Raw genomic sequence first — 115343 nt, 5'->3', positions numbered from 1 at the left:
GGTGCATTAAAAGGCGGTCTTGATGCCGCAAAAATCGAAGGACTGGGAATGGATAACCTGAACCATCTTATCAATCATTTCGACCCAATCATCAAAGAAGTGATGGAAGATGGAGAAGAGCGTTCTTCAGCAAACAGTTCACTTTTAGAAAGACTGAATCATCAGAATGTAAAAAGTGCGATTGAAGATATCCGTAAACAAAGCTCAACACTCAGAAAGCTTGAGCAGGACGGTAAAATTAAAATCGTAGGCGCCAATTATGATGTGGAAACCGGAGTTGTAAGCTGGTTGTAACATTACCCCTTCTGTCTAGGAACAGAACGCAGAACAATTAAAATAGGTTATAGTTAGATAAATTGGAAATTACTTTCTTAAAAGTACATCAGAGAGGCCATCGCTTGCGGTGGTCTTTTTGTATGAAATCACCAACACTCTTATGTGATATTCATTATTAACATCACACTGCCATTCTGAACACAGCGAAGCGAAGTGAAGAATCTCTCTGTATTTACTAGCGCAACGTTCGCAAGAGGCATTTACCGTAAGCATATTCGGCTCCGCTCAGCCACCAAGATTCCCCACTCTCCCACTCTCAAACCTTCCCACTCTAAAAATCTCAATCCTTACACTCAGTATCAATGGTGACTGAGGCGACTCGAAGCCACCAGTCCTTCCAGTGTACGCGGGCCTTCGAGACCCTCAGGCCCCGCCAGTCGACTACTTTTCGTCGTTCCATAGAAAATTCCATATTCATATACTCTATAACACTCCAATTCTCCCACTTTAAAACCCTGAAACTCTCCGACTCCAAACTCTCCCACAAAAAAACTCCGGCCGGGAAACCTTTCCCAAACCGGAGTGCATTCATACTATTAAAACTATCCTGTAAAAAGAGTCGCTTTCCGAGAGATGTTCTCATCGGCCGATGAGAACACCTTATCACGCTCGAGATAACCTCCTTATCACGCCCGATGAGAGACCCTTGCGTCGGGCGACGAAAGCGTCTCTCGGAAAATAGAGACCGGCTGTTTACGCTACCGTCAATATTTATCGAGGGTAGCGATTCTCGTATCCTTCAGTAAAGTACCGCCTCCATACTGTGTCACCACTTCCAGATGATACGTTCCTGTGGGTAATAGTATTCATTTCATTACTACAGAACTCACGTACTAAGGAAACGCCATACCGCGAGCGAAGGAAACACCTTCCTCGGACCTAAGGACAAGGTTGTTGACTGGCAATATCCTTAAAACGTTATCGTAGAGATACGCTTTGATTTTGTGTAATATTGACATTGTAGTTGTTTTAATTATTGTTTGTTTAAACCTTCAAGGTTTCCGATACCTTGAAGGTTTAGTTGTTAGTTAAAATACTATCTTACCCATGTAGATGCCCATGGATCTCCATTAGATGTTCTGTTGCTTACTTGGTCTCCCATAAACCAGTGTACTCCATTAGTATTACCACAATCATGATACATGGTTGGCCATCCAGTAGTAGTTGTACCTGTACAATTAGCACCATACCATATCCATGTACCTATAGGAGCAATTGTTGTATTATTACTGAAATCTTCCGGCGCCCCCCGATCTGTGCCAGGTTCCAAGTCCTAGTAACGTAGTATCTGAGCTTCTTAAAGCAAGGATAGCCGGACCTCCGCTCTGAGAGGTTATTTTATTGGCATAGCTTGAAGAAGAATTTCCAGCTCTTAACTGAACCTGTGTACTAACATTGGCAATCTGCTGTACAACTGTACGAGATAGGTAGCCACTGCTGTTAGGACTTGTCATTTCAGTCTTCTGAGTTGGCGCCGAAAGACTTGATCCATTAACGGAAATAAGCATCCATCCTCCACCATTGGTATTCATATCGCAGTATGCCCTCATTGGCGAATAGGTCGTTCCCGCCTGATCAATATCCACATAGTAAATACCATCCACTGCTGTTAGCCCTTTATCCTTAATTTCTTTACAAGTAGCACAAGGTCCCAAATAGATGGTACATCCTCCCGCTGTTGTAAAGCTTATTGAACCATTACTTGTGCCGGTGTAGGTTCCCGATAAAGTATAAGTTAAATTTCCGCTGGTACTGTAGTTACCTGCGGTAAGCGTAAGGGTGAGCCCACTTTGGGTAATGGTTTCACCTGTGTAAGCACATGCACTTCCTCCAGCAGTATATGGTAATGTATAATTACCTGAATAAGCTGTTCCGTTCATCAGTCCATTAAGTCTGTATTCCGGTAATACGCTTGCCCATGATCCTCCACTGCAATTAAAGTTAGGTATTACCGTAGACGTTTTGACAGAGTTTAAGGAAAGTTTGGTCCATGTCGCCGTAAGTGTTCCGCAGGCAGCCGGAGTTCCTGATAAAGTATAGGCTACCGTCACCGTTCCTCCAGCAATCAAAGTACTGGAAGCTGTGCTTACAGAAGCCACCGAAAGTCCTGTAGCCCCTGAGAGAGCCAAATCTGATGTACTGAAAGCAATCGTAGCCGTACTGAAAGAATTATTGGTTAGGGTAACGGTGAATGTATTGGAAGCTGTCATGGCTGTCCCTGCTTTATAGATGCCGTTAAGAGCAGATGATGTAACGACCACTGCAGGTACGGAAGAATTGGAAAGCTTCTGCCAAACGCTGCCATCAAAATAGTAATAGCCTTCGGCAGTAATATTGGCAGTTTTGACACTGGGAGAAGCAACCGCCGAAAGGGCATAAACAATAGCTCCTTTTTGAGGTATATCATATTTTCCATCTTTTCCTTTGATATCAACCCCCTCCAATCTTGGGGCAATCAATCCTTCAGCGGTAGTGTTGCCGGTTGTTTTGGCGGTAATATCAAGGGTCGCTTTGGGAGAAGTATTATTAATCCCCACCTGAGCTTTAATAATAAGGCTGATGAATAGAACAGCCATTGTAATTAAATGTTTCATTGTTTTGTATTTATGTTTGTTTATGTTTTGATGACATTGTTTATTTGAACACGAAGCCCACTAAGATTTTTTTTATCTATGATGTGTTTTTTAGTTTCACAAAGCCGTTTCACTTATAAGAGAACACCAAGCCAACTATTGTAAAGACTCACACTCACTATAAATTTTTAAAAACCCCACTTTACCACTCCGATTGTCATCCTGAAAGGATCTAAGCCCGAATCTTTCAATGCTACTATTGCAAGCTATGCCGAGATTCCTAACGGAAATCGAAGATTCGACGGAGTCAATGACAAAGAGTTGTAAAATGCCGGTGACTGAGGGTCTCGAAGTCACATCCTCTGCATCAGCCGTTACACTTATAAGAGTTTGTAGAGTTTATCGTCACTTCGAGTAGATTTTGAAGAAATCGTATCAAGAAGTTTGTTTGAGGATAAATTCATTCTCGATATATTTTTTCTTCACCTTGTTACGAAAAAACACTCGAATTGACGAAACACGAATGTCACTAATGGTTGAACACTCAATTCACAAATGTTATGTGGAATTCTTTGCTGAGATCCCTACGGGATGACAAACAGAGTGGATAGTGAATGACCATTTGCTGCACAGGAAAATCAAAGATTTTCAAAAACTAATGTGTTCTTTTTGTTTTCAAAGTTGTAATCTTGCTTCTTATGTGACTTGTGTTAAAAACTCTTGTGCCCTATGATTGAAGCATAGGTGGAGGACGACCGAAATGATTGATGGTAATGCGTATAATTTGAAAAGGACGAGAAATAACTTGAATACACTTTTCTTGATCCCTTCTTGTGCTTACGAATAGAAAAAAGGAAGATGGTATTGTTTTATGCTGAAGTTTTACCGGAGAAGAGCTTCCGATAACAGCTATTGAAGATGAATTAGAAAACAGTCCAAAGGTATGTTTGCCTGTTGGACTAATTTTATAACACGTGTTTTCCGTTGGACTACTTGTGGACTTCTTATGGGAAACTTTGGGACAAGATGTTTTGATCAAAACCCTAGAGCACTTCTTAAAAGATGCTTTTCTCAGGTTTTGACTGGAAATATATACTGGAGATTCTGCATACAAATACGAGTCTTCGGATACAAAGACTACAGAATCAGAGGATACAAAGATTTGAGCGCTCAACAATGATGATACCAAGACCACCAAAAAGCACAACAATACCACGCTTTTGCGTGTGAGGGAGAGGGCTTTAGAGGGAAATATCATTTGTAGTCTCATGTTTTGTAAGAAAGTAGTCTATCGTAGACTACTTTTTTACATACAAGGCTCACCATTGCAAAACTTCTTAAAAACAGGTGTAAAACGGGGTGTAAATTCCGGCTGTTTTGCTCCAAGTTTTTCTTTAAAGACTTTATGATGAACAAAACTAAGAAATTAGAAAACAATTTGTTGTGTTTGGAAGTAAAAAGAATTTGTTTACATTTGTAGCTGAGAAAAGTAGTCTACGATAGACTACTTTTTTTCTGTTATTGCTGGTCAAAGAGAATGGGTTTAGGTGTCTTCCAAAAGCTTTGAAACATGATTTCTGAGAATGAGGGATCATCTTGCGTATAACCTTTCGATCCGTTTTTTCTCCATTTCATTACAAAAAAACCTACTCGAAATGACATAAAAATCCGATTAATTAAATATAATTTTGTCATAGACACTAAGTCATTTTAAAAATACCTACTTTTGATTAAATATCACATATTCATTATGAATATCAATTTCAATATACTATCTGTCGTATTCTTATTATGCTTCGGAGCTGCAGAAGCTCAGGAGATTTCCGGTAAAAAAAGTTATCTCTGATACACTTGCTTATGCCAAGAAATTTGAAACTAATAAAGAAAAATACATTGGTAAACCTTTTTCCCTTTTATTAAAGGATATGGCTCAGATGCAGCCCAGGAAAGCAAAGTCGGATATCCGGGAAGACAGAGACAATCCGCTTCCAAGTACGGTATTTACCTTTTCAGATAAAGATATTAATGCCGGAAAGGAGGTTACCATGGCTATCAAATGGAGAGCCGATGCTGTTCCGACGACTCCTTTAGAGTTTTTTGAGCAGGAACACAATTACCGTTTTACGGTGAGCGAAAAGAACTTTCTTGAGAAGAAGATCATAAAAGATATTACAGTTTACAAACCGTAAAGCAATTAATCTTTCCCGGCTGATATGATTATTTTCCGTTAAATGCAGACATGGTATTGTTAATCCCCGCAAATACAAAGGACAGGGAAGCTTTTGTAAACTTTTCAATTCTCTCCGGCAGTGCGGCATTTTCTTCTTCGTTCCATGTTCCCAGAACATAATCTACCTGTCTACCTTCCGAAAAATCTGCAGAGATTCCGAAGCGCAGGCGTGCATAGTTTTGAGTCTGGAGTACTTCATTGATATTTTTCAATCCGTTGTGACCGGCATCAGATCCTTTCGCTTTCATCCTGAGAGTTCCGAAAGGCAGTACCAGGTCATCCGTTATAATCAATACATTTTCCAAAGGGATATTCTCTTTCTGCATCCAGTATTTTACGGCGTTTCCTGAGAGATTCATATAGGTATCCGGTTTTAATACCAATACTCTTCTTCCTTTGTACTTTCCGTCTGCCATCCACCCGAAATTGGTGGTATTGAAAGGAACCTCCAGAATTTCTGCAATTTTATCTGCTACTTTAAAGCCTATATTATGGCGTGTATTTTCGTATTCGGAGCCTTTGTTTCCCAGCCCAACTATTAAATATTTCATCGAGAAATTTTTTGCAAAATTAAGGTATTAAAACAAAAAACTCAATCTAAGGAAAGATTGAGTTTAATAATATTTTTAAGATTGTTCTTACAATGGCTTGTAAATATAATTTACACCAAACCCTTTTCTCATATAGGTCTGAGGATCATAATTATAATTTGTTGAGAAAAGATCCGGATCAGGAATAGGAACCGAAAGGTCTGTGACCGAATATCTTTCAGGGTTATTCGGAGACAGCATCAGACTTTTGTCATCACCGTATTTTGTAGATAAAATAAAGGATATTTTATAAGCAAAAGGCAATAATGTATAAGGGTTGATCTGAGCATCATAATTGGTGTACTCATAACCAAGCTTCTCGGTAGCTGTTCCGAATGCACCGCCCGGCATGATAGGCCCGTAGCTTCTAACAACCTTAGATACATTGTCTCCTGAATATTCATACGTTGTTTCGGAATAGTCGGTAAAGCTAAATATAGCCCCAGGAACTTCGTCTCCTGTCATCATTGTAATCTTGCTCAGCTTTCCGGTCGTTGAACTGTAAACCAGTTTATAAAGTTTTTGCGTTTTTGTAAGAAGCACCCACGGTCCTGCAGGAGTTGTAGGAGGTACAGCGGGAGTTCTATTGTACACAGATCGTTTTTCAGAAATAGATTCTAATCTGGAAGTCCCATCATAGGTAAACTGCTGTTCGTAAGAAGTACTGTCTAAATCCAGTGTTCCGTTATTATCGGAATCCAGAAAACCTTTGAATGTAATTCTGCTTATTTTATCGCCACTATATTGTACATCTCTCACGGAAGCTCCTCTTGTCGTTACTTTTGACATTTGAAGCCCATTGTAATAGTACGTAGCTAATGTATCCGAATCTGTAATTTCTCTGTAAAGAGCGCGTTTACCGTTCAGCCCGCTATTGGTGTTGGTATCGAGCAGCGGATTTCCGTCTTCATCTGCTAAGTCTTTGCAAGAATGAACTGCAGAAACACTTACTAAAAGTAAAACAAAATAAAAAAGTCGTTTCATTCCGATATGGGATTATTTATTTTTCCACAAATATAATTTTTTTTTGAATAAAAATCATCTTTTTATTGCTTTTAAGGCAAAACTATTAAACATAATTTATACCTATAACGGTTTATATACATATTTAATTGCCTGACCCTGGTCTGAAACGGGATAATTTTGAGTATCATACAAATAACCTTTCGGCACACTCACTGGCTGTCCTGTAGGGTTGATTAAAGTGATTTTCCCTGGATTATTGGATGATAACCAACTAAAATTAACAGTAAATAATGTCCCTGTCACGATGAAGTATTCTTTGGGTAATGTTTTGTAAGGATTTATTTTTGAATCATAATTATCGTACGCATAAGACGTTGTCGTTGCCGTGGAAGTATCAGGATTTCCTCCGCTCATCAGCATGGTGGTGTGGTCCAGCTTTGCAACATTATTTGCAGCAAATGTAAATTTGTATTCCATATAATGGGTGTAGTTCGTAGTACTTCCCAGTTTCTTTTTTTCCACAATTCTGTACAGCTGCCCGTTTGCATCGTAATATACTGTGAAATCACTGTGGTTCGTGATCGACATGGCGGTCTGATCCATCGTTATTCCGGACAGCTTCCCGGAATCGTAAGTTAGGGTATAAAGATTATCTATAACATGCGGATTAACATTATCCTGATATTTTATTTTTGAAATTTTATCACCCGCATAGGTTACAGTGGCGGTAATGGTGTTGCTACTTGCTACATCTCTGATAAAAGCCTGAGAGAGAAAACCGGAGTTGGTAATATATTCTTCAATATTCACATTTCCGCTGGTGATTTTACTTAAAATCCTTGGCCCTGTGATGGTTGCCCCTGTTGAACTGTTATTATTGTTATTCTGGTTAGGCGGATCTTCTGTTGTATTGTCGCAGGAAACAGCAAAGCTCAGCGCTATAGCAGCAAGAGATGAAAGGATGTACTTTTTAAACATAAGTTATTAATTTTTAACGTCCAAATATAATTGATTTTCTGCGATCAGGGAATTAAATTTTAATGTAACCGATAATCATTGATAAGACTGCAGTACGGAGGTAGTAAGGATAGACTGTGACATTGTCGCATTGAGATAAGGATTGTTATCAGTAGCTGGTGTACCTATGCCTAATGTTCCGCCGTTCAACGTTCTTTTTATGCACGCTGCTTTTACCGAATAATTATTTTTCGGAGGAATATTAGTAAGTGTTGCATTCAGGTTAAAGATTTTATAAGATCCCTCCGGTCCCAATAAAACATCTGTTCTTACAGCTTTTAGCTTATTATCTAAGTAAATACCGCAGGCAAATCCTGATGAAGAATTTCCATTCCCCATTTTCTGTGCAGTAGTCTGAAAGGTAAATACAATTTTGTTGACGGCATTACTTACTGAGAATGTATATTCTGTGTCATTCAATACCTTCCAATCCGGGGTAATTTCAGAATTTTCAGTATATGGGACTGAATTCCCATCTTCAGTGAATCTAACCCCATTCTGATCTGTGGCTGTATTAATGAAAAACACAGACATACTGCCTTGTCCGTCGGCAATTTTTATTTCTTTCCAGTCGTTTACCGGAAGGTCGGCATTGTTATGAAAAATTCTTCCGGCTACACCTGCATTCCCCTGTACTGTATTTGTACCTCCTGTTCTCAGTGAACTTCTAACGTTAAGATCACCGTTAATATCCAAAGCGCCTACGGGATTTGCTTTTTTAATACCAATTTGTGCATTGGTATATACAAAAAGTAGAAATAAAAGTATTATAAATATTCTTTGCATAATTTAATTTATGATTGTATTAAATACCTGAGGGATTTCATAGACATCAACTCTAAGGAATGATTGTGCAATAAAGCTATTTATATTACTGTACACATTGGTTCCTATACCAAGTGTTGCGCTGGTATTATAAGATTTTAGCCTTTTACAGCCTACACTTATAGTATGTGTCCCTTTAGAAAGGTTTTGAGCCATTCCGATCTGATTATGGGTGATAAATGTATTTGTTGCCGAGCTTGCCTTAATATTTCTGAGTCTTATATTCGCCAGTTTATCGTCAATAAAAATCCCACAGGCATAATCTATGGAGCTGTCGGGATTTCCATTAGCACCAAAAGTACCCTGAACTACCGTCTCAAACTGGAAATATACTTTACTCTGCGCACTATATGCCTCAAACTGCTGTGACAATAATGGGATTTTTTTAAATGTATTCAATGAACTGAAATTGGTGTTCTTTACGAATAAAGAGGACAATGTGGATAATGCGGCAGCTGTAGCAGGTTCTTCATTAGAGTTGAAAGTAATCCCTACCATGTCTGAAAAGGAATTATTATAAATGAGAAAGAATTTATTTTGTTCATAATCCGGAATACGAAGGCTTTTCCACGCAGGTGGATATCCCTCACCCTGGGAAACCAGTATCTGGTCGTTGGTTCCCCCGAAAATTGTATTATCGTTCGTATTTAATACCGATAATTTTCCTCTGAGGTTCATATCACCATTCACATCAAGAATAGCTTTTGGAGACGCTGTCTTTATACCTATCTGCGCAGATATTGTAAATCCTGAAACAATTGATAAAAGTAAAATTAATCTTCTCATGCAGTATTGATTGTGTTTAGTTAATAAGTAATGAATTCAATAATGTCCATTTTAAATTCAGATTCTAAAATAAATGGATTGGAAATATAAGGATCAGAAGTCTGGTTTGCTAAATTCCTCCCAATAGAGAATGCACTGCCAGTGTTTGAAGAGATTATCTTCCGGCAAGCAACCTCTATCTGATGAGTTCCTATAACAACATCCTTTTCGGTATAATTAAGCGTAAAAATATAGTCTTGAAGACCGTTTTTTCCTACATTGTTGGTCGATGCAACTTTATCAGCCCGAACCGCTACCAGTTTTCCGTTTCTGAAGATTCCGCAGGCAAAAGTAACATTCTCAGAAACTGTAGGTGTTGGTGACCGCATTTCAACTCCTGTCTGGAACTGATAGGCAATCCTGTTATTACCATTTTTGATTTCGATGGCATTACTAAGGGCGCCTAATTTGACCCATAGACCTGTATTGGTATCATCAATATCATCTCCTACATTATTTTTATATACTGTCCCATTACTATCATTTGGAAAAGTAGTAATACCTACCTGATCTGAAAACAGATAAGAATTGGTAAGTTTGTATTGTCCTGCTTCCACCAAGGGTACATTCAAAGACTTCCATATGGGAGGCAAACCTTCTCCCTGCGAAACTAAAACCTGCCCGTTTAGCCCGGGATTCCCTACTTGTGTCGAAGTGCCACCTACTCTAAGCTCTTTTCTTAGTGTTGTTGTCCCATTCACATCTAGTGTGGCATTTGGTGAAGCTGTTTTAATCCCCACTTGCGCATTGCCGTGAGTGGCAAAAATGAATCCTGCTACAATGTTATATATATATCTTTTCATAATAATGACTGCAAATGTAATCAAAATCACAATAAGTAAAAATAACTTTTGCCTGAAATTAAAAGATTAATCGTGATAATGAATTCAATAAAAATAGAGTTAAAATTGAAAATGCATTTACATTAGCTCATTGTAAGCATCGATTTTAAAAGAGAGTTTACCTCATCTACATTATTCACTTTGTCTTTTCTCATCATCAGCTGATTACCCTCCTTACCTGTTTTTTCTTTCAGCTGAGCTTCAGCAGGATTTTTGGTGAGGTAATTGATAATATGACGGAATTTATCAGTTTGATAAAACTTATCCTGCGGATTTCCCGGGAAATACCCTAAAAACACACCGTTTTTCATGACGATCTTTTCAAAGCCGATCTCGGCTGCAAGCCATTTTAAGCTTACACTTTTTAATAGATTTATGGCTTCATCCGGCAGATTTCCGAATCGGTCTTTCAGTTCAGATTCAAACTTTTCAAGGCTCTTTTCATTGTCGATATCAGCCAGTTTCTGATACAGCAATAATCTTTCTTCTGTATTGGAAATATACCAGTCAGGCAACATCAGTTCAAGATCTGTATCAATATTGATGTCTTTTGTAGTTTTGAAGAGTTTATTTCTTTCTTCCTCATTTTCAAATAAATTCTCGAATTCCTGATCGTCTTTCAGCTCTTCCAGAGCTTCCTGCATTAATTTCTGATAGGTTTCAAATCCCATTTCATTAATAAATCCACTCTGCTCGGCACCCAGCAGATCTCCGGCTCCACGTATTTCGAGGTCTTTCATAGCAATCTGAAAACCGCTTCCCAAATCGGAAAACTGTTCAATCGCTTCCAGTCTTTTTCTGGCATCCGAGGTCATCATATCGTACGGCGGTGTGATCAGGTAACAGAATGCTTTTCTGTTGCTCCGTCCCACTCTTCCTCTCATCTGGTGGAGATCTGCCATTCCGAAACGCTGGGCATCATTAATAAAAATGGTATTGGCATTCGGAACATCCACCCCACTTTCTACGATTGTGGTAGAAACCAATACGTCATATTTTCCTTCCATGAAATCCAGGACATTTTTTTCCAGTTGCTTTCCTTCCATCTGTCCGTGACCGGTAATGACTCTTGCATCCGGAACCAGTCGCTGTATAAGCCCGGCGATCTCCTTGAGGTTTTCGATTCTGTTGTTAATAAAATATACCTGACCGTCACGCTGCAGCTCATAAGAAACAGCATCACGAATAATTTCTTCATTAAAGCCTACAAGCTGCGTATCAACAGGTTGCCTGTTTGGCGGTGGAGTTTTAATTACCGATAAATCTCTCGCAGCCATTAAAGAAAACTGAAGCGTTCTCGGAATAGGCGTCGCCGTCAATGTTAAGGTATCGACATTACTTTTTAGTGTTTTTAATTTATCTTTCACCGAAACTCCGAATTTGTGTTCCTCATCAATAATCAATAATCCCAAATCTTTGAATTTCACCGAACTTCCTGCCAGCTGGTGGGTTCCGATGACGATGTCAACTTTTCCGTTTTTAAGCGCTTCCAATGTTTCAGACTTCTGCTTTGCGGTTCTGAAACGGTTGATATAACTGACATTCACCGGAAAATCTTTGAGTCTTTCTTTAAAACTTCTGTAATGCTGAAAAGCAAGAATTGTCGTAGGCACAAGAACAGCCACCTGTTTACCGTCAGTTGCAGCCTTAAAAGCCGCACGGATAGCAACTTCAGTTTTACCAAAACCTACGTCTCCGCACACGAGCCTGTCCATCACCGTGTCGGCTTCCATATCTTTTTTTACATCAATAGTTGCTTTTTCCTGATCCGGAGTATCTTCATAAATAAAGCTCGCTTCCAGTTCATTCTGCAAATAAGAATCCGGTGTATAGGCAAATCCTTTGGCGGTTTTTCTCTGTGCATAAAGTCTTATAAGATCGAAAGCAATCTGCTTTACTTTTGCTTTTGTTTTTTGCTTTAAAGACTTCCAGGTTGGAGATCCGAGTTTGCTTAAAACCACTTCACGGCCTTCCGGGCCATTATATTTCGAGATTTTATGAAGAGAATGAATACTTACATACAGCAAATCTCCATTTTTATAGGTAAGTTTAAAACATTCCTGAATTTTACCGTCATTATTTACTTTTACCAATCCCATGAATTTTCCGATACCGTGGTCTATATGGGCAATATAATCACCAATTTTAAGAGACATTAAATCTTTTAACGTAAGCTGTTCCGACTTGGCAAAAGTGTTTTTAGCTTTATATCGCTGATAACGGTCAAAAATCTGATGATCCGTGTACACCAGCAATTTATGATTATGATCGACGAATCCTTCATGAAGTTCAGATTTAAAACTTTTAAAAGGAAGCTGATGCTCCAGCTCTTCAAAAATAGACTCCAGTCGTTCTTTCTGCTTTTCTCCCGAAAAAGAAATCCAGGTATCGAAACCTGCGTTCTGTTTTTCTTCAAGATCTTCAATCAACAATTCAAAATTCTTATGAAAAGACGGCTGCGGCACCTGGTCTATTTTAATCTCTTCAAGCTCAATAAGTCCTTCAATCGAAACGCTTCCGAAATCTACTGTTTTAAACTTTTTATAATCAAATAAAAATTCCTGATCGGAGATAAATAATTCCTGAGGACTTCTGTGGGCGATATCTTTACTTAGTGTTTCATATTTTTCCAACGCCTTTTCGTAGAAGGTTTTCAGCTTCTGCATACCGATGATTCCGTTTTTGGAAACTACTATACTTTCTTTAGGTAACAGCTGAAGTAAGGAAACCCGGCTTCCGGTTACCGTAAAATTCATATTGGAAACCAGCTGAAAATCGCTGACCTTGTCTACTGAAAGTTGTGTTTCGATATCAAAGGTTTTAATACTTTCAATCTCGTTCCCGAAAAAAAGTAATACGATAAGGCTTTTCATTAGAGAAAGAAAAAAACATCCACAATTCCTCCTCGCACAGAAAATTCTCCCGGCTCCGAAACAAAATCAGTCTGCTGAAAGCTGTAATGATTCAATAATTCATCAACAAAATCAAAATCAAGCTGATCTCCAACCTTAATATGATGCGAAATGGCTTTAAAATCTTCTTTCCTCAAAACCTTTTCAGAAAGCGCACCGGCATAGGCAACAATGACTTTCGGAGATTTTCCTGAGGTAATCTTATTAATGGCTTCAGTTCTTAAAACCAGATTGGCATTCTGCGTTTTTTCTACCTGATACGGTTCGAGATGAGTGGCAGGAAAATACAGCACTTTATCCTTTCCGAGGAGGTCTTCTACTTCCGTACTGGCATACAATGCGTCTTCTTTATCGTCAATGATATAGAGAATATGTTTTTTACGGCTAAGGAAAAGCTCTGCTACAAAGACAGAGGCAGCAGATCCTGCGCTGCCTTTTACGGATATATGTTGATGGTTTTCCAGCTGAATGAAAATTTCTTTCCCGAACTCTTTCTGAAGCAGATCCGGAAGAAACTTTTCGCTGATGGTTTTTAACTGCATAAATAATTCTATATAAACGGCAAAAGCGATTTCGGGAGTTTTCCGAAACCGTTTGATCTTCACAAAGGTACTACTTTATTTTTTTTCGGGAAAATGCGCAGCTTTATCTAGATCATTGCTAAAAATAAATTGCATTTTAATATTATACCTAAAATAAGTTAAAATAGATAACCTTTCCCCGAATGGCACATTGTTTGGAAACCTTACACTACCAAAATTAAAAGAAATTATTATTATGAAAAAAGCAATCAGAATTTTAGGAATGTTCGTCTTAGTATTTTTTGCAGTCACGGCAATTACATCATGCAGCGACGACGACGACCCTGCCAACAACGACTTTTTCGCAGGAACTTACAAAGGAAGTGTAGGATATACTGACGGAGACAACAACATCAGTTCAAATGACGGAAGTGTGTTTGTAACCAAAATTGCCAGCGGAACAAAGTACAATTTCGCCTTCTCCAACGGAATTCCAGACCTTAACGGAGTTGAATTTAACCAACAAGGTGATAATACACTGGTATCAGTAGGATCTACGGCAACATCGTATATCAGAATTGATAATAACGACTTAAAAATATTGTATATAAAAGACGGTAAAACGTGGACCGCTAATTGTACACGATAACCAACTTTTCACACATTATATCAGAGCCTGCTTTTCTTTATAAAGGAAAGCAGGTTTTGTTTGTAATGCCCTTTTGAGACTGGGTTGTTTAATCTTTTTTTAAGCTGTGATAAACTTTAGTTAAGTTTCTGAAATTGAGATTTCAGGTCGCAATTTTGCCTAACTTTGACTCAACAAACAAGAAAATATAATTCTTATGAAAAAGTTATTATCTGCAATGTCCATCGTATTAGGACTTGGCCTTGCAACAGCACAAAACACAACTCCAACTCCTCATCAAACTGCAAAACCGGCGAAAGCTGCAACAGCAAAAGTGAAAAAGGAGGAAAATGACAACAAAAGCAAAGAAAGTAAAAAACTTAAAAAAAGAAGAAAAGCACGATAAAAAAACATAAGGAAAACAAGTAAGACTCAACAATAGTTGTTATTTTCATAATCAAATTTCGAAGAACCGATGACCACTCATTCATCGGTTTTTTTGTTGGATATTGTCGTACAAATTGTTACAGATTCTTCAGTTATTTATAAATTTGAAGCATGGTAAACTTCCTAAAGAAAAATATAGCATTGCTGTGGGCAAAAAATCATGTAGGCAAAGCCGAAGAATTAAAAAAAAACGCTGAAAGCAATCAGGAAAAGCTGTTGCTTTCCCTGGTAGATACCGCAAAAAAAACACTTTTCGGGAGAGAGCATGATTTTGAAAATATTAAATCCGTACGCGATTTCCAGGAGAAAGTTAACATCTCAGATTACGAAGATCTGAAACCTTATATTGAAAGAGTAAAAAAAGGGGCAAGCCAATATTCTTTGGACAGATATTCCAGAATATTTTGCTAAAACTTCCGGAACAACATCCGGCTCAAAATATATTCCTATTTCAAAAGAAGGAATGCCATATCAGGTAAAAAGGAGCGCAGAGCGCACTTTTTCATTATATATCCAAAAAAAACAATGCAGATTTCGTCAATGGTAAAATGATATTTTTACAGGGCAGCCCCGAACTTGAAGAAGTTTTCGGAATAAAAACCGGCCGCCTTTCCGGGATTGTCGCACACCATATTCCAACATATCTGCAGAAAAACAGGCTGCCAAGCTGGGAAACCAATATTATGGAAGACTGGGAAGCCAAAGTTGACAAAATCGTAGAAGAAACGGAAAAAGAAAACATGACGCTGATTTCCGGCATTCCGCCATGGCTCATCATGTATTTTGAAAAACTGGTCGAAAAACATGGTAAAAAAATCAAGCAGATATTTCCTAATCTTCAGCTGATCGTCACCGGAGGGGTAAACTATGAGCCTTACCGCGATAAAATGGAAGAACTTTTGGGTGGTAAGGTGGATATCGTGCAGACTTTTCCTGCATCGGAAGGTTTTTTTGCATTTCAGGATGATTATACGAAAGAAGGATTGTTGCTTTTAACCAATCATGGTATATTTTATGAATTTGTTCCTTTGGAAGAATATGGCAAACCTGATGCTAGAAGATTAACTTTAAAAGAAATTGAAATCAATAAAGATTATGCTTTGATTTTAACAACAAATTCCGGTCTTTGGGCATACTCTATCGGTGACGTTGTGAGGTTTATCGATAAAAATCCACATAGAATTCTAGTGAGCGGAAGGACGAAACACTTTACATCTGCTTTCGGTGAACATGTGATTGCTTATGAAGTAGAAGAAGCCTTAAAAGCAACCCTGGAAAAATATCCCGCACAGATTACCGAATTTCATCTTGCCCCGAATGTAAATCCCAAGGAAGGCCTTCCTTATCATGAATGGTTTATTGAATTTGAAAAAGAGCCTGAAAATTTAGAATTATTCAAAAATGAGTTAGACGACCAGCTGAGAAAACGCAATAGCTATTATGATGATCTTATCTCCGGAAATATTCTTCAGAAATTGCATATTGCGAATTTAAAGAAAAACGCGTTTCATGAATATGCCAAATCACAGGGAAAACTGGGCGGGCAAAATAAAACACCAAGACTTGCCAATGACAGGAAAATTGCAGAATTATTGGAAATTTACAAACTTTAAGCATATTTTTTCAATTCCGGAAACGTATATTCGAAAAAAATTATAAATTTGGAAAACTAAAAAATAATAATGAAAGCATCTGTACTTTTAAAATCATCTTTACTGACATCTTTATTTGTAATTTCATCTTGTGCAACCACAAAATACAGTATGGATACTGCAAAAAATGATTATTCTAATCTTGAAGCAGGCAAAATGTACACTGTGATGATGAGAGATGGCTCAAAGAATCAAAAAAATGTTATTCCGGAATGTTGACGGCGACAATTTGATCGGAACTGCAGGCAAAAAAGACAGTACAGTTGTTACCATTCCAAAGTCTAACGTTGCGGCAGTAAGAGACAGCAGAAAAGCAAAAACGGTAATAGGAGCTACCGTGATCGGAGCAGCCGGTGTTGCAGCAATAGTGATAAGCGCTTCTCGCGCAGACAACTAAAATAGATTTTATCTTTTAGGAGTCATACAATTTTTCATTTAAAAATATACCATAACAATAGCCTTAAATCAATATTTGAGGCTATTTTTGCGAGATGATTTCGTTTACCCCGTTACAGACATTACAAAATGTCGAATTCAGAAACCTTCTTACGGGAAGATTTTTTATTGTTCTTGCTTTCAGAATGCTTGCCACTTTATTGGGATGGTGGGTATATCAACTAACGAAAGATCCCTTTTCAATAGGTCTTATCGGGCTTTCGGAAGTGATTCCGGCGGTAAGCTGTGCTTTGTACGCCGGTCATGTGATCGACATGAATGAAAAGAAAAGACTACTCTTAATCTGTAACTATACTTACATTTTTTTAATCGGCTTATTGCTGATTCCAGCATTTTTCAATGTAGAAATTCATTTTTCGGGGCATCAGATTACCTATTTCATTTACGGTGTCATTTTCTTTACAGGGATTGCCAGAGCTTTCATTGGCCCTATCGTTCCTTCTATGATTCCTAAAATTGTAAAAAAAGAAAATTTGCCGAATGCGGTTACTTTAAACCAGGCGACATTCCTTATTTCGTCTGTCTGCGGGCATGCTGCAGGCGGGTTTCTGATTGGTTATTTCGGCGTAAAATGGACACTGATTGTTATTATTTCATTAATATTTTTAGCTTCACTATTTTTCTTTCAGTTAAATAAACAATATTCCGAATACAAAAAAAGAGAATATTAACGTTATAGATAGTATGCGGGAGGGGATTTCTTATATTTTTAAAACCAAAGAAATTCTGGGAGCTCTTTGTCTTGATATGTTTGCCGTGCTTTTCGGAGGTGCTGTTGCGATGATTCCGGTATATGCTACCGATATTCTGAAAGTAGGTGCTGAAGGCTTCGGATTGCTGAATGCGGCATCAGATATAGGATCAATGTGTATCATTACCATCCTGTCGGTTATTCCGTTAAGGAAAAATCAGGGGAAAATCTTACTGGCTGTGGTTACGGGATTTGGGTTATGCATCATTGGTTTCGGATTATCCAGACTATATTGGCTTTCTTTCATGTTTTTAATGATGAGCGGAATGCTGGATGGAATTTCCGTGGTCATCAGAGGAACAATCGTTCAGTTGAAAACCCCGGATCATATCAGAGGAAGGGTGTTGAGTGTGAATTCAATATTCATAATGTCGAGCAATGAAATGGGACAGTTTGAGAGCGGACTTACGGCAAAATTAATGGGAGTGGTACGTTCCGTGATTTTCGGAGGAACGATGACTGTGCTGATTGCATTAATCGTAGGAGTAACCAATCCGAAGTTAAGAAAAATGCAATATTAGGACAATTTATATATTTTTTTTAAATTAATCTTAAAAACTTTAAATTAAAATTAATAATTTTTTATCTTTGTTTATAAAATATTTTCTATTATGGTAAAAAAACTATTCTTTTTATTTTCGTTAGCCGTGGGAGCATATAGCTATGCTCAGTCGTCTTATGAAAAAAGTCTGCCGACTCAAATTGCTAAGTTAGAGTCTGCAAAAAAATCTGAAGACTTTCAGCAGCCCAAAGATTTTTTTGTTAAATATGTCAATGCTCTCTCTAAAGGTACTGAAACAAAAAAAGAAGACTGGAGAGCTTATTATTACACAGCTTTATCATTAGTAAGAGCTGAGATAAGTTCTCAGCGGGAGGGTAAAATGTCAAACATTGATGAAACTTCAGCTCTAGCAGAAAAATACATTGCTGGAATATTTGTGAAAAATCCGAATAATGCAGAAGCAAATATTCTTTTATCACAAATTTATCTATTAAAATCATCAAATAATCCGACAGATCATGCTTCTTATCTGGCTAAAGCAAATGAATATTTGGCTAAAGCAGAGTCAGAAGACAAAAATAACCCAAGAATTGATGTGGTTAAAGGTGAAATTACCTTAAATTCTCCGGTAAAAAATGGAGGAGATAAAGAATTGGCAAAAACGTATTTCAATTCAGCCTTGGCTAAATTGAAATCTTATAGTAAGAAATCCAATCTTGACCCAAGCTGGGGAAAAGAAGATGCAAACTATTACCTATCTATTCTTAAATAATCATAATCAAGATAAACTCGACTATTATGAAAAAAATCTACCTTATATTATTACTCACTTTTTCACAAATCTTTTTTGCACAGTCTGATTGTGTTTCTGCAATACCTGTATGTGGAAATTCGGATGTCTCTTATTTCCCCACAGGTCCAGGAAACGTGGATGATCAGGTAGATGCTAACGGAAGTTGTTTGAACTTGAACGAACACTTCTCGGTATGGTATCAGTTCACAGTTGCAACATCCGGAACTTTAACTTTTGTAATTTCTCCTTCGGCTCCTTATAATGCGGATTATGATTTTGCGGTATATGGACCCAATAAAACCTGTGGTACTAAAGGTACCCCAATACGATGTAATTACGCAGGTGTACAACCTTTTCCAAACCAAACAGGATTACAGGTTGGTCTGCCGCCAGGTACACCCGGTGCGTTTGAACCGGCATTGAACGTTATAGCCGGTGAAAGCTATTATCTCGTTGTAGATAACTGGTCTGGTGCAAATGCGGCAATACCTTTTTCAATGACTTGGGGTGGTACTGCTACATTAACCTCACCATTTAATGATCCGGCAATTCAGCCTAATCCGTTTAACCCTATCGGAATTCCCGGGGCTGCGCCAGCAGATCCAAGAATCATAGAACTATGTAATATTAATGCACCATACAATTTCCAAAGTAATAGCAACAATATTATTAATGGAAATCCGAATTTCTTTGTAAAATATTATAGAACATCCAATGATGCTTTATCTGATGTAAATGAAATTACAGCACCAATTGTTGTAAATACTACAAATACATATTATTATACAATTCGTTATCAGGATCCAAGCAACCCTAATAACCCGACTAATAAATGCTTCAACATCAATCCATTTAAGTTTAAAGACATAACCTTTACAGCGACAGACGCCACTTTAACAGAATGTAGCAACAATAATAGTGGGGTGGCAACATATGATCTTACTTCGACAACATTATATACTCCAAACCCATTATATACCTATATTACCAAGTATTATCCAACACTTACAGATGCCAATAATGGGACTAATGAAATTACAACCCCATGGGCTTACACTTCGGCTACCGGAGAAGTATATGCAAAAATAACAACCAACTTAGGATGTTCTGATATTGCTAAAATTACTTTAAATTTCTTCCCAATTGTTACAGTAAATGAAGCAACCCTAAGATCATGTTTTATTGAAGCAAATCCGTCTACAGCAATGTTTAATCTTACGACAGCTGCAGTGACAGGGATGACAGGAGTAACTAAAGAATATTACCCTTCAGTTGCTGATGCGGTAAATGGCACCAACATTATTTCGAATTTCCAGACGTATATTGCTCCGACAGGCGTAGTATATGTAAAAGTGATCAATTCAAACGAATGCTATAATGTAGCTAAAGTAAATCTGGTTGTTCTTCCTCCCGTTTATTCAAATGTTCTGGAAGATAAAATAATCTGTATGGAAGACACGACTACATTGGATGCAGGTCCCGGATTTAACGGATATAAATGGAGCACCGGCGCTACTACCCGTACGATCAGTGACGTTACAGTAGGTACTTACTGGGTAGAGCTTAAAACAGGAGACTGTATTACAAGACAGACCGTGAAGGTTTATGCTTCCGAGCAACCTGTTGTTTCTAATGTTGACATTACAAACAATACAATTACTGTAAATGTAATCGGAGGAGCTGCTCCTTACAAATATTCTCTTGACGGCATCAACTGGCAGGATTCAAATGAATTTAAGAATGTACCAAGAGGTGATAATACAGTATATGTAAAAGACGGCTACGATTGTGATCCTATTACAATAACTGTAGTTGTTCCTAATCTGGTAAATGTTATTACTCCGAACGGAGACGGCGTAAATGATGTGATAGACTATTCAGCTTTGGCCAGCAAACAAAACTTAGTACTGAGTATCTACGACAGATATGGCGTAAAAGTAGGACAGGCAGATAAATTCAGCGCATACAAATGGGACGGAACCACAGGAGGTAAAAAAAGTACCTACCGGAACCTATTGGTACAGCGTAACATGGAATGAAAATGACAAGAAAAACACACCATTCAAATTCTCAGGATGGGTAATGGTAAAAAACAGAGAATAGAATACTAAATATTGTAGAAAAACCGCTTTCTCAAGCGGTTTTTTTCACATACAGAATTAATTAAATAATAAAAAGAATCTATAATGAAGAAATTACTACTACTGACTGTTTTATTTTTCTCACAGATGTTTTTTTCACAGTCGGATTGTATTTCGGCTATTCCGGTTTGCGGAAACTCAGATATTTCTTATAATCCAAGCAGTTCAGGTACTGTTCCGGAAGCAACTTCCGGCAGCTGTCTGGCCGATGAACATTTTTCCGTATGGTATAAATTTACAGCAGCCACTTCAGGAACTATTGAATTTACAATTAATCCGAACACCGTTCCCGGTGTAACACATTATGACTATGATTTTGCGGTTTACGGACCCAATATCGATTGTGCCACATGGGATTTTGGTGATGCCATAAAATGTAACTTCTCCGGAGAAAGCGGTGCTACCGGATTGAGTTCAACAATAACGGGAGCCCCATGGGAAACTCCACTGAATGTCATTGCAGGAGAAACATACTATTTGCTTATTGATAATTATATTCCCAGCAATCCTTACGGATTCGCATTGACATGGGGAGGAACAGCTTCTTTAACTTCGGTATTTAATGACCCTGCGTTGACACCAAACCCTTTCATTACTCCGGGAACACCGGCTGCAAACCCGGCTAACCCGAATGAAATTTTAAAGTGTGCCCTGCCTACAATGTTTGATTTCAGCACATTATCTGCAGGAATTATCAATAACAATCCCAACTTCACGGTAACTTATCATTTATTGAGTAATGATGCCATTACAGGAGCAGCACCTATCACAACCCCTATAATGGTAGATGCCACAAGTATATATTATTACAGATTGAAATATACGGATCCTGCTAATCCGAACAATCCGCTGAATGGTTGTTTCCAGGTAGGAAGGTTTAAATTCAGGTCAGGTAATATCGTTGTACAGAACGCAACCATTACAGCCTGTAACTATGACAATACCGGCATAGGTTATTTTGATTTAAATTCTGCAAACGTCTACGACCCTACAAACGTTACCAAAAAGTATTATCCTACCATGGCAGATCTTAATGCAGGAACCAATGAAATCACCAACCCTAACTATGCATCTTCTGCTCCAAAAACAGTATTTGTAAAAATTACTACTTCAGAAGGTTGCGTAGGAACTGGGCAGATAACCCTGCAATTCTTGCCTGCACTTGATGTAGTGCCAACCACAGTAAAAGCATGTAATAACAATAATGCGGGAACAGGAGTTTTCAATTTGACAGCAGCAAATGTTTACCCGACATCAACGAACGTTACAAAAAAATACTTCCCGACCCTTGCAGATCTTAATGCAGGAACCAATGAAATCACAAACCCTGCAACTTTTACTTCTATTGCTCCGAGAACAGTATATGTAAGAGTGAGAACACCTCAAGGTTGTACAGGATATAATCAGATAACCTTACAGTTTTATCCGGTTGTTGTTGTAAATGATGCTTCTATTGAAGAATGCTTTATCGAATCAAATGTTACATCCGCTTTGTTTGATTTAACTAAAGCCAATGTAACATCGCAAACAGGTATTACAAAAAAAGTATTACAAAACTGAAGCTAACGCTATTGCGGGAGTTAATGAAATCCTGAGTTCTCAAGCTGAAGCTTACATCTCAGAAACAGGTGTTGTATATGTAAAAGTAATAAGTGAAAATGACTGTTATGCAATTGCTAAAATAAACCTGAAAGTTTTACCTCCGGTACAATCCAGCGTTCTGAAAGATAAAATCATCTGTATCGAAGATAAGACAACTTTAGACGCAGGACCAGGATTTGATGGCTATGAATGGAGCACAGGAGCGACAACTCAGTCAATTTCCAACGTAGGAGCTGGGGCTTATTGGGTTAAATTAAAAACCGGAAAATGCTGGACTTTACAGCTTGTAAAAGTAAATGCTTCCGTACAGCCGGTGATTACTAACATTGAAATCAATAATGATTCATTTACAGTAACCGCAAATGGAGGAAAAGGACCTTACCAGTATTCACTTGACGGAATCAACTGGCAGGATTCAAACGTCTTCACAGGTCTTCCGAGAGGTGAAAATAAAGTCTATGTGAAAGATGCTTACGACTGTAATCCTATCAGTGTTCAGGTAACGGTTCCTAATCTGATCAATGCGATCACACCAAACGGAGACAACAAAAATGACTTTATCGATTATTCGGCACTGGCATATAAGAAAAATGTAGTATTCACAGTTTATGACCGATACGGAAACATGATGTACCGTGCAGATAAAATCCGAAACTATACATGGGACGGAACTTCCAATGGTAAGAAAATCTCAACAGGAACTTACTGGTACACCATCACATGGACAGAGAATGATAAAAACAATACCGAAACCAAATATAGCGGTTGGGTATTGGTAAAGAACATTGAATAAATGAAATGTCTAATTTTAAATATAAAATCACCTCTTTTAAGGGGTGATTTTTTTTATGCACATCAACACGACAGCCCGCCGATATTATATCGAAGCTACCTTATGTTTATAAATTGTTGAATACTATTTTTTAATTGCTTTTCAAAAAAACTATCTTTGCAGAACTATGGCGCAGAAAGAAACACTATCTTCATTGACGAACGGAAACTTTGCAAAAGAACTCTCCATTGCCGATGGTAAAATGCCTCCAAACGCACTGGATTTCGAGAGACTGGTTATCGGAACTTTTTTAATTGATAAGAAAGGGCTCGATCATTCTATCGATTTGCTGACGCCCGAAGTATTTTATGATCCGCGACATCAGGTAATATTTTCTACCATTTTAAAACTCTATGAAGGGAACCAGCCTGTTGATTTAATGACCATCATTCAGGATTTAAAGAAAGACGGAAAATTAAACCTGGCCGGAGGAGACAGCTATATCATTGATCTTACGATGGGTGTAAGTTCATCTGCTCATATTGAATATCACGTTCGTGTTATCCTTGAAAAATATATCTTAAGAAGCTTAATTAATGTTTCAGCAAACGTGATTGATGCTTCCTATAAAGAATCTACCGACGTTTTTGAACTTTTAGACAAAGCCGAACAGTCATTCTTTGAAATCACCAACGGAACTATCAAAAAAGGATTTGATACCGCCAATTCATTGGTAAAACAGGCTATCGAAACCATTAAATCATTAAAAGATAAAGAAGGACTTTCCGGAGTTCCTTCAGGATTCCGGGATGTAGATAAAGAAACCGGAGGATGGCAGAATTCCGACCTTATCATTATCGCGGCACGTCCGGCGATGGGGAAAACAGCATTTCTTCTTTCGATGGCAAGAAACATTGCGGTAGGTCACAAAATCCCAATGGCACTATTCTCTCTCGAGATGGCTTCCGTACAGCTAATCACAAGGATGATCGCCTCCGAAACAAGAATTTCTTCAGAAAAATTAAGAAAAGGAACTTTGGACGATGAAGAATGGCAACGGCTATTCTCCAACGTATCAGAACTGGAAAATGCCCCTTTATATATTGACGAAACACCATCCCTTTCAATATTCGATTTCCGGGCAAAATGCAGACGACTGGTGATGCAGCATGGAGTAAGAATCATCATGGTCGATTACCTTCAGCTGATGACTGCCGGTGGTGGTGGAAAAGGAACCGGAAACCGTGAGCAGGAGATTTCTATGATTTCACGTTCACTGAAAGCCATTGCAAAAGAACTTAATGTGCCGGTGATTGCCCTTTCCCAGCTTTCCCGTAGTGTGGAAACACGTCCCGGAAAAAGACCTCAGCTTTCTGACCTTAGGGAATCCGGAGCGATCGAGCAGGATGCGGATATCGTATCCTTCATTTTCCGTCCGGAATACTATAAAATTACCGTTTGGGATAATGACGAAGAAGGCCAGGAAACATCAACCGAAAACCAGGCCGAGCTTATCATTGCAAAACATAGAAATGGTGCAACAGCCGATGTAAGATTATCTTTCTTAAAGCATTTTGCTAAATTCGGAGATGTGGAAGCAGCTTTTGATGGCGGCGGCGGATATCCTTCCAATTTCGGTTCTAATGAACCGAGCGGTTTTGATAAAATCAAAACGACCATTCAGCCGGGAGCGGCATTTGATCTTCCGAATAATTCCCAGGTATCAGGATCTTCGATGAATGATTTTGATGACGACGATGATTTCCCTTTTTAAAATAAAGACCAGGATTTAGATTAAAGATACAAGTCTAAATCTTAGCCTTAATCTCAGCCTCAACCTTAATGAAAATAGAAATATACACTGACGGAGCGTGCAGCGGAAATCCCGGAAAAGGCGGATACGGAATTCTCATGCGCGTACCTGAAAAAAACTATCAGAAAACATTTTCAAAAGGTTTCAGGAAAACAACAAACAACCGTATGGAGCTTCTGGCGGTAATCACTGCTTTGGAAAAGTTGAAATCTCCGGAAAACGATATTCATATTTATACTGACAGCAAATATGTGGCAGACGCCATTAACCAGAACTGGCTGGCCGGATGGATCAAAAGAGGCTGGAAAAATGTCAAGAACCCAGACCTTTGGAAAAGATTTGTGGTACTGTATAATCTGCACAAACCAAAAATGCACTGGATCAAAGGTCATGCAGGACATTTTGAGAACGAGCTTTGCGATAAACTTGCAGTAACTGCTGCTGCATCAGCCAATTTGGAGGTAGATGAGTATTTTGAAAATCAGGATAATAATTCTTTATTTTAATTTATATCCAAACTAAACTCCGCTAAAAAGTTTTCAGTATTTTGCCTTTTAACTTATCATTTATTGTAAAATTACCATCAATCCCCTCAAAATTAACATTAAATATACATTTATTGATTGGGATTTAATATCTTTGACACGTCTAATTTAAGTGTCTAATAAATGAATAAGAAAATCTATCTCCTTTTTTTTCTGAATTTACTGCTGTTTTTTCCGCAATATTTTTCCTCTCAAACCTATCAGCTTACAGGAAGTCCTGTGAATACAACAGGTTGGACGATGGTTGCGCCCACTGTAGTGAATACAGATTTTGTACAGCTAACCCCGGACACCAACAACCAATCCGGATCTATACGTCTCAACGACCCTATCAACCTGAAATATTGCGATAAATGGAGAGTAGAGTTTGATTTCAGAATGGATTCCAATCAGACTGCCAATGGTGACGGTATTGCTTTTTGGTATCTTGCCAATCCGCCGATTGCCAGCGTACTTGGTTCAGGTCTTGGGGTATCTCAGAATGCAGTAGGTTTTATCGTAGGTTTTGACACCTACAACAATACCACTACTGCGGTAATGAGTAAAGTACACGTTGCGTACGGGCAAGTAGCCAACACAACAGATAATAATAATGTTGAATTCTTCAATACTGCAGGAAGTTCTTTCCACTCACCGGATATGAACACTACGCTTCCTTTTCAGGGAACGACTTATAAACATGTTGAGGTAACTGCAGAGGTAGATCCTGCTGCTCCGGCAAACTGGATCGTAAAAATAACGATAGACGGAAACGTGATCTGCAACCAGTCTTTTGCACCTGCAGGAGCCGCAGCCGCAGCAATGACGGTAGGCTATTTCGGATTCTCGGCTTCTACCGGAGGAAACAGATCAAGACATTCTATTAAAAATGTAAAGGTTTATATTGATAAAGTAGCTATTAATCAAGCTACTGTGACAGATACTTTTTGCCCCAATCCTTCTACCGGTCAGGGAACGGTAAACTTAACGAATTATCAAAGCCAGTTTGTAACTAATCCTGCAAACTACACGTTTTCATACAGTGTATCAGGAACACCGGTTTCAAATCCTAATAACTTTCAGTTCAGTGCCAATACAACGGTCTCGGTATTGATTAAAGATAATTCGGGAATTCTGTGTGATAACCCTGATGGTAAAATACAACTTAATCTTTCGCCATTTACGGCTACACCGGCTACCCTTACGGCATGTAATAACAACAATGCAGGAACTGCAACATTCAATCTTACTCAGGCTAACGTTAATGAACCTGCAGGATCAACAAAGAAATATTATAAAACATTGAATGATCTGAACGCCGGCGTCAACGAAATTACAAACTTTGCAAATTATGTATCCGCTGCAGGAGTTGTATATGTAAAAGTAACTACACCATTGGGATGTGTAGGTTCTGCACCGATCACACTGGCATTTTTCCCGCCCATTGTATCGAATGATGCAACGATAGAATCTTGTTTCATTGCAAGCGCGCCTACAACAGCTTCTTTCGACCTGACGCAGGCCAATGTGACTTCAGCATCAGGTATTACGAAAAAATATTATAAAACAGAGGCTGACGCACTTGCTGAAACCAACGAAATTGTACCCGCCAACAATTATATTTCAACATCATCCACGGTTTATGTCAGAATTACCAATCTTGCAGGATGCTATATAATTGTTAAAATAACACTGAAAGTTTTGCCTCCTGTTTATTCTTCAGTATTAATGGATAAAACAATCTGTATCGATGATAAAACAACTCTTGATGCAGGTGCAGGTTTTGACACTTATCTATGGAGTACAGGAGAAAACACCCAGACTATTCAGGATGTAACCCCTGGTTTATATTGGGTTCAGCTGAAAACAGGAAGATGTACAACGATGCAGATGGTAAGGGTAAATGCTGCGCCACAGCCTGTAATTGCGAATATCGATATTACCAACAATACCATTACCGTTAATGTAAAAGGAGGAAAAGCTCCTTATAAATACTCTCTGGACGGTGTAAACTGGCAGGATTCCAATATATTCACGGGGCTTGCAAGAGGTGAAGTGGTAGTGTATGTAAAAGATGCTTACGATTGTACTCCGATTCATGTACAGATTACCGTTCCGAATCTTCTCAATGCCATCACTCCAAATGGTGACAATAAAAATGATTATATTGACTATTCTGCGCTCGCATACAAGAAAAACCTTGTTTTCACGATCTATGACAGATACGGAAACAAAATGTATGAAGCCGACAAGCTCAGAAATTACACATGGGACGGAACCAGCGGTGGTAAAAAAAGTGATTACCGGAACTTACTGGTACACCATTACCTGGAACGAAAACGATAAAAACAATACTCATACCACTTACAACGGCTGGGTATTGGTAAAAAAACAGAGAATAATTTCACAAAAAGATCACTCCGATTTGCGGGTGGTCTTTTTTTTAAACTTTTAGAAAAAGCTAAATAACACCATCTACTCCATGAAAAATAACCTGCTTTCTTGTCTACTTTTGATTTTCATCGGTCTGTCCTGCAAATTTTCTGCACAGACCTATCAGCTTACCGGAAACCCTGTTAATACTACAGGTTGGGATCTTGTTTCCAGTGCTGCGGTAAATACAGATTTTATTCAGCTTACACAGGATGTCGGAGGCCAGTACGGAGCGATAAAGCTTCAGAGTCCGATTAATCTAAAATATTGTGACAAATGGAAAGTAGAGTTTGATTTCAGAATCGACGGAAACGGTACTGCACAGTACGGAAGAGGCGACGGATTCACATTTTGGTATCTGGCCAATCCGCCAACAGGATTTGTTTCGGGAGGAGGACTTGGGATTCCGGCCAATGCCAGCGGTCTGATGGTAGGTTTTGACATCTTCAACAATTCTACGGAAGGGCAGATGAGCAAAATTCACGTTCTGTACGGAACCAATAATGGACTGAATAACAATATCGAGTACAACAATACGGCAGGAAGTACATTCCATTCTCCTGATCTTAATCCTACCCAGCCTTTTGTGGGTGCAACCTACAAGCATGTAGAAGTAAACGGAGAAACAGATCCTGCCAATCCCACCAGCTGGCTCATTAAGATAAGAATAGATGGTGTCGTGATTGTGGATCAGTCTTTTGCCCCTTCAGGAGGCGCCGTAGGAATGACAACAGGATATTTTGGATTCTCCGCTGCAACCGGAGGAGCAAGCGCAAGACATTCCATTAAAAATGCAAAAATTTATATTGATAAAGTTCCGATCTTAACCAATAGCATTAATCCTTTTGTCTGCGTAAATCCTTCTACCGGAAACGGAACAGTGGATTTAACTTCATTTCAGAATCAGTTTGCGGCTAATCCTGCGAACTATACTTTTAGCTATTTCGGACCGGGAGGAACGCCAATTACCAATCCTTCCAATTATCAATATTCTACTGGCACAACTACCATTACGGTAGTGGTAAAAGATCCCTCTTCCACGCTATGTGATAATGGCGATGGAACCATTGTGCTGACACCAAGTCCGTTTGCAGCAAATGATGTAACACTGACAGGGTGCAACAATAATAATGCAGGCGGGGCAATTTTTGACCTTACTTCAGCGGCCTTATCATCTGTTCCCGGAAGTACGGCTGTATTTTATAATACGATGTATGATCTGAATAATCACCTCAACCCTATTGCCAATCCTGCAACTTATCTTTCGCCTGCAGCTACGATTTATGCTCAGGTTACTACACCGCAAGGATGTACAGACGTTGCACAGATCACGCTGGCGCTGTTTCCTGTTGTAGAAGTTCAGGAAGCAACTTTGCGGGCATGTGCCATTGAAACCAATCCTTCAACAGGGCTATTCAATCTTACTACAGCTCCTGTAACCACCCAGACCGGAACGACCAAGAAATATTATCCTTCTTTAGCAGATGCCCTGAACGGAACTAATGAAATTTTAACATTTTCATCCTATATCTCTCCGAACGGAGTGATCTATATCAAAGTGACAAATGCAAACGGATGTTATGCCGTTGCCAAGGTTAATTTAATCGTTATTCCTCAGGTATTTTCTACCACCCTGGAAGACAAGATTATTTGCATGGAAGACACTACAATTCTGGATGCAGGACCAGGATTTACGGGCTACGAATGGAGTACCGGCGCCACTACCAGAACAATAACAGCAGGAGTAGGCGTGTACTGGGTGAAGCTAAAAACAGGAAACTGCGTGGCCACTCAGACCGTGAAAGTATACGCCTCTGATCAGCCTGTAATCACCAGTGTTGACATTTCCAATACAACAGTTACCGTATATGTAAATGGAGGCACTGCGCCATACAAATATTCCACAGATGGGATCAACTGGCAGGATTCTAATGAATTTAAAAATATGCCGAGAGGAGACAGCCGTATCTATGTGAAAGACGCCTATGATTGCAACCCTATTGATATCGGCATTGTCGTTCCGAACATGATTAATGTTATTACCCCGAACGGAGACGGCATTAATGATGCTATTGACTATTCCGCTCTTGCAGGAAAGCAGAATCTGGTATTCAATGTTTACGACCGGTACGGAACAAAGATTCATCAAGCCGACAAATCCAACCTATACAGATGGGACGGAACACAGGCAGGAAGAAAAGTCCCTACAGGAAGCTATTGGTATTCCGTATCATGGAATGAGAATGACAAGAAGAATACTGCTGTAAAATATTCAGGCTGGATTCTTGTAAAAAACAGAGATTAATTATTTGAAATATATTCAGTGAAGATCACTTCATCTTTTTGAAGTGGTCTTTCATTAAACAAAAGAGGTTTTGGATACACATTATCTACTCATAAGGTCTATGAACACTAAGGATACCACGAATGCGTTGAAAATTTAATTACATTTACAAACCATAAACTAATACACTTTAATATATGAAGAAAAACTATCTTTTTTTATTTTTCATTTTTGTACTTTCATTTTACAACAAGGCTTTTTCACAAACCTACCAGCTCGCAGGAAGTCCTGTGAATACCACAGGCTGGACAATGGTTGCGCCCACCGTAGTGAATACAGATTTTGTACAGCTGACGCCGGACACCAACAACCAATCCGGATCGATACGTCTCAACGACCCTATCAACCTGAAATACTGCGACAAATGGAGAGTAGAGTTTGATTTCAGAATGGATTCTAATCAGACTGCCAATGGTGATGGTATTGCTTTCTGGTATCTTGCTAATCCGCCAGTTGCCAGTGTACTGGGTTCAGGTCTTGGAGTATCTCAGAATGCAGTAGGCTTTATCGTAGGTTTTGACACCTACAACAATACCACGACTGCTGTAATGAGTAAAGTACATGTTGCGTACGGACAGGTAGCCAACACAACGGATAATAACAATGTTGAGTTCTTCAATACTCCGGGAAGCTCTTTCCACTCGCCGGATATGAATACCACGCTTCCTTTTCAGGGAACAACGTACAAGCATGTTGAGGTAACTGCAGAGGTAGATCCTGCTGCACCGGCAAACTGGATTGTAAAAATTACGATCAACGGAAATGTGATCTGTAATCAATCTTTTGCCCCATCGGGAACTGCTGCAGCAATGACGGTAGGCTATTTCGGGTTCTCAGCTTCTACCGGAGGAAACAGATCAAGACATTCTATTAAAAATGTAAAAGTTTTTGTGGATAAGATTCCTCTGCTTCAGACAGCGATCACCAAAAATATCTGTCCGGATGTTACAGGAATGTCAACGATCGATTTAACAACATTAAATTCTCAGCTTACCGCAACACCAAGTAATTACAATTTCTCCTATTATGTAACAGGAAGCGGAACGCCGATTGCCAATCCTACTAATTTCCAGTACAGCACGGATACCAATATTTCCGTGGTAATCAAGGATCCCACTTCGGTATTGTGTGATAATAATGATGCTACGGTTTCTCTGAAGGTAGCACCTACCGTTACAACAACGGACGCAACTCTAAGAACATGCTTCCTGGAGACCAATCCTTCCACCGGACATTTTGATCTTACCACTGCTCAGGTGATAGGTATATCCGGGGTTACTAAAAACTATTATCCTTCTTTGACGGATGCTCAGAATCAAACGAATGAAATTCCGAATCCTAATAATTACATTGCTCCCAATGGAGTTATTTATATCAGGGTAAGTAATAGTTTCGGATGTTTTGATATTGCCAAAGTAACATTGGAAGTGATTCCACCTGTTTTCTCTACGGTGCTTGAGGATAAGATCATTTGTATGGAAAGCACAACGACTCTGGATGCCGGACCTGGATTTACGGCCTACGAATGGAGTACCGGCGCCAATACCAGAATGATTTCTAACGTAGGAGTTGGTACCTATTGGGTAAAACTGAAAACAGGAAACTGTGTGGCGACGCAGGAGGTAAAGGTGTATGCTTCGGAACAGCCGGTTATTTCCAATGTCGATATATCTAATAATGTGGTTACGGTATATACAATAGGAGGAACTGCCCCTTACAAATATTCTATAGATGGAGTCAACTGGCAGGATTCTAATGAATTTAAGAATATACCGAGAGGAGATTTAAAAATTTATGTAAAAGATGCATACGACTGTCAGCCAATCGATATCACGGTAGTCGTTCCGAATATCATCAATGTGATTACCCCCAACGGAGACGGTGTTAATGACGGAATTGATTATTCGGCGCTGGCAGGGAAACAGAATCTTATATTTAATGTTTTCGACCGATATGGAGCAATGATCCACAAAGCGGATAAATCCAACCGATACAGATGGGACGGAACCATGGGCGGAAGAAAAGTTCCTACAGGAAGCTACTGGTATTCAGTTTCCTGGAATGAAAATGATAAGAAAAATACTCCTGTAAAATACTCAGGATGGGTATTGGTTAAAAACAGGGATTAATAACTAATATATTATTCGAACTTTCGGCGGCCTTTCAGGCCGCCGAAAGTTTTTTATAGCATTTAATTACCTTATACAACGATTGCATCGGTGCATGCAAGAGGTATGTTAGGGAGCTTGTAAGGATCTTGCAAGGTGGCTTGCAAGGTAATTACTAAGCGGCATCTCCTTACGGTACTAAGTGACATTCACTTACGAACCACACAATAGATTAGAAAAAAAATGTTCTTTCGCCGTTACGAATATTGCCTAAAATATCAATTATTCATGCTAATAATTAATAAAGATATTCTCAGTTAATTCAAGCCCAATGCTTAAATTTGTCATATGAATTATTTGGAAGCTTTAAGCAGAAGATATTCTGTGAAAAAATTTAATACCGAAATTATCCCCGGGGAAACATTGAACAACATTCTGGAATCCGGGAAATTATCGGCAAGCTCTATGGGTCTTCAGCCTTACAAAATCATTGTGGTAGAAAGTAAGGAAATGAAGGAAAAACTAATTCCGGCATTTTATAATCCGTCACAGATTTCCACCTGTTCGCATCTGATCGTTATTATTTCAAAGAAAACACTGGATGAAAGCTACATCAACGGATATTTCAGACATATTTCAGAAGTAAGAGAGACGCCTGCAGATAAACTTGATCCCTTCAGAAACAGCATCAATCAGCATATTAATCAAAAAACTCAGGATGAAATTTTCAACTGGGCAGAAAAACAGTCTTACATCGTGTTGGCCAACTTAATGTACGCTGCCGCTATTGAAAGTGTAGATACATGCCCGATGGAAGGCTTCCGCCAGAATCTTATCGAAGAGGTTTTAGACATAAATCCTGACGAAGAAAAAGTAACCGTAACCCTCGCTTTAGGCTACCGCTCGGAAGAAGATCATTTCCAGCACATGAAAAAAAGTAAGAAAACCAAACGAAAAATTGTTTAAATTTATTTAATTATTTAGACGATTGTCTTAAACTAAGGATATGATAAAAGCGGATGTATTAGTAATCGGTTCCGGGATTTCGGGACTTTCTTATGCCATTAAAGTTTCTGAGCAGCTTCCCGATGCCAAAATAATTATCGTAACAAAATCTGACGAAGATGAAAGCAATACCAAATACGCACAAGGCGGTCTTGCAGTGGTTACGGATTCTAAAAATGATAATTTCGATAAACATATTGAAGATACCATGCGTGCCGGAGACGGTGAAAATAAACGCGATGTTGTAAAAATGGTAGTAACCGAAGCTCCTGCAAGATTCAACGAAATTGTGGAATGGGGTGCCAACTTCGACATGAAAAACGGCGAATTTGCTTTAGGCAGAGAAGGCGGGCACACAGAAAACCGGATCGTACATCACAAAGATATCACAGGTTTCGAGATTGAAAGAGCCTTGCTGGAAACAGCCAATAGGAGTGAAAATATAGAAATCCTCGACCATCATTATGTTATTGACATCATCACCCAGCACCACGTTCCTGGAAAAGAATTGAACGAAGGAGACATCCACTGTTATGGTGCTTATATCTTAGATGAAAAGTCTAAAAAAATTAAAAAAATTACCTCAAAGATAACCTTGGTAGCTACAGGAGGTGCCGGACATGTTTATAAAAATACCACCAATCCTACGATTGCAACAGGAGACGGAATCGCTTTCGTTGCCAGAGCAAAAGGAAAAGTGTCGAATATGCAGTATTACCAATTCCATCCGACCGCTTTATACAGCAAAATCGACGGAATGCTGTTCCTGATTTCAGAAGCCGTACGTGGAGACGGGGCAAAATTAAGAACGAAAAGAGGTGAAAAGTTCATGTATAAATATGATGAGCGTGAAGAGCTGGCCTCCAGAGATATCGTCGCAAGAGCTATTGACGCCGAAATGAAAATCACTGGTGATGAATACGTAGGACTTGACTGTCGCGAGATGGATCATAAAAAATTCCTCGAGCATTTCCCCAATATTTATAAAAAATGTAGAGATGAAGGAATTGACCCTTTTACCCAGCTGATTCCCGTAGTTCCGGCATGCCATTATCTCATGGGCGGCATTGAAGTCGACAAAGACGGACAATCTTCCATCAGAAATCTTTTTGCCGTAGGAGAATGTACCAATTCAGGACTTCACGGAGCTAATCGACTGGCTTCAAATTCATTACTGGAAGGTTTGGTTTTCGGACATAATGCCGCTATGAAAACAGTTAATTTATTAAACGAAAACAATTTTAATTTTGATGATCTGAAAGCTGTCCCGGAATGGAATGAAGAAGGCATGAAAATCATGGATGAAATGGTAATCGTTTCTTATCTGAGAAAACAGCTTCAGGAAATGATGAGCGACCTTGTAGGAATCGTAAGAAGCAACCGCCGTTTGAATATGGCGCTTCAGAAACATCAGGAAATCGCCGCCGCTGTGAATGAAATCTACCACTACTCCATTCTTTCACCACAACTTTCGGAACTGAGAAATTTAACAACCGTCGCTCACCTCATCATTACCCAATCGATGGAGATGAAGGAGAATAAAGGAGCATTCTATAATAAAGATTTAGCTTAAGCATCACAAAATATGAAAAGACCCGCATACGTTACGGATAAAGCTTTAAAACACTTCATCAAAAATTCTTTGGAAGAAGATATTCAGGATGGAGATCATTCTACCCTTTCCACCATTCCGAAAGATCTTGAACAAAGCGCAAAACTTCTGGTAAAGCAGGATTGTATTTTGGCGGGCGTTGAACTCGCTAAAATTATATTTAAAACTTTTGATAAAAACCTGAAGGTAGAAACTTTTGTGAAAGATGGCGATGCCGTGAAAGTAGGAGACATTGCATTTATTGTTACCGGAAGCGCTAGATCTATCCTGTCAACAGAAAGGCTTGTCCTCAACTGTATGCAAAGAATGAGTGGAATTGCAACTCTTACCTATGACTGGGATTCCCGGCTGATAGGCACTAAGACCAAGCTTTTAGACACCAGAAAAACAACCCCGAATTTCAGGATCTGTGAAAAATGGGCCGTAGCCATCGGCGGTGGCACTAATCACCGATATGGTCTTTACGACATGATCATGCTGAAAGATAATCACATTGACTACAACGGAAGCATTACCAATGCTGTAAAAATGGCTAAGGATTATATCAAAAAGAATAAAAAAGAAACTGAAGATCGAGGTGGAAACCAGAAATCTTGAAGAAGTACAAGAAGCCATTAAAGCAAAAGTAGACAGAATCATGCTTGACAATATGGATGTGAAAACAATGAAGCAAGCAGTGAAAATGGTAAATGGCTCATGTGAAACAGAAGCATCAGGCGGAATTACGCGTGAGCAACTCAAGGAAATTGCTTCTACAGGCGTTACTTACATCTCCGCGGGCGCATTGACACATTCCGCAGAAAATATGGATCTCAGCCTTAAAGCGGTGAAATAACGTTAAACTTTTAATAAAAACAAAGGCTTTTTGTTAAAAATTCAATAATGTGATTTTTTTCATATGAAATACCAATTATTATTCAACACATTGTAAATCAGAAAAGTAATACTTATTAAGATCGAGTAAAAATTAACATACAGTTAATATTAGTTAAAATTTATTTTACCAATTTTGCAGAAAATTAAATCTAACTATTACTAACGATTATGAAATTAATCAACAAATCAATACTAACTGTAGCGATCACGCTATCTACGGCTAGTGTTTATTACGCTCAAGAGGTTAAGGACACTGCAGCAAAATCCAAAGACATTGAAGAGGTAATTCTAAGAGGTGTTACGGATATCGCTAAAGATAGAAAGACGCCGGTTGCAGTATCTACCATTAAAGCTGCACAGATTCTTGAAAGACAAGGTAACCAGGAACTTGTTGAATTACTAAATACGACACCATCGGTTTACGCTACAAAAGGTGGAGGAGGTTTTGGAGACTCCCAGCTTTCAATACGAGGTTTCGAAAGTAAGAATATCGCAGTAATGGTTAACGGTATGCCTGTAAATGACATGGAGAGTGGAACAGTTTATTTCTCTAACTGGACAGGTCTCTCTGATGTTACCAGCACAATGCAAGTACAAAGAGGTCTCGGATCTTCGAAATTGGCAATCGCATCTGTAGGAGGTACACTAAACTTCCTTACTCGTTCTGCAGACATGAAGAAAGGCGGAGTGGTGAGATTGGGAATTGGTAATGATGATTATTTAAAAACTTCATTTGCCTATAATACGGGTAAATCACAAAATGGATGGGCAACTTCATTCTTAATGTCAAGACAAGCTGGTGGCACATACGTTGAAAATACAGATTACGAATCATATACCTATTTCTTTGCTTTAGGTTATCAGCCAAATGAGAAGCATAATTTACAGTTTATGATAACGTCTTCTCCACAATGGCATGATCAGAGATCTTACGCTCCAACAATTGGAAATTATATAAAGTTCAACCCGGATCACGATAATACTCCTTACAGACAATATAACTCAGATTTTGGATACTATACTGATTCAAACGGAAATAAGGTAGCTGTTGCAAATGCAATGAATTACTATGCCAAGCCAGTAATGATGTTGAACTGGGATTGGACAATAAGTGATAAATCTACATTAAGTACTGTAGCCTACATGTCTAATGGACGTGGAGGTGGAGCAAGAAACTTAGGTGGAATTGCAGGAAAAGGAATGAGTACATTCTACGATAACATGGGCCATTACAATTATGACCAAATATTCGCGGGTAATGCTGCTATAAATCCTGTAACAGCTCCTGCTAATAGTACTTTAATACGATCAGCGAGTGTTAATTCGCACAACTGGTATGGTATCTTAATGAACTTCCAACATAAAATTAATGAAAACTGGAACTTCTCAGTAGGTACTGATGACAGATATTACTATGGTTATCATTATCAGGTGCTTTCAGATCTCTATGGAGCTTCAGGATATAAAGATAACGCGAACAAAAACGCTCCTAACAGACTTGTTACAAGAGAATACGACTATAAAAAACTTACTTGGAACCCTTTCGGAGGCTCTACTGCACCAATGGATGAAAGACTTTCATTCAGTAATGATGGTGAAGTGCTTTGGTATAGCGGCTTTGGACAGATAGAATATTCTAATGAACAACTTTCTGCCTTTGTACAAGGATCCGTTTCTAACCAAGGATACCAAAGAATTGATGACTTTGTACTTCCTGGATCAACTCAGCAAGGACAAACTATTGACAGAAAGACAGGATTTAAAAATCTTTTTGGTTTTAATATTAAAGGAGGGGCCAACTACAATTTAGATAGTAACAATAACGTATTTGCTAACATTGGTTATTACAGTAAACAACCTTTAATGAGTGCTGTATATCCAAGCAATCAGCAGGTAGTTAATCCTAACTTGACAAATGAAAAAATCTTTTCAGTTGAATTAGGATATGGTTTCAAAACTGGTGATTTTAACGCAAAGGTAAATTTATATAGAACTGAATGGAAAGACAGATTCTATAGAAGAGGTAATATCGCAAATATCGACGGAAATGGCAACACAGGTTATTCAGAGGTTAGCGGAATTACTCAACTTCACCAAGGAGTAGAACTCGAAGCAAACTATAGATTAAACCAATTCGTAGAATTTAACGGAATGTTTTCTTGGGGAGATTATCAATATAAAGGAAATGCAACAGGCTCTAATTTCTTAGATGACAATACTCCGGTTGCAATTAACGGAAATAATACTTCAACTTTATATTTAGATAAGGTGAAAGTTGGTGGTAGCAGTAATAATAGTATTCCTCAAATGACTGCATCTTTAGGAACAACAGTTACTCCGGTTAAATTCCTAAAAGTATATGGAACTTGGCAATATACAGGAAAAATTTACTCAACACTTAACGTTGCTGATTTCCTAAGTCCTGGCAATGAAGCTCTCGAGTTACCTAATTTTAATTTATTTAATGTTGGTGCATCTTATAAGATTCCTTTGAAGAACCAAAATCAGTATTTCACCGTTGGTGTTAATGTTTATAACCTGCTTGATACAACTTATATTCAAGATGGTGCTACAAATATTAAGGCAACTGATAAGATCACATCAAATAGCGATCCAGACAAAGGAAAAACTTATGAGGAAGCGGGAAGAACTTACAAGGGTCTTGCTGATGCAAACAGAGTATTCTTCGGATTCGGAAGAACTTGGTCTACAACATTATCTTTCAACTTCTAATAAACATTAGATTTTATACATATCAATCCCGGCTTTTCGCCGGGATTTTTGTTATATTTGTGTCCTAGAAAAGAAAAAATAGAATTATGGATTTTTACAAAATTTTTCTTAGTGCCCACAAAGGATTTGGGTATTTGGAATTGGTTTTAGTGGCATTATTTATTATTGCTCTTTTAACCGTCATGTTTGGCTTTAGTGGTAAAGTAAACAAGTTCCTTAAGAAGACCACACTCTTCACAATGATTTTCTTTCATGTTCAGTTCTTAGTAGGAATATGCTTGTTACTGATCTTCTCACCAGGCTTTAAAGCTGCATTGGATTCAGGAACTTTAATGAGTGACTCATATTCAAGATTCCAGTATGTAGAACATCCTTTTTCTATGCTGATCGCTGCCGTTTTAATGACGATTATCAACAAAAAAGTAAAAACCAACCCTACCATTTCTTTAGGCGTTGTGATTATGGGATTGATCGCAGCAGGTTTATTCGCATTCGCGTTCCCTTGGGCAAGAGTCTTCGGGGCATAAATATATTAACGTAAACAATTTTTAATTAAATCAATGAAAGTAGCTGTAGTAGGTTCAACAGGAATGGTTGGACAAGTTATGCTTAAAGTTCTCGAGGAGAGAAACTTCCCTGTCACAGAATTAATCCCGGTAGCATCCGAAAAATCTGTTGGTAAGAAGGTGAAGTATAAACAGGAAGAATTTACGATTGTAAGCATGAAAGACGCTATAGCTGCCAAACCTGATATTGCCATTTTCTCAGCCGGAGGGGCCACTTCACTGGAGTTTGCTCCCCTGTTTGCAGAAGCCGGCACTACCGTGATCGACAATTCTTCCGCATGGAGAATGGATCCTGATAAAAAACTGGTCGTTCCGGAAATTAATGCCCATGTGCTGACAAAAGAAGATAAGATCATCGCCAACCCGAATTGTTCCACAATTCAGCTGGTAATGGTTTTAGGGCCTTTAAATAAGAAATACGATCTGAAAAGAGTAATTGTCTCTACTTATCAATCCGTTACAGGTACCGGAAAAGCTGCCGTAGATCAGCTGAATTCCGAAATTACAGGAGATGAGACTATCGCAAAAGTTTATCCTTATCAGATCTTTAAGAATGCACTTCCTCACTGTGATGTTTTTGCAGATGACGATTATACTAAAGAAGAGATTAAACTGATGAAAGAACCTAAGAAAATTTTAGGGGACGACACATTTAACCTTACAGCAACTGCGGTGAGAGTTCCTGTTCAGGGTGGTCACTCGGAAAGTGTAAACATCGAGTTTGAAAACGAATTCGATCTTGACGAAGTAAGAAAGATCTTATCTGAAACTCCCGGAGTCGTGGTGATGGATAACGTTAAAAACAACGAATATCCTATGCCGCTGTATTCCGAAGGTAAAGACGAAGTTTTCGTCGGAAGGATAAGACGGGATCTTTCACAGCCCAAGACCCTGAATCTCTGGATTGTGGCAGACAACCTGCGAAAGGGAGCCGCAACCAACGCAGTACAGATCGCAGAATATCTTGCAGCCAACAACTTAGTTTAAACTAACAAAATACAAAAGAGTCTCAGAATTGAGATTCTTTTTTTTATCAAACCTATGAACATTCAGAAAAATAATAATACAGATAAATTAGCCTTTCAAAAGCTTATTGCTGCATTTGGAATTATTCTCTTTATCGGAAAAATCGTTGCCTGGAAACTCACAAATTCGGATGCTGTATTTTCCGATGCTATGGAAAGTATCGTCAATGTCATCAGCGCATTTATGGGATTGTATTCGCTATATCTTGCGGCCAAACCCAGAGACGAAGATCATCCGTACGGACATGGAAAAGTGGAATTCGTAACCTCCGGAATCGAAGGCGCCTTAATTGCCATTGCCGGACTCATGATCATGTACGAAGGAGTCCACAGCCTGATTATCGGGAAAGTTTTAAACAAACTCGATCTCGGGATCTGGATTATTGCCGCAACTGCCATTATCAATTATCTTTTAGGGTATATCTCCATTAAAAAAGGTAAAGCAGAAAATTCTTTAGTATTGATATCATCGGGGAAACATCTTCAATCCGATACTTTTACAACACTCGGTGTTGTTGTCAGTTTGATTGTGGTGTATTTTACTAAAATTTACTGGCTGGATTCTGTTGTTGCCTTAGGATTTGGGGGATATATTATTGTGGTGGGATACAAAATCGTCCGAAAATCTTTAAGCGGAATTATGGATGAGCAGGACCCCGAACTTTTAAATCAGATCATCAGAGTGTTGGAAGAAAACCGCCGCACAGAATGGATCGATGTTCACAACATGAAGATCCAGCAGTTTGGGGCGCATCTTCATATCGACGCTCATATTACACTTCCATGGTATTACAGTCTCCGTGATGCCCATAATGAAATGGAAAAGATGATCATTCTTCTTGTTAACAACATTGATAGAACCATAGAGTTTAATTTTCATATGGACGACTGCAGACCAATCTCCTGCTCTATCTGCCAGATCGCCGACTGCCCCGTACGGGAAAATGATTTTGTAAAAAGAATAACCTGGACACCCGAGAATGTAACCTGCGTGGATAAACACACCGCAGAATAAAGTATAGCAATTTTATTCTTTAATTCCCAAGGCTCTTTTATAAATGCCTATTTCTTTTTGAAGGTCAGCAATCAGCTTGTTTTTTTCATCCAGCTCTTTGATAATCTTAGATTCAGGATTGAGGTGCAAATCTTGTGGATAATAATCGGTAATCTCGGTGAGAAAATCATACTCCATGGCAATTCCCAGATTCCAGAGAATCCCGAACTGCAGCGAAGGCTGTTTGAAATAATTGGCGAGAGAAGAAGGACTGATCGTCATCCGTCTTGCCACTTCAGCCTGGCTGAGCTTTTTATCCCGCATCACCTTCTTTACCAATTGTCCTATATGAGGATGCGGATGACTGCTTTTCCGAAGATATGTTCTATTCATCATAATATTATTTTTTTAAATGGTTGGGGTTATAAACAGGTCGATTGGCGTTGCAGATCCCTCGCTATACGTCTTAGATATATCCGTTGACGTGTAACATATATAAAGACACGTCTTAAATACATCAGTCTACGTTTTATAATAAACCAAATACGTCTAACACAGATAATTGTATATCTTAAACGTATAGGAATGGGTCTTAAACGTCTAAATATCATTCTCAGACGTATATCGACGGTAATAAAACATCGGGATAATAAGCAAAAGAATCAGTGGCTGTATCACAAACCTTCTCATATAGAAAGAAAAGAGGTATCCGACCTCAAACTGAGTGTAGATACAGTAAACGTAAATCGGAAAGGTGATGCCGAAAATGATCAGCATTAAAACAGCACCCTGAGCCGTCCATTTTCTATTTTTAAACCAAAAATGAATCACCACACAGGAAAAGAAAAGATTTACAATAAACCTGAAAAGATAATTTACAATCAATTCTCCCCACTCGAATTCGGGAAAAGCCATATTCTTGTCGGCTTCATGAAAGTAATGGAGAAAGGGATCATAGAAAATATGGTCTTCCAGAACTCTTACACCGATAAGACCTGAAATTCCTGCAATGACGAGCAACCAGTTGAGAATTTTCATTTTTTTAAAGCAAAGAATTTAATCCATATTAACCAAAGTACTACTACCGTTCCGTAAATAACGGCCGGAAAGATAAAATCATGAGCCATTTTGCCGTATTGCTCGTAATCAGTCATCACGATATTGAGCCCAACAATTCTAAAAACATTCATCACATATAATAAAAAGAGACCCGAAAATACAAAAATGAATGTTTTTTTACCTTTATAAAAAGCAAAAACAAAAGAAGCAAAGAGGATCATCACGGATATCGCATTACACCCTTCCACCATTCTGGTAGCGTAAATATTTTTTACCTTGAAATATATCTGTTGTCCTTTTATATCATTATAAAGACTTGTAGGATATCCCATAAAATTCTGAAGATCCTTTACCTTTTCCGCAATACAACGAGAAAACGGATCTAACCCTAGCTGCGCAAAACTATTTAAATAAAATTGATATGATAAAAGCAGCACGACATATACAATAATGAAGCGCAGCAAAATACTCAAAACCGGTTTAAAATCCTTTAACATATTACAAAGATAGAAATTAGACCGTAATTTACTATATTTGTTTCATCTATGAATTCTGAAAACGCTAAACGATTTTTTGAAAACAATACAGGAAAAAAATCTTCTGAGTTTATCACTTTAGCTCAAAGCGGTTCTGCGAGGGTGAATTTTCTGGCCATCGCCGGAGATGAAAAATATATCGTCACTTACAACGAAAATATCCGGGAAAACGAAAGTTTTTTATATTATTCACAGGTATTTTCAGAGCTAAAGCTCAGCACACCAAAGATCTTTGCCGTTTCAGAAGACCGGAGAATGTACATTCAGGAGTTCCTGGGAGAGCATACACTTTCTGATTTTATTGCTGCAGAGGGGCTGTCGGGAAATGTAAAAACTTTAGTAAAGCAGACGTTAGAAAAGCTTTATCAGCTTCAGGTTCTTACCCAAAACAAGATTGATTTTGAAAATACTTTTGAATATGAAGCTTATGATGAGCTTCCGGTGATTCATGATCTTTATTATTTTAAAAATTTCGTGGCAGATATTCTCGAGCTGGAATATCATAAATCTTCCCTACTGAAAGAGTTTAAAAAGATCGCCACACTCATTGAAAATCTTCAGCCCAAAGGTTTGATGATACGGGATTTTCAGTCAAGGAATATTATGGTTGATGAAAAAGGTTCGGTTTCATTCATTGATTACCAATCTGCGATAAAAGGCCCTTTGATGTATGACGTAATTTCTTTTCTTTTTCAGGCTAAAGCCAATTTCCCGGAAGATTTTAAACATGAAATGCTGGAATATTACATTCAACAGTTTGATAATGATGAAAAAAAACTTCAACTAAGACAATCGGTAAAGCCGCTTCAGATGATGAGATTCCTGCAGGTTTTGGGAGCTTATGGTTTCAGGGGCCTGATTCAGAGAAAGCCGCATTTTATGGCAAGTCTGGAGCAGGGAATCAAAAACATCACAGAATTCGCTGAAACTTGGGATGATATGAAACATTATCCCGAGCTTAAAAGAGTAATTGAACAATTGAATATGGATAGTACGAATTTGAAAATTGAGGAAATTTTGAACCATTAAGATTTTGTTTAAGAAGTTAATGGTTTAATAAAATATAAATAAAATGCTACACATCGACATACACAGTTTTTCGTACAAGAAGGGAGGAATTCCTAAGGACACAACAGGAAACGGAGGCGGATTTACATTCGACTGCCGCGGCATCCTGAATCCCGGAAGAGTGGAAGAATATAAAATTCAGACCGGAAACGACATCGGTGTTCAGGAATATCTGGAAACAAAAACCGATATGCCTAAATTTTTAGAGCTTATCAAAAGCCTGATCTCTATTAATATCGACAATTACCTGGAAAGAGGTTTTGAAAATCTTCAGATCAATTTCGGATGTACGGGCGGACAGCACAGATCGGTATATTCTGCAATAAAAATCGCTCATTTCATTGAGGAGAAATATGGTGATAAAGTGGAGATCAGCCTTCATCATGATGAGCAGCATCAACTTAATTCATAAATGATAAGCGATAATTTATAAATGATTATTAAACGCTTTGAAAATTATCAATCATCACTTATCAATTATAGACTATGAAAGCTCTTATTTTTGCGGCGGGAAAAGGAACCCGGCTGAAACCATTTACCGATCATCACCCCAAAGCATTGGCAAAAGTAAATGATGTTCCGCTTTTGGAAAGAAACATCAGATATTTAAAAAATTTCGGGATAAATGATTTCGTCATTAATATTCATCATTTTGGAAATCAAATAGTTGATTTTTTAAAGCTAAATGATAATTTTGGATGTAAAATAGAAATATCAGACGAATCCGATGAGCTTCTGGAAACGGGTGGCGGCTTGATTTTTGCTAGAAAATTCCTCGATCATGGGGAAGATTTTCTGATCATGAACGCCGATATTCTTACCGATATCAATATCACAGATTTTGTAAAATACCACAAAAAGATAAAAGATTTCGCTACATTAGCTGTTTCAGATCGGGAAAGTTCCAGAAAACTGCTTTTCAATGATGAATTGGTATTAAGGGGCTGGCTGAATGTGCAGACCGGTGAACAGAGACTTGCAGAATTTAATAAAGGATTCAGAGCCTTAGCTTTCAGTGGTGTTCACTGCATAAATCCTCTCATTTTTGAAAAAATAAAAAGAACAGGAAAGTTTTCCGTAATGGAAGAATATCTTGATCTGATGCACACAGAAAAAATACACGGATATGTACACGACAGTATCTTGATAGATGTAGGAAGACCGGAATCTATAAAAGAAGCCGAAAAATATTTTAAATAAATTGCAATGGAAATTGAAGGAAGCAGAGACGAAAGTTTGGTGAATCCTGAACTTAATATCAACGAAACAAAACTACAGAACAGCCTGCGACAGAAAACGTGGGATGAGACCATTACCAAAGACAGCTGGATGGTGTTTAAGGTGATGGCTGAATTCGTAGACGGCTATGAAAAACTTGCCAAAATCGGCCCTTGCGTTTCAATTTTCGGGTCTGCAAGACTGAAGCCTCAGAGCAAGTATTATAAAATGGCAGTGGAAATCGCGGAAAAAATCACGAAATTAGGATTCGGGATTATTACCGGAGGAGGTCCGGGAATTATGGAAGCCGGAAATAAAGGTGCTTTCAATGCTCAGGGAAAATCAATAGGATTAAATATTGATCTGCCTTTTGAACAGCATTTCAATCCTTTTATCAATAAATCTTACTCCATGAACTTTGATTATTTCTTTGTAAGAAAAGTGATGTTTGTGAAGTACTCTCAGGGTTTTATTGTAATGCCGGGAGGTTTCGGTACGTTGGACGAATTTACGGAGGCACTCACACTGATCCAGACCAACAAAATAGGAAGATTCCCAATTGTTCTGGTGGGCTCCGATTTCTGGAGCGGATTACTGGATTGGTTTAAGGAAACTTTAATCAAAGAAAAAATGATTCATGAAGAAGATCTCGATCTTTACCGTGTGGTAGATACAGCTGATGAAGCAGTAGCACATATTAAAGCATTTTATGATAAATATTCTGTAAATGTGAATTTTTAATTGGCATATTATTTGTCACCCTTAATAAACAATCATGATTGTAAATCGATTATTTAAGATGAAAAAATATTTTTATATATCAGGAATGTTAACACTTTTTGTGTTAATGAGTTTCATGTATGTAGACTTTTTCTCTTCAATGACAAAGGTGGATTATATTGACGGAAGTAAAACATTGAAGTTTACCACTAAAATGAATACAAACCATATTTCGGATGCTATTAAAATAAATCCTAATACAGCAGGATTTGAAGCAGAAGTAAAAAAATATGTAAATAATAATTTTGATGTGTATGTCAATGGCTCTCCAAAAACACTTACATTCACCGGAAGCCAGGTAAGCGGAGAAACAGTATGGGTATATTTTGAGACAGGAGGTGTCTCAGATATCAGTACCTTAAGAATTAAAAACACCATTCTTCTGAGTGCTTTTCCCAAGCAGATCAATCTCGTGAATATTGCTTATAAAGGCAAGCAGAAAACGATGAATTTTCAACGGGGGAAAGAAGTGAATGAGGTTTCTTTTTTAGAGTAAAATAAAATTATATCAGCCATCGCAATTGCGGTGGTTTTTTCTTTATCAATTAAAAAAAGCTGTCTTTGGTGACAGCTTTTTACAGATATTTTTAAGTTCATTATTGTATCATTATATCATCCAACTGTACCGTTGTTGTAATTCCTGAACTGTTTCCTTCATATTTAAATACGATAAAACCATTACCCGTAAGCGAATTGGGAAGATTGTATGTACCTGATGATGCAAAGTTTCCATAACCGCTGGTAGGAAGTGAAGGAATCGTGAAGTTTGAGGTGATTTCGTTCAGGGTGGCTGTTGTAATCTCCGTTCCTTGAGTATAATTCGTTGTTGTATATACTTTAAGCACTTCACCGTTGTAATACCCGACATTAACTTTGAAAGATAAAGTATTGGCCGTCGTAAAATCTACCGGAACAAGGAAATAGTTCGTATATGTTGTATTAGCAGTTCCTCCATTGGCCGACATTTGAATATATTTGTTATTGCTGAAAGATTTTACCTGCCAATATCTGTTTCCGGTAAATGCATAATTCAGATACTTGGGGAATAATGCATTATCTGCGGCGTAACTTTCAAAATTTTCTGATAAAGAACCTGAATAAGTAATATTAGTGCCCCCAATAATACCTTCAGCAAACCGTGGATTTTTAAAATCAATATCATTGATTCCCCTAATTACTCCCTGATAGGCAGCATTATACCGGCTCATCACAAACGTAATATCACCGTTTGCATTTGGAATCTGATAGGCAGAAGGTTTAAAGAATGCATCAGTACGGATAATTGCTGTATTTCCATTTGCATCTACAAGACTTCTGTTGGTATCAATAGTATTACCTGAAATATCAACGCCCACGATAGGTTTACCAATATCAGTTTTCGTGAACTGAACATTTTTAATTTTAACTAAAGTACTGATCCAACTACTGTTACTGTTATTAATATCAGTAATGTTAATTTCTCTGGGTACAATATTGACAATCTCCAGACCAGATCCGTTGCAAACACCGGAAATATATCTCCCGATGATAGATTCAGGAATTCTTCCGATTGGATAGTCGGGATCTTCAACGCCTAATGTAATCACTCCTGAAGATTTCCCGATAAGCATTCCATTTGCCTTTATTCTTATATGAGCTCCGATTGGAAAGTCAGTGTAGCTAAGAGATTTATTGATTCCCACGGTTAATCCAACAGTTGGATTTTCCGGTTTATCCTGAAACGTAATGGTTTTATAGAAATTTCCGTTAGCATCAGAGGAGACAACATATCCATCGAAAATGACTGCCGGATGAAGTGCATCCTGAGCGGGAATTTTATACATCTGCCCGGTATAAACACTTGATGATGTAGCAGGAGCCAATGCCACAACATCTGCCATCGTCATGGTAGGGGCATCAAACTTATTGTTACATACAATTTCCGGGGCATCCCATTTCTCATCGTGGATACATGAAACCTGGGCTATTAACAATGTAATCCCCAAACTAATTTTTAAGAAATTTTTTATATTCATTTTTTTATATTCTATTTAAATTTTAAAATCTGACCTGTAAGCTTATAAAATAAGAACGCCCTTGCTGATACCAGTATTTTGGAGCAAAGTTGGGATACTTGCTGCTAAAATCATTTTCAAAATCCACATCCCCATTTGCGCTCCTTATTTGCTCAAAACCACCTGTTATGTATCTTTTATTATCAAGAATATTATTTACAGATCCTGAAACCAACACATAATACTTCCCGAACAGCCAGGATTTTCCTACGTTCGCGTTGAAGAAGAATGCCGAAGGAAACTGAACCTGTTTTATGTAATGCTCAACTTTAGAACCATCAAGATTTACAAATGGAGTATTGCTGTTATTGTTCTGAATAAATTCATCGGTTCTGAGAATCGCAGAAGGATCAAGGTTATTATCGTCAAGGTAATTCCAGCTGGCTCCGAACCGCCAATATTTGGGAGAATTATAACTAAATCCGGCACAGAAAGCTTTCTGTGCGGTACCTCCTACTTTGAAATTTTTGATATATGCAGTACCCAGATCACTGTAAGGAGCAGCCATAACATCTGATGAAATATAGACCTCAGGATTATTTGTATATCTGAAATCTCCCCAGCTCGCCGCACCCTGCAGCGAAAGTGCAGGCAAAACTTTCACATCAATTCCCAGCTCGACACCCATATTTCTTTTGTCAACTTTAGACATTGTCTGAGTAACAAACGCACTGGCCGTTTTATCCTGAATACTTGTACCATCTGAAACACTGATCTGCAATCCGTCTGCAAAAAAACGCTGAACATTTGTATCATTTTTCACATCAACGATATAGCCCGTTGCTCTGAGTTTTATAAAAGGTGTTGAAATAACATAGTTGATGTCATTAGCACTGATTACAGCATTTTTAATATTCGGAACGGAATAATTATTGGCTCTCGGATTGATGAAAATATCATCCAGAAAAGGAGCCTGCGAGAAATAAGCTCCATTATAAACAAAGAAATTCCGTCCGTTCAGTCTGTAAACGAGCTGTCCTTTTATTCCTCCATTCAAATAATTAAAATCGTTACTTTTTCCGAAAGAATTGTTTTGATAAAGATAATTTCGAAATAATCCTTCTCTGTTGGATGTTGAATAGGCGATCAGCCCACTTACAAAAATATCAAAATGTCCTTTGGAAAATTTAAATCCCGGATTTATTTTGATTTCCTGCTTTCTTACAATATAATCGTAGTTTAATTTATCTCCAACCTGTTTATGCGTTTCGGGATCATTTACATTATATAATCCTGAAGAACCACGTTTATTGGAATCGGCATACGGATCTATATTCAAAGCATAATCTGCACCCAATAAATCATTGATTTCTCTGTAATTTTCCGATTTAAAATTCTGATAAGAAATATTTAAAAAGAATCTTGATGTATCATTTACATTATACGTATAATGTGTTGCTGCATTCAAAATTTTATCATCGCTTACATCATTCACCAGAAAATACCTTGCGCTTTTGTCTGCACTGTTGCGGTTTGCCGTGTACAATGCATTCCAATTGATTTGTGTGACATCCTGATTATTATTCACCCAGTTTTCATGAGCAGTAAGATATCCCTGCTGCAACATTTCGTATTGGTCTGCCGGTGTATTATTATGAAGCTGACTATACGTAATACTGTTTAAATAATAGCCCGGTAATTTTTTATTATAAGTAGGAGAAGGATTCTGTGCGTTCTGCCAGTCTAATCTCGATCCTTTATCTTTTCCGGACTGATACGAAACGGAACTCCACAGATTAGATTTTCCATTAATTTTCCAGAAGTCCTGCAACTGAAATATTGGCTGAAAACCTTTTCTTATCCTTTCATTTCTTTTTTCGCCATTCTGCCATCCCCAATACGAATTGTAATGAATTCCTCTGTAATCATAAACTTCCTGAGTGTTGGGACTCGAGACAGATCTTCTGTAGGGCGAAGCAAAGGCATTGAAAGTGATTGTATGATTGTCATTTATCTTTTTTTCAATTCCCAGATAAGTTCCATAACCGTCATAAAATGTTCCTTCCTGAATACCTTCTTCTGCCCATCTTTTTGCACCCATTATGGTAAAGGCCCATCCATTCTTATTCATTCCGGAGGTATATCTTAAGGTGAGTCTCTGGCGGTAATTTCTGTTGGTAGCAGAATAACTGACCTGAAAACCTTTTCTGTATTCACTCGATTTGGTATTTTTATAAATAGTTCCGTTGACACCACCAAAAACATATTCAGAAGGAGAATGATTGGCAGAAGTTTCCGGGTATCTTACAATTTCATTAAGACCACCCCAGTTGGAAAAATCAACATTCCCATTATCAGATTTCACCATAGAAATACCGTTGAGTATATTTTCCGAAGCTCTGCCATCGACCCCTCTTGGACGGAACCCGTAAAATCCCAGATCAAAGCTTGCAATTTTACTAAAAACATCCTGAGACGACTGCAATAAACCAACTGTAGAAGTCTGGCCGCTGCCTTCTTCATCATCGCTACTGCTGTTATCAATAATCACTAACCCCTGATCTGCGGCTGTTGGTTCAGGAAAGAGTGTAATAATTCCTAAATCTTTTTTCTTCTCATTGTCTTCGACTTCAAACTCCATTACTTTTGTTTCGTAATTCGGTTTGGTAATAACAATCTGGTAATGTCCAGGCATCACATCCACAAACTGGAAATATCCAATTTTGTCTGCTGTTACCTCGTTATCTCTTCCTTTGATCTCTACTTCCGCCCTTTCTATAGGCTTTCCATCCACATCTTTAAGATACGCAGAAACAATGGTCTGCGCAAAATAGTATGAAGCCGGAAGTAAAGTAAATAAAGAGACCAACGATAATTTTTTCATCATAGTATTTATTTTTAATCACTTTTCGTGTTTAGTTTAAGAAGTCTGAAAGCTTTGGGCGACAAATTTAATAAAATTTTACAATTCACACTATTTTGATATTAATTTTTTATAATATTGCAAACATTTAGATGTAATTCAAAATAAAACACAAATAAAAACCCTTAAAATTAAATATATCTAAATATTAATTTATAAAATAATAAAGTTTGTAAATAACATTAAAAATAACACAATGATAATGAAGAAATTTTCAATTTTAGTTACTATTCTTATTTCAATAATGACCTTTTCACAGCAACAGGGAAAACTAAGAAAAGTCGCCACAGTAGGCTTTTTAAATGTTGAAAATCTTTGGGACACGATTCGTTCAGCAGATTATATAGACGGAACGAAAGACCCTACAGACCCGGCATTCCATCGAAGTATTCCTTTTGATTCCATTCAATTTTTAGAATCAGAAAAATATGACGGTGTCTGGAGTGATAATGCTCTGATCGGTAAAAAAAGTTATAAAATACCAAAACGGCTCAGAAGATTTTACCCCGAAAAGTTCAAAAAATTACAACACCAAAATTTACAAAACAAAACTCGCCAACGAGGCAAAAGTGATCTCAGAAATGGGTGCTCAATATACAAAAACAGCTCCTGCCATCGTCGGACTGATTGAGGTTGAAAACAGGCAGGTGATTGAAGATCTTATCAAAGAGCCTGCTTTAAGGAAATATGATTATGGAATTATTCATTACAATTCTTATGATTACAGGGGAATTGATGTTGCCCTGATTTATCAGAAGAAAAGATTTACTCCTGTGAATTCATTAAAAAAAGAACTGAAAATTTTTAATGACTCGGGAAAAAGAGAGTACACAAGAGATATTTTGGTAGTTACAGGTTTTCTTGATGATGAAAAAGTGGCGTTTTTCATGAATCACTGGCCATCAAGAAGAGGTGGAGAAGAGGTCTCACTTGCTAAAAGAAACGCAGCAGCAGCATTATTGAAACAACAAATGGACAGTATAAGAGCAACAGATCCTACGACAAAACTTTTTGCAATGGGTGATTTTAATGATGATCCGGTCAGTTCAAGCTTGAAAAATTACTTAAAGGCACAGCCTTCTCCGAAAGATTTAAGCGAAACTACACCTTACCTTAATTTGATGTATCCTTTGTACAAAAAAGGAGTTGCTTCGCTGGCTTATCAGGATGCCCCGAATTTATTTGACCAGATCATTGTTTCTAAAAACTTACTATCAGATCAGGTGACAAAAGAGTATTCCGTGTATAAGACAGAAATTTTTGCACCGCCATATCTTGTTAATAAAGAAGGAAATTACAAAGGCTATCCTTTCAGATCATGGAATGGCGACCAGTTTACAGGAGGATACAGCGACCACTTTCCGGCATTCGTGATTCTTCAGAAAGAACCTTAATTAAAATGTTGATTTTGAGTGTTTTTTGCGTAAATTTATCTTATGAAAAATATAGTATTCCTTTTACTTGTAGCACTTTTACCATTCAGCTGTCTGGCGCAGACTGATTCTAAAAATGACAAAGAAAAATCAGAAATGAAGCCTTCAAAAAATGAAGATGGCGAATGGGACCTTACAGTGATTGACACGCAATTCGATTATTTTCTGAATGCTGTTGCAAAACCGATCAGCCAGTATTCCGAATCTTACTTAAAGAGCAGAAACACTTTATTGGTTTCCGAATGGAATTCGTATTATTCTTCAGGAAGATACAGAAACGTTATAGAATCGTCCATCGATTATGACCCTAAAGAAAAATACGGATTAAAATTTGAGTATAAACTATATCAGGTTTTTGCTTATGTAAACTGGAAATACGGCTTGAGAATGAATGGGCTTTCGGAAAGTGATACCACGAGATATTAAAAAGGTTCAGCACTGCGCTGAACCTTTCCTTTTTATAAATAGCTTATAATTATTTGTTAAATAATTCCTCAACTTTATCCCAGTTTACCACATCGAAAAATGCAGCAACATAGTCAGGTCTTCTGTTTTGATAATTTAAATAATAAGCATGCTCCCAAACATCAAGTCCTAAAACAGGAGTTCCTTTTACATCTGCAACAGGCATTAATGGGTTATCCTGATTCGGAGTAGAAGTAACAGCAACAGAACCATCAGCATTTTTTACCAGCCAAGCCCATCCTGACCCAAATCTTGTTTTGGCAGCATCAGAGAAATCAGTTTTAAATTTCTCAAAACCTCCATACGTTTCAATAGCAGCTTTTACATTTCCTACAGGCTCTTTGCTTCCGCCAGGTGTAAGAATTTCCCAGAACAGAGTATGGTTGAAATGTCCACCTCCATTATTTCTTACCGCAGGCTTATCGGTTCCGGTCTGGCATATTTCTTCAATGCTTTTTCCTTCAAGATCGGTTCCTTTAATAGCATTGTTTAAATTATCGATATAAGCCTGGTGATGTTTTGTATGGTGGATTTCCATTGTTTTTGCATCAATAGTCGGCTCTAATGCGTCGTATGCATATCCTAGTTTTGGTAATTCAAATGACATATTTTTATTTTTTAATTGTTATTAACCCAAATTTAACCATAAATAAAACGATATTCAAAAATCAGGTATTACTTTAATAAATCTTTAACATTGATATATTGACTTAGAATGAATTAAATTTTGAAACAAGAAGTTTGACAATTATTCATTTTAGTAAAAAAAGCAAAAGCACGAACCAAACGATCCGTGCTTTCTATTTAACAAATTAAATCAATTTATTTATTCATTGACATAAGGAATTCTTCATTATTGATGGTTCCTTTGATATTTTTATCAACAAATTCCATGGCTTCAATAGGATTCATTTCAGAAAGATATTTCCTTAAAATCCACATCCTTTGTGAAGTAACCTCATCAAGAAGCAAATCATCTCTACGCGTGCTTGAAGCCACGAGATCAATAGCCGGATAAATTCTTCTGTTGGCAATTTTTCTGTCAAGCTGAAGTTCCATATTCCCGGTTCCTTTAAATTCTTCGAAAATCACTTCGTCCATTTTAGAACCTGTATCAATAAGTGCTGTTGCAATAATCGTTAAAGAACCACCTCCTTCAATTTTTCTTGCAGCACCGAAGAATCTTTTCGGTTTGTGAAGCGCATTGGCATCCACCCCTCCGGAAAGTACTTTTCCTGACGCCGGTGTTACCGTATTGTATGCTCTTGCGAGTCTTGTAATAGAATCCAGTAAAATCACGACATCATGTCCGCATTCTACCATTCTCTGGGCTTTTGCCAAAACAAGATTGGCCACTTTCACGTGTTTCTCTGCCGCTTCATCAAAGGTAGATGCGATTACTTCAGCATTTACGCTTCTTTCCATATCCGTAACTTCTTCAGGACGTTCGTCGATCAAAAGCACCATCATATAGACTTCAGGATGATTGGCTGCAATAGAATTGGCGATGTCTTTCAGCAACATGGTTTTACCTGTTTTTGGCTGGGCAACAATCATTGCTCTCTGTCCTTTCCCGATTGGCGCGAACAGATCAACAACCCTTGTGGAAATCGTAGATCCTTTTCCTGCCAGATTGAATTTTTCCTCAGGGAAAAGCGGTGTAAGATATTCGAATGCAACACGGTCTTTAATGAACGCCAGGTCACGTCCGTTAACCTCAGTAGGTCTTAATAAGGAAAAATATTTTTCTCCTTCTTTAGGTAATCGTACGATACCTTTTACAGTATCTCCGGTTTTTAAACTGAAATTTCTGATCTGAGCGGTAGAAACATATACATCATCAGGTGAAGAAATATAGCTGAAATCCGATGAACGGAGAAAGCCATAATTATCAGGTAAAATCTCTAAAACTCCTTCAATGCTAACCATTCCGTCGAAAGAAAATTCTTTTTTCTGATCCTGATGGTCATCATTTTTCTCAGAATGCTGCTGTTGCTGCTTATTCTGATTTTGGTTTTGATTCTGATGCTGATTTTTATTTTGATTTCCGTTGTTTTGCGGATTGCTGTGTTGTCCTCTTTGAGGTCTGGCCTGATTCTGAGGGATATTTGGCCTTTCTTCTGCTGGAGCAGATTCCTGAGTTTCTGTGTTTTTAGGGGCATCCTGCTTTTCTTGCAGAATCTCTGTAGGAGCCGTATTCGCCGGAGTTACCCTTTTTCTTTTTTTCTTCGCCGCAGCTGATGAAGTTTCTTCTGTAGTGGTTGCCTGCTCAGGTTTTACTTCTTCCTGCTTTGGTTCTTCAGAAGGTTTCTCTTCTGTTTCTATTTTTTCTTCAGCCTTTGGTTTTTGTTCTGTCGGAGCTTTTACTTCCGTTTTCGGTTTGGCTGCTGTTTTCTTTGGAGCAGCTTTTCTTGAAGGTGCCTTTACCGTTTTTTCTGCGGTTTCCTCTCCGGTATCTATACTGCTTTCTGTGGCGTTGAAATATTCTTTCGCTACTTTGGGATTCGAAGCCTGAAAGTCAAGAATTGCAAAGATTTTGTCATTTTCAGTGCTGTTTCTTGCAACTTTAACGCCCAAATCCTTTAAGATTTTAGTCAGCTCCGTTACGGATTTTGACCTTAACGTTTCAATGTTAAACATATTTAATGTAAAAAATGTAATTAATTGTGAGTAAGAAAAGTAAGTCGGGTGACTTTTGTTTTCAAGTACATTTGTATAATGCAAATCTACACTTATTTTTGAATTGTGCAAAATTTATGTTATTTTTGCCTGGAATTTAATTGTAATGATACAAAGAATACAGACCATATGGATATTTTTAGCAGTTTTAGCTGCTGTATTTCTGTTCATTGCGGGTCAGGATGTGGTTATTTCAGATGGTTTACCGGTATTGGATGCTGCCTGTGTGATCCTTGTTTTGGTTGGTTTACTGAGTGTATTCAGTTATAAAAACAGAAAAAGACAAATTTTGCTGAATAACATCAGCATCATTATAAACGTTTTGTTGGTTGGTATATTGATTTACTGGTTACTAAAATTATCCGGAGGAATGCAGATTCCTGAGAAGGGTATTGAGCCAATGTTTCCATTGATTGCGATTGTATGTTTGTTTATTGCAAACATTTACATCAAAAAAAGATGAGAGGCTCGTAAAATCTGTAGACAGACTTCGATAACCTTACAACGATTTTTTGAGTGAGAACAGCTCCTTTTTGGAGCTGTTTTTTTTGTTTTTAAATTCAAATAAAAACCACTTATCTCCCCCCTAATTTACTTCGGAATCGGAAACCACATCAAAAATCTTGTTATGATCTTTAAATGATGACATTTGTAACAAATGGATCATAAGTAACACCTATTAGACAAAGTAAAAGACCATTAAAAACGTCTTATCATTTAAATTACGTAATTTTGCTATCCAATTTTTTCATTGAATGAACCAGTACATTAAAATACTCAAATTTGCAAAACCTCATCAAAAATACATTTACGGAAGTTTATTCTTCAATCTTATGTATTCGGTATTTCAGATTGCTTCACTAGGAACTATTCTGCCGGTTTTGGGAATGCTTTTCGGGACTATTGAAGCTAAAAAATACAGTACCCCTCCGGTGTATTCAGGGGAAATTCTGGATTTTTTCTCTTATGCTAAAGAATATGCTAATTATTATGTTCAGCATCTTGTCACACAGTATGGTGCGCTTACGGTACTGGCATGGCTCTGTGTGATTACAGCATTCATGTTTTTGCTGAGAAATATTTTCAGATATCTGGGATCTTTTTTGCTGATCAATTATCGCGTAGGCGTTACCAAAGATCTTCGTGGAGCAATGTACAGAAAAATACTTTCCCTTCCTGTTGCTTTCTTCACGGAAAGCAGAAAAGGAGATCTGATGTCGCGTATGTCGAATGACGTAGGAGAAGTAGAAGGAAATATTTTGGGAAGTTTGGTGGAATTAATCAATGCCCCTTTCATGCTTATTAGTACGTTGGTGACTTTGTTCTTTTTAAGCACGGAAATGACGCTTTTCTCACTTCTTGTTTTACCGGTGATGGGAACAATGATTGCTTTAATCGGGAAAAGCCTTAAAAAAGATTCTCATCAAGCACAAAATGAGATGGGAAATATTTTCTCTGTTGTAGATGAAACCCTGAAATCCACGAAAGTGATCAAAATCTTCAGTGCTGAAAAAAATAATGGACAACCGGTTTATGCAGTCGATGCAACGATGGATCAACAGTTCCATAAGTCTGGGAAGAAAGAAAGAACTCGCATCGCCGATGAGCGAATTCTTAGGCTCCGTTACCTTCTTAATTATTGCCTGGTACGGAGGAAAGCAGATTATTGTAGATCAAAGTATTTCTCCTGCTGATTTTCTTGTGTTTTTAGGAATTTTCTTCCAGATTTTACCTCCTGTGAAGAGTTTATCCCAGTCTATTTCAAATGTTCAGAAAGGAGAAGCTTCCCTGGAAAGAGTATTGGAAATCCTGGATGCCGATGTAAAAATTGATGAAGTTCCGAATCCGGTAAGTATTTCAACTCTTAATAATTCAATAGAATTTAACAATATAGGTTTTTACTATGATAAAGACCATACCATTCTTAAAAACTTCTCACTGATTATTCCAAAAGGAAAAACAGTAGCACTCGTAGGACAGAGCGGTAGCGGAAAAACAACGATTGCCAACCTTCTCGCCAGATTTTATGATGTTTCGGAAGGAGAAGTTCTTATTGATGGAGAGAATATCAAGAACTTAAAATTAAAAGAATATCGTAAGCTATTGGGAATGGTAACCCAGGAATCCGTTTTATTTAACGATACGGTGTATAACAATATCCTTATGGGTAAACCTGAGGCGACACGTGAAGAAGTAATTGCGGCCGCAAAAATAGCGAATGCAGATTCGTTTATTTCGCAGCTTCCGGAAGGTTATGATTCTAATATCGGGGACGACGGAGGAAAGCTTTCCGGAGGTCAGAAACAAAGAGTTTCAATTGCAAGAGCGGTATTGAAAAACCCTCCGATCATGATTCTTGATGAAGCAACCTCTGCATTAGATACAGAATCTGAGAGATTTGTTCAGGACGCACTGGAAAAAATGATGGAAAACAGAACTTCCCTGGTGATTGCTCACCGTCTTTCAACCATTCAGAAAGCCGATTGGATCGTCGTAATGGAAAAAGGAAATATCGTAGAACAGGGAACGCATCACGAGCTTATCGCAAAAAAAAGGAACGTATCAGAAATTGGTGGAGTTGCAGAATTTTGATTAAAATTATTTTAAACCAGCATTTAAAATGAATCCCATACAAGAGTATTTCTACAGAATCGAAGAACCTGAAAGAAGTACTCTCCTTTTTTTACGCAAAGAAATCTTAGAATCCGATACGGAACATATCACCGAAACTTTAAGTTTCGGATTACCGTTCTTTAAATATAAAAAGAAAATGTTATGTTATTTGTATTACAGCAAAAAATACAAGCAACATTACATTAGTTTTTATCACGGCGACAGATTAGATTATCCCGAACTCCTCAGTGAAGGCAGAAAGAAGTTTAAAATCCTTTTAATCGATATGAATGAGGACCTGCCTTTAGAATTCATTTTAAACCTCATTAAAGAAGTAAAACAACACATTAAATAAAAAAGGAGAAACCATTCAGGTCTCTCCTTCTCATTTTTAAAAATATTGATCTTAGATTACTTCTTAATAATTTTATGCTTAAACTGAGTTCCGCCTTCAAGAAGAATATCTAAAATATATACTCCTTTAGGATAACCCGAAAGATCTACTTTAGAATCTTTTACCTCATTCAACTTTCTTCCTTCCGCAGAATAAACCGAAATGCTTCTTGTTTTTTTATCAGACCGGATATTCACAAAATCTGTCGTAGGATTAGGGAAAACAGATACATCAACCGTTGAAATATCTTTCACAGAAAGTTGCTGGCTTGTACTCTGCATGTACATTGAAAGAACGATCCTTCCGTCCTGTCCGTAAAACACGGCACTTGGCACTTCATATTTAAGTGTGTGATTTCCTACCGACAAAGAAGCAGCCGTAAAACTTCTTATAGGGACAGCATCACCCGGGCACCAGTTATTCCAGGAAGTCCACCATGAAGCGGGCCTTGGAGAAGTTCCATAAATACCATTTCCTTGTGTATTATAAACTCTGAAAGGCTCACAAGAAATTCCTCCCGGTTTGAATGTCAGCACCTGATTATTATCAAGTGATATGAAGTTCTGCCTTCTTACATATTCTTCTCCGTTGGTGTTTGCACCGTGAGGAGTGGACACGATGAAAAATTTAGCATTGCTTGCGCTTTGTGTAAGATTAAAATTAACAAGTCTTACGGTTTGCCCCGTCTGATCCGTATTATTATAATTGTTTAATTCGTTAGAATCTAAAAGCGGAAGAAGGTTATTATAGGTTGTACTGACTGACGGGTCATTATAAGTAACAAAGTCAAGTGTTCCGGCGAACACATCATTTCTTCCAGCGCATCCGGCGACCTGAGTATTCGCAGCGTAAGGCACTCCAAAAACATCAAGCTCTACCCAGATATCGTAAGCGTTCCGTAAAACAGTGTCGCTGAAAACGGAATAAAGATTATCCACCTGATAAGTGTAAGGAACTTCTGTAGGCGAAAGATTCTTATTCATGAAGGGGGGTAATATATCTTCCGATTTCTATTCTCTTTACATTTGCATCACTCAATGTATAAGAGGACTGTCCCTTCGGAACCAGCGCAATATGAACACCACCGATTCTGTCATAATTATCACAAAGCGCTCCGATAGTTACATTCATCTGAATCTTATTCTGAAATGAATTCAGTTCCGAATCCGTTAATTTTTTAGCATATCTGAAATTAGCCAGCCTAATCGTATTAGCAGGAACCGGATTAGAAACATTGGCTGCATATCCGTCGTAAAATACAATCTGTGAAAATACATTCACTGTTGTTTGGGCTATAGTTTTACAAAACCCTGTAAAGACCATTAAATAAAGTAAAGTTTTTTTCATGAAGATTAAAGTTAATTTATCAAAAATACAACTTTAGCCACCACTATATACCACAAAGTATCAAATAAGTATCAAAATAATTAACATAATATCTATATTAATACAAATTTTTCAATACGGTTTAATCCTAAATAAAAAAAAGACCGTTCCTCACGAAACGGCCTACTTATTTTTTAAGTAACTTCTTTACTCTTTCATTCTTGCGATTACATCCAGTCCGCCTTTTGTAATATCGCCTATTTTACAGACAATTTCTGTATCCAAAGGAAGAAAAACATCCATTCTGGAACCGAATTTAATGAATCCGAATTCATGGCCTGCTTTGGCATCATCGCCTTCATTACAATAGAAAACAATTCTTCTGGCCACGTATCCCGCAATCTGACGGAAAACAACCTGATGATTGGTTAAACTTTCTATAGCAACCGTAGTTCTTTCGTTCTCTGTAGAAGATTTCTCATGCCACGCTACAAGATATTTTCCGGGATGATATTTTTTGTAAATAACCTTTCCGGATACCGGATATCTGCAGATATGAACATTCAAAGGTGACATAAATATAGAAACCTGAATTGCTTTTCCTTTAATAAACTCATCCTCTTCTACTTCTTTAATCATAACTACTTTTCCGTCAACAGGTGCGATCACATTTTCTCTGTGTTCCAGAATATCCCGATTTGGCACCCTGAAGAACCAAAATACCAGACTGTAAACAACCAGCAAAGGCAGAATGATCACCAGTGACCACATTTCAAGGAAGTAAATAGCCAATGCACTCAAAATGATAAACAATAAGGAGGCAACAGTGATTGTTCCTTTCGATTCTCTGTGTAATTTCATGAGATTAAATAAATTTTTCTAAAATAAAGTACAAATATACGACAGGAACGCAGATTAAAAAACTATCAAGCCGATCTAATACTCCGCCATGCCCCGGAATAATGTTTCCACTGTCTTTGACTCCGAAATTTCTTTTCAGCTGGCTTTCCACCAAGTCTCCAACAGGAGCAAAAGCGGCAACCAGAAATCCTACAACCATCCAGTTTCCACGAAGACCTGGATAATAATGTTCAATAAAATAGGATAATATTAAAGTAAGAATTACGCCTCCTATATAGCCTTCCCAGGTTTTTTTCGGAGAAATTTTAGGAGCCATTTTATGCTTTCCGAAAAACTTTCCGGTAAGATAGGCAAATGTATCGCTGCTCCATATCAGAATAAAAAGGAAAAGAACCTCAAGAGAGAATCTGTCATCGAATCTGGAAAACTTTGGTAAGCCTAATGCAAAACTGAATGGCAGTGCAACGTAAATAACCGTAAAAATCAGTTTCCCGCTGTCGTAGTACAGTTCGTTCGGATATTTAAATAGAGTGACCACAGCAATGACAATTAAAAGCAAAGCCAGAATCTCACTTATCCTGAAATCAAAATAAAAATCAAAGTGGAAATATCGTTTAGAGAAAATATAAAATATAAAAATGATCAATGGAAGAACAACCCATCTTTCGTATCCGTTTCCGAACTTCATGATTTTAAAACATTCCCAGGAGCCTACTCCCAAAAGAAGGGTAATCAAACCGTAATAAAGATATTCCTGTTTTACAAGGTCCGGAATTATGCTGTTGATCAAGTGAGCTCCCAGCGGTGTAGTACAAAGAATAATGATTGCTACGTAAACAATTCCCGATAACGTTCTTTGAATGAGATTTTTGTCCAAGATTTTAAAAATTTATAAGTTGATACTTAATCTTCAAGCAACAGTAAAAACAGTTTGGTGTTGCTATTGGAAGAAGTATCCAGTTTTGACTGAGCTCCGCTAATGGAAGTAAGGTTTTTGATATTTCCGTTTCTTTTAATCTTTCCCATTGCATCATTCAGGTTGTTTACAATCTGTGAAACATTTGCCATAATGATAATCTTATTAGGCAACCTTGAAGAATGGTAGTGAAGAATATTGTTGTGAGAAAGCATGATTCTTCCGTCATAAGCGATAAGATACTCGCAAGTGATGAAACTCGCATCATTATCACTTTTCAGTTCTGCGGTATAAGGAGCTTTCACAACATTTAAAAAATTCTGGAGATCTTTATCCCAACAGAAAACATTGCTGATTCCTTCTATTTTGATGATCTGATGTAAAGTCTGTAAAGCTTCCGCTTCATCTGCGCAGTAATTGAAAAATCCTCCTGAATGAGTAAACAATTGGGCAAATTTGTAGTCAAGATCCGCATTTTTAAGCGAATCTCCTAGCTTTTCCAGACTTGGTTTTTCTTCTTCTTCAGGCTGGTTGGTAAGTTTGCTTACAATCCTCTTGAATAAACTCAACTTATTTATTTTTTAGTCACTTATACAAAAATATAAAATTAATCACATAGAAATCCAAAAACATGCTGATAAATATGAAAAAACCTGACAATTCAAGGACTGTCAGGTTTTTACTTATTTGATTTTAAAGACTTTTAGAGTTGTGTCGGACTTTCAGGTGCCTGAATTTCACTTTCTTCCTCTTTATCTTTAATGATAACTTCTTCATTCGGCTCTTTTGCCGTCGGTATCGTATTCGTCACAGGCTTCTCCGTTAATTCCGGATCCCATGCTCTTTTTCCGAATACTTCTTCCAGATCTTCTCTGAAAATCACTTCTTTTTCTAAAAGTTTATTCGCAAGAGCATCCAGCTTATCCTTATTTTCAGCTAAAATCTGAACAGCCCTCTCATATTGAGCCTCGATAATACCTTTAATTTCAATATCAATTCTCTTCGCGGTTTCTTCAGAATATGGTTTACCAAAACTATATTCAGACTGCCCTGAACTGTCGTAGTAAGAAATATTACCGATATTCGGACTTAATCCATAAATGGTAACCATAGCCTGAGCCCTTTTCGTTACACTTTCAAGATCAGAAAGTGCTCCTGTTGAAATATTGTTGAAGATTACCTGTTCTGCGGCTCTACCTCCTAGTGTTGCACACATTTCGTCAAGCATTTGTTCAGTAGTTGTCAACTGTCTTTCTTCCGGAAGATACCATGCTGCCCCTAAGGAACGTCCTCTCGGAACGATTGTTACTTTTAAGAGCGGTGACGCATGTTCTACCAGCCACGAAATTGTTGCATGCCCCGCTTCATGATAAGCAACTCTTTTCTTTTCAGAAGGTTTGATCGCTTTATTTTTCTTTTCAAGACCTCCGATGATACGGTCTACCGCGTCAAGGAAATCCTGTTTTGTAACGGATGTATGATTATTTCTTGCTGCTATCAGCGCTGCTTCGTTACAAACATTGGCAATATCTGCTCCACTGAACCCTGGAGTTTGTTTTGCTAAGAATTCACGATCTACATTATCATCAAGCTTGATTTTCTTTAAATGCACATCAAAAATCTGTCTTCTTTCATGCAATTCAGGAAGATCCACATAGATTGAACGGTCAAAACGCCCGGCTCTCATTAATGCTTTATCCAAAATATCAGCTCTGTTGGTTGCCGCCATTACGATAACATTCGTATCAGTTCCGAAACCGTCCATTTCTGTAAGAAGCTGGTTGAGTGTATTTTCTCTTTCGTCATTTCCTCCCGAGAAATTATTTTTTCCTCTTGCACGTCCTATGGCGTCAATTTCATCGATGAAGATAATAGCCGGAGATTTAGCTTTCGCCTGAGCAAAAAGATCTCTTACTCTTGAAGCACCAACACCCACGAACATTTCTACGAAATCTGAACCTGAAAGAGAAAAGAAAGGAACTTTAGCTTCTCCCGCTACAGCTTTCGCCAGTAACGTTTTACCTGTTCCCGGAGGGCCTACTAAAAGAACACCTTTAGGGATTTTACCTCCCAATTTTGTATATTTTTCTGAGTTTTTAAGGAAATCTACAACTTCCTGAACCTCTTCTTTAGCACCTTCCAAACCTGCGACATCTTTGAATGTCACCTGAATTCTTTCTTTTTCGTCAAAAAGTTTGGCTTTAGATTTCCCGATAGAAAAAATCTGTCCTCCCGGGCCTCCCCCACTTCCCATTTTTCTGAAAAGAAGGAAATAAAATAATCCTAGAATCGTGATCCAGATCAAAGCCTGAATAAGAATGCTCATCAACGGGCTTTCTCCTTCCGCATAATCTTTAGATGTTGTGAGCTGCGGATTTTGTTGTTTTAAAGCATCAAATTTTTCCAGAAACAATCTCAGATCTCCATATTTAAGCGTATAATCAGCTTTTGGAGCCATCGAAAGGGCAGAAAAAGGGTTTGCTTTATCGTCTTTTTTTACGGTAGCTGTTTTGGCAGCCTGTGTCAAAAACACGTCAGCCTTCTGGGCCTGTTTATCTATCAAAACTCGCTGGATTTTTCCTGCCTGCATTTCTTTAAAGAAACCGTCTTCATCGATAGATTTTGCATTATTATCCCCTAAAAAATTAGGAATAAAGAATAACAAAAGAGCTATGATCGCAATCGGAAAAAACCAGTTAAATCCTTTATTGTTCATTTATACTTTTTAAAATTTAATATTCATTTTCAATTCTGGTAATGACGGCGTCACCCCAGAGTTCCTCTATATCGTAGTACTCTCGTACCTGCTTCTGGAAAATATGTACAACTACTGAAACGTAGTCTACCAGCACCCACATTGCATTTTCCGTACCCTCTACGTGCCAAGGTCTGTCTTTAAGATCATTTCTCACTTTTTTCTCTACGCTTCCTGCCAACGCAGAAACCTGCGTGTTTGAGTTTCCGCTACAAATTATAAAAGTTTCTGCTACTGAATTTTCAATATTAGAAAGATCAAAGATCATGACATCTTCACCTTTTACATCCTGAATAGCTTCTACAATTTTATCTATTAGCGCTTGTTTTTCTACTGTTTTATTCATTAAAAAATACTATAATCTGCAAATTTATTGTTTTTCTTTCACTTTAGCCTTACTTTTACCCCTCGAAAGTCTTAAAGTTTTCTTAAATGAGTCAACTATTCTACCTGAAGGAATGCTCTTCTACTAATGACGAAATTTCAAAGTTTTTACTTTATAAAAATTCGGATTTTACTGCACTTCATACATTCAATCAAACAAAAGGGAGGGGACAGTACGGGAATATCTGGTCATCATCCGCTGAAAAAAATTTAGCTTATACCCTTGCCGTAAATGTGGAAAACACTAAGCTTTCTGATTTTATGTTCAATTATTATACCGCAAACGTTATCCGCGATTTTCTTGCCAATTTGACTGAACACACTGTAAAAATAAAGTGGCCGAATGATATCATCCTTAAAAATAAAAAAATCGTCGGAATTCTGATAGAAAAGAAAAAAATTAATCAGAATAATTATTTCATCATTGGAGCAGGCTTCAATATTCTGCAGGAAAAATTCGATGAAATATCAAATGCAAGCTCTCTTTTAACCCAAACCGGAAGACGTTTTAACCTTAATGAATTCACTATTGCCCTCCATGATTTTATGGTTGAAAAATTAAAGGAAATTCCTTCAGAGAAGGAAATTCTGGATTGTTTTAATGATAATCTATTCCGGAAAGATCAGATTTCTGTTTTTGAATTAAACGGAACACGCCAAAATGGCATCATCAAAAATGCAGAAAGGAGCGGAGAAATCCGGATTGATCTCGAAAATGACGGCTTACAATCTTTTTATCACAAAGAAATAAAACTTCTTTACTGATTGGCCCTTTTCAGATATAAGAATAAAGCCAGCGGTGAGAAAACGATATTCGGGAACCACATTGCCAATGCCGGTGACATACTTTTATTTTCCGAAACCACTTTCAAAGCTTCAAAGGAAAATACGAAAACAAATGCCAGAGAGATTCCCAATGCAAGATTGATCCCCAAGCCGCCACGCTTTTTCTGTGATGAAAGGGAAAGTGCCAGAAATGTAAGAATCACGATAGAAACCGGCATAGATGTTCTCTGATAAAGTTCATTTAAATGCGTATTCAGGTTACTGTTTCCTTTTTCGGTTTCTCTTTTGATGAATTTCAGAAGTTCCGGCGTTGTTTTATTCTGTCCTAAAAGTTCATTAGGAAAAAGTTCTTCCGGATCGTGACCATAACTTTTTTTCAGATCAAAACCATTGGCTAATTTTTCCGTATCGTCTTTATTGATCGTCTTTTCGGTGTAGGAATTCAGGACAAAAAGTTTTTTATCCTTATCCCAGGACACATCCGAAGCTTTAAGCTCATAAGTCATCTTCCTATTTTTATCAAATTTCTGATAAACGAACCCTGAACCTCTTTTCTCGCGTTTATTCCAGGAGTTAATAAAAATGTATTCCATCTTGCTCAACTGTGCAGAAACCGGCGCCGTTCCTAATACTTTTTCTTTATTAGTAGCATTGTAGGTATAAGCTTCCAGCTGATTTTTCTGAATATTTGCCCAAGGCAAAACAAAATGATTAATCCCCAAAGATATTATTGCAATAAAAAGAGACGTCAGCAAATAAGGCCGTGCAAACCTATGGAAACTCGCACCACTACTGATAATCGCCACAATCTCAGTATTGTTTGCCATTCTGGAAGTGAAATAAATCACTGAAATAAACACCAAAATGGAAAGGAATGTCATCACAAGATTGACGATCCAGAAAGGATAGAAATGCACCAGAAAATAGGTAACATTCAGTTTCGGGTCAATTGCGGTTGCATTTTCAATTCTTGGGATCTTCTGCTGAACATCGATCACCAGAACGACTATAGACAGCAGTATCAGCATGAAACTAAACGTTCCAAGGTATTTTCTAATGATATATCTGTCTATAATTTTCAGCATTATTCTATTTTTTAATGCGTTTTTATATTTATATTAATTGGAATGACCACGCCATTTCCGTTAATTATGTAAATTAATAGGATTTCATCCTATCCTGTTTCAAATCTTCCCTTCGGGACTTCCCGACTTTATGTTTAATCTTACAATCTCTGACGAAGAACAGGTACCACAGAATTTTTCCATTGATAAAAATCTCCTGCTATGATGTGTTCTCTCGCTACTTTCACCAAATCTAAATAAAATGCTAAGTTATGAATTGAAGCAATTTGTTTCGCCAAATATTCTTTAGAAACAAATAAATGTCTCACATAAGCTTTTGAATACTCTTTGTCTACGAAACTTGTTCCAAACTCATCGAGGGGCGAAAAGTCTTTTTTCCACTTTTCATTTTTCATATTCATTACGCCCTGCCAGGTGAAAAGCATGGCATTTCTGGCATTTCTTGTCGGCATTACGCAATCCATCATATCTATTCCCAATCCGATGGATTCAAGAATATTCCATGGAGTTCCCACCCCCATTAAATACCTCGGCTTTTCTTTTGGCAAAATATCCGTTACCTCATCGGTAATTCTGTACATTTCTTCTTCAGGTTCTCCTACAGAAAGTCCGCCGATAGCATTTCCTTCTGCACCGGCTTCCGCAATTACTTCTGCTGAAATTTTTCTTAAATCTGAATAAGTAGACCCCTGAACAATGGGAAAGAATCTTTGCCTATGACCATATAATTCCGGATTTTTCTCATTCCAGTCGATACATCTTTTCAGCCAACGGTGCGTCATTTCCATGGAAGATTTCACCTGATTGTATTCGCATGGATAGGCAACACATTCATCAAAAGCCATAAAAATATCCGCTCCGATCTGTCGCTGGATTTCCATAGATTTTTCAGGAGTGAACAAATGAACACTTCCGTCAATATGAGACTTAAATTTCACCCCTTCTTCAGACATTTTTCTCGTTCCTGAGAGTGAAAAAACCTGAAAACCTCCTGAATCGGTAAGAATAGGAAGATCCCAGTTCATAAATTTATGTAAACCTCCTGCCTCCTGCATTGCTTCCATTCCGGGACGAAGGTAGAGGTGGTAAGTATTTCCCAGAATAATCTGAGCTTTTATATCTTCTTTTAACTCCCTTTGGTGAACGGTCTTTACGCTTGCCACGGTTCCTACAGGCATAAAGATCGGCGTCTGGATCTTACCGTGATCCGTTGTAAGCTCTCCCGCTCTTGCCTTCCCTTCAGAAGTTTTTTCTATATTAAAAAATTTTTGCATCTTAAAATTATCTCGATAAAACAGGAGGATTCTGAAGATTATTCTCCGTTTTACTTTTTTTATCCTTTACATATTTTTCCGCTTTCGGATCTTTCTTTACCAGTATTTTCTGTGCATCTTCAGCGATTGCCGTCATTTTTTCTTTAACCACATAATACTTGAAACTTTCAATATAGTCAGCTGACTTTACGTTATGTGTTTTAAGGACATATCTTGTTCCTGCTTCCAGATTTGAATTCGGATACATAATTGTCGCCTGATCATTGATTGCCAAGTCGGCCATGATTTCAGCCATTTTGTCTTTTGGGATCAGGTTTTTCGGTTTATCGACATAATCTCCGCAAGAAAACAGGCACACGAGAACGAAAATGAAGATCAGTTTTTTCATAATCTGTTGATGATAGATTTCCATTTTAAATTTAAAACTCCAAAAACCGCTTCATGAATGATTCCGCCATTCATTTTGCTTTCTCCCAGGATTCTGTTGGTAAAAATAATTGGAACTTCTACAATTTTGAATCCTTTTTTAAAGGCTCTGAATTTCATTTCAATCTGAAATCCATATCCTTTTAATTTCACATTATCCAAACCAATTTCTTCAAGCACTTTTCTTGAAAAACAGACAAAACCTGCCGTTGTATCATGAATCGGAAGCCCTAACACAAATCTTACATATTTCGAAGCGAAATAAGAAAGCAGCACCCTTCCCATCGGCCAGTTGACAACGTTTACGCCTTTTGAATATCGTGAACCGATGGCCATATCAGCATTCAGGCAGGCTTCAAAAAGTTTCGGCAGATCATTGGGGTTGTGCGAGAAATCGGCATCCATTTCAAAAATATAATCGTAATTATTTTCGATTGCCCATTTAAATCCATGGATATAGGCTTTCCCCAGACCATCTTTAACTCTTCTGACGGACAGGTGCAGAAAATGCGGATATTTTTTCTGAAGATCCTTTACCAGATCGGCCGTTCCATCAGGAGATGAATCATCTACAACCAAAACATGAAAGTCATCTTCCAATGCAAAAACTGCGGAAATAATATTTTCAATATTTTCCTTTTCGTTATACGTGGGAATGATGACGAGTTTTTTCATTTCAGTTTGCAAAGATAGTTTATTTAACCTTTTTATTTTATACAAAATAATCTATAATTTTGCAAAAAAAATACTCCTTTGCCGATATCACAACATTTTATAAATCATGTAAGAATACCTGAGAACAACGATTGGGTTATTTTTATATTGTTGGCCTGCATCTTTTTATACCTTTTTATGATGAACATCATTGAAAGAGAAGCCAATCTGAGAGACTTTCTGATTCAGAAATATTTTGATGCCAGCAATAATCTTCCGAGTTGGGCGATCACTTCATGTGTGACCGCTCTCACTTTATCCGTACTGATCTCACAGTATATTCCTACTGTTCCGAAATATATTGCAGACATGCAGATTCTGGGATATCAGCTGAATAAATTTGGATTTTGCTTCATTGCCGTTGTCGTTTTTTATATGGTAAAGTCCGGATTGGGATTTTTATTTTTCCAGAGTACTGGCGACGGAAAAAAGTGGACTGTTTTTTATTTTACCTCTACAAAATTTTATTTCATCCTGTCTTTTCTGTTAATAATTTTATGTGTAACCCACTATTATTTCCCAATTGACAGAAATAAAATGTTTTTGTATTATTTTTACTTTTTTTCTTTTGTATTCATTTTCAAGCTTTTTTTCTATTTATTTCACAAGAACAACATCTTACCTGAAAAATGGTATTATAAATTTTTGTATATTTGCACCCTCCAAATTGCACCTCTTTTGTTGCTTTGGAAATTATTGTTTTTTTAATACTGTCAATGATGAGAATAAAGTCTATATTGGTTTCTCAACCAGCGCCAAGTGAGTCGTCTCCGTACCTGGATATTGCAAAGAAGGAAAAGATAAAGATTGATTTCCGTCCTTTCATCCACGTCGAAGGAGTTGACAATAAAGAATTGAGAACACAGAAGATCGATCTTACGCAATATACCGGAATTATTTTCACGAGTAAGAATGCGATTGATCATTACTTCAGATTAGCGGAAGAACTGCGTTTTGCGGTTCCTGACACGATGAGATACATCTGCCAGTCGGAAGCGATCGCCAATTATCTTCAGAAACATATTGTTTACAGAAAAAGAAAGATCAGTTTCGGGGAAAAGAATTTCTCGGATCTTCTTCCTTTATTTAAAAAATTTCCGACAGAAAAATACCTTTTGCCTTCATCGGATGTTCTGAGTCCTGATATTGTAAAAACAATGGAAGCTTCTAATGTAGACTGGAAAAGAGCCATCATGTACAGAACGGTATGCAGTGATCTTACGGATATTAATGTGAAGGATTACGACATGCTGATATTCTTCAGCCCACAGGGAATCAAATCTTTACAGCAGAATTTCCCGGATTTCAAACAGGAAGATACAAAAATCGGTGTTTTCGGAACGACAACTTTAGCAGCAGCGGAAGAAGCCGGACTGAAAGTAGATCTAATGGCACCTACGAAGGAAACGCCTTCTATGACCATGGCACTGGAAAAATACGTTAAAACGCTTCACAAGTAAGCTTTAATATAAAAATAAAGCAACCGTCTTTTCATAAAGGAAAGATGGTTTTTTTTTAACTAAATTTGAACAAGAATTAATATTGAATGGAAGCTCCAAAGGCAAAAAAAATAGAAAAAGTACTTGAAATACACGGTGATAAAAGAGTTGACAGTTATTTCTGGCTCAACGAAAGAGAAAATCCTGAGGTCATAAAATATCTTGAAGAAGAAAACGCGTTTGCAGATTTCATCATGAAAGATACGGAATCGTTTCAGGAAGAGCTTTTCGAAGAGATGAAAGCCCGCTACAAAAAAGATGACGAATCTTTACCGTATTTCTTCAACGGATATTGGTACATCGTACGCTATGAGGAAGGAAAAGAATATCCTATTTTCTGCAGAAAACAAGAAAGTTTGGAGAATAAAGAGGAAATCATTCTTGATGTGAATGTTTTGGCAGAAGGACAGGAATATTTCGAAGTGGGAAGTGTCGCTGTTTCTCCGAATAATGAACTTGCTTCTTTCTCTTCCGATAATGTAAGCCGTAGAATTTATACCATCAATTTTAAAAATTTAAAAACAGGGGAAATCCTTCCTGATAAAATTGAAAATACCACCGGAAAAGCGGTTTGGGCAAATGATAATGAACACGTCTTCTACATCCGTAAAGATGAAAGCCTGAGAGCTTTTCAGGTTTACAGACACAAATTGGGAACCGATCCGTCGGAAGATGTTTTAATTTTCCATGAAACGGATGATACTTTTGATGTAAATGTTTTTAAGACAAAATCTTTAGAATATATCTTCATCGCAAGTTCAAGTACGATCTCCGATGAACACAGGTTTATTCCTTCTGATAATGTTTTTGCAGACTGGACCATTATTCAGCCCAGAATAGATGATTTAGAATATTCTGTAGAGCATTACGAAGACGAATTTTACATCATTACCAATGCAGATGATGCTTTCAATTTTAAAATCGTAAAAACAAAGATTGACAACTGCGGAATGGAAAACTGGGTAGATGTTATCCCCCACCGTCCCGAAGTTTTACTGGAAGGTTTTGAGATTTTTAAAAACTATCTGGTGCTTGAAGAAAGAGAACAAGGCCTATTACAGATTAAAATCATTGATGAAAAAACACAGGAATCGCATTATTTGCCATTCTCAGATCCTACTTATACCGCTTATATCGGCGTAAACCTTGAATTTGACACGGAAGTTCTGCGCTATGGATATACTTCATTGACACAGCCAGGCTCGACTTACGAATACAATATGAAGGATAAGACTACGAAACTCCTGAAACAGCAGGAAGTTTTGGGAGGAAAATTCTTTGCTGAAAATTATATTTCCGAAAGAATTTGGGCAGATTCCAGTGATGGCAAGATCAAAATTCCAATTTCATTGGTTTATCATAAAGACACAAAAAAAACCGCAGATACCCCATTACTTTTGTATGGTTATGGAAGCTACGGACATACAGTAGATGCGAGTTTCTCTAATGTAAGATTATCAATTCTTGACAGAGGCTTTATTTATGCTATTGCTCACATCAGAGGCGGTGAATATCTGGGACGAGAGTGGTATGAAGATGGGAAAATGCTGTTTAAGAAAAATACATTCTTCGATTTTATTGATGCCGGAAAATTTTTGGTTAAAGAAAATTACACTTCTTCAAAACATTTGTATGCGATGGGCGGAAGTGCAGGCGGATTACTGGTAGGAGCTGTGATGAATTACGAACCCAATTTATTTAATGGAATTGTGGCACAGGTTCCTTTTGTGGATGTTGTGACAACGATGCTGGATGAAACTATTCCTTTAACCACGGGAGAATACGACGAATGGGGAAATCCGAATGATAAAGAATATTATCACTACATGAAAGAATATTCGCCATACGATAATGTGGAAGCCAAACATTACCCGAATATACTGATTACAACAGGATTACACGACTCCCAGGTTCAGTATTGGGAGCCGGCAAAATGGACCGCAAAATTGAGAGAATTGAAAACGGACAACAATATTCTCATTTTCAAGACAGATATGAGCGCAGGGCACGGCGGTGCAAGCGGAAGATTTGAATCTTTGAAGGAAGATGCATTGGAATATGTGTTTTTATTAAAATTAGAAAATAAAAAACATGATTAACGAAGCAGAATACTGGCAGAAAATACAACAATTTTTCATTGAAAATTTTGATACGGAAAAAGATGCTCCCATAGAAACCTACCTTTTTTTAATCGGTCTTCAGGAACTGGGCAGTGGTCAGCAGAAATACACAAAAGATGACAAGGTAAATTTAATACATATCGCAGTATGCAGACTGCTGGAACCTTTCGGATATTATAAATTTTCGCATTACGACGACGACGGATATCCGCATTTTGAAAAACTGGAAGAGCTTCCGGAACTGAAGCCAAATGAACAGCAACTTTTAATGAAAAAGGCGATCATTCAGTATTTTCAGGATGAGGAATTACTTTGAAAATTAAACATCGATCGTTAAATATTAAATTATCACAAAAATGGAGAGTACTATTACTTTCCATTTTTTTAGCACTACCGTTTTATTTTAAAAATAAAAGCTCGATTAATTTTTGATTAAAAATTAAATCCATTTGTTAAAAAATATGATTAGACTAATTTATACAAATCCGCTTTTTTATTTATTGGACAGCCTTTTTGCACAACAGGCAGTTAATAATTTATAAATAAATGTTAAAAAACTGCTTTTTAAGAAAAATTATACAATTTTATGGCTCGTTTTTTGTTTATGTAGTCATAAAATATTTAATTTTAACATTCTATTTTTTAAACTGAAATAAATAATGAATAATAAATTCATCCCAATAATATCAGTGTTTATGACGATCTCACTGATTGTCTTCGTTACGCTGCAGTTTTATTGGCTGAAACGTTATTACGGTGCGTTGGATCAGGATTTCTCCTCTAAAGTGTATTCTGCGCTGGAAAATACATCAAAAATCGTCGGTGAGGCGGAAGTCGACAAATACCTGAATGTTGAAAACAAGGATTTCCGCAACAGCATTCTTGCCAGTGGCAGCCAACCTTCTTTAACCACGATACAGCAGGTAGAAGATTCAGGAACGCAGAGACAGATTGTCTATTCAAAAAGTATTATTGAGAAAAATCAGCTTCCCATTTCCGCAAAAGGAGATTCGCTGAAACTGACTACATTATACTCTGACGAAGCAGCTTACAAAATAAAAAGAGATACCACCAATCGTGAACTTCTGACGACGGATATCAACCGTGACATCGAAAACGGTGATTATGCCATGAAGGAATTTGTGAAAGTCAACGGAAATAATCTGCCTATCACCAAAAGAGTAGACGAAAAAGTTCTTGATTCTGTAATCACAAAAGAACTGAGAATCAGAGGCATCTCAGCAACTTTCGGATATGGAATTACCGACAAAAACAACAAACTGACAAGCGTCGTTAATAATTTATATAAAGAAAAGAAAGACAACAATACCTACAGCTATCCGCTTTTTACAGATTCAAAAGAAAGAACGCTTTATACACTGGCTTTGGTTTTTCCTAAAAAAGAATATTCTCTGGCGATGAACAACTGGCCGATGCTTTTGGGAACTTTCCTTTCCCTGCTTACGATATTGGGAATTTATATTATTTCCATTAATTATATGATGAGACAGAAAAAGATGGCCGAAGTAAAGACAGACTTCATCAACAATATGTCCCACGAGTTTAAAACTCCGCTTGCCACCATCTCTGTCGCGACAGATTCTTTAGCGAATGATAAAATTGCAACAAACCCAGACAAAGTAAAATACTATTCCGAGCTGATAAAACAGGAAAACCTGAGAATGAAAAAGCAGGTGGAAAACGTATTAAATATGTCGAAACTGGAACGAAACGAAGTAAAATTATTTTTAAAAGAAACCAATGTAAGGGAATTAATCAGAAAGACCACAGAATCCTTCAATCTCATCGTACAGCAAAGAAACGGAAGCCTTAAGCAGGAATTCAATGCAACGGAATACAACTTTAAAATTGACGAATTTCACATTTCGAATATGCTGGTGAACCTTCTGGATAATGCCAACAAATATTCTCCTGAAGCTCCTGAAATCAGTATAAAAACAAGAAATGAAGGACACTTGTACGTCATTGAAGTTTCTGATAAAGGAATGGGAATGGAAACACAGAATAAAACGAAAATTTTTGAGAAATTCTTCAGGGAAGAAACCGGAAATATCCATAATGTAAAAGGCCAGGGATTAGGGCTTTCTTATGTGAAAAAAATTGTAGAACTACATAAAGGACAGATTTTGGTAGACTCCCATAAAGGAAAAGGAAGCACATTTACCATAAAGCTGCCGATGAGTTAAATTAAAATCAAACCAATAAACAAAATATAGGAAGAAAAGAGTGATACAATCATTCTTATTATTAAAATTTTAATTCTAAATTATTAAAATTATGAGCAACAGAATATTATTAGTAGAAGACGATCAGAGTTTCGGGGCAGTATTAAAGGATTATTTAACCATAAATAATTTTGAAGTTACACTTGCCATGGATGGCGAACAGGGATTAAAGGAGTTTACGGAGAATGAATTCGACATCTGTATTTTCGACGTGATGATGCCAAAGAAAGATGGATTTTCATTAGCTGAAGACGTAAAAAAGATTGATAAAAATACACCGATCATTTTTCTTACCGCCAGAAATATGAGAGAAGATATCCTGAAAGGTTATCAGCTGGGCGCGGATGACTACATAACAAAACCTTTCGATACAGAGCTACTTTTATACAAAATAAAAGCAATTCTCCAGAGAAGTTCTACGTTGGAAAATGAGGAGCAGGAACAGTTCAAAATCAGCAATATTTTCTTTGATTCTATGTTGAGACAACTGAGAGTCGGTGACAACGAATATAAACTTTCACCTAAAGAAAACGAACTGCTTAAACTTCTTTGCATTCACAGAAACGATTTCATGCCGAGAGACTTAGCATTGCGAAAAATCTGGAAAAAAGAAAACTACTTTACGGCAAGAAGTATGGATGTATATATCGCAAAACTCCGTAAATTATTGAAAGATGACGAAGGATTGGAAATCATCAATGTTCACGGTGAAGGATTCAGACTTTTAGTTAAAAATTAATTATAAAAATCCTTATTAAATATAAAATTAGCAAAGCAATTAAAAATGTTTTGCTAATTTTGTTTTATATGAAGAATACATTATTTGGCATACTTGCTATTTCCATATTGACGATTTCTTGCAAAAAAGATGAAAGAGCAACCTACTTAAAAGAAGAAGCAGGTGTTCAGCAGCCAGTTGCGGTAAATCAAACACCCAAACCGTCCCTTCTGGATCAGGCAGGAGTTCAGTCCGTAACACCGAATGCTCAGCCAGCAGCAGTTACACCACCGGGAATGAATCCGCCTCACGGACAGCCCGGACATAGATGTGACATTCCTGTGGGACAGCCTTTAAGCAGTAAACCCGTTTCAACACAACAAAATCCGAATCCATCAACAAATCAGACCCAGCCCATTCAGATTGATCCTAATTCTTTACAACCGGGAAAATTCTCTGTAGATAATACCGGAAAAACTAAGAATATAAAAACACCTAAAGGAATGAACCCTCCCCATGGCGAACCCGGTCACCGATGCGACATTCCCGTTGGACAGCCACTAAACAGCAAGCCGGCTCCGGCTGCACAACCGACGCAGGTTATTGCCCAAAACACACCTGCCCCAAATCCGACTCTGGCTCCGACAGGACCTAAGCCAGCCTTAAATCCGGCTCATGGTGAACCCTGGCATAATTGTGGCGTAAAAGTTGGTGAACCTTTACCATAATTTTTGTATTTTTGCAACAATGAAATTAGTTCAGATCATAACAATTATTTTCTGCTTGGGAATTTTTCTTATTCCTAAGGATAATTTTTATGCTCAGAACATGCAGGAATCATGCTGCAAGAAAAGCTCCGGAAGTGACTGCTGCAAAAAACAGCACAAAGAAAACTCAAAAGAGAATCATCACAAAAAGCAAAAAAAATCTTGCAATGACGACTGCTGTTCATCTTGCGCTACCTGCTACAGCTTTATAGAAACTCCTTTTTCCAAAGGTTTTAAAATGGATATTTCCTATTATAAAGCCAACAAAAATCTACAATTTCAATATTCAGATCCTTATATTTTTGATCGTTTAAAAGAAATCTGGCAACCGCCGAAAATAGGTTAATTAAAAAGAATTGCAACAATGTACCAGTTTATCAATCTACCAATGACTGTTAAATTATTACATTATTAAATTGTTACATTAATTAAATTAATCTAAATTTTAAACAAAATGAAATTATATATTTCCAAGGTTATTCTTGGTATATTCTTACTATTTACACCATTTATATTTGCGCAGAATCTTACTCAGAACCAATTTAAAGTAAAAGGAAATTGCGAACTGTGCAAAGAACGAATCGAAACTACTGCGAAAAAAGCTGGCGCTAAAAAAGCAGACTATTCTATTGATTCACAGACTTTAACATTAGAAACTGAAGGCGTTATTTCTACAGATGATATATTAAAAGAAATCGCAAAAGCGGGGCATGACAGTGAGAAATTTAAAGCCTCCGAGAATGATTATAATGCCCTTCCCGCCTGCTGTCATTACGACAGAGATCAAGTAGTTGCCAATGAAAATCATCATATCCATTCAAAAAAAGAGAATGAATTTTATGTGAAGGGAAATTGTGAATCCTGTAAGGCAAGAATCGAAAAAGCAGCAAAAGATGCCGGAGCAGATTTTGCAGAATGGGACGCTGAAAAACAGACTGTCATATTAAATTTTGATGCGGGAAAAACTTCAGCTGATAAAATTTTAAAGAAAATCGCTGATGTAGGACATGACAATGAAAAGTACAAATCCAGCGACAGTACTTATAAAAATTTGCCTTCCTGCTGTCTTTACGACAGAGAAATCCCATTTGGTGAAGCAAATCCGAAAGTTCATTTAGAAGAAAATGGTCAATCAGAACATACAAAAAATGGAATTATCAACACAGAAAATCAAAATGAAAAAGCCATTGAAGGCGTTACAATAACGGGCGGAAAGGCATCAACTTCACTCAGTAAAAAAGAAGCAGGATTAATTTTCAATATTGATAAAAAAGAACTACTCAAAGCGGCCTGCTGTAATCTATCCGAAAGTTTTGAAACCAATGCCACGGTAGATGTTTCTTTCAGTAATGCAGTAACAGGTACCAAGCAGCTAAAAATGTTAGGTTTAGACCAGAAATACACAAGCTTAACAAAAGAACTTCTGCCTGAAGTAAGAGGTTTGGCATCTGCTTACGGATTAAGTTTTATTCCGGGAAGATGGATCGAAAGCATTCAGCTCACCAAAGGCGGAAGCACTGTGACGAACGGCTACGAAAGTATTACAGGGCAAATTAATACAGAATTATTAAAAAATTCAGAAAAACCTGAAACATCGCTCAATCTTTTTGCAGATTTCAACGGAAGAACGGAAGCTAATATCACCAGTGTCTCTAAAATCGATGACAAATGGTCGCAGACATTTCTTCTTCACGGTAACGGAACTTTTGGGGATACAGATATGAATAATGACGGCTTTTTGGACAGGCCGAAAGGCACACAACTGAATGCGGCTTATTTACTCAATTATAATGATCTTGAAAAATCGGGATTCGGATCTCATTTCGGAATCAACTTTATCAAAGATGAAAGAACAGCAGGCCAGGCAGGATTTGATAAAAAAATTCCGCAGAATCAACAGTCACTATACGGTGTAGGGATTGATATTTCACGATTTCAGGTTTGGAATAAAACAGGATACGTTTTTAAAGGAAAACCTTACCAAAGCTTAGGCTGGATGAATCAGTACACTTTTCATCAGCAGGACAGTTTCTTCGGTCTTACAAATTATTCCGGAAAGCAGCAAACGTATTATTCAAATTTAATTTTTGAAAGTATTTTAGGCAATACCAACCACAAGTATAAAGCAGGAGCGAGTTTCATGTATGACGGTTATGATGAAAACTATTTAATCGGAAACTTTAAAAGAAATGAAATTGTTCCGGGAGCTTTCGCAGAATATACTTTAACGGGCTTAAAATATACTTTAGTCGCAGGTGCAAGAGTTGACTTTCACAATCTGGCAGGAACTCAATTTACACCAAGGTTAAATTTTAAATACGATATCACTCCTCAAACCATTGTAAGACTTTCTGCCGGAAGAGGCTTCAGAACAGCGAATATTTTTGCGGAAAGTCAGCAGTATTTTGCTTCCAACAGGAATATCCAGATTCTTGAAAACGGCGGAAATATTTACGGATTAAAACCGGAAATCGCATGGAATTACGGGGCAAGCCTGCAACAGGAATTTAAACTCTTCGGAAGAAAATCAACCATTGTAGCAGATTTTTTCAGAACGGATTTTCAGGATCAGATGATGGTAGATCTCGACCGCTCGCCTCAGCAACTGACTTTTTATAATCTGGAAGGAAAATCATTTGCCAATTCTTTTCAGACACAGTGGGATTTTATACCTTTCAAAAATTTTGATATAAGACTTGCTTACAAATATTATGATGTGCAGGCTGATTATCTTAACGGAAGAAGAGAAGTTCCCTTCATGGCCAAACACAGAGGTTTCGTGAATGTAGCTTATTCCACAAACAAAAATAATAATGGCGGTTTCTGGAGCTTTGATACGACTTTGAATATAGTTGGAAAACAAAGGCTTCCCGACACGTCATCAAATCCTGAGGAATTTCAGCTGTCTTCATATTCGCCATCTTATGCTGTTTTAAATGCTCAGATTTCGAGAAATTTCAACAAAAAAATCAGAGCTTATCTGGGTGGTGAGAATCTAACTTCTTATTATCAGAAAAATGCAATTGTTGACGTAAAAAATCCTTTCGGAAATTATTTTGACGGCGGAATGGTTTACGCTCCGATTATGAAAGCTAATTTTTATATCGGACTGGATGTGACGTTCTAAGTTTTAGGGTTTGAGAGTTGTAGATTTTGAGTTATTTTCAAATTAACACAAGCATGGTTTTAATAATTTACTCATTAAAATCATGCTTTTTTGTATATTTATCATAAAGTAAATTTATGTCACAGTCACTTATTTTTGAAGATCATTACAAGAAGCTCGGTATAGAAAATCTTTCTGAAAATCTTCTTGATGCCTTCAACGGAAATAAGTTTCGTTATGATATCAAAGTTTTATATATTCCATCCGGTTCTGAGATTGCTGTAGACTTTAATCATTTTAAAACGGCAAAACCAAGTCTTTTTTTTCCTGACCAATCAGCACATAAAAATTTCAAAAACTAAAGAAAATGCAACTTTGCTTTACTATAACCGTGATTTTTACTGTATCCAGATTCATGATAAGGAAGTTGCGTGTGATGGTCTTCTTTTCCATAATGTTTTTGAAATCCCTTTTGTAGAGCTTGAGGAAAGCGAAGACTTCATTATTAAAAATTTATTTCAGAGCATTAAAGATGAACTTGAATGGAAAGATTCTTCTGCAGAAGAAATGATCAGAACGTACGTAAAACAGATCATTATACGCGCTACAAGAAACTGGAAAAAACAGAATCTTGATAATGATATCTTGAAAATTCCAAATAATGAAATTGATATTTTCCGGGACTTCAGCAGATATCTGGAAATTCATTTCAGAGAAAAACACAATGTTTCAGAGTATGCAGATCTTCTTCATATGGCTCCTAAGACATTGGCTCATAGATTTAAAAGCTTACATCTTGAATCTCCCAATCAATTGATCATCAACAGAATTTTATTAGAAGCAAAAAGACTTCTTATTTACACGGATAAACCTGTTAAAGAAATTGCTTATGATCTGGGATATGATGATCCGGCCTATTTTAATCGTCTTTTTACCAACAAAACCGGAAGCACGCCTACAAATTTTAAGAAAAATTACATTCCGGGAAAAAAGTACAACATTTAGTTCATTTTATGTATTTATTTGGAATGCTATCTGATATATCTTTGTAACATCAAAACAAACAATATTAACAAAAAAAATTAAAGCATTATGAGACGTAACGCAACAGCCGTTTGGAACGGTAACATCAAAGAAGGAAAGGGACATCTGACTACACAAAGTACTACATTAAACCAGACTCAGTATTCATTCAACAGCCGATTCGCAGACGGTGTAGGAACAAATCCTGAAGAATTACTGGCTGCAGCACACGCAGGATGCTTTACCATGAAATTGAGCGCTGAACTTTCTCAGGCAGGTTTTACTCCAGAAGAACTAACGACAAAATCAGTTATCACTTTAGATCCTAACATCGGAAAAATTACAAAATCTGAACTGACTTTAACCGCTAAAGTTCCGGGAATTTCGGAAGAAGAATTCCAAAAATATGCTAAAATCGCCGAAGAAGGATGCCCGGTAAGTGCTGCGTTTAACTTTGAGATTACTCTAGAGGCTACTTTGGAGAACTAAAACTATAAAGTTTAAATCACTAGTAGGAACGGGCTTTTAGCCCGTTTTTTTTCATTTAAAATCAATCAGATTGGCTTTAGCCGAAACCTAAAAATCATTTCATTACATTTAATGGCACATGCTTATAAATTAAAATCATGTTTAATCTTTATTAAAATATACCGATTGGTATATTTTATGTATATTTGTTTTCTAGTTTATTAAAAAATGTCAAAAGCAGAAAAGACGAAGCAATTTATCATTGAGAAAACAGCGTCTTTGTTTAACACCAAGGGGTATATTTCTACGACATTATCAGACATTACGGAAGTCACCGGATTAACGAAAGGCAGTATTTACGGAAACTTTGAGAATAAGGACGAAGTCGCCCTTGAAGTGTACAAATACAATGCAAGATTATTAAAGCAAAACATGTCGCGTTCTTTCAGTGAAGAATTTCCTACTGCCATTGATAAGCTGCAGGCTTTTGTTTCATTTTACAGGAAAAACTGGCAACCGGTATTTATCAATGGAGGATGTCCTTTGATGAACGCCGCAACCGAAGCTGATGATACTTTCCCTGACCTAAAAAATCAAGTTAAAAAGTCTTTTGAAGAATGGATGATCAAAATTTCAGAAGTCATTACACAAGGACAAAAAGCTGAAGAGTTAAATGAAATTGCTGATGCCAAAGAATACGCTTCACTATTTGTCATGTTGGTTGAGGGAGGCATTTTGCTTTCTAAAACAACCGGAGAAGAAAAATTTCTCAATCAGGCTTTAGACAGAATTCTTAATATTATTAATAACGAGCTAATCAAACACCCATCATAAACTTCATTTTATGGAAACAAAAAGAGTGGCCATCGTAGGATACAACAGAATCCCGTTTGCCAGAATGAATACAGCTTACGCAGACAAAGGAAATCAGGATCTAATGCTTCCTGCTTTGAATGGTTTGATTGACCGTTACAACCTTAAAGGAAAACTTTTAGGAGAAGTTGCGGGAGGTGCAACGATCAAGCATATTTCCGAGAGCAATCTCATCAGAGAAACTGTTATGAATACGGATCTTGATCCTGCAACTCCGGCTTGTGATCTACAGCAGGCTTGTGATACAGGTATTGAAGCGGCCGTTTATATCGGAAACAAAATCGCTTTAGGTCAGATTGAAAGTGGAATTGCATGTGGTGTTGAGGCGATGAGCAACATACCGTTTGAAACGTCTTTAAATTTAAGAAAAGCTTTATTAAAAGCCAATAAAGAAAAATCTGTCTTTGGGAAAGTAAAACAACTATTAGCTCCGAAATTAAAAGACTGGATGCCGATTCCATACAAAGGTCAGGAACCTAAAACAGGTCTGGTGATGGGCGGTCATACAGAAATTACTGCAAAGTATTATGGAATATCCCGTGAAGAACAGGATGAACTGGCATTTAAAAGTCATCGAAATATGGCAAAAGCTTATGATGAAGGATTTTTTGACGATATGATATCGCCTGCTTTCGGACTGGACAAAGACAATAATCTTCGTCGTGATACAAGTTTAGAAAAATTAGCTACTTTAAAACCAGCTTTTGACAAACAAAACGGCACATTGACAGCCGGAAATTCAACACCTTTTACGGATGGTGCTTCAGCAGTTCTGCTGGCGAGTGAAGATTGGGCAAAAGAAAATAATTTACCAATTTTGGCGTATATCACTTTCTCGGAAGTGGCAGGCATCGAATATGTTGAAAATAAACAGAATTTGTTATTGGCTCCGGTTTTCGCAGCTGAAAGAATGCTGAAAAAAGCAGGTATGAACCTTGAAGATTTTGACTATTACGAAATTCATGAAGCATTTGCCGCACAGGTTTTAGCTACTTTAAAAATCTGGGAAAATAATGATCTGGCAAAAAAATTCGGGCTGGAAAAAGCATTAGGAAAAATTGACCGCAATAAATTGAATGTAAAAGGCGGAAGCTTAGCAGCAGCACATCCTTTTGCAGCTACTGGCGGCAGAATTATCGGAACATTAGCCAAACTGCTAAATGAAAAAGGAAGCGGAAAAGGATTTATTTCCATCTGCGCTGCACGCGGTCAGGGTGTTACAATGATTTTAGAAAAATAAAAATGATATGGACAGATTAGCACAATTACAGCAATTCATCGGAAAGGAGTTTACCCAATCCCCATCTCCGTTTATGAGGTGGCTCAACCCGGTTATACTTTCTGCAAAGGAAGGACAGCTGGAATTTCAGTATAAAGTAAGAGCAGAATGGCTGAACCCTGTCGGAAATCTCCACGGCGGCATAACCGCAGCCATTGTAGACGATATAATAGGAGCTACTATGTTTTCTTTAAATGAAACTTCTTTCATCACCACAATCAATAATGTCATTGATTATTTTTCAACTGCAAAAGAAAATGATAATATTGTAGCAGAAACAAAAATTATTAAAAGAGGTAAACAATTTGTAAATGCACAATGCGAGATATGGAACGAAGACAAAACTCGCCTGATTGCAAGAGGAACCTCTAATTTATTCAAAATCAACAACTAAATGAAAAGAGTGGTCATTACAGGTCTCGGCGCTGTAACTCCCTTGGGAAACAATGTCGAAGAATTCTGGAAAAACAGCATCAACGGGGTAAGCGGAGCAAATAAAATAACTCATTTTGACACGGAAAAATTTAAAGTGCATTTTGCCTGTGAAGTGAAAAATTTTGATCCTAAAGTTCATTTAACCCACAATGAAATCAAAAGAAGCGATCTTTTTTCACAGTATGCGATGTATTCAACTGCGGAAGCCCTGAAGGATTCAGGTCTTGAACTGGAAAATATGGATCCTTTCGACACCGGTGTTATCTGGGGAACCGGACAAGGCGGAATGTGGACTTTCGAAAGCGAAGTAATGGAATTCACGAAAGGAGACGGAACACCAAGATTTAATCCTTTTTTTGTTCCAAAATTCATTGCCAATATGGCTTCGGGAATGATCTCCATGAAATTCGGGCTTCAGGGAATCAACTATACAACAATCTCTGCTTGTGCGACAGGAAATACGGCATTAATGGATGCGTTTAATTATATCAGACTCGGGAAAGCAAAAGTTATTGTGAGTGGAGGTTCTGAAGCTGCCATCACGCCGGCATCCATAGGAGGGTTTTCGATTATGAAAGCCATGTCTACAAGAAATGATGACTTTGCCACCGCAAGCCGTCCGTATGATGCAGACAGAGACGGTTTTGTCATGGGAGAAGGCGCAGGATCATTAATCCTGGAAGAATATGAACACGCTAAAGCAAGAGGAGCAAAAATCTACGCAGAACTTGTAGGAGCCGCAATGACAGCAGATGCCTATCATATGACAGCACCTCATCCTGATGGTGTCGGAGCCATAAAAGCCATGCAACTGGCGTTAAAGGAAGCGCAGATTAATATGGAAGACATTGACTATATTAATCCTCATGCAACTTCCACTCCGATGGGAGATCTTGTAGAGCTGAACGGTATTAATAAATTATTTAAGGGAAGTAAAAACCTCGATATCAGTGCTACGAAATCGATGACAGGCCACTTATTGGGTGCTGCCGGAGCTGCGGAAGCAATTCTTTCCATTAAAGCTATTGAAAACGGAATTATACCTCCAACGATCAATCTTCACAGCATTGATGAAAATATCCCGAAAGATCTCAATATCGTTTTTGGAGAAGCTAAAGAGAAGAATATCAATTACGCTTTAAGTAATGCTTTTGGTTTTGGAGGGCATAATGCTACGGTGATTTTCAAGAAGTTTTCTTAATTATCAATCAGCTTAAATGATATATTTTAAATCTTATTCCCTGTGTTTTTAAAACGCAGGGATTTTTATATAGGAGTTTTTTGTAAGTTAGCCCGCAATTAAAGTAAAATAATCGCAAGAAGCAGCGGTAATCTTGAAGAAGCAAAAAACAAAATGACAGAATACCTGCAAAAATTTTAACGAAAAAAGCAGTCAAAAATGACTGCTTTTTATAAATCAATTAAAAAATAATTCTACTTAGGATCCGGAATAAAAAAACTTTCTCCATTATCAGCAACCGGAATATAAAGTCTTTCCCATTTTTCTCCTTCTTCCAGCTCCCAGCTGTGCCCTTTTCCTTCTACATCTTCAGCCAAAAGAATAATTCCGGGTTTGATAATAAATGTTGAACCATCACTTACCTTAAATCTTATTTTTCCTTTTAAAGTAACAACAAACTGTTTTCTTGGTGCTGCATGTTCAGCTTTTTCCCATTCTTCAATTGTATTGCTGATCCAGAAAGAAGTGGTATGTATTGGTTTTAAAACAGGAATTTTACCTTTTTCAAAAAAGACTGTTTCCATCAGGACCGTTTATTAGTCTTATCGCTTCAATAAATTCCGGATTCTGTTCCATTTTCGACTTACGCTTTCAACCATTCTGATTTAGAAAGATAGTTTTGATCGGGATAATAAATAAAAAGAAGGTTTCTTCCTTTTATTGTATTAATGATCGGTTGTGTAAGATCTCTCGGTACAGCCGGGCAACCCCAGCTTCTTCCTATTCTTTTGTGCATGGCTGCAAATTCATCGCTTACATAGTCGGCGCCATGCATTACGATTGCTCTTCTGTAGGCAGCATCGTTAAAGCCTTTATCCATTCCCAGTAACTTCAGAGAATATCCGTTGTCCCCGTTGTACGTTGCATCCGTAATATAAAAACCTAAGCTGCTCTGAAGCGAACTTTCGGTATTGGAAAAATTTGTAGCAAATTCTTCCCCGGTATTTTTTCCGTGTGCCACCAATGAGTTGAACAATACTTTTCGCTCATTCATGTCAATTACCCAAAGTCTTTTCGTATTTGAAGACATAGAAAAGTCGCAAACCGTAAGTAAGTGCGACTCCTGATTAAGCAAACCAGCTTTCTTCAAATTCTCAAAACCAGTTAAGGCTTTGAAGAAAACTTCTTCGTTAAGTTCATGTCCTTGTTCAAATGCGATAGACTTGTATAATTCTGCTGCTGAGGATGAAGTATTTTCCGCGGTTTTCACCGATTTTATATCGGTTGGTCTTTCAATCTTTTTTGTACTGATTTCATTCTTTGCCATTTCCTTTCGGGGCGACAGATAGAACGAAGTAGTAACCATGTAAACAATACTTAATAAGCTATACAATCCTTTCATTCAATATTATGTTAAATCCAATTCAGTCAGCAAATGTATAAAAACATAGCGATCTGAAAGAATAACTCCACAAAATTTAACGCAAATTTAAGAAACTTTAACTTCCTGATTCTGTGAATAAAACAGCTTATTTTTCATTATCCTGAACAAATTCCAGGCTCACGGAATTCATACAATACCGCAATCCTGTAGGCTTCGGCCCATCATCAAAAACATGACCTAAATGAGAATCACATCTTTTACAAAGCACCTCTACCCTGTCCATCCCATATGCCAAATCTCTTTTATAATAAACGCCATCCTTATCGGCTTCAAAGAAACTCGGCCAGCCACAGCTGCTCGAAAATTTGGAATCGGAACGGAACAGATGGTTCCCACAAACAGCACAGTAATATTCACCCAACTCATCGAATTCATTGTATTTCCCGGTAAATGCTCTTTCTGTAGCAGCTTCTCTCGCCACAGCATAAAGATCAGAAGAAAGTATTGTTTTCCATTCATTATTAGAAATATTCAATGGAGTCTTGTCTGTTCTCGAATAGTATGGATTGTTTTTTGCTTCGTTTTCCATGAAAATTATTTTAGTATTTTAAATAAAAGGCTTAAAATTAACTACAAAAGATTCATATAAGATTAAATTAATATTTTTAAATATTTTATAACATCTGAATCTTTGTTATGAACTACATCACAACCAAATTTACTAAATTTGAGAATATGAATGATGAGGCAAAAAGAAAACAGTTAAGGAAATATAAAGCGTTTGCCACAGGATTATTTCTGTTGATGGCAGTGGTTTTTATTGCTACTTCTCTTTTACAGAAAAATATCGATTCACATTGGATAGGCTATGTTCGCGCATTCTCTGAAGCAGCAATGGTAGGCGCTTTGGCAGACTGGTTTGCCGTTACCGCTCTTTTTCGCCATCCTCTCGGGCTGCCTATCCCGCACACCAACCTTATTGAAAACAGTAAACAGCGACTGGGTGACAATCTCGGGAGTTTTGTGGTGAGCAATTTTCTTTCTCCTCAAAACATCAGACCTTATATACAAAAACTGAAAATCTCGGGATTTTTAGGAGAATGGCTGGGCAAAGAGAAAAATCAGGAAGTTCTGATTAAAAATCTTTCGGATATTGTTCTGGATATTTTAAATAAACTTGATGATTCTGCAGTGAGCCATTTTATCAGCAAAAAGGTTCAGGAAATGACCGATGATATCAAACTCAACAAAATAGTCGGAAACGGAATCGGCTATATTATCGAGAAAAATGATCATCAGAGAATGGTAACGAATCTGTCTTCACAAATCAAAAATTATATTATTGAGAATGACGAAATGATCAAAGAACGTGTGAAAAAAGGAAGTTACACATTTATACCATCATTTGTCGACAATAAGATTGCGGATAAAATCGCTGTTGGGCTCTCAGATTTTTTCAGAGAAATCGAAGAAGATCCTCAGCACGAAATCAGAACATTGATCACTCAAAAAATTCATGAATTTTCGGTTGATTTAAAGGAAGATCCAAAATGGGATGAAGAATTCACCAGCATTAAAAACGATCTTTTAAAAGGCAATAAACTGGAAGAATATTCAAATGACATCTGGGTTTCTATTAAAAACACTTTAAAAAATGAATTGCAGGAAGAACAGTCTACATTAAAAATTTATCTGTCCAGAAACCTGAATGAATTTTCGGAAAACCTAAAATCTGATGAAAACCTTCAGAATAAGATCGACGATTGGGTGCGCGTTACAGCCTACAAATACATTCTTAAAAACACGCATCAGTTCGGAAACCTCATCAGCTCAACCGTCGGAAACTGGCAGGGAAAAGAATTAAGCGAAAAGCTGGAACTTGAAGTGGGAAAAGACCTTCAATTCATTAGGGTCAACGGAACTCTGGTCGGCGGACTGGTCGGATTAATTATCTATACCATTTCTCATTTCTTTCTATAAAAGCTTACCATGAAAAAAATATTGTCATTACTATTTATCCTGAGTCTTACTTATTCCTTTGCTCAAAAAGTAGAGCTTAAGAAAGTGACAGACTCTTTTCAGGTTTTTAAAGGTGAAATTGCCGGAAATCCCATAACCCTACACCTCAATTATGATGATATAATCGACTGTCATCAATATCAGCATTTTGTGGATGGCTGGTACTACTATGACAAATACAAAAAGAAAATTCCGCTGACGGGCATTTACAATCTTGGAGATCTGTACCTCTTCAATTTTGGTGACGGACAGAAAAAGGCGGTCAGGCTTTTTAAAGAAACAATAAAACGTGATCTCATCGAAAAATCAGACAGCATTGCCAAAACATTAAATGCAAAAGAAATAATCGACATCAAAGGTAGCGAAAGAGACAAAGAGGCATCCGGAACTTTCTATATGGGCAATAAAAATCTACCGGTAAAACTACAGACGAAGGACACCAGAATCTACCGGTTCAACAATTATATCACCGTTCCGAATCATAAAAAGATAAATACCTACGACTTTATCAATAAGCTTGGTGGAAATCATCTGGTATCGTATGTATCAGATCAATCGGGAAACCGCATTTTATTATATTTTGAGGAATTATCAAACTTCAATTACTGCGGAATGTGCGGCGCGGGAGATGGTGAGAAAGGTTACAGAATACTCTATTTTACCAATGACTGGAATTTTAAAAGCTATGAAGATTTTCTGATTGAAAGCTGCCTTGAAAACATCTATGATACGACATCAACAAGACTTAAAGATCAAAAAATATTGAAATTCAGTATTAAAAAGACAACAGATTCTCCTGCTTATAATTTAATTGTAGACGTTAAAAACGCAACGGTTACGAAATCAAAATAAAATAGGAAGCCATTTCTGACTTCCATTATTGTTGAATATTTTCCTTAAAACTCAGGGTTATATTACATTATCTTGGCAAACGGCTTGCTCTCTTCAGAAGCTCTTTATTGATTTCATTAATCAGCTCCGGACCTTCATAAATAAATCCGGTGTACAATTGAATAAGGCTTGCTCCGGCATCCAGTTTCTCGATCGCATCTTTTGCGGTATGAATTCCGCCAACGCCGATAATCGGGAAAGCTCTGTTGCTTTTTTCGGAAAGAAACCGGATTACTTCCGTTGATCTTTTAGTCAGAGGTTTCCCGGAAAGTCCGCCTGTTTCACATTTATTTTCTGACTTTAATCCTTCTCTTGAAAGCGTTGTGTTTGTTGCAATCACTCCTGCGATTTTTGTTTCTTTTACAATATCAATGATATCCAAAAGCTGGTCATCCGACAAATCAGGAGCAATTTTTAAAAGGATTGGTTTTGGGACTGCTTTCTCCGAATTCATCTGCTGTAAAGTTCCCAACAATTGTGTTAAAGGTTCTTTATCCTGCAGTTCACGAAGGTTCGGAGTATTTGGAGAACTTACATTGACTACGAAATAATCTACATAAGGGAAAAGTTTTTCGAAACAAATTTTATAGTCGTTTACAGCTTCTTCATTCGGGGTCACTTTATTTTTCCCGATATTTCCACCGATCAGGACGTTTTTATTTTTCTTTAATCTTTCAACCGCGGCATCTACTCCATCGTTATTAAAACCCATTCTGTTGATAATCGCAGAATCTTCCATCAGTCGGAACAATCTCTTTTTATCATTTCCCGGCTGTCCTTTCGGCGTTAAAGTGCCAATTTCAATAAATCCGAAACCAAGATCAGAAAGTTCTTCAAAAAGCACAGCATTCTTATCAAAACCCGCTGCCAATCCGACAGGATTTTTAAATTTCAATCCGAACACTTCTCTTTCCAGTCTTCTGTCGACGATAGGTTTCGGAAGAAAAATTTTGGCTAAAAAAAGAGAAATTTTTAAGCATTGAAAAAGTAAAATAATGTACTTCTTCAGGATCAAATTTAAAAAGGATCGGGCGGATCAGTTTTTTGTACATGCCTTTTTTTGGAATACAAAGATATTGATTTTAGTTGGAAATGTGAGCTTACAGAGACAGAAGGTCAACTGTCCGAATTAAATTGTACCAATATAGTAGTTTTTTAACGCAAAGAATTTCTTTTAAAAATGTATTATTTCAAGAAAAAAGATTAATCAGCCCGCTGATTGAATAAACTTGTGTATGAACTTCGCGCAGCAAATTTATTTGCCTTTGCCAACTAAAGTAAACGGCTTGAATAATTCATCTTTGTGTCAAAAAATCCAGTAATAAAAAAATCTGCGCTATCTGCAAAATCTGCGTGACTAATTTTACCACAAAAAGATATCAGCTAATTGCTTGACAAACCGAACTTTCATCATCCTTTACATATTCACTCAAATCCAGATTCAGAATATCTCCTACTCTCTTGAACTCATCATCGATCGTTGCATTCAGTGTAATTCTTTCGTTAGAGACCGGATGATTAAAGGTGAGTTGATAGGCGTGAAGCGTCATTTTGGTCATATTGAAAGTCTGCAGCAACAATTTGTTCTGTTTGTTGCAGCCATGCTTCCGACAGCCTAAGATCGGATGCAGAATATGCTTAAAATGTTTTCTCAACTGATGAAATCGTCCTGTTTCAGGAATTGCTTCTACTAAACAATATCTCGAAGTCTGATGTTTTAAAAAAGGTAAATCGATTTCCGAAGTCTGTAGACGACGATAGTAAGTAATGGCATTCTGTTTTACCTCATTTTCATTAATTAAATCATAATCGATGGTTTCTTCTTCTTTCGTCCAGCCCCGAAGGATGGCTATGTATTTCTTCTCGACTTCCCTTGTTGCAAACTGATCACTCATCGCCCGCAAAGTTTCTCTATCTAAAGTAAATAATAGAACGCCCGAAGTTTTCCGATCTAATCGATGGACAGGAAAAACTTTTTGTCCAATCTGCTTTTTCAATTCCTGAATCGCATACGTATCTGCTTCTCCGGAGTAAAAAGATTTATGCACCAATAATCCGCTCGGTTTGTTAATAGCAATGAGATGTTCGTCATGGTAAAGAATTTCTAACATTTGCCAAAAGTAGAGATTTTTCACTAATCTTTAGCCCTGATTGAGCGGCATGTCTGAGCTCTTTCTATTGATTTTGGCGTGGCGGCTCCGCCGCCGCGCCAAAATCAATAGAAAAGCGAGTAGCGAAAGCAGGTTCCCGGCTCCTGATTTTCTGCATTCTAAAAACTTGCTGCTTCCTTTTCCCAACTTCCCTCTTTTTCACTACTTTTGCACTTCAGACGTTAAAAAATTATGGCAAAGCAAGAAGATGTTTTCAAGAAAGTGATTTCTCACGCGAAAGAATATGGTTTTATTTTCCCTTCGAGTGAGATCTATGATGGTTTATCCGCTGTTTATGATTATGGACAGAATGGTGCTGAACTCAAAAATAATATCAAACAGTATTGGTGGAAAGCGATGGTACAGCTTAACGAAAATATTGTGGGTATCGATTCGGCGATCCTTATGCATCCTACCACATGGAAGGCATCGGGCCACGTAGATGCTTTTAACGATCCGTTGATTGACAATAAAGATTCTAAAAAACGTTTCAGAGCAGACGTTTTAGTGGAAGATTATTGCGCCAAAATTGAAGATAAAGAAAACAAGGAAATCGAAAAAGCAGCGAAGAGATTCGGAGAGTCTTTTGACAAGGAACAATTTGTGGCGACGAATTCAAAAGTTTTGGAATACAGAGCCAAAAGAGAAGCCATTCTTTCAAGACTGGCAAAATCTCTGGAAAATGAAGACCTTGCGGATGTAAAAGCTTTGATTGAAGAACTGGAAATTACCGATCCTGATACCGGTTCTAAAAACTGGACGGAAGTACGACAATTCAACCTGATGTTTGGAACGAAACTGGGTGCTTCTGCAGATTCTGCGATGGATCTTTATTTAAGACCCGAAACAGCACAGGGAATTTTTGTTAACTTTTTAAACGTACAGAAAACATCCCGTCACAGACTTCCTTTTGGTATTGCACAGATCGGAAAAGCCTTTAGAAATGAAATTGTGGCAAGACAATTCATTTTCAGAATGCGTGAATTTGAACAGATGGAAATGCAGTTCTTCGTAGCTCCGGGAACAGAGCTTGAATTCTACGAACAGTGGAAGCAAAAGCGTCTGAACTGGCACTTAGCTTTAGGATTAGGTAACGAAAATTACAGATTCCACGATCACGAGAAATTAGCTCACTATGCGAATGCTGCTGCTGATATTGAATTTAATTTCCCATTCGGCTTTAAAGAACTGGAAGGTATTCATTCAAGAACAGATTTTGATTTAAAAGCGCACGAAAAATTCTCGGGAAGAAAGCTTCAGTTCTTCGATCCTGAAAGAAACGAAAACTACGTACCATATGTGGTGGAAACTTCTGTTGGTTTGGATAGATTATTCCTGGCTTTGTTCTCTAACTGTCTGAAAGACGAAGTATTGGAAGACGGTTCCGAAAGAACGGTTTTATCTTTACCGCCGGCTTTAGCACCTATTAAAGCAGCCATTCTTCCATTGATGAAGAGAGATGGTTTAGCTGAATATGCCGAGCAGATCTTTAATGATTTAAAATATGATTTCAATCTGTTCTACGAGGAAAAAGACGCGATCGGAAAACGCTACAGAAGACAGGATGCGATCGGAACGCCTTACTGTATCACCATCGACCACGATTCTCTTACAGATCATACCGTAACGATCAGAGACAGGGACACGATGAAACAGGAAAGAGTACCGGTTTCAGAACTGAGAAGAATTATTGATGAGAAAACAAGTTTCAGAAATTTACTTTCGAAAATATAGACAGAAAGCCTTGAGAAATCAGGGCTTTTATTTTTCGTTAAAACTATCAGTTAATTTATTATTTTTAAATTTCAAATTTTACCATGAAAAAAATAACATTGTTGATACTTGGCCTTACTCAGGTCTTTTTCTATGCTCAGACACAGGATTTAACTTCTTTAGCCTCGGGCGAAAACGTCGGAATGAATGCACTTTTTGACACCAAGGATAATCTTTATGGCTATGTTTCTATTTATTCATACGGAAAAACAGAAGACAGGAAGCAAAAATTTGAGTATGTAATTTTAGATAAAAATCTGAATCCTGTAGCCAATAAAGAGTTTGAAGCAGGGCTTTTAGTGGCAGATTATTTCGGATATATAGATTTTAAAGGGCAGATTATTTTACGCCCATCAGACTTTAACTATACTCAGGCTTTCGCAAAGGATGCTGCTGCACCTGTTTCCATGGTCATAGACCCAACAACCAATACGGTGAAGTCCAAAGTATATTACGATTATCAGGAGGATGGAACATTTAAAGAAATTACACAGCCCAAAACATTTAAAGAAGAAAAAAAGAAAGTCGTACCGAGAAAAAAGAAAAAGGCTACAACTATATTTCTGTAGTCAGCGAAATTAAAGAAGGTGGGTATCTCGCTGTGGAATATAATCATTATGGAAAGTATATTAATAAAAACAGCTTCATCAAATTTGATGAAAATAAAAAAGAAATCTGGAGATACAGCTATAATACCAATGGTGACAAAAAGGTTTTTTCGTCCTTAGAGCTTCTTGAAAAAGATGACGACCGCATCTATGGGATATTAAAAAAAGTGAATGATGATAAAAAAGCATTCTCCCTTTTGGTGCTGGATATGAAAACCGGAAAAGAAATAAGTAATCAACCGATTACAGGGCTTTCCGATGATACTTTAGAAAATATTGCAACCTTTTCATCAGCAACAAGAATTTTAGATGGTGACAAAACTTTTGATGATAAAATCGTTATCGTAGGCAGAAATTTTGAAGATAAACTGGGAACAGGATTTGCCCGGATGATTATTGATAAGAGTACGCTGGATGTCAATACCAAAAAAATAGACTATTTGTCTAATCTTTCTTCATACATCCCAAGAATAGACCGATTGGGATATGTAGAAAAAAGCTACCATTTGCAACCTCGTGATGTATTTTTCATGAAAGACGGAAGTGTAGGCCTGCTCCTCGAAAAACAAAAAATTGATTTTAATACCGGACTGGCGAAAACCACAGATTTAGTATACATTTATACAGATAAAGATTTTAAAATAAAAGGGGCGAAAATTTTTGAAAAAGAAAAATCTCTGAGTACTGGCGACTATCTTTTTTCGCAGTATATCAATGATGGAAATGATGTGGTTTTCTTTTTCAGAGATTATCAGAAAGACAAAGAAACTAAACAAAAAGCATGGAAACTTTTTATTAATACGCTCATAAAAGGAGAGTTCAAGCAGGAAGTTGTGACCATTTCCGAAAAAGACAATTACGTTGTGACGCCCTATATCGCTAAAGAAGGCTACATTTTACTAAGGGAATTCAACGCAAAAGAAAAGTTCAACAAAGTACGTCTGGAAAGACTCAATTATTAAGATAAACAAAAACATCCTGATTGTGAAGATCAGGATGTTTTTGTTTGATAGTAATCTGCAATATTCTTTATTTCATCCAAACTCAGATTCCACATAAAATTCAGAAACTGCTGATAGCTTTCACTTTGGTTTTTCGGATCTACCCGATCCAGATATCGGTTTAAATTATAGTTTTTCCGGGCTTCATAGATTTTAGCAAAACATTTTCCGAGCCAACTCTGATAATATTTCTCTTCCTCGCCATCCTGCAAAAACTGCAGACTTGTATAAATTCCCACTCCGTAATCTTCAGAATGATAGAAATTTGGTAATGTTTCCATTCTTGCAATCTTTTCAAGTTTTACATAAGACGCTGAAGGTTTTTCGTCGGCAGCCTCGGATTTCAGTTCAGGAAAAAGTTTTTTGAGATTATCAATTCTTAAGGAAATTTCAGGGTGTGACCTCAACGAATCTTTATTGAGTTTTTCTTTAAAATGATTATAATTATAAAGGGAAAAATCCTCCTTCTGCAGCCATTTTTCCTTGAATGCCTGATTGGGAAGATTAAAATATTTTCTGTAAGTTTCTACTTTCAGCTCTCTCGGTGAAATGGTATCAAAATCTTCAAGTCTTTTTAAAGCATTCACAAATTCATTTTTCTTAAAATCACTATTCCTGAAAATAACATATCCCAAAGAATCTGCCTGCATTTCCTGTTTTCTGTTTTCGGCTCCTTTCCTGTATATTCTGTTTTTAAGAACATCAAAAGCCTTTTCATTCCGATTTTCTCTCGTTGATTTTATATCATGAACTACCATTTTGTCCATTTTATTCTGATCAATAATGCCCAGTAAAATTTTCAGTGTATGTTCAGATATCTTATGTCCCAATTCATGAGATATTACCGCAGCCAACTGATCATCATTATTGAGCCAACTGAAAAGTCCCATATTGACCACAAAAGTTCCGTCTGCAAAACAATAGGCGTTCGGGGTATTATCTTTAGCAACCAGAATTTTCAGATTCTGCGGAATCTGAGGATTGCTTTTACGGAGACGATCGATAAGATTTTTTAATTCGGAATCGAAAACTGAATTAAAAACAAAGTCTTTTTCTTTTATCTTTTCTTCAAAATCTTTGCCTAATTCTTTATAAATTTTCGCAAGCTCACTTCCCGGCCTTCCTGAATAGCGGTCCTTGGTATTTTTAATGAGATTTTCGGTATTTAAGGAAAAACTTCTAATGAAACTCGTTCTTTGTAAGTAATCTGCCGAATCAATTGGTTTATAATCCTGTCCAAAGGTGCTGACAAAACAGTATATCAATAAAAAGGAAATTAGTTTTTTCATCGTTTTCACATCATAAATCACAAAAATAAACCATTTCGCCTCATATTTTCAAATTTATTTTAAATTTGTTTCAAGATCAATTCGTATGATAATTCTTATTTATTTTGTGGCCTTTGTTGTCATTGCAGCAGCACTTTTTTATCTTTTCGGATACAGCTATATTTTCAACGGGATATCAAAAACCTACCTGAAAGGGAAAATGAGTGCCAATATCGATGACGGCAAATTTTTCTCCCATAATGTAATTGCTGCCGGAAATCCCGTTCCGTGGGAAGAAGATCCTGAATACAATAAAAAAGAATTACCGAAAAACGTAGTTGAAGATTTAACACATTCCAACACAGCTTCTTTTCTTGTTATCCGTAATGGAAAAATCATTCACGAACAATATTGGAACGGCTATGATAAATTCTCAAAAACCAACTCTTTTTCCATGGCAAAAGCTGTTACGGTCATGCTGCTAGGAAAAGCCATTGAAGAAGGAAAAATCAGCAGTATCGACGATAAGTTTTCCGATTATTTTAATGAATTTAAAGGTAAAGAATTCACAGAAAATTTAACGCTGAAAAATCTGGCACAGATGGAATCCGGCCTCAACTGGGAAGAAAATTATAAAAATCCCTTTTTGCCGAATGCCAGAGCATATTACGGAAGAAGTCTTATAAAAGCTACTTTTTCAAGAAAATTCAAACAGAATCCGGGAGAAAAATTTGAATACCAGAGTGGCGCTACACAACTTTTAGGATTTGCTGTGAGAAAGGCTGCTGATAAGTCGCTAGCAAGCTATTTATCAGAAAAATTCTGGATTCCATTGGGAATGGAGCAAAATGCAGAATGGAGTACCGACGAAAGCGGAATGGAAAAAACATATTGCTGCATCCATTCCAACACCCGTGATTTTGCGAAACTTGGTCAGCTATTTTTAAATAATGGAAAAGTGAATTTCCAACAGATTTTAAACCTTGATTTTATTAACCAAATGCGGACACCGACAGAAAAATCTGAAGAGATTTACGGAATGGGCTTTTGGATTAACAACGATAACCCAATTAAACATTACTATTTTTTAGGCTTGCAGGGACAATACATCATCATGATTCCGGAGCATAATATGGTCATCGTAAGAACCGGAAACTACAACAATCTCCCTAAAAACGATAGAGGAAGGCCGGATCAGGTGAAATTTCTGGTAAATGAAACGGTAAGATTATTTCAGTAGTTTAATGAAATCTGAAATTGGCTTCCGTGAAGGTATTATTTTTAAGAAAAGCTTCGTATTCCGGTGAAAGCTGTTTTCTGCCGTAGGTATTGTCTCCGCTCATGCTTCCGAGGCGAACTTTATCTTTCCCGAATTTCTTATTCATCGCATCCATCGCTTTCATTACCGGAAGATGCTGGTTTTGTGTATCTTCTTCAAAAAGATTAATTAATCTCTGATCTTCAGGGACAAAATCATTAACGATCACTCCGGCTTTTTTATAATGAAACCCTTCCTTGAAAACAGCCTCAAACAGTTCATTCACCACCCTTCCTATAAGAATTGAAGAATTGGTGGGGTTCGGAAGAATCTGTGTGACTGCATTTTTATATTCCGGCAGATCTTTCCGGAAGCGGTTGGTCTGCACAAAGACCGTTACCATCCTGCAACATGTATTTTGTTTTCTCAGGCGCTCAGAGCAATACATTCCGAAAGTTTCTACCCTTTCGCGTACATCTTGTTTATTGGTAAGCATTTCCATAAAACTTCTGGTCACTGCAATAGACTTTTTAGGCGACGGAGCATCCAGCTCCAGCTGGCGGATTCCTTTCAGCTCATTAATCATTCTCACTCCGTGAATTCCCATCACTTTACGAACCCACATTTCAGGCTTCTGCAACAGATCCCAGGCTTTATGAACGCCGTTATCATGCATTTTTACGGCAAGCCTGCGGCCGATTCCCCAAACATCCCCAATATCCAGCCATTTTAAAGCTTTTTCGATTTTTTCAGGGGTGTCTAATATAAATACTCCGTCAAAATTTTCAGGATATTTTTTCACAATCCTATTGGCCACTTTACACAACGTTTTTGTAGGTGCAATACCTATGCTTACCGGAATATTGGCCTCCAGCCTGATTTTGTTTTTGATTTCAGTACAATAATCATGGATATTGATGTATTTATAGCCTGTGAAATCCAGAAACAGCTCATCAATACTATATACTTCATGATTCAGCACATATGATTTCGCAATCTTAATAACCTGCTGACTTTTAAAATTATACAATTCAAATTTTGCGGAAAAACTCTTAACATCATGCTCTTTGAACAGCTCTTTATATTTAAAAGCCGGCGCCGCCATAGGAATACCGAGATCTTTTGCCTCTTTGCTTCGGGACACAACACATCCGTCGTTGTTGGAAAGTACCACAACGGGTTTGCCTTCAAGCGCAGGGTCTAAAGTCCTTTCACAGGAAACAAAGAAATTATTGCAATCTACCAGAGCATACATGATGAAAAACGGGACAGTTCGATGCACAAAATTAGAACTTTTATAATATAATATTATGTTTAATAGAAATTTTAACATTAAATTTAAATATTTGATATACAGTAATTTAATTTATTTAAACACGTCACGTTTTGTCGCTTACTGCCTATAATTTTGTTTTTCAAAACTTTAAAATTATTGATATGGATAAAATAACATTACAGAGAATTGAAAAGCTTCACCCTTTGGTAAGGGAAGAGGTAAAACAGATTATTAAAGATTGCAACGCAGCATTAACCGGAAGAGCGAAGATAAGGATCACACAAGGCCTTAGAAGCTTTGAAGAGCAGGAAAAACTGTACGCTATCGGAAGAATTACTACCGGAAAAAAAGTGACCAATGCCAAAGCCGGGCAAAGCATTCATAATTACGGACTGGCCGTTGATATCTGTCTGATGATCGACGGAAAAACAGCCAGCTGGGATACCTTTAAAGACTGGGACAATGACAGAGTAGCCGACTGGTATGAATGTGTAAAAATTTTCGCTAAATATGGTTGGGACTGGGGCGGAAACTGGAAAACATTTAAAGACCTTCCTCACTTCGAGAAAAAATCTTTGTCTACCGAAAAAGGTACCATCAAAACAAGTTGGAGAACACTTATTAAAATGAAAAGAGATAAAGATGATTATGTGGTATTTTAATTCTCCATTATTTGAGAAATTATTTTAAACACGACAAGTTCTGTCGCTTTCTGCGCCTACTTTTGCTTTAGAGAAACACCAAAACAATCTCTATAAAAAATTAAAACCAATAGTCATTTCTTCCGGAATCTATTGGTTTTAGTTGTCTAATATTGTCAGGGATTTCTCCAAAAAAAAGTAAAATCAAATGAAAAAGACAACCATTCTTTCTTTGGACGGGGGCGGAATCAGGGGAATAATTACCTGCATTATCCTGCGCTACATAGAAGAACAACTGCAGAGTCATGATAAGCCGGGCGCTAAACTCGGTGATTATTTTGACTTTGTTGCCGGAAGCAGTACAGGAGGACTGATTGCGTCTATTATTCTATGTCCCGATGAACACCGGAAAGCAAAATATTCCATCCAGAAAGGGCTGGAACTATACGCTGAAAAAGGTGGCGACATATTCCAGGTTTCTTTTTGGGAAAGACTTGTCAATCCTTTCGGGTTGATTAATGAAAAGATATCTCAGGAAGCACTTAAAAAAAACCTGAATGATTTTTTTGGAAATTTAGAATTAAAGGAATTAATAAAACCTTGTTTAATAACAAGCTATGACATCGAGAACAGGAGAGCAAAACTATTCAATTCATGGAAGGCGAGCCTGAGTACGGACAACTTTTATGTAAAAGACGTTTGTAGGGCAACTTCAGCAGCACCAACCTATTTTTCGCCGGTTCAGATCAAGTCGATGTACGGGCAGATCTTCAGTCTGATTGATGGCGGAATGTTTGCAAATAATCCTTCACTCTGTGCTTATGCCGAAGCCCGGAAAATTTCTTTTGCAGAGGTTTTGAAAAATCATCAGAAAACCAATCATCCTGTAGTGAACGACATGATTATTATTTCCATCGGAACTGGTATTGAAGCAAGATCTTATTCTTTCAAAAAGCTGGAAAAAGCCGGAAAAATAAGCTGGGTAAATCCTATTATTGACATTTTAATGTCGGCGAACGCAGAAACAGTAGATTATCAGCTTTGCCAGATGTTCCAGACACTTGGGCAAAGAAACCAGAAAAATTATTACCGCCTCAATCCTTCGTTGAAAAACGCTTCTCCGGCAATGGATAATGTAAGAAGATCAAATATTGAAAATCTTATACAGGCAGGTTTAAGTTACATTGATGACAACAGAGAGATCCTAAATCAAATCGTTCAAAAGCTGATCAAAAATAAAATATAAGCCCTTTTGCTTATAAACCCAACAAATAAGCTATAAACCTTATAATTTAAATTTTAAAAATTTTATTTTTTATACGTCAAGTTCTGTCGCCACGGTAAAGTATTTTTGAATTAGGATTAAAAACAATAACCAAAAAACTAAATACCATGAAAAATATTCTACAGCGCTGTAGTTTTTATTTAGAAAATTCAATAGTCGGAATTCCCGGACTATAAAACCTCAGACATATTCAATTCTTAAGATTCAGCTTCCAAAGCTGAACAGGATATGTATTACTCAATCATATCAGTTTGCTAGCACTGCTATATAATCAATTTATTAACCATTTAAAAAACCATTAACATTATGGCAACAAATTTAGTACAAGAATTAAACAGCTTGGATTTCAGCGTTTATATCGGCGGTCCGTTACAGGCTGCGGTAAAAGCGCAACATGACGCATCCATCTCTCAGGTGAACTTCATTAAAGAAGTAGGCTTCACTCCGGGAACCAGCGGACAGCCTGATCTATTAAAGTATGTAGATTTTAATTACAAAAAATCAGTTCCTAATCCGGATTATGATTCAACAGCAACAAGTGGGACAGCAAGCAACCCGTTCATTGATTCAGAAGTTAATCTGAAAGTTCCTTTTCTGGCAATGCTTACTATTCCTGCTCTGAGAATTGATGAACTTACCATTGATTTCAATGCTAAATTAAACTCTGTGGAAACTCAGAATGTTTCAAGTGAATTCAGTGGTTCTGCAAGCATAAGTGCAAAATTCTGGAAAGTGAAGTTTAATGCATCTGCATCATACAAAAAAACTTCATCAAGCACTTCAACAACCGAAAGAACATACACTTTAGGTGTTCATGTAAGAGCGGTAAACGACGAATTGCCGGCCGGGCTTGCAAGAGTTATGGATATGTTGGAAGACAGCATTTCCGCAGTCAACAATTAATCTTTTTTTTGGATGGTTGCTCATGCAGCCATCCTTTTCTATCATTCTATTAACTTAAAAAAAACCGTCATGCCAAAATTAAATGAATACCTGGGAGGAATTATTTCAGAAATTGCTTCTTCCCGAAAAATGGCCGACTTGCAGACACTGGAGATTGCAAGAGAATATGCAGCAGACGACATGCTGAAAAATTTTTCAATCCCGAGAATGAAAATAGGAACTGTAGACCTTACTATTCCTTTTGCCCAAGGTGGAGTTTTGCCCATTCTCAAGCTGAGAGATTTCGCTTATGATGAAATTACCAAAGTGATGAAAACGGGCTACATTGCTTCTGATACTTCAAATGATCAGAAACTCAAGGCTTTTTTGATTGATATGGAAGTGTATTATGATGATATTATTGATCAAATAAAAAAAGAAAATACCCCGACTCTTACTGCAGAACAGGAAAAAAAATTCGATATCATTCCAGAATATATTACGGAGTTCTGTTTAAGTCTACCAAATTTCAAATGGGACCAGGTAAAATCTGAGGTACTACAGAAAAGCCTTAGAGACCGCACGCTTCTTGAAGCCAGAAAAATCATTGAAAAAGTGGAAGAAAATGAAATCATCGTAGAGGCAAGCAAACTCATGAGCATCGACCCCAAGTACCTCATCTATGCAAAAATGAGTGTAAGCGAATCCGGAATGGAATGGTCACGATACGAAGATATCAACGGAAATATTATTGAAACTTTAATTCCTGAATAATGAGAAAATCACAGTTTATTTTGGTAAGCCAGCTCAAAGAAAAACTGCTGGAGTTTCCCGGAATCGTTTCTTCTCTTGAAAAAAAAGATCCTTACTTCGTCGACAAAATAATGTTCTGGCTGAAATCTTCAGAAGACATCTTCTCTACTTATAATATCAGCGAAGTATCTGAACTGGCGGGTTTCAGGAGCAAAATAATTGCTGCAAGAATGACAGAAGGAAGAGGGACAAACATCAAAAAAAATCAGGTAAAAACAGCCGCCGGAATTTTATATGATGTCCAGAATACCGTACTCACCGTACTAACGCCTTATGAGAAAAAGATGAACGATTGTCGGGAAATTGTAAAGCAGCTACTGGCACTTACCGCTCAGACTCACACGCAGATTTACGATCAAAGCCTCCCATTTGAAGATTTCATCAGGAAAATCTGGATTTATATTTTATCTGACAACGATCTCAGGATGGGCGCAGTCAGACTCAAATCATCACTCTCGGAAATGGATATTCTTATGCTGATGAGCGACGAAATAGAATTAAACGACTTTACCTAAAAAATAACTCAGTTTTGAGTTATTTTTTTTATCACGTCAAGTTCTGTCGCTACCCGATTATACCTTTGAATCAGAATTAATAACCATGAAAACATCAAATAATACTCTCAGTCCCGAGTCTGATTCTTACCTCAAACAAAAAATTATAGCCCAATACAAAACTCTTTCTATGGAAACACAAAATCATAATTCAGATATTGTTTTTAATGAAGATATCTACACCATCGACTGGGCCGAGATCGAAAACACAGACATAGATTACGAAAACTACCTGAGTGATATTGAAAATTTCTTCAGAGAAGATTTCAAAAATGATATTCTGGAGAAAGATATGTGACGCACATCCTACAGTTCTTACCTAAGCCTATTTGTTAATACCGCAAAAGGATAAAATTATCAAAAATAACTTCTAAAACTTATCCACAAAAATAAAACACGACACCTTTTGTCGCATTAAGCCCATATATTTGTGTCAGAAACTTTTAATAATGAAAAAAGACTTTTACCTGACAAGATATGCTTTAATCATCAAAAGACTGGAAAGTTCTCCTGCTACGTATGGGCAGCTGGAGGAGTATCTGCTCAACTCTTTCGAATTTCAGGATGCCGATATTAAAAGCTATTCGATCCGCACTCTGCAGAGAGATATCCGTGAGATTTCTGATCTTTTCAACCTGTCTATCCACAACAAAAAGAAGGGAGATAACCGATATTATATCGAAAGCCGGCCCATTATGGAAGTCGACGAATACAACCAGAAATTACTCGAATCTTTCCAGGTAAGCAATGCCCTGAATCTTCATCCGGATTTTTCAGATTTTATCTTTTTTGAAAGCAGAAAGCCCACCGGAGTTGAACATTTCTATGATCTGTTTTTTGCGATCAGAAACAAAAGAATTGTTTCCTTTGAACACTACAATTACAAAAATAAGCTGATGACCTCCCGTAAAGTTCATCCCTTAGCGTTGAAAGAATCCAAAGACAGATGGTATCTCATCGCCATTGACACGAAAGATAAAGCGCTGAAATCTTTTGGACTGGACAGGATTAATTATCTTGATGTAAGCGACAAACAGTTCAGGGAAAAGTATAAATATAATTTCAGAGAACATTTTAAAAATGCTTTCGGTGTCATGAATCTTACCGCTCAAAATCCTCAGAAAATTGTTCTGAAATGCAGCAGACATCAGGGAGAATATATTAAAAGTTTCCCGCTTCACCAGTCTCAGAAAGAAACAAAAGAAACACCGGAAGAGATGTTTTTTGAATTCTTTCTGCATCCTACGTATGATTTTATGCAGGAAATTTTATCCTACGGAAAAGAAGTGCAGGTTTTGGAACCTAAAGGCTTAGTTGATGAGATCAGAAAACATTTGCAGGAGTCGTTGAACAGCTATCTTGAAAACTGAAAATGTAAGATATTTTGAGTACATTTACATAAATATATCCAAGTGAAACTCCTTTTTCTGTATCTTTTTTTGCTTTATCCCTGCCTTGTGTTTTTCGCAGCAAACCGAAGATTTCAGGCTCGTAAAGCAATACTACAACCAGCACCGTTCCATGCTGGGCACCGAGTTCAAGAAAAAGTTTGATACCGAGACAGATAATTTCCGGAAATTTTCTATAAAACAGGATTATTTGCTCTTCATGCAGAAGATGGACAGTATTGAAAATGTTGCCCTGACCGGCGTTTTATTAAAGACAAAAAACCTGGAAGATCTTTCCAGACTCAACTTGATTAAAACCGATTCTTCTGCGAAAGCTCCCATTATTACGTCATCAGCGATCGATAAAACAGCAGATTATCCCGGAGGAATTAATGAACTCCGAAAAGAGGTTGCGGATCTTTTTTATCTCGGAGGCGTCTATTCAGAAATTAAAACCGTAAAAGCAATCGTAGCCTTCATCGTTGAAAAAGATGGTACTATCACTCATGTTGAAGCGCAGGGAGATAACTTCACGTTCAACAGACAGGCCGAAATCGCACTTTATTCGGTTTCGCAGAAGTTTTCTCCGGCAATCGTCAATGGCAACCCGGTGAGATATCGTTTCAGGCTTCCTTTAACGATGAATATTGAATAATTTTATGAAGAAATATTTCTCTTTCCTTTCTATCTTAATACTCAGTTTTTATAGTTCACAACAAACAGAGGGATTGCGGCTTATCAAGGAAAAATATGCTCCTGAATTTGAAAATATCATATCCAGATACAAAGATATTACTACTGTAAAACTCTCAAAAAAAAGAGCTCAAAGCCCTTCATTTGCTAAAGGAAAAAGAGTTAAATGCTCTGGAATTTAAAAGAAATGATGAATATTTAACGGAGCTTGCTAACATACAATCAAATCCGCCTGTTGTTCATTTTGATCCTAAAACCATTCAGCCGATTCCTCTTAATTTAAATTTTGACTAAAATGTTTACCGACGAATATTTCATGAAAATGGCGCTTAGCGAAGCCGAACTCGCTCTGGAGAAGGACGAAGTTCCGATTGGCTGTGTCGTAGTATCCAATAATCGTGTTATTGCTAGGGCCCACAATCTTACCGAAACATTAAATGACGTTACCGCTCATGCAGAAATGCAGGCCATTACTTCCGCCGCGAATTTTCTTGGCGGAAAATACTTAAAAGATTGCACGCTTTATGTAACGCTGGAACCCTGCGTAATGTGTTCGGGAGCATTATCATGGGCGCAGATCTCAAAAGTAGTGATCGGAGCAAGAGACGAGCAGCGCGGATTTATCAATAAACATCTTTCCCTTCATCCCAAAACAGAAATCGTAACAGGAATTATGGAAAATGAATGTTCTTCCATTGTAAAAGAATTCTTTAAATCAAAAAGATAGATTTAGATTAAGGTTGAGGTTGAAATTTAGTAACTCGTATAAATGATTCAGCCGTAGAAAACAATTTTATTAGCTTTGCTTTAACCTTAGCCTCAACCTCACTCTACAAATCTTTTCCTAAAAAGTAAAGTCCTTTCAACGTGTGAAGCCTGTCCATCACATGGATTTTATCCGTAAGAGGTTTATAAACATGAGAAACTCCACCTGTTGCTACTACAAAACAGCTGTCTTCCACCTCATCATTGATCCTGTCGATAAAACCTTCCACCATTCCCAAAAATCCGTAGACCATCCCGCTTTGCATACAGGTTACGGTATCTAATCCCAAAACCGTTTTTGGTTTTACGAGTTCGATTTCCGGAAGCTGGGCCGTCTGACTGATGAGTGAATTTAAAGCCGTAATAATCCCCGGAGCAATGATGACCCCTAATGTTTCTCCATTTTCTGCAACACAGCTCGCTGTAAGTGCCGTTCCAAAGTCTAAGACAATCTTCTTTCTGTCCGGATACATATTGTGAGCCGCCACAAGATTGGCATAAATATCAGTCCCCATCTGTTTAGATTTTGCCTGAACCCCGGAAGGAGTATTCCGGTCAACAATCACCGGGCTGATATCATGAATCTTACGGATAGCCGCACTCATTACTTTTGTAAGCTGAGGCACTACTGATCCTACAATTACCTTATCAATTTCTTTTGGTTCAATTTTATAGGTTTGATACAGCAGCATCATCTGAACATATAATTCATCTGCCGTTCTGTAAGGTTTGGTATTGATCACCCATGAAATATCACAGTTGTCATCATTAAAAAGACCAAATCTGATATTGCTGTTTCCTACATTAATTACGATCGAATTCATTTATTTACTGTAAAGTGGAATCTCTATTATTTAAGGCTCTAAATTTAATGATTTTAATATAAGCGAAAAACGAATTTATCTCGAATATTTTAATGAGAGAATCACCGTAGTTTAATATAGCAGTGGGTTGTCTAAAATAATTTTTATCATCATCAAAACAGGCTCTTCATGTTTAAAATTATTTGATTTTGTATATAAATTAAAAATCACAAACTTTTGAAATAACAGCTTGCTTTATAAGTAAAATTCATTAATTTAGAAAAAAAATTAAAGCGGAATCCGAAAAGCTTGACAAAGAGTAGGAAATTAAACAAATTAATAATTATGAAAAACTTAAAAAAAACTTTCAAGAGAAAGCCTTAGAAATGTACAGGGAGGATATACACAAGAATGTGTCGATGGGATGTATGCTATGGGATGCCAATTAAATCCTGGTCCAGGTCTTACATATATGTCAGTTATAGGATGCCCTAGTTCCGTTAAAAGATATTGTATTTCCTTGTAATTTTGCATTATATCAACTCTAAATAATATAATTCCGCATGGATAATATGTAGATTTATTATTTATGTCAAAATTAATAGGCCGTCTCACAAATTGTGAAGACGGCCTTTCTTGTAATTTTTCAGTAGCAATTATATACGAAAAAATGGTTCATCAAAAACTTTTATACCAGAATCATAATAGTTATGAGACCGGCAATTATTTACTATTTTTGAAAATCTATTTCACTTCAACAACATTATCTTCCAGATTCACGTCTGCCAGTCTTTGACTAAGATCAATTACTAAAGCAGACAACTGAGATTTGCTGTAAGGAACGGTGATCGTATATTCTTTTTGAGTCCAAGGCCAGTAAGGCATTGTTTTGAACTCTCCATACAGATCTTTTTCTTTCCATGTATGCGTCATGTTCATCGGGATCTGATAATTAACCAGCTTATTATCTTTCGTCACCACACTGAAATCTATCGGCATCGGAATCTGCCCATTATTGACCAATGTAATGGTGGTAGACTTCTCATCGTACTTCACATCTTTGATTCCGTAGTCGATCGTTTTAGTTGTATTGATCCAGTAATGCTGAAACCATTTCAGATCCATCCCTGAAACCTGCTGCGCAATATGCAGGAAATCTCTGTCGGTAGGATGCTTCAGCACCCATTGATCGTAGTATTGCTTTAATGTTTCCGCTAAATTTTGCTCCCCCATGATATACCCCAACTCTACCAGGTACAATTCTCCTTTTACATAAGTGGCATACGTATAGGAAGTACCGTTGTCGTGGTGATCTCCCAGCCAGACTGCCGGCTCTTCAATTCCTTTTTTAACAAAATTTCTGTAGGCATTGATTGAATTCACAAAAGGATTCGGAAGTTCTTTTGCCGGAGGAAACAACTGGTTCATCACAAACCCCTCTGCATAGCTGGTAAATCCTTCATCCATCCATGGGCGCATCGGTTCATTGGTAGCCAGCATCTGCTGATACCAGGAATGTGCGCCTTCGTGAGCCATTAGCCCCATTAATCCTTCGATATTTTTAGCTTCTCCCAAAATCATGGTACACATTCCGTATTCCATACCGCCGTCACCACCCTGAATAAATGCGTAGGTAGGATAAACATATTTTCCGAAGTGGGAATTCATTAACTGATAATATTTTGTAAGATACGGCTCTGCCTCTTCCCATACTTTTGTTTTGTTGTTGTTCTGATACACAAGGAAAACTTTTGGACCTTGGGGAACATCAAAACTTTTTACGATATAATCTTTGTCCGCAGCCCAGGCAAAATCGAGAATGTTTTTTGCCGTCCATTTCCAGGTCGCTTTATTTTTATCTGCTTTAATTTTTGCATTCGCATCGTATCCTTTTACTTCTGCAGGATTTTCAAGAATTCCGCCTGCTCCGATCACGTAGTCTTTATTTATTTTAATCGTTACATCAAAATCAGCAAACGGTGCATGAAATTCTCTTCCGATGTAGTCGAAGGTTGCCCAGCCATCATAATCATATTCCGCAATTTTCGGATACCATTGTGTCATCGTCATATCCACTCCTTCTTTATTATTTCTTCCGCTTCTTCTGATCTGCTGTGGAATGACAGCATCCCATTCGAGGGTAAACGTTGTTGATGAATTTGGCTTAATCGGTTCTGCCAAATATACTTTCATCACGGTTTCCTGAACTTCAAACTTCAGGTTTTTACCGTTTTGTTTGATCCAGTGGATATTTTGTGCGCCTTCCTGATCTTTTGGGATGGAAGCCAGTCTTGAAATTCCATCTTTCTGCAATCGCGAATCACCGTTTTTTCCCTGTGCAGTCACGCGCTGATCCATCATTGAATTAGGTTTAAAAGCATTCCAGTATAAATGAAAATATACTACATTAAGCTCGTCCGGTGAATTATTCTTATATTCTAAAGTCTGTTTACCTTCATAAGTGAATTTTTCAGCATTCACATCAATATCCATCTTATACTTCGCATTCTGCTGATAATAAAGCCCCTGCTGAGCCTGAAACTGAGAAATGATAAACGCAAACAGGATTGCAACCAATTTTTTCATTTAAAATTTTATTTTTTTTAAAGATATGTATTTAAAATAAGAACTCAAATGTGGAGTTATTGTTGAGATTTTGGATTACATTAACGTATTTAATTATTGAATTCTCCCGCTGATTTTGCAGATTACGCAGATTTTCAACTCAAACATCTGCCCGATTTGTTTGATCTGCGAGATATATTAAACACAAATAAAATTCGTGTTATTCGTGAAGATATTTGTGCAATTTGTGTTTAGCTCAAAAGCTTCCTGATCAAAGTAATTTGTCCTAAATGATAATAGCAATGCTCGATCATTCCGTCAATATTCCTGAGATAGGTTCCGTATTTTTCATCCACAAAAGATTCATTCATTTTAGAATCAGGCATCTGTTCCAACAGGATTGCAAATTTTTCGGCATCGTTCCATAATTTATTCTTAAGATTTTCCCACTGTTCCTGAGATTCAACCGGAGGAAGATCAAAGCTGTATTTATCCCTTATTTCGAGATCACCGCCTTCAAAAACATTTATCAATCCCGCGATATAATAATCTATATGAAAGGTAAGCATCGCAATCGTATTCAGAGAACCTATTCTCGTTGTGGCCTGCTCCCATGTCACACCGGAAAGCTGGTCTTTAAAATTGGTATTGGCGATCCATAAGCCATCCAGCAATACTTCTCTGAATCTTTTGGCCAATTGTAAAGTTGTACTCATTTGTTTATTTTTTTAAACATAATTATTTTTTGCTTGTGTTGATTTATCTAAAGAAACCACAGATCTCACTGATTTACGCAGATGATTGCGGATATTTTAATAAGTAAATGCGGCACATTCCTAATGCAATCTATGAAAATCGTAGAAAATAAAATCCTCCAAGATTTTGAAACCTTGAAGGATTAAATATCGCTAATATAATTTTTAAATTATTTTTTAGCAGAAATTTCTTTCTTTCCGCTTTGCAGGATCTTTTCTAAGATTCTTAATGTAATAAGATAGGTTGGCTTTACACCCGTCAGTCCCAGACCACCGGAAGAAAGCGTACTTCCCGTTTCCAGAGGATTATCAGATGCATAATAAGCATACATGACAAACAGATCCGGCGTAATGTGATGCCTGATTTTAGAAGCTACCTGAATTGCTTTTTGATAATGCGCGCCTTCCATTTCGAGCCCGATTGCTTTCCATGAAGTATTCATAAAATAAGAAAGAATATCCCTGTTTTGAAGCGAAGTTCCCAAAACGGTAATCATCGGACCTTCAAAAGCCTGTAATTCATCATCTTTAAAATCTTCCAGTTTTAAAGCATTTTCAAAAGGATAATTGTCTGCTGTTCCTTCAAAGATATGTGATGTGGGAATCATAATATCTCCTTTTCCGCCGGCAAGAATCCCGGCTTTTCCCATGATGGAAACAGATTTCACTTTCATCATATACACTTCACCTTTATGCTCAAAAGGTCTCAGAAGCTCATCCATCACTTCAAAAGCCTGTTCTCCGAAAGCATAATCGAAAACCATGATCACGTCATCGCCTCCGAATTTGATATCCTGAAACGGTGTATTTTTAAGATTGGTCTTGCTGAGATCAATGATCTGAACATCGATATTACTTCCGCTTTTATCATTAATGTAGATCATGCCCTGCTCCAGAGCATACTTTGACACTTTATCACGAAGCTCTTTCTTATCCGAAATTTCTCCGTACATTTTGTAGTCTACCTGATGATCCTTTTTCTTCAAAGCCTCATTGGCATACAGCATATTTTTCACCGAATGCATATTGGCAGAAATAATATGAAGCGGACGCATATGAAGATCATTTTCATATAAGACCTCTTTTACTTTATTGGCCCACTTTTCACCGAAATAGTGATGTCCTACTCTTTCCCTTAAAATGGCACTGAAGTGAATCTCGCGTTCTCTCGTCTGTTTAGCATCTTCAAGACTTACTTTTGCCAGGTTATAGATAATTTTAAACAAACGATCCGGATTACTGTCTTCCCCGAATGTATTATATGCATTTAATGTTTCATCAAATGTTCTTCCTATTAAAGAAGACAGGTGAATTAAGGCTACTTCCTTTTCCTTTCTGCTGAACTTCTTTTCACCTTTCACCACTTCCTCAATGATTTTGAAAGCACGTGTCGGCTTCCAGTTTTCATCCTGTATGAATGCTAAATTTCTGATTTTATCTGCCTCTATAAAAAGGAATGTTAAATGGGTAAGAATGTCATAGATTTCAGAACGCCCCAGAAGAACTTCAATATTCATCTGATGCTCATCAATCCGGTAACAGTTTCTTCTTCTCTTTTTAGGCACGATCGGCTCGAAACTTCCTTTATCAAATCCTTCATCCGATGTAAGATGAATGAAAGCACATTCTTCAATTCCTTCAGGAAGCCTGTCTAATACATACATCAAGCCGTTCAGTTCCAGTTTACTCGGCACATTCATACTTCCGTAGATTTCCGGATTGATGGTCTTCAACAAACTTCTGATACTGTCTCCCGAAACACCGGCAGGTTTAAAAAAACCTCTGTAAAAGAGGTGTCTCATAGAAATATACAATCTTTCGATTGCTTCCGTTGTTTCTCTTGCTCTAGAATTTGTCATAAAATAAATTTCACACAAATATACAAAATCTCCGCTCAAATTATTTTAAGTATCTTTTAATAAAAGGTTTAACATAATAATGCTTATCTTTATTCCACGGTTATTCATTTAAATATTTCCTGATTTAATTTTTAACCTAGAAAACCCATTCACCCCTTCAAAAATATTAATACTTGTTTAAATTTTTTGTTAAATTTTAATTTACCCCTTAAATTTTCAGGGTAAAAATATTTTTTATTCATTTTTTTCGTAAATTTGCCCCGTAAAAATCAAACCTAATATGTCAACTTTAAGATTCAAAGCGTTAGAAACTTTACCATTCAAGGACTTTAGAAGAGATAATTCCGTTGAAGTTCCCGTAAAATTGTCAGAATTGTTCTGCCAAAATGTTTTCTCAGAAGAAACAATGAGAGAATATTTAACAAAAGAAGCATTCAATTCTATTTTGGATGCGATGAAAAAAGGAACGAAAATCCAGAGACACATCGCAGACCAGGTAGCAGTAGCGATGAAAGACTGGGCAATGAGCAAAGGAGTGACTCATTACACTCACTGGTTCCAGCCTTTAACGGGTAGCACTGCTGAAAAACATGATTCTTTCTTTACCCCTATCGAAGGCGGAAGAGCAATCGAAAGATTCAGCGGAAACTTATTGATCCAGCAGGAGCCGGATGCGTCTTCTTTCCCGAATGGCGGTATCAGAAATACTTTTGAAGCGAGAGGTTATACAGCTTGGGATCCTACATCTCCGGCATTTATCATGGGAACGACTTTATGTATTCCTTCTATTTTTATCTCTTACACCGGAGAAACTTTAGATTATAAAGCGCCTCTTTTAAGAGCATTGAATGCGGTAGACGAAGCTGCAACCAACGTCATGCAGTATTTTGACAAAAACGTAACGAAAGTAACGCCTACCTTAGGTTGGGAGCAGGAATATTTCCTGGTAGACTCGGCATTGTTCCAATCTCGTCCGGATTTGGTTTTAACGGGAAAAACTTTGTTAGGCCATTCTCCTGCAAAAGGACAGCAGCTGGATGACCATTATTTCGGTTCAATTCCTACAAGAGTCATGAATTTCATGAAAGAGTTGGAAATCGAATGTATGAAATTGGGAATTCCGGTTACTACAAGACACAACGAAGTTGCTCCAAACCAATTTGAGCTGGCTCCGATGTTTGAAGAAGTAAACGTTGCTGTTGACCACAACTCTTTGTTGATGGATGTAATGGCAAGAATCGCTCACAGACACCATTTCCATATTTTGTTCCATGAAAAACCTTTCGCAGGGGTAAACGGAAGCGGAAAACACAATAACTGGTCTTTAGCAACAGATACAGGAGAAAACCTTTTAAGCCCCGGAAAAAACCCGAAGAAAAACTTACAGTTCTTAACGTTCTTTGTGAATACGATCAAAGCAGTACACGAATATGCCGATCTATTAAGAGCAAGTATCGCGTCTGCAAGCAATGACCACAGATTAGGTGCTAATGAAGCTCCGCCGGCAATTATTTCCGTATTTATCGGAAGCCAGCTGTTCAGAGTTTTGGAAGAGCTTGAAAAAGTAAAAGAAGGAAAACTTTCTCCTGATGAAAAGACAGACCTTAAATTAAATGTAGTTGGAAAAATTCCTGAAATCTTGTTGGACAACACCGACAGAAACAGAACTTCTCCGTTTGCGTTTACAGGAAATAAATTTGAAATCAGAGCGGTTGGATCTTCTGCCAACTGTGCAGAATCTATGACGGTAATGAACACCATCGCAGCAAAACAGCTTCGTGATTTCAAAAAAGAGGTTGATGCATTAATTGAAAAAGGCCTTAAGAAAGACGAAGCAATCTTCAATGTACTAAGAGAATACATCAAACAATGTAAAAATATCATGTTTGAAGGTGACGGATATTCCGACGACTGGGCAAAAGAAGCTGAAAAGAGAGGTTTAAATAACTTAAAAACCACTCCGGAAGCACTTAAACAGGAGATGGATGAGAAGTTTTTAGCACTTTACGAAGAACTGGGAATTTTCACTCACAGAGAAGTTGAAGCAAGAAACGAAATCAAATTAGAAAAATATTCAACAGTTATTGATATTGAATCAAGAGTATTAAGTGATATCGCAAGAAACCACATTATTCCTTCCGCTTTAAATTATCAGAACAGACTGATTGAAAACGTAAAAGGTCTTAAAGATATCTTTGGAGACAAGGAATTTAAAAGCCTTGCAAAAGAGCAGATGAGCTTGATCACGAGTATTTCTGAAAATGTATCTAAGATCAAATTGGGTGTTGAAGATCTTATCCAGGCCAGAGAAGAAGCAAAAGCAGTTTCTGAAAGCCAAAAGCAGGCGGAAGATTACTGTAATAAAGTAAAGCCTTTATTTGACGTAATCAGAGACGCATCAGATGCTCTGGAAATGATGGTAGATGATGAGCTTTGGCCGATGACCAAGTATAGAGAAATGTTATTTACAAAGTAACATCTGTAAAGTTCCATATTAGTTAAACTCTCCGGTACAGTCCAGTTCCGGAGAGTTTTTTTATGTTAGAAGAATGACCAATTTATCATTTGCAATTCCCTGTAAAAGAACTTATACTAAACTATAAAAACCATCTAAAAAACGTAGGTGAAAATTAGAGTTATTTACAATCTACCACACTAAGTAGGTGATATACAAATTAATTTTGTTAAAGAATCTTAATAAAAAAAACCGCACACTTACCTGAAACAGGCTGTTGCGGTTTATTTTTCTTTAACATACTTAAATAATATGTTAAAATGTGTTAAAAAGAGAACTCAGCAATAACCATATCAGAGTCCTTTTAGCGGGAATACATATTTTTGTAATGCTTTTGAAAAATACTATTCCTTATTAACACGGTAATCAAATATATATGAAGAAAAGAGTTTTGTTTTATCTAGTTGCTTTAGTCTCTACTGTATCGTTACAATCGTGTGTTACCAACTACGTAGTTTCAAAACCAGCAACTTACGCTAAAGAATACAAAACAGATGCCAAACTTGCCTCTATTGATATCAACAAAATGGAGCAGGATAAGCAGCAACTGATCAATTCATTTCTTGCCGAAAAGGCAGCTTCTTTGGCTAATGCTAAAAATTCCATTAAGAATTCTGAGATTGCAAAAGCAATCATGCACAATAAAACTATCGACAATATTTTAACAGAAGCCCAAACTTATCTTGGAACTCCTTACCGATACGGAGGCATGACGAGAAACGGGATCGACTGTTCAGCTTTTGTTCTTTCTGTTTTCGGTGCAGCAGCAGGGCTTAGCTTACCAAGAGTAGCAGCTTCTCAGTCTCAGGAAGGTGAAACGGTAGAGAAAGAAAATTTACAGAAAGGAGACCTTATCTTCTTTTCTCACGGAAGAAGAATTTCTCACGTAGGTATTGTAGAAAGCGTAGATGATAACGGAGAAGTGAAATTTATTCATGCAGCTACGTCAAAAGGAGTAATGGTTTCTTCACTGAACGACTCTTATTGGGGACCGAAGTACAGGTTCGGAAAAAGAATCATCAAGGAGAACGGAGAAGCTTACAATAATCTTGCTACAACCACTCCGGCATCAAGCGGAACAAGTTTTTAATTTTAAATAATTGATTTAAATAATGAAACCATCAAATCCTGATGGTTTTTTTATTTTTAGCTTCAAAAGCTGCTTCCACACCCATACCCTAAAACTCTTGAACCTTCCACCCTCCCATTTTCATTCCGGAGGAATCTCGGCATAGCTGGTAAAAAACAAAATGGAAAGATTCGGGTTTAAAGATCAGAAATCAGGATGACAATCGAGTGGTAGAATGATGGTCATTCTGTGAAGCTCTTATAGAACCACCCCCTCAAAATTCTTTGAATTTTCTACACCCCTCCGAAGGA

At 37.3% G+C, this 115343-nt stretch carries 99 protein-coding genes and 8 pseudogenes (1 of these 107 only partly in view); 69 read left to right on the top strand and 38 right to left on the bottom strand.

What is annotated here, in order from left to right; all coding sequences use genetic code 11:
• On the top strand, positions 1–294 hold the 3' portion of the coding sequence (locus AAHI02_RS14520; RefSeq protein ID WP_346983855.1) for a carbonic anhydrase family protein. The gene continues 342 nt to the left of window position 1, outside the view; 294 of the gene's 636 nt are visible here — the last part of the coding sequence; its start codon lies beyond the left edge, outside the window; its stop codon occupies positions 292–294.
• Between the two features lie 1078 nt (positions 295–1372).
• Here the strand turns inward: AAHI02_RS14520 and AAHI02_RS14515 are convergent.
• Both AAHI02_RS14515 and AAHI02_RS14510 read right to left on the bottom strand, forming a co-directional pair.
• Positions 1373–1606 (bottom strand): hypothetical protein, encoded by a 234-nt coding sequence (locus AAHI02_RS14515; RefSeq protein ID WP_346983854.1) that lies wholly within the window; start codon positions 1604–1606, stop codon positions 1373–1375.
• Positions 1563–2930 (bottom strand): fibrinogen-like YCDxxxxGGGW domain-containing protein, encoded by a 1368-nt coding sequence (locus AAHI02_RS14510; protein WP_346983853.1) that lies wholly within the window; start codon positions 2928–2930, stop codon positions 1563–1565. Before AAHI02_RS14510 ends, AAHI02_RS14515 begins: the two co-directional genes overlap by 44 nt.
• Positions 2931–4834: 1904 nt before the next feature.
• On the opposite strand from AAHI02_RS14510, the gene AAHI02_RS14505 reads away from it, so the two are divergent.
• Positions 4835–5098, top strand: coding sequence for a hypothetical protein (locus tag AAHI02_RS14505; protein WP_346983852.1), 264 nt, complete (start codon positions 4835–4837; stop codon positions 5096–5098).
• Positions 5099–5126: 28 nt separating this feature from the next.
• Here the strand turns inward: AAHI02_RS14505 and pth are convergent, their stop codons facing one another.
• The 7 genes and pseudogenes from pth to mfd all read right to left on the bottom strand — a co-directional run bounded on the left by pth (position 5127) and on the right by mfd (position 13658).
• Positions 5127–5690 (bottom strand): aminoacyl-tRNA hydrolase, encoded by a 564-nt coding sequence (gene pth / locus AAHI02_RS14500; RefSeq protein WP_346983851.1) that lies wholly within the window; start codon positions 5688–5690, stop codon positions 5127–5129.
• Between the two features lie 87 nt (positions 5691–5777).
• A complete protein-coding gene (locus AAHI02_RS14495) occupies positions 5778–6713 on the bottom strand; it encodes a hypothetical protein (RefSeq protein WP_346983850.1) in 936 nt (311 codons plus the stop codon).
• A 102-nt stretch (positions 6714–6815) separates the two neighbouring features.
• Positions 6816–7673, bottom strand: a complete 858-nt coding sequence (locus AAHI02_RS14490) for a hypothetical protein (protein WP_346983849.1) — start codon at positions 7671–7673, stop codon at positions 6816–6818.
• 75 nt (positions 7674–7748) lie between these two features.
• Complete coding sequence (locus AAHI02_RS14485; protein WP_346983848.1) at positions 7749–8498, bottom strand: hypothetical protein; 750 nt, start codon at positions 8496–8498, stop codon at positions 7749–7751.
• 3 nt (positions 8499–8501) lie between these two features.
• A complete protein-coding gene (locus AAHI02_RS14480; RefSeq protein WP_346983847.1) occupies positions 8502–9323 on the bottom strand; it encodes a hypothetical protein in 822 nt (273 codons plus the stop codon).
• A 20-nt stretch (positions 9324–9343) separates the two neighbouring features.
• Positions 9344–10165 (bottom strand): hypothetical protein, encoded by an 822-nt coding sequence (locus AAHI02_RS14475; protein ID WP_346983846.1) that lies wholly within the window; start codon positions 10163–10165, stop codon positions 9344–9346.
• Between the two features lie 122 nt (positions 10166–10287).
• Positions 10288–13658 (bottom strand): annotated as a pseudogene (mfd, locus tag AAHI02_RS14470) (transcription-repair coupling factor).
• 235 nt (positions 13659–13893) lie between these two features.
• Between mfd and AAHI02_RS14465 the strand changes: the two are divergent.
• From AAHI02_RS14465 to AAHI02_RS14360, 22 genes and pseudogenes are all read left to right on the top strand, one after another.
• Positions 13894–14286 carry a hypothetical protein gene (locus AAHI02_RS14465; protein WP_346983845.1) on the top strand — a complete coding sequence of 131 codons (393 nt, stop codon included), beginning with the start codon at positions 13894–13896 and terminating at the stop codon, positions 14284–14286.
• 196 nt (positions 14287–14482) lie between these two features.
• The gene (locus AAHI02_RS14460; protein ID WP_346983844.1) at positions 14483–14671 is read left to right on the top strand and encodes a hypothetical protein; all 189 of its coding nucleotides are present in this window, start codon (positions 14483–14485) and stop codon (positions 14669–14671) included.
• 152 nt (positions 14672–14823) lie between these two features.
• Positions 14824–16325, top strand: a pseudogene (locus AAHI02_RS14455) (GH3 auxin-responsive promoter family protein).
• A gap of 69 nt (positions 16326–16394) precedes the next feature.
• Entirely contained in the window at positions 16395–16583 is a 189-nt protein-coding gene (locus tag AAHI02_RS14450; protein WP_346983843.1) for a hypothetical protein, read from the top strand.
• Positions 16564–16761, top strand: a complete 198-nt coding sequence (locus tag AAHI02_RS14445; RefSeq protein ID WP_346983842.1) for a hypothetical protein — start codon at positions 16564–16566, stop codon at positions 16759–16761. The genes AAHI02_RS14450 and AAHI02_RS14445 overlap by 20 nt, the downstream gene beginning before the upstream one ends.
• A gap of 94 nt (positions 16762–16855) precedes the next feature.
• Positions 16856–18092, top strand: a pseudogene (locus AAHI02_RS14440) (MFS transporter).
• Positions 18093–18182: 90 nt separating this feature from the next.
• Positions 18183–18845, top strand: coding sequence for a hypothetical protein (locus AAHI02_RS14435; RefSeq protein ID WP_346983841.1), 663 nt, complete (start codon positions 18183–18185; stop codon positions 18843–18845).
• A 26-nt stretch (positions 18846–18871) separates the two neighbouring features.
• Positions 18872–20905, top strand: coding sequence for a T9SS type B sorting domain-containing protein (locus tag AAHI02_RS14430; protein ID WP_346983840.1), 2034 nt, complete (start codon positions 18872–18874; stop codon positions 20903–20905).
• Between the two features lie 147 nt (positions 20906–21052).
• Positions 21053–22567 (top strand): hypothetical protein, encoded by a 1515-nt coding sequence (locus tag AAHI02_RS14425; RefSeq protein WP_346983839.1) that lies wholly within the window; start codon positions 21053–21055, stop codon positions 22565–22567.
• Between the two features lie 355 nt (positions 22568–22922).
• Complete coding sequence (locus tag AAHI02_RS14420; protein ID WP_346983838.1) at positions 22923–23402, top strand: T9SS type B sorting domain-containing protein; 480 nt, start codon at positions 22923–22925, stop codon at positions 23400–23402.
• Between the two features lie 166 nt (positions 23403–23568).
• The gene (dnaB, locus tag AAHI02_RS14415; protein ID WP_346983837.1) at positions 23569–25155 is read left to right on the top strand and encodes a replicative DNA helicase; all 1587 of its coding nucleotides are present in this window, start codon (positions 23569–23571) and stop codon (positions 25153–25155) included.
• Positions 25156–25223: 68 nt separating this feature from the next.
• Complete coding sequence (gene rnhA / locus AAHI02_RS14410; RefSeq protein ID WP_042720186.1) at positions 25224–25700, top strand: ribonuclease HI; 477 nt, start codon at positions 25224–25226, stop codon at positions 25698–25700.
• Positions 25701–25862: 162 nt separating this feature from the next.
• On the top strand, positions 25863–28064 hold the full coding sequence (locus AAHI02_RS14405) for a gliding motility-associated C-terminal domain-containing protein (protein WP_346983836.1): 2202 nt from the start codon (positions 25863–25865) through the stop codon (positions 28062–28064).
• A gap of 136 nt (positions 28065–28200) precedes the next feature.
• A complete protein-coding gene (locus tag AAHI02_RS14400; protein ID WP_346983835.1) occupies positions 28201–30456 on the top strand; it encodes a T9SS type B sorting domain-containing protein in 2256 nt (751 codons plus the stop codon).
• A 176-nt stretch (positions 30457–30632) separates the two neighbouring features.
• Positions 30633–32624 (top strand): T9SS type B sorting domain-containing protein, encoded by a 1992-nt coding sequence (locus tag AAHI02_RS14395; protein ID WP_346983834.1) that lies wholly within the window; start codon positions 30633–30635, stop codon positions 32622–32624.
• A 327-nt stretch (positions 32625–32951) separates the two neighbouring features.
• Positions 32952–33569 carry an NAD(P)H-dependent oxidoreductase gene (locus AAHI02_RS14390; RefSeq protein ID WP_346983833.1) on the top strand — a complete coding sequence of 206 codons (618 nt, stop codon included), beginning with the start codon at positions 32952–32954 and terminating at the stop codon, positions 33567–33569.
• A 40-nt stretch (positions 33570–33609) separates the two neighbouring features.
• The gene (gene nadB / locus AAHI02_RS14385) at positions 33610–35181 is read left to right on the top strand and encodes an L-aspartate oxidase (protein WP_346983832.1); all 1572 of its coding nucleotides are present in this window, start codon (positions 33610–33612) and stop codon (positions 35179–35181) included.
• Between the two features lie 12 nt (positions 35182–35193).
• Positions 35194–36055, top strand: a pseudogene (gene nadC, locus AAHI02_RS14380) (carboxylating nicotinate-nucleotide diphosphorylase).
• Between the two features lie 209 nt (positions 36056–36264).
• Entirely contained in the window at positions 36265–38829 is a 2565-nt protein-coding gene (locus AAHI02_RS14375; RefSeq protein ID WP_346983831.1) for a TonB-dependent receptor, read from the top strand.
• Positions 38830–38915: 86 nt separating this feature from the next.
• Positions 38916–39356: a hypothetical protein gene (locus AAHI02_RS14370; protein WP_042720158.1), complete on the top strand. Its 441-nt coding sequence runs from the start codon at positions 38916–38918 to the stop codon at positions 39354–39356.
• A 33-nt stretch (positions 39357–39389) separates the two neighbouring features.
• Positions 39390–40382 (top strand): aspartate-semialdehyde dehydrogenase, encoded by a 993-nt coding sequence (locus tag AAHI02_RS14365; protein WP_346983830.1) that lies wholly within the window; start codon positions 39390–39392, stop codon positions 40380–40382.
• A gap of 54 nt (positions 40383–40436) precedes the next feature.
• Complete coding sequence (locus AAHI02_RS14360; RefSeq protein ID WP_346983829.1) at positions 40437–41435, top strand: cation diffusion facilitator family transporter; 999 nt, start codon at positions 40437–40439, stop codon at positions 41433–41435.
• 12 nt (positions 41436–41447) lie between these two features.
• Here AAHI02_RS14360 and AAHI02_RS14355 read toward each other — a convergent pair whose 3' ends face one another.
• The 3 genes from AAHI02_RS14355 to xrtF form a co-directional block, all read right to left on the bottom strand.
• On the bottom strand, positions 41448–41810 hold the full coding sequence (locus tag AAHI02_RS14355; RefSeq protein WP_346983828.1) for a helix-turn-helix transcriptional regulator: 363 nt from the start codon (positions 41808–41810) through the stop codon (positions 41448–41450).
• 204 nt (positions 41811–42014) lie between these two features.
• Complete coding sequence (locus AAHI02_RS14350) at positions 42015–42452, bottom strand: exosortase F system-associated protein (RefSeq protein ID WP_346983827.1); 438 nt, start codon at positions 42450–42452, stop codon at positions 42015–42017.
• Positions 42449–42970 carry an exosortase family protein XrtF gene (gene xrtF, locus AAHI02_RS14345; protein WP_346983826.1) on the bottom strand — a complete coding sequence of 174 codons (522 nt, stop codon included), beginning with the start codon at positions 42968–42970 and terminating at the stop codon, positions 42449–42451. Before xrtF ends, AAHI02_RS14350 begins: the two co-directional genes overlap by 4 nt.
• Positions 42971–43018: 48 nt before the next feature.
• Here xrtF and AAHI02_RS14340 point away from each other — a divergent pair, with 48 nt between their 5' ends.
• The 5 genes from AAHI02_RS14340 (at position 43019) to AAHI02_RS14320 (ending at position 46571) form a co-directional block, all read left to right on the top strand.
• Positions 43019–44038, top strand: coding sequence for a phosphotransferase (locus tag AAHI02_RS14340; protein ID WP_346983825.1), 1020 nt, complete (start codon positions 43019–43021; stop codon positions 44036–44038).
• A 43-nt stretch (positions 44039–44081) separates the two neighbouring features.
• Entirely contained in the window at positions 44082–44489 is a 408-nt protein-coding gene (locus AAHI02_RS14335; protein WP_346983824.1) for an RNase adapter RapZ, read from the top strand.
• Between the two features lie 74 nt (positions 44490–44563).
• Positions 44564–45277 (top strand): nucleotidyltransferase family protein, encoded by a 714-nt coding sequence (locus tag AAHI02_RS14330; protein WP_346983823.1) that lies wholly within the window; start codon positions 44564–44566, stop codon positions 45275–45277.
• Between the two features lie 6 nt (positions 45278–45283).
• Entirely contained in the window at positions 45284–46036 is a 753-nt protein-coding gene (locus AAHI02_RS14325) for a TIGR00730 family Rossman fold protein (protein WP_346983822.1), read from the top strand.
• Positions 46037–46094: 58 nt separating this feature from the next.
• Positions 46095–46571 (top strand): DUF6702 family protein, encoded by a 477-nt coding sequence (locus AAHI02_RS14320; protein WP_346983821.1) that lies wholly within the window; start codon positions 46095–46097, stop codon positions 46569–46571.
• 100 nt (positions 46572–46671) lie between these two features.
• Here the strand turns inward: AAHI02_RS14320 and AAHI02_RS14315 are convergent, their stop codons facing one another.
• Entirely contained in the window at positions 46672–48090 is a 1419-nt protein-coding gene (locus AAHI02_RS14315) for a DUF5689 domain-containing protein (protein WP_346983820.1), read from the bottom strand.
• Positions 48091–48112: 22 nt separating this feature from the next.
• The gene (locus tag AAHI02_RS14310) at positions 48113–50956 is read right to left on the bottom strand and encodes a carboxypeptidase-like regulatory domain-containing protein (protein ID WP_346983819.1); all 2844 of its coding nucleotides are present in this window, start codon (positions 50954–50956) and stop codon (positions 48113–48115) included.
• A gap of 238 nt (positions 50957–51194) precedes the next feature.
• Between AAHI02_RS14310 and AAHI02_RS14305 the strand changes: the two are divergent.
• Both AAHI02_RS14305 and AAHI02_RS14300 read left to right on the top strand, forming a co-directional pair.
• Positions 51195–52386 (top strand): annotated as a pseudogene (locus tag AAHI02_RS14305) (endonuclease).
• A gap of 42 nt (positions 52387–52428) precedes the next feature.
• Positions 52429–52851 carry a DUF6146 family protein gene (locus tag AAHI02_RS14300; protein WP_346983818.1) on the top strand — a complete coding sequence of 141 codons (423 nt, stop codon included), beginning with the start codon at positions 52429–52431 and terminating at the stop codon, positions 52849–52851.
• A 49-nt stretch (positions 52852–52900) separates the two neighbouring features.
• On the opposite strand, the gene AAHI02_RS14295 is transcribed toward AAHI02_RS14300, so the two are convergent.
• A complete protein-coding gene (locus AAHI02_RS14295) occupies positions 52901–53497 on the bottom strand; it encodes a superoxide dismutase (protein WP_346983817.1) in 597 nt (198 codons plus the stop codon).
• Positions 53498–53712: 215 nt separating this feature from the next.
• Positions 53713–55530 (bottom strand): transcription termination factor Rho, encoded by a 1818-nt coding sequence (gene rho / locus AAHI02_RS14290; protein WP_346983816.1) that lies wholly within the window; start codon positions 55528–55530, stop codon positions 53713–53715.
• 145 nt (positions 55531–55675) lie between these two features.
• Between rho and AAHI02_RS14285 the strand changes: the two are divergent.
• From AAHI02_RS14285 to AAHI02_RS14275, 3 genes and pseudogenes are all read left to right on the top strand, one after another.
• Positions 55676–56066 (top strand): annotated as a pseudogene (locus AAHI02_RS14285) (DUF4293 family protein).
• Positions 56067–56324: 258 nt separating this feature from the next.
• Positions 56325–58165: pseudogene (locus tag AAHI02_RS14280) on the top strand (ABC transporter ATP-binding protein).
• A gap of 24 nt (positions 58166–58189) precedes the next feature.
• Positions 58190–58537 carry a DUF1801 domain-containing protein gene (locus tag AAHI02_RS14275; RefSeq protein ID WP_346983815.1) on the top strand — a complete coding sequence of 116 codons (348 nt, stop codon included), beginning with the start codon at positions 58190–58192 and terminating at the stop codon, positions 58535–58537.
• A gap of 56 nt (positions 58538–58593) precedes the next feature.
• Here AAHI02_RS14275 and AAHI02_RS14270 read toward each other — a convergent pair whose 3' ends face one another.
• The 7 genes from AAHI02_RS14270 to rsfS form a co-directional block, all read right to left on the bottom strand.
• Positions 58594–59559 (bottom strand): peptide-N-glycosidase F-related protein, encoded by a 966-nt coding sequence (locus tag AAHI02_RS14270; protein ID WP_346983814.1) that lies wholly within the window; start codon positions 59557–59559, stop codon positions 58594–58596.
• Positions 59552–59923, bottom strand: a complete 372-nt coding sequence (locus AAHI02_RS14265) for a PNGase F N-terminal domain-containing protein (protein WP_346983813.1) — start codon at positions 59921–59923, stop codon at positions 59552–59554. Before AAHI02_RS14265 ends, AAHI02_RS14270 begins: the two co-directional genes overlap by 8 nt.
• Positions 59924–60109: 186 nt before the next feature.
• Positions 60110–60763 carry a phosphatidylserine decarboxylase family protein gene (locus tag AAHI02_RS14260; protein WP_346983812.1) on the bottom strand — a complete coding sequence of 218 codons (654 nt, stop codon included), beginning with the start codon at positions 60761–60763 and terminating at the stop codon, positions 60110–60112.
• 4 nt (positions 60764–60767) lie between these two features.
• Positions 60768–61640 carry a phosphatidate cytidylyltransferase gene (locus AAHI02_RS14255; protein ID WP_346983811.1) on the bottom strand — a complete coding sequence of 291 codons (873 nt, stop codon included), beginning with the start codon at positions 61638–61640 and terminating at the stop codon, positions 60768–60770.
• 26 nt (positions 61641–61666) lie between these two features.
• A complete protein-coding gene (locus AAHI02_RS14250) occupies positions 61667–62248 on the bottom strand; it encodes an LUD domain-containing protein (RefSeq protein ID WP_346983810.1) in 582 nt (193 codons plus the stop codon).
• A 134-nt stretch (positions 62249–62382) separates the two neighbouring features.
• A complete protein-coding gene (ftsH, locus tag AAHI02_RS14245) occupies positions 62383–64395 on the bottom strand; it encodes an ATP-dependent zinc metalloprotease FtsH (RefSeq protein ID WP_346983809.1) in 2013 nt (670 codons plus the stop codon).
• A gap of 16 nt (positions 64396–64411) precedes the next feature.
• Positions 64412–64780, bottom strand: a complete 369-nt coding sequence (rsfS, locus tag AAHI02_RS14240) for a ribosome silencing factor (RefSeq protein ID WP_346983808.1) — start codon at positions 64778–64780, stop codon at positions 64412–64414.
• A gap of 86 nt (positions 64781–64866) precedes the next feature.
• On the opposite strand from rsfS, the gene AAHI02_RS14235 reads away from it, so the two are divergent.
• Positions 64867–65583 carry a biotin--[acetyl-CoA-carboxylase] ligase gene (locus AAHI02_RS14235; RefSeq protein ID WP_346983807.1) on the top strand — a complete coding sequence of 239 codons (717 nt, stop codon included), beginning with the start codon at positions 64867–64869 and terminating at the stop codon, positions 65581–65583.
• Here the strand turns inward: AAHI02_RS14235 and AAHI02_RS14230 are convergent.
• The 4 genes from AAHI02_RS14230 to AAHI02_RS14215 form a co-directional block, all read right to left on the bottom strand.
• Entirely contained in the window at positions 65577–66686 is a 1110-nt protein-coding gene (locus AAHI02_RS14230; RefSeq protein WP_346986624.1) for an LptF/LptG family permease, read from the bottom strand. The genes AAHI02_RS14235 and AAHI02_RS14230 overlap by 7 nt on opposite strands.
• A gap of 143 nt (positions 66687–66829) precedes the next feature.
• The gene (gene tgt / locus AAHI02_RS14225; protein ID WP_346983806.1) at positions 66830–67963 is read right to left on the bottom strand and encodes a tRNA guanosine(34) transglycosylase Tgt; all 1134 of its coding nucleotides are present in this window, start codon (positions 67961–67963) and stop codon (positions 66830–66832) included.
• Positions 67964–67970: 7 nt separating this feature from the next.
• A complete protein-coding gene (locus tag AAHI02_RS14220; RefSeq protein ID WP_346983805.1) occupies positions 67971–68375 on the bottom strand; it encodes a DUF4296 domain-containing protein in 405 nt (134 codons plus the stop codon).
• Complete coding sequence (locus AAHI02_RS14215; protein ID WP_346983804.1) at positions 68348–69064, bottom strand: polyprenol monophosphomannose synthase; 717 nt, start codon at positions 69062–69064, stop codon at positions 68348–68350. Before AAHI02_RS14215 ends, AAHI02_RS14220 begins: the two co-directional genes overlap by 28 nt.
• Before the next feature lie 177 nt (positions 69065–69241).
• Here AAHI02_RS14215 and AAHI02_RS14210 point away from each other — a divergent pair, with 177 nt between their 5' ends.
• The 16 genes from AAHI02_RS14210 to fabF all read left to right on the top strand — a co-directional run bounded on the left by AAHI02_RS14210 (position 69242) and on the right by fabF (position 84838).
• Complete coding sequence (locus tag AAHI02_RS14210; protein ID WP_346983803.1) at positions 69242–69811, top strand: DUF4271 domain-containing protein; 570 nt, start codon at positions 69242–69244, stop codon at positions 69809–69811.
• 11 nt (positions 69812–69822) lie between these two features.
• A complete protein-coding gene (locus tag AAHI02_RS14205) occupies positions 69823–70563 on the top strand; it encodes a uroporphyrinogen-III synthase (RefSeq protein ID WP_346986623.1) in 741 nt (246 codons plus the stop codon).
• Between the two features lie 86 nt (positions 70564–70649).
• Complete coding sequence (locus AAHI02_RS14200) at positions 70650–72701, top strand: S9 family peptidase (protein ID WP_346983802.1); 2052 nt, start codon at positions 70650–70652, stop codon at positions 72699–72701.
• Positions 72694–73038, top strand: a complete 345-nt coding sequence (locus tag AAHI02_RS14195) for a hypothetical protein (protein ID WP_346983801.1) — start codon at positions 72694–72696, stop codon at positions 73036–73038. The genes AAHI02_RS14200 and AAHI02_RS14195 overlap by 8 nt, the downstream gene beginning before the upstream one ends.
• A 343-nt stretch (positions 73039–73381) precedes the next feature.
• Entirely contained in the window at positions 73382–74929 is a 1548-nt protein-coding gene (locus AAHI02_RS14190) for a HAMP domain-containing sensor histidine kinase (RefSeq protein ID WP_042721577.1), read from the top strand.
• 91 nt (positions 74930–75020) lie between these two features.
• The gene (locus AAHI02_RS14185) at positions 75021–75707 is read left to right on the top strand and encodes a response regulator transcription factor (RefSeq protein WP_042721576.1); all 687 of its coding nucleotides are present in this window, start codon (positions 75021–75023) and stop codon (positions 75705–75707) included.
• Between the two features lie 68 nt (positions 75708–75775).
• A complete protein-coding gene (locus tag AAHI02_RS14180) occupies positions 75776–76414 on the top strand; it encodes a hypothetical protein (RefSeq protein WP_346983800.1) in 639 nt (212 codons plus the stop codon).
• 19 nt (positions 76415–76433) lie between these two features.
• The gene (locus AAHI02_RS14175; protein ID WP_346983799.1) at positions 76434–76799 is read left to right on the top strand and encodes a hypothetical protein; all 366 of its coding nucleotides are present in this window, start codon (positions 76434–76436) and stop codon (positions 76797–76799) included.
• 108 nt (positions 76800–76907) lie between these two features.
• Positions 76908–79580 (top strand): TonB-dependent receptor, encoded by a 2673-nt coding sequence (locus tag AAHI02_RS14170; protein ID WP_346983798.1) that lies wholly within the window; start codon positions 76908–76910, stop codon positions 79578–79580.
• Between the two features lie 116 nt (positions 79581–79696).
• Positions 79697–79921 carry a hypothetical protein gene (locus tag AAHI02_RS14165; protein WP_346983797.1) on the top strand — a complete coding sequence of 75 codons (225 nt, stop codon included), beginning with the start codon at positions 79697–79699 and terminating at the stop codon, positions 79919–79921.
• Positions 79922–79934: 13 nt separating this feature from the next.
• A complete protein-coding gene (locus AAHI02_RS14160) occupies positions 79935–80564 on the top strand; it encodes an AraC family transcriptional regulator (RefSeq protein WP_346983796.1) in 630 nt (209 codons plus the stop codon).
• Between the two features lie 87 nt (positions 80565–80651).
• A complete protein-coding gene (locus AAHI02_RS14155) occupies positions 80652–81071 on the top strand; it encodes an OsmC family protein (RefSeq protein WP_346983795.1) in 420 nt (139 codons plus the stop codon).
• Positions 81072–81278: 207 nt separating this feature from the next.
• Positions 81279–81884 (top strand): TetR/AcrR family transcriptional regulator, encoded by a 606-nt coding sequence (locus tag AAHI02_RS14150; protein ID WP_346983794.1) that lies wholly within the window; start codon positions 81279–81281, stop codon positions 81882–81884.
• A gap of 10 nt (positions 81885–81894) precedes the next feature.
• Entirely contained in the window at positions 81895–83163 is a 1269-nt protein-coding gene (locus AAHI02_RS14145) for an acetyl-CoA C-acetyltransferase (RefSeq protein ID WP_346983793.1), read from the top strand.
• Between the two features lie 7 nt (positions 83164–83170).
• Entirely contained in the window at positions 83171–83596 is a 426-nt protein-coding gene (locus AAHI02_RS14140) for a PaaI family thioesterase (protein ID WP_346983792.1), read from the top strand.
• Positions 83597–84838 (top strand): beta-ketoacyl-ACP synthase II, encoded by a 1242-nt coding sequence (gene fabF, locus AAHI02_RS14135; RefSeq protein WP_346983791.1) that lies wholly within the window; start codon positions 83597–83599, stop codon positions 84836–84838. It abuts the gene before it with no gap.
• 233 nt (positions 84839–85071) lie between these two features.
• Here fabF and AAHI02_RS14130 read toward each other — a convergent pair whose 3' ends face one another.
• The 3 genes from AAHI02_RS14130 to msrB form a co-directional block, all read right to left on the bottom strand.
• Positions 85072–85401: a hypothetical protein gene (locus AAHI02_RS14130; protein WP_346983790.1), complete on the bottom strand. Its 330-nt coding sequence runs from the start codon at positions 85399–85401 to the stop codon at positions 85072–85074.
• Between the two features lie 59 nt (positions 85402–85460).
• Positions 85461–86219, bottom strand: a complete 759-nt coding sequence (locus tag AAHI02_RS14125) for a murein L,D-transpeptidase catalytic domain family protein (RefSeq protein WP_346983789.1) — start codon at positions 86217–86219, stop codon at positions 85461–85463.
• 127 nt (positions 86220–86346) lie between these two features.
• Positions 86347–86790: a peptide-methionine (R)-S-oxide reductase MsrB gene (gene msrB / locus AAHI02_RS14120; RefSeq protein WP_346983788.1), complete on the bottom strand. Its 444-nt coding sequence runs from the start codon at positions 86788–86790 to the stop codon at positions 86347–86349.
• Positions 86791–86936: 146 nt separating this feature from the next.
• Between msrB and AAHI02_RS14115 the strand changes: the two genes are divergently transcribed.
• Together AAHI02_RS14115 and AAHI02_RS14110 are read left to right on the top strand one after the other, a co-directional pair.
• Positions 86937–88181 (top strand): DUF445 domain-containing protein, encoded by a 1245-nt coding sequence (locus AAHI02_RS14115; RefSeq protein ID WP_346986622.1) that lies wholly within the window; start codon positions 86937–86939, stop codon positions 88179–88181.
• Positions 88182–88190: 9 nt separating this feature from the next.
• The gene (locus tag AAHI02_RS14110; protein ID WP_346983787.1) at positions 88191–89072 is read left to right on the top strand and encodes a hypothetical protein; all 882 of its coding nucleotides are present in this window, start codon (positions 88191–88193) and stop codon (positions 89070–89072) included.
• A 67-nt stretch (positions 89073–89139) separates the two neighbouring features.
• On the opposite strand, the pseudogene AAHI02_RS14105 reads toward AAHI02_RS14110, so the two are convergent.
• Positions 89140–90163 (bottom strand): annotated as a pseudogene (locus tag AAHI02_RS14105) (quinone-dependent dihydroorotate dehydrogenase).
• A gap of 327 nt (positions 90164–90490) precedes the next feature.
• The gene (locus AAHI02_RS14100) at positions 90491–91222 is read right to left on the bottom strand and encodes a pseudouridine synthase (RefSeq protein WP_346983786.1); all 732 of its coding nucleotides are present in this window, start codon (positions 91220–91222) and stop codon (positions 90491–90493) included.
• A gap of 231 nt (positions 91223–91453) precedes the next feature.
• Between AAHI02_RS14100 and AAHI02_RS14095 the strand changes: the two genes are divergently transcribed.
• The 3 genes from AAHI02_RS14095 (at position 91454) to AAHI02_RS14085 (ending at position 94604) form a co-directional block, all read left to right on the top strand.
• The gene (locus AAHI02_RS14095; protein WP_346983785.1) at positions 91454–92995 is read left to right on the top strand and encodes a glycine--tRNA ligase; all 1542 of its coding nucleotides are present in this window, start codon (positions 91454–91456) and stop codon (positions 92993–92995) included.
• Between the two features lie 83 nt (positions 92996–93078).
• Positions 93079–93603 carry a hypothetical protein gene (locus tag AAHI02_RS14090; RefSeq protein ID WP_346983784.1) on the top strand — a complete coding sequence of 175 codons (525 nt, stop codon included), beginning with the start codon at positions 93079–93081 and terminating at the stop codon, positions 93601–93603.
• Between the two features lie 32 nt (positions 93604–93635).
• Positions 93636–94604, top strand: a complete 969-nt coding sequence (locus AAHI02_RS14085) for a hypothetical protein (protein WP_346983783.1) — start codon at positions 93636–93638, stop codon at positions 94602–94604.
• A gap of 29 nt (positions 94605–94633) precedes the next feature.
• Here the strand turns inward: AAHI02_RS14085 and AAHI02_RS14080 are convergent, their stop codons facing one another.
• The gene (locus AAHI02_RS14080) at positions 94634–95932 is read right to left on the bottom strand and encodes a M48 family metalloprotease (protein WP_346983782.1); all 1299 of its coding nucleotides are present in this window, start codon (positions 95930–95932) and stop codon (positions 94634–94636) included.
• An 85-nt stretch (positions 95933–96017) separates the two neighbouring features.
• Here AAHI02_RS14080 and AAHI02_RS14075 point away from each other — a divergent pair, with 85 nt between their 5' ends.
• On the top strand, positions 96018–97151 hold the full coding sequence (locus AAHI02_RS14075; RefSeq protein WP_346983781.1) for a serine hydrolase: 1134 nt from the start codon (positions 96018–96020) through the stop codon (positions 97149–97151).
• 1 nt (position 97152) lies between these two features.
• Here the strand turns inward: AAHI02_RS14075 and AAHI02_RS14070 are convergent, their stop codons facing one another.
• Positions 97153–98451, bottom strand: a complete 1299-nt coding sequence (locus AAHI02_RS14070) for a DUF4113 domain-containing protein (protein ID WP_346983780.1) — start codon at positions 98449–98451, stop codon at positions 97153–97155.
• 155 nt (positions 98452–98606) lie between these two features.
• Between AAHI02_RS14070 and AAHI02_RS14065 the strand changes: the two genes are divergently transcribed.
• The 10 genes from AAHI02_RS14065 to AAHI02_RS14020 all read left to right on the top strand — a co-directional run bounded on the left by AAHI02_RS14065 (position 98607) and on the right by AAHI02_RS14020 (position 105428).
• On the top strand, positions 98607–99107 hold the full coding sequence (locus AAHI02_RS14065; RefSeq protein WP_346983779.1) for a M15 family metallopeptidase: 501 nt from the start codon (positions 98607–98609) through the stop codon (positions 99105–99107).
• 187 nt (positions 99108–99294) lie between these two features.
• A complete protein-coding gene (locus tag AAHI02_RS14060; protein ID WP_346983778.1) occupies positions 99295–100332 on the top strand; it encodes a patatin-like phospholipase family protein in 1038 nt (345 codons plus the stop codon).
• A gap of 345 nt (positions 100333–100677) precedes the next feature.
• The gene (locus tag AAHI02_RS14055; protein ID WP_346983777.1) at positions 100678–101274 is read left to right on the top strand and encodes a DUF2589 domain-containing protein; all 597 of its coding nucleotides are present in this window, start codon (positions 100678–100680) and stop codon (positions 101272–101274) included.
• Positions 101275–101343: 69 nt separating this feature from the next.
• On the top strand, positions 101344–102027 hold the full coding sequence (locus AAHI02_RS14050) for a hypothetical protein (RefSeq protein WP_346983776.1): 684 nt from the start codon (positions 101344–101346) through the stop codon (positions 102025–102027).
• Complete coding sequence (locus AAHI02_RS14045; protein WP_346983775.1) at positions 102027–102581, top strand: hypothetical protein; 555 nt, start codon at positions 102027–102029, stop codon at positions 102579–102581. The genes AAHI02_RS14050 and AAHI02_RS14045 overlap by 1 nt, the downstream gene beginning before the upstream one ends.
• Before the next feature lie 169 nt (positions 102582–102750).
• Positions 102751–102918: a hypothetical protein gene (locus AAHI02_RS14040; RefSeq protein WP_346983774.1), complete on the top strand. Its 168-nt coding sequence runs from the start codon at positions 102751–102753 to the stop codon at positions 102916–102918.
• A gap of 151 nt (positions 102919–103069) precedes the next feature.
• Positions 103070–103990, top strand: coding sequence for a WYL domain-containing protein (locus tag AAHI02_RS14035; RefSeq protein WP_346983773.1), 921 nt, complete (start codon positions 103070–103072; stop codon positions 103988–103990).
• An 85-nt stretch (positions 103991–104075) separates the two neighbouring features.
• Positions 104076–104663, top strand: coding sequence for a hypothetical protein (locus AAHI02_RS14030; protein WP_346983772.1), 588 nt, complete (start codon positions 104076–104078; stop codon positions 104661–104663).
• Between the two features lie 4 nt (positions 104664–104667).
• Positions 104668–104883 (top strand): hypothetical protein, encoded by a 216-nt coding sequence (locus AAHI02_RS14025; protein ID WP_346983771.1) that lies wholly within the window; start codon positions 104668–104670, stop codon positions 104881–104883.
• Positions 104884–104996: 113 nt separating this feature from the next.
• Positions 104997–105428 carry a nucleoside deaminase gene (locus tag AAHI02_RS14020; protein ID WP_346983770.1) on the top strand — a complete coding sequence of 144 codons (432 nt, stop codon included), beginning with the start codon at positions 104997–104999 and terminating at the stop codon, positions 105426–105428.
• 103 nt (positions 105429–105531) lie between these two features.
• On the opposite strand, the gene AAHI02_RS14015 is transcribed toward AAHI02_RS14020, so the two are convergent.
• From AAHI02_RS14015 to AAHI02_RS14000, 4 genes are all read right to left on the bottom strand, one after another.
• Positions 105532–106290, bottom strand: a complete 759-nt coding sequence (locus AAHI02_RS14015) for a type III pantothenate kinase (RefSeq protein ID WP_346983769.1) — start codon at positions 106288–106290, stop codon at positions 105532–105534.
• A gap of 723 nt (positions 106291–107013) precedes the next feature.
• On the bottom strand, positions 107014–108855 hold the full coding sequence (locus tag AAHI02_RS14010) for a M1 family metallopeptidase (RefSeq protein WP_346983768.1): 1842 nt from the start codon (positions 108853–108855) through the stop codon (positions 107014–107016).
• A gap of 230 nt (positions 108856–109085) precedes the next feature.
• Positions 109086–109550 (bottom strand): DUF1572 domain-containing protein, encoded by a 465-nt coding sequence (locus tag AAHI02_RS14005; protein WP_346983767.1) that lies wholly within the window; start codon positions 109548–109550, stop codon positions 109086–109088.
• A 209-nt stretch (positions 109551–109759) separates the two neighbouring features.
• Positions 109760–111448 carry a hypothetical protein gene (locus AAHI02_RS14000; RefSeq protein ID WP_346983766.1) on the bottom strand — a complete coding sequence of 563 codons (1689 nt, stop codon included), beginning with the start codon at positions 111446–111448 and terminating at the stop codon, positions 109760–109762.
• Between the two features lie 280 nt (positions 111449–111728).
• On the opposite strand from AAHI02_RS14000, the gene AAHI02_RS13995 reads away from it, so the two are divergent.
• Positions 111729–113924, top strand: a complete 2196-nt coding sequence (locus tag AAHI02_RS13995; RefSeq protein WP_346983765.1) for a glutamine synthetase III — start codon at positions 111729–111731, stop codon at positions 113922–113924.
• Between the two features lie 415 nt (positions 113925–114339).
• Complete coding sequence (locus AAHI02_RS13990; protein WP_346983764.1) at positions 114340–115053, top strand: C40 family peptidase; 714 nt, start codon at positions 114340–114342, stop codon at positions 115051–115053.
• Positions 115054–115343: the final 290 nt, after the last annotated feature.

This window comes from Chryseobacterium sp. POE27 (assembly GCF_039727685.1).
GTDB lineage: Bacteria > Bacteroidota > Bacteroidia > Flavobacteriales > Weeksellaceae > Chryseobacterium.
This window is presented reverse-complemented; position numbering and strand designations above follow the sequence as displayed.

What these genes read in the sequence shown, in the direction of transcription:
- AAHI02_RS14510 (WP_346983853.1), bottom strand. Translation starts at nt 2,930, where the DNA reads ATGAAACATTTAATTACAATGGCTGTTCTATTCATCAGCCTTATTATT.
- AAHI02_RS14505 (WP_346983852.1), top strand. Translation starts at nt 4,835, where the DNA reads ATGGCTCAGATGCAGCCCAGGAAAGCAAAGTCGGATATCCGGGAAGAC.
- pth (WP_346983851.1), bottom strand. Translation starts at nt 5,690, where the DNA reads ATGAAATATTTAATAGTTGGGCTGGGAAACAAAGGCTCCGAATACGAA.
- AAHI02_RS14495 (WP_346983850.1), bottom strand. Translation starts at nt 6,713, where the DNA reads ATGAAACGACTTTTTTATTTTGTTTTACTTTTAGTAAGTGTTTCTGCA.
- AAHI02_RS14490 (WP_346983849.1), bottom strand. Translation starts at nt 7,673, where the DNA reads ATGTTTAAAAAGTACATCCTTTCATCTCTTGCTGCTATAGCGCTGAGC.
- AAHI02_RS14485 (WP_346983848.1), bottom strand. Translation starts at nt 8,498, where the DNA reads ATGCAAAGAATATTTATAATACTTTTATTTCTACTTTTTGTATATACC.
- AAHI02_RS14480 (WP_346983847.1), bottom strand. Translation starts at nt 9,323, where the DNA reads ATGAGAAGATTAATTTTACTTTTATCAATTGTTTCAGGATTTACAATA.
- AAHI02_RS14475 (WP_346983846.1), bottom strand. Translation starts at nt 10,165, where the DNA reads ATGAAAAGATATATATATAACATTGTAGCAGGATTCATTTTTGCCACT.
- AAHI02_RS14465 (WP_346983845.1), top strand. Translation starts at nt 13,894, where the DNA reads ATGAAAAAAGCAATCAGAATTTTAGGAATGTTCGTCTTAGTATTTTTT.
- AAHI02_RS14460 (WP_346983844.1), top strand. Translation starts at nt 14,483, where the DNA reads ATGAAAAAGTTATTATCTGCAATGTCCATCGTATTAGGACTTGGCCTT.
- AAHI02_RS14450 (WP_346983843.1), top strand. Translation starts at nt 16,395, where the DNA reads ATGAAAGCATCTGTACTTTTAAAATCATCTTTACTGACATCTTTATTT.
- AAHI02_RS14445 (WP_346983842.1), top strand. Translation starts at nt 16,564, where the DNA reads ATGTTATTCCGGAATGTTGACGGCGACAATTTGATCGGAACTGCAGGC.
- AAHI02_RS14435 (WP_346983841.1), top strand. Translation starts at nt 18,183, where the DNA reads ATGGTAAAAAAACTATTCTTTTTATTTTCGTTAGCCGTGGGAGCATAT.
- AAHI02_RS14430 (WP_346983840.1), top strand. Translation starts at nt 18,872, where the DNA reads ATGAAAAAAATCTACCTTATATTATTACTCACTTTTTCACAAATCTTT.
- AAHI02_RS14425 (WP_346983839.1), top strand. Translation starts at nt 21,053, where the DNA reads ATGAAGAAATTACTACTACTGACTGTTTTATTTTTCTCACAGATGTTT.
- dnaB (WP_346983837.1), top strand. Translation starts at nt 23,569, where the DNA reads ATGGCGCAGAAAGAAACACTATCTTCATTGACGAACGGAAACTTTGCA.
- rnhA (WP_042720186.1), top strand. Translation starts at nt 25,224, where the DNA reads ATGAAAATAGAAATATACACTGACGGAGCGTGCAGCGGAAATCCCGGA.
- AAHI02_RS14405 (WP_346983836.1), top strand. Translation starts at nt 25,863, where the DNA reads ATGAATAAGAAAATCTATCTCCTTTTTTTTCTGAATTTACTGCTGTTT.
- AAHI02_RS14400 (WP_346983835.1), top strand. Translation starts at nt 28,201, where the DNA reads ATGAAAAATAACCTGCTTTCTTGTCTACTTTTGATTTTCATCGGTCTG.
- AAHI02_RS14395 (WP_346983834.1), top strand. Translation starts at nt 30,633, where the DNA reads ATGAAGAAAAACTATCTTTTTTTATTTTTCATTTTTGTACTTTCATTT.
- AAHI02_RS14390 (WP_346983833.1), top strand. Translation starts at nt 32,952, where the DNA reads ATGAATTATTTGGAAGCTTTAAGCAGAAGATATTCTGTGAAAAAATTT.
- nadB (WP_346983832.1), top strand. Translation starts at nt 33,610, where the DNA reads ATGATAAAAGCGGATGTATTAGTAATCGGTTCCGGGATTTCGGGACTT.
- AAHI02_RS14375 (WP_346983831.1), top strand. Translation starts at nt 36,265, where the DNA reads ATGAAATTAATCAACAAATCAATACTAACTGTAGCGATCACGCTATCT.
- AAHI02_RS14370 (WP_042720158.1), top strand. Translation starts at nt 38,916, where the DNA reads ATGGATTTTTACAAAATTTTTCTTAGTGCCCACAAAGGATTTGGGTAT.
- AAHI02_RS14365 (WP_346983830.1), top strand. Translation starts at nt 39,390, where the DNA reads ATGAAAGTAGCTGTAGTAGGTTCAACAGGAATGGTTGGACAAGTTATG.
- AAHI02_RS14360 (WP_346983829.1), top strand. Translation starts at nt 40,437, where the DNA reads ATGAACATTCAGAAAAATAATAATACAGATAAATTAGCCTTTCAAAAG.
- AAHI02_RS14355 (WP_346983828.1), bottom strand. Translation starts at nt 41,810, where the DNA reads ATGATGAATAGAACATATCTTCGGAAAAGCAGTCATCCGCATCCTCAT.
- AAHI02_RS14350 (WP_346983827.1), bottom strand. Translation starts at nt 42,452, where the DNA reads ATGAAAATTCTCAACTGGTTGCTCGTCATTGCAGGAATTTCAGGTCTT.
- xrtF (WP_346983826.1), bottom strand. Translation starts at nt 42,970, where the DNA reads ATGTTAAAGGATTTTAAACCGGTTTTGAGTATTTTGCTGCGCTTCATT.
- AAHI02_RS14340 (WP_346983825.1), top strand. Translation starts at nt 43,019, where the DNA reads ATGAATTCTGAAAACGCTAAACGATTTTTTGAAAACAATACAGGAAAA.
- AAHI02_RS14335 (WP_346983824.1), top strand. Translation starts at nt 44,082, where the DNA reads ATGCTACACATCGACATACACAGTTTTTCGTACAAGAAGGGAGGAATT.
- AAHI02_RS14330 (WP_346983823.1), top strand. Translation starts at nt 44,564, where the DNA reads ATGAAAGCTCTTATTTTTGCGGCGGGAAAAGGAACCCGGCTGAAACCA.
- AAHI02_RS14325 (WP_346983822.1), top strand. Translation starts at nt 45,284, where the DNA reads ATGGAAATTGAAGGAAGCAGAGACGAAAGTTTGGTGAATCCTGAACTT.
- AAHI02_RS14320 (WP_346983821.1), top strand. Translation starts at nt 46,095, where the DNA reads ATGAAAAAATATTTTTATATATCAGGAATGTTAACACTTTTTGTGTTA.
- AAHI02_RS14315 (WP_346983820.1), bottom strand. Translation starts at nt 48,090, where the DNA reads ATGAATATAAAAAATTTCTTAAAAATTAGTTTGGGGATTACATTGTTA.
- AAHI02_RS14310 (WP_346983819.1), bottom strand. Translation starts at nt 50,956, where the DNA reads ATGATGAAAAAATTATCGTTGGTCTCTTTATTTACTTTACTTCCGGCT.
- AAHI02_RS14300 (WP_346983818.1), top strand. Translation starts at nt 52,429, where the DNA reads ATGAAAAATATAGTATTCCTTTTACTTGTAGCACTTTTACCATTCAGC.
- AAHI02_RS14295 (WP_346983817.1), bottom strand. Translation starts at nt 53,497, where the DNA reads ATGTCATTTGAATTACCAAAACTAGGATATGCATACGACGCATTAGAG.
- rho (WP_346983816.1), bottom strand. Translation starts at nt 55,530, where the DNA reads ATGTTTAACATTGAAACGTTAAGGTCAAAATCCGTAACGGAGCTGACT.
- AAHI02_RS14275 (WP_346983815.1), top strand. Translation starts at nt 58,190, where the DNA reads ATGAATCCCATACAAGAGTATTTCTACAGAATCGAAGAACCTGAAAGA.
- AAHI02_RS14270 (WP_346983814.1), bottom strand. Translation starts at nt 59,559, where the DNA reads ATGAATAAGAATCTTTCGCCTACAGAAGTTCCTTACACTTATCAGGTG.
- AAHI02_RS14265 (WP_346983813.1), bottom strand. Translation starts at nt 59,923, where the DNA reads ATGAAAAAAACTTTACTTTATTTAATGGTCTTTACAGGGTTTTGTAAA.
- AAHI02_RS14260 (WP_346983812.1), bottom strand. Translation starts at nt 60,763, where the DNA reads ATGAAATTACACAGAGAATCGAAAGGAACAATCACTGTTGCCTCCTTA.
- ftsH (WP_346983809.1), bottom strand. Translation starts at nt 64,395, where the DNA reads ATGAACAATAAAGGATTTAACTGGTTTTTTCCGATTGCGATCATAGCT.
- rsfS (WP_346983808.1), bottom strand. Translation starts at nt 64,780, where the DNA reads ATGAATAAAACAGTAGAAAAACAAGCGCTAATAGATAAAATTGTAGAA.
- AAHI02_RS14235 (WP_346983807.1), top strand. Translation starts at nt 64,867, where the DNA reads ATGAGTCAACTATTCTACCTGAAGGAATGCTCTTCTACTAATGACGAA.
- tgt (WP_346983806.1), bottom strand. Translation starts at nt 67,963, where the DNA reads ATGCAAAAATTTTTTAATATAGAAAAAACTTCTGAAGGGAAGGCAAGA.
- AAHI02_RS14220 (WP_346983805.1), bottom strand. Translation starts at nt 68,375, where the DNA reads ATGGAAATCTATCATCAACAGATTATGAAAAAACTGATCTTCATTTTC.
- AAHI02_RS14215 (WP_346983804.1), bottom strand. Translation starts at nt 69,064, where the DNA reads ATGAAAAAACTCGTCATCATTCCCACGTATAACGAAAAGGAAAATATT.
- AAHI02_RS14210 (WP_346983803.1), top strand. Translation starts at nt 69,242, where the DNA reads ATGATGAACATCATTGAAAGAGAAGCCAATCTGAGAGACTTTCTGATT.
- AAHI02_RS14205 (WP_346986623.1), top strand. Translation starts at nt 69,823, where the DNA reads ATGAGAATAAAGTCTATATTGGTTTCTCAACCAGCGCCAAGTGAGTCG.
- AAHI02_RS14200 (WP_346983802.1), top strand. Translation starts at nt 70,650, where the DNA reads ATGGAAGCTCCAAAGGCAAAAAAAATAGAAAAAGTACTTGAAATACAC.
- AAHI02_RS14195 (WP_346983801.1), top strand. Translation starts at nt 72,694, where the DNA reads ATGATTAACGAAGCAGAATACTGGCAGAAAATACAACAATTTTTCATT.
- AAHI02_RS14190 (WP_042721577.1), top strand. Translation starts at nt 73,382, where the DNA reads ATGAATAATAAATTCATCCCAATAATATCAGTGTTTATGACGATCTCA.
- AAHI02_RS14185 (WP_042721576.1), top strand. Translation starts at nt 75,021, where the DNA reads ATGAGCAACAGAATATTATTAGTAGAAGACGATCAGAGTTTCGGGGCA.
- AAHI02_RS14180 (WP_346983800.1), top strand. Translation starts at nt 75,776, where the DNA reads ATGAAGAATACATTATTTGGCATACTTGCTATTTCCATATTGACGATT.
- AAHI02_RS14175 (WP_346983799.1), top strand. Translation starts at nt 76,434, where the DNA reads ATGAAATTAGTTCAGATCATAACAATTATTTTCTGCTTGGGAATTTTT.
- AAHI02_RS14170 (WP_346983798.1), top strand. Translation starts at nt 76,908, where the DNA reads ATGAAATTATATATTTCCAAGGTTATTCTTGGTATATTCTTACTATTT.
- AAHI02_RS14165 (WP_346983797.1), top strand. Translation starts at nt 79,697, where the DNA reads ATGTCACAGTCACTTATTTTTGAAGATCATTACAAGAAGCTCGGTATA.
- AAHI02_RS14155 (WP_346983795.1), top strand. Translation starts at nt 80,652, where the DNA reads ATGAGACGTAACGCAACAGCCGTTTGGAACGGTAACATCAAAGAAGGA.
- AAHI02_RS14150 (WP_346983794.1), top strand. Translation starts at nt 81,279, where the DNA reads ATGTCAAAAGCAGAAAAGACGAAGCAATTTATCATTGAGAAAACAGCG.
- AAHI02_RS14145 (WP_346983793.1), top strand. Translation starts at nt 81,895, where the DNA reads ATGGAAACAAAAAGAGTGGCCATCGTAGGATACAACAGAATCCCGTTT.
- AAHI02_RS14140 (WP_346983792.1), top strand. Translation starts at nt 83,171, where the DNA reads ATGGACAGATTAGCACAATTACAGCAATTCATCGGAAAGGAGTTTACC.
- fabF (WP_346983791.1), top strand. Translation starts at nt 83,597, where the DNA reads ATGAAAAGAGTGGTCATTACAGGTCTCGGCGCTGTAACTCCCTTGGGA.
- AAHI02_RS14130 (WP_346983790.1), bottom strand. Translation starts at nt 85,401, where the DNA reads ATGGAAACAGTCTTTTTTGAAAAAGGTAAAATTCCTGTTTTAAAACCA.
- AAHI02_RS14125 (WP_346983789.1), bottom strand. Translation starts at nt 86,219, where the DNA reads ATGAAAGGATTGTATAGCTTATTAAGTATTGTTTACATGGTTACTACT.
- msrB (WP_346983788.1), bottom strand. Translation starts at nt 86,790, where the DNA reads ATGGAAAACGAAGCAAAAAACAATCCATACTATTCGAGAACAGACAAG.
- AAHI02_RS14115 (WP_346986622.1), top strand. Translation starts at nt 86,937, where the DNA reads ATGAATGATGAGGCAAAAAGAAAACAGTTAAGGAAATATAAAGCGTTT.
- AAHI02_RS14110 (WP_346983787.1), top strand. Translation starts at nt 88,191, where the DNA reads ATGAAAAAAATATTGTCATTACTATTTATCCTGAGTCTTACTTATTCC.
- AAHI02_RS14100 (WP_346983786.1), bottom strand. Translation starts at nt 91,222, where the DNA reads ATGTTAGAAATTCTTTACCATGACGAACATCTCATTGCTATTAACAAA.
- AAHI02_RS14095 (WP_346983785.1), top strand. Translation starts at nt 91,454, where the DNA reads ATGGCAAAGCAAGAAGATGTTTTCAAGAAAGTGATTTCTCACGCGAAA.
- AAHI02_RS14090 (WP_346983784.1), top strand. Translation starts at nt 93,079, where the DNA reads ATGAAAAAAATAACATTGTTGATACTTGGCCTTACTCAGGTCTTTTTC.
- AAHI02_RS14080 (WP_346983782.1), bottom strand. Translation starts at nt 95,932, where the DNA reads ATGAAAAAACTAATTTCCTTTTTATTGATATACTGTTTTGTCAGCACC.
- AAHI02_RS14075 (WP_346983781.1), top strand. Translation starts at nt 96,018, where the DNA reads ATGATAATTCTTATTTATTTTGTGGCCTTTGTTGTCATTGCAGCAGCA.
- AAHI02_RS14065 (WP_346983779.1), top strand. Translation starts at nt 98,607, where the DNA reads ATGGATAAAATAACATTACAGAGAATTGAAAAGCTTCACCCTTTGGTA.
- AAHI02_RS14060 (WP_346983778.1), top strand. Translation starts at nt 99,295, where the DNA reads ATGAAAAAGACAACCATTCTTTCTTTGGACGGGGGCGGAATCAGGGGA.
- AAHI02_RS14055 (WP_346983777.1), top strand. Translation starts at nt 100,678, where the DNA reads ATGGCAACAAATTTAGTACAAGAATTAAACAGCTTGGATTTCAGCGTT.
- AAHI02_RS14050 (WP_346983776.1), top strand. Translation starts at nt 101,344, where the DNA reads ATGCCAAAATTAAATGAATACCTGGGAGGAATTATTTCAGAAATTGCT.
- AAHI02_RS14045 (WP_346983775.1), top strand. Translation starts at nt 102,027, where the DNA reads ATGAGAAAATCACAGTTTATTTTGGTAAGCCAGCTCAAAGAAAAACTG.
- AAHI02_RS14040 (WP_346983774.1), top strand. Translation starts at nt 102,751, where the DNA reads ATGGAAACACAAAATCATAATTCAGATATTGTTTTTAATGAAGATATC.
- AAHI02_RS14035 (WP_346983773.1), top strand. Translation starts at nt 103,070, where the DNA reads ATGAAAAAAGACTTTTACCTGACAAGATATGCTTTAATCATCAAAAGA.
- AAHI02_RS14025 (WP_346983771.1), top strand. Translation starts at nt 104,668, where the DNA reads ATGAAGAAATATTTCTCTTTCCTTTCTATCTTAATACTCAGTTTTTAT.
- AAHI02_RS14020 (WP_346983770.1), top strand. Translation starts at nt 104,997, where the DNA reads ATGTTTACCGACGAATATTTCATGAAAATGGCGCTTAGCGAAGCCGAA.
- AAHI02_RS14015 (WP_346983769.1), bottom strand. Translation starts at nt 106,290, where the DNA reads ATGAATTCGATCGTAATTAATGTAGGAAACAGCAATATCAGATTTGGT.
- AAHI02_RS14010 (WP_346983768.1), bottom strand. Translation starts at nt 108,855, where the DNA reads ATGAAAAAATTGGTTGCAATCCTGTTTGCGTTTATCATTTCTCAGTTT.
- AAHI02_RS14005 (WP_346983767.1), bottom strand. Translation starts at nt 109,550, where the DNA reads ATGAGTACAACTTTACAATTGGCCAAAAGATTCAGAGAAGTATTGCTG.
- AAHI02_RS14000 (WP_346983766.1), bottom strand. Translation starts at nt 111,448, where the DNA reads ATGACAAATTCTAGAGCAAGAGAAACAACGGAAGCAATCGAAAGATTG.
- AAHI02_RS13995 (WP_346983765.1), top strand. Translation starts at nt 111,729, where the DNA reads ATGTCAACTTTAAGATTCAAAGCGTTAGAAACTTTACCATTCAAGGAC.
- AAHI02_RS13990 (WP_346983764.1), top strand. Translation starts at nt 114,340, where the DNA reads ATGAAGAAAAGAGTTTTGTTTTATCTAGTTGCTTTAGTCTCTACTGTA.